General features: G+C 56.5%; 92 protein-coding genes and 8 pseudogenes (1 of these 100 running past the window's edge). 64 read left to right on the top strand and 36 right to left on the bottom strand.

Annotated elements, in window-relative coordinates:
- Positions 1–573: 573 nt before the first annotated feature.
- Positions 574–1,785 carry a NupC/NupG family nucleoside CNT transporter gene (locus PG888_RS01100; RefSeq protein WP_213393588.1) on the top strand — a complete coding sequence of 404 codons (1,212 nt, stop codon included), beginning with the start codon at positions 574–576 and terminating at the stop codon, positions 1,783–1,785.
- A gap of 90 nt (positions 1,786–1,875) precedes the next feature.
- Here the strand turns inward: PG888_RS01100 and PG888_RS01105 are convergent, their stop codons facing one another.
- From PG888_RS01105 to PG888_RS01150, 10 genes are all read right to left on the bottom strand, one after another.
- Complete coding sequence (locus PG888_RS01105; RefSeq protein ID WP_213393589.1) at positions 1,876–3,192, bottom strand: HipA domain-containing protein; 1,317 nt, start codon at positions 3,190–3,192, stop codon at positions 1,876–1,878.
- Positions 3,176–3,472: a helix-turn-helix domain-containing protein gene (locus tag PG888_RS01110; RefSeq protein ID WP_244842218.1), complete on the bottom strand. Its 297-nt coding sequence runs from the start codon at positions 3,470–3,472 to the stop codon at positions 3,176–3,178. The genes PG888_RS01105 and PG888_RS01110 overlap by 17 nt, the downstream gene beginning before the upstream one ends.
- Positions 3,473–3,827: 355 nt before the next feature.
- The gene (locus PG888_RS01115) at positions 3,828–4,658 is read right to left on the bottom strand and encodes a hypothetical protein (RefSeq protein ID WP_213393590.1); all 831 of its coding nucleotides are present in this window, start codon (positions 4,656–4,658) and stop codon (positions 3,828–3,830) included.
- Between the two features lie 139 nt (positions 4,659–4,797).
- The gene (locus PG888_RS01120; RefSeq protein ID WP_213393591.1) at positions 4,798–5,574 is read right to left on the bottom strand and encodes a toll/interleukin-1 receptor domain-containing protein; all 777 of its coding nucleotides are present in this window, start codon (positions 5,572–5,574) and stop codon (positions 4,798–4,800) included.
- Positions 5,575–6,198: 624 nt separating this feature from the next.
- On the bottom strand, positions 6,199–7,005 hold the full coding sequence (gene trpA, locus PG888_RS01125; RefSeq protein WP_213393592.1) for a tryptophan synthase subunit alpha: 807 nt from the start codon (positions 7,003–7,005) through the stop codon (positions 6,199–6,201).
- The gene (gene trpB / locus PG888_RS01130) at positions 7,002–8,195 is read right to left on the bottom strand and encodes a tryptophan synthase subunit beta (protein WP_213393593.1); all 1,194 of its coding nucleotides are present in this window, start codon (positions 8,193–8,195) and stop codon (positions 7,002–7,004) included. The genes trpA and trpB overlap by 4 nt, the downstream gene beginning before the upstream one ends.
- Before the next feature lie 47 nt (positions 8,196–8,242).
- A complete protein-coding gene (gene trpCF, locus PG888_RS01135) occupies positions 8,243–9,676 on the bottom strand; it encodes a bifunctional indole-3-glycerol-phosphate synthase TrpC/phosphoribosylanthranilate isomerase TrpF (RefSeq protein ID WP_244842222.1) in 1,434 nt (477 codons plus the stop codon).
- An 86-nt stretch (positions 9,677–9,762) separates the two neighbouring features.
- Entirely contained in the window at positions 9,763–10,776 is a 1,014-nt protein-coding gene (gene trpD, locus PG888_RS01140; protein WP_213393595.1) for an anthranilate phosphoribosyltransferase, read from the bottom strand.
- Positions 10,777–10,786: 10 nt separating this feature from the next.
- Positions 10,787–11,386 (bottom strand): aminodeoxychorismate/anthranilate synthase component II, encoded by a 600-nt coding sequence (locus PG888_RS01145; RefSeq protein WP_005359135.1) that lies wholly within the window; start codon positions 11,384–11,386, stop codon positions 10,787–10,789.
- Positions 11,387–11,466: 80 nt separating this feature from the next.
- On the bottom strand, positions 11,467–13,101 hold the full coding sequence (locus tag PG888_RS01150) for an anthranilate synthase component 1 (protein WP_213393596.1): 1,635 nt from the start codon (positions 13,099–13,101) through the stop codon (positions 11,467–11,469).
- Between the two features lie 434 nt (positions 13,102–13,535).
- Here PG888_RS01150 and rnm point away from each other — a divergent pair, with 434 nt between their 5' ends.
- The 6 genes from rnm to tesB all read left to right on the top strand — a co-directional run bounded on the left by rnm (position 13,536) and on the right by tesB (position 18,866).
- The gene (rnm, locus tag PG888_RS01155) at positions 13,536–14,417 is read left to right on the top strand and encodes an RNase RNM (RefSeq protein WP_213393597.1); all 882 of its coding nucleotides are present in this window, start codon (positions 13,536–13,538) and stop codon (positions 14,415–14,417) included.
- Positions 14,418–14,523: 106 nt separating this feature from the next.
- Positions 14,524–15,144 carry an L-threonylcarbamoyladenylate synthase gene (locus PG888_RS01160; RefSeq protein ID WP_058053104.1) on the top strand — a complete coding sequence of 207 codons (621 nt, stop codon included), beginning with the start codon at positions 14,524–14,526 and terminating at the stop codon, positions 15,142–15,144.
- Positions 15,137–16,045, top strand: a complete 909-nt coding sequence (locus PG888_RS01165) for a segregation and condensation protein A (protein ID WP_244842220.1) — start codon at positions 15,137–15,139, stop codon at positions 16,043–16,045. The genes PG888_RS01160 and PG888_RS01165 overlap by 8 nt, the downstream gene beginning before the upstream one ends.
- An 86-nt stretch (positions 16,046–16,131) precedes the next feature.
- Positions 16,132–16,704 carry an SMC-Scp complex subunit ScpB gene (gene scpB / locus PG888_RS01170; RefSeq protein ID WP_042060246.1) on the top strand — a complete coding sequence of 191 codons (573 nt, stop codon included), beginning with the start codon at positions 16,132–16,134 and terminating at the stop codon, positions 16,702–16,704.
- Positions 16,705–16,838: 134 nt separating this feature from the next.
- Entirely contained in the window at positions 16,839–17,762 is a 924-nt protein-coding gene (gene rluB / locus PG888_RS01175; RefSeq protein WP_201982615.1) for a 23S rRNA pseudouridine(2605) synthase RluB, read from the top strand.
- Between the two features lie 237 nt (positions 17,763–17,999).
- Entirely contained in the window at positions 18,000–18,866 is an 867-nt protein-coding gene (tesB, locus tag PG888_RS01180) for an acyl-CoA thioesterase II (RefSeq protein WP_201982613.1), read from the top strand.
- A 77-nt stretch (positions 18,867–18,943) separates the two neighbouring features.
- On the opposite strand, the gene aceK is transcribed toward tesB, so the two are convergent.
- Positions 18,944–20,671 carry a bifunctional isocitrate dehydrogenase kinase/phosphatase gene (gene aceK / locus PG888_RS01185; protein ID WP_058053100.1) on the bottom strand — a complete coding sequence of 576 codons (1,728 nt, stop codon included), beginning with the start codon at positions 20,669–20,671 and terminating at the stop codon, positions 18,944–18,946.
- A 206-nt stretch (positions 20,672–20,877) separates the two neighbouring features.
- On the opposite strand from aceK, the gene PG888_RS01190 reads away from it, so the two are divergent.
- The 5 genes from PG888_RS01190 (at position 20,878) to PG888_RS01210 (ending at position 27,595) form a co-directional block, all read left to right on the top strand.
- Positions 20,878–21,582 (top strand): tRNA/rRNA methyltransferase, encoded by a 705-nt coding sequence (locus tag PG888_RS01190; protein WP_127008400.1) that lies wholly within the window; start codon positions 20,878–20,880, stop codon positions 21,580–21,582.
- 263 nt (positions 21,583–21,845) lie between these two features.
- Entirely contained in the window at positions 21,846–24,305 is a 2,460-nt protein-coding gene (thrA, locus tag PG888_RS01195; RefSeq protein ID WP_127008402.1) for a bifunctional aspartate kinase/homoserine dehydrogenase I, read from the top strand.
- A gap of 2 nt (positions 24,306–24,307) precedes the next feature.
- On the top strand, positions 24,308–25,303 hold the full coding sequence (gene thrB, locus PG888_RS01200; protein WP_064338410.1) for a homoserine kinase: 996 nt from the start codon (positions 24,308–24,310) through the stop codon (positions 25,301–25,303).
- The gene (gene thrC, locus PG888_RS01205; protein WP_064338409.1) at positions 25,300–26,574 is read left to right on the top strand and encodes a threonine synthase; all 1,275 of its coding nucleotides are present in this window, start codon (positions 25,300–25,302) and stop codon (positions 26,572–26,574) included. Before thrB ends, thrC begins: the two co-directional genes overlap by 4 nt.
- A 643-nt stretch (positions 26,575–27,217) precedes the next feature.
- Positions 27,218–27,595, top strand: a complete 378-nt coding sequence (locus PG888_RS01210) for a hypothetical protein (RefSeq protein WP_213393598.1) — start codon at positions 27,218–27,220, stop codon at positions 27,593–27,595.
- Positions 27,596–27,988: 393 nt separating this feature from the next.
- Here PG888_RS01210 and PG888_RS01215 read toward each other — a convergent pair whose 3' ends face one another.
- The gene (locus PG888_RS01215; RefSeq protein WP_064341426.1) at positions 27,989–29,215 is read right to left on the bottom strand and encodes an RNA-guided endonuclease InsQ/TnpB family protein; all 1,227 of its coding nucleotides are present in this window, start codon (positions 29,213–29,215) and stop codon (positions 27,989–27,991) included.
- A 58-nt stretch (positions 29,216–29,273) separates the two neighbouring features.
- Between PG888_RS01215 and tnpA the strand changes: the two genes are divergently transcribed.
- Together tnpA and PG888_RS23140 are read left to right on the top strand one after the other, a co-directional pair.
- Complete coding sequence (gene tnpA / locus PG888_RS01220) at positions 29,274–29,678, top strand: IS200/IS605 family transposase (protein WP_064341427.1); 405 nt, start codon at positions 29,274–29,276, stop codon at positions 29,676–29,678.
- Between the two features lie 53 nt (positions 29,679–29,731).
- Positions 29,732–29,899, top strand: a pseudogene (locus PG888_RS23140) (DUF1349 domain-containing protein); the annotation flags it as partial.
- A gap of 107 nt (positions 29,900–30,006) precedes the next feature.
- Here PG888_RS23140 and rimO read toward each other — a convergent pair.
- On the bottom strand, positions 30,007–31,335 hold the full coding sequence (gene rimO / locus PG888_RS01225) for a 30S ribosomal protein S12 methylthiotransferase RimO (protein ID WP_041208316.1): 1,329 nt from the start codon (positions 31,333–31,335) through the stop codon (positions 30,007–30,009).
- Between the two features lie 292 nt (positions 31,336–31,627).
- Between rimO and PG888_RS01230 the strand changes: the two genes are divergently transcribed.
- A complete protein-coding gene (locus PG888_RS01230) occupies positions 31,628–32,752 on the top strand; it encodes an HD-GYP domain-containing protein (protein ID WP_270693385.1) in 1,125 nt (374 codons plus the stop codon).
- A gap of 163 nt (positions 32,753–32,915) precedes the next feature.
- On the opposite strand, the gene PG888_RS01235 is transcribed toward PG888_RS01230, so the two are convergent.
- From PG888_RS01235 to PG888_RS01260, 6 genes are all read right to left on the bottom strand, one after another.
- Positions 32,916–33,101 carry a hypothetical protein gene (locus tag PG888_RS01235; RefSeq protein ID WP_005350263.1) on the bottom strand — a complete coding sequence of 62 codons (186 nt, stop codon included), beginning with the start codon at positions 33,099–33,101 and terminating at the stop codon, positions 32,916–32,918.
- A gap of 42 nt (positions 33,102–33,143) precedes the next feature.
- Positions 33,144–33,725 carry a NifB/NifX family molybdenum-iron cluster-binding protein gene (locus PG888_RS01240; RefSeq protein ID WP_270693386.1) on the bottom strand — a complete coding sequence of 194 codons (582 nt, stop codon included), beginning with the start codon at positions 33,723–33,725 and terminating at the stop codon, positions 33,144–33,146.
- Positions 33,722–34,036: a DUF134 domain-containing protein gene (locus PG888_RS01245; RefSeq protein WP_005338107.1), complete on the bottom strand. Its 315-nt coding sequence runs from the start codon at positions 34,034–34,036 to the stop codon at positions 33,722–33,724. Before PG888_RS01245 ends, PG888_RS01240 begins: the two co-directional genes overlap by 4 nt.
- 222 nt (positions 34,037–34,258) lie before the next feature.
- Positions 34,259–35,440 (bottom strand): dicarboxylate/amino acid:cation symporter, encoded by a 1,182-nt coding sequence (locus PG888_RS01250; RefSeq protein ID WP_270693387.1) that lies wholly within the window; start codon positions 35,438–35,440, stop codon positions 34,259–34,261.
- A 192-nt stretch (positions 35,441–35,632) separates the two neighbouring features.
- A complete protein-coding gene (locus PG888_RS01255) occupies positions 35,633–36,184 on the bottom strand; it encodes a hypothetical protein (protein ID WP_270693388.1) in 552 nt (183 codons plus the stop codon).
- A gap of 105 nt (positions 36,185–36,289) precedes the next feature.
- Positions 36,290–36,928, bottom strand: coding sequence for a TetR family transcriptional regulator (locus PG888_RS01260; RefSeq protein WP_263718743.1), 639 nt, complete (start codon positions 36,926–36,928; stop codon positions 36,290–36,292).
- Positions 36,929–37,068: 140 nt separating this feature from the next.
- On the opposite strand from PG888_RS01260, the gene PG888_RS01265 reads away from it, so the two are divergent.
- The 29 genes and pseudogenes from PG888_RS01265 (at position 37,069) to PG888_RS01405 (ending at position 70,229) form a co-directional block, all read left to right on the top strand.
- Complete coding sequence (locus PG888_RS01265) at positions 37,069–38,262, top strand: efflux RND transporter periplasmic adaptor subunit (RefSeq protein WP_270693389.1); 1,194 nt, start codon at positions 37,069–37,071, stop codon at positions 38,260–38,262.
- A gap of 17 nt (positions 38,263–38,279) precedes the next feature.
- The gene (locus PG888_RS01270; protein ID WP_103252179.1) at positions 38,280–41,429 is read left to right on the top strand and encodes an efflux RND transporter permease subunit; all 3,150 of its coding nucleotides are present in this window, start codon (positions 38,280–38,282) and stop codon (positions 41,427–41,429) included.
- 746 nt (positions 41,430–42,175) lie between these two features.
- Positions 42,176–43,243, top strand: coding sequence for a UDP-N-acetylglucosamine--undecaprenyl-phosphate N-acetylglucosaminephosphotransferase (gene wecA, locus PG888_RS01275; RefSeq protein ID WP_270693390.1), 1,068 nt, complete (start codon positions 42,176–42,178; stop codon positions 43,241–43,243).
- Between the two features lie 105 nt (positions 43,244–43,348).
- On the top strand, positions 43,349–44,434 hold the full coding sequence (gene rfbB / locus PG888_RS01280; protein ID WP_270693391.1) for a dTDP-glucose 4,6-dehydratase: 1,086 nt from the start codon (positions 43,349–43,351) through the stop codon (positions 44,432–44,434).
- Positions 44,434–45,321 (top strand): dTDP-4-dehydrorhamnose reductase, encoded by an 888-nt coding sequence (gene rfbD, locus PG888_RS01285; protein WP_005352822.1) that lies wholly within the window; start codon positions 44,434–44,436, stop codon positions 45,319–45,321. Before rfbB ends, rfbD begins: the two co-directional genes overlap by 1 nt.
- Positions 45,322–45,433: 112 nt before the next feature.
- The gene (rfbA, locus tag PG888_RS01290; RefSeq protein WP_270693392.1) at positions 45,434–46,312 is read left to right on the top strand and encodes a glucose-1-phosphate thymidylyltransferase RfbA; all 879 of its coding nucleotides are present in this window, start codon (positions 45,434–45,436) and stop codon (positions 46,310–46,312) included.
- 62 nt (positions 46,313–46,374) lie between these two features.
- A complete protein-coding gene (rfbC, locus tag PG888_RS01295) occupies positions 46,375–46,917 on the top strand; it encodes a dTDP-4-dehydrorhamnose 3,5-epimerase (protein ID WP_270693393.1) in 543 nt (180 codons plus the stop codon).
- Positions 46,918–46,925: 8 nt separating this feature from the next.
- The gene (locus PG888_RS01300) at positions 46,926–47,324 is read left to right on the top strand and encodes a sugar 3,4-ketoisomerase (RefSeq protein ID WP_270693394.1); all 399 of its coding nucleotides are present in this window, start codon (positions 46,926–46,928) and stop codon (positions 47,322–47,324) included.
- Positions 47,306–47,782, top strand: coding sequence for a GNAT family N-acetyltransferase (locus PG888_RS01305; protein ID WP_270693395.1), 477 nt, complete (start codon positions 47,306–47,308; stop codon positions 47,780–47,782). Before PG888_RS01300 ends, PG888_RS01305 begins: the two co-directional genes overlap by 19 nt.
- On the top strand, positions 47,772–48,713 hold the full coding sequence (locus PG888_RS01310; protein ID WP_270693396.1) for a GNAT family N-acetyltransferase: 942 nt from the start codon (positions 47,772–47,774) through the stop codon (positions 48,711–48,713). Before PG888_RS01305 ends, PG888_RS01310 begins: the two co-directional genes overlap by 11 nt.
- Complete coding sequence (locus tag PG888_RS01315; protein WP_270693397.1) at positions 48,706–49,827, top strand: DegT/DnrJ/EryC1/StrS family aminotransferase; 1,122 nt, start codon at positions 48,706–48,708, stop codon at positions 49,825–49,827. The genes PG888_RS01310 and PG888_RS01315 overlap by 8 nt, the downstream gene beginning before the upstream one ends.
- Positions 49,824–51,074 carry an O-antigen translocase gene (locus PG888_RS01320; protein ID WP_143237780.1) on the top strand — a complete coding sequence of 417 codons (1,251 nt, stop codon included), beginning with the start codon at positions 49,824–49,826 and terminating at the stop codon, positions 51,072–51,074. The genes PG888_RS01315 and PG888_RS01320 overlap by 4 nt, the downstream gene beginning before the upstream one ends.
- Positions 51,075–51,085: 11 nt before the next feature.
- Positions 51,086–52,123 carry a hypothetical protein gene (locus PG888_RS01325; RefSeq protein ID WP_270693398.1) on the top strand — a complete coding sequence of 346 codons (1,038 nt, stop codon included), beginning with the start codon at positions 51,086–51,088 and terminating at the stop codon, positions 52,121–52,123.
- 3 nt (positions 52,124–52,126) lie between these two features.
- Positions 52,127–53,125 carry an EpsG family protein gene (locus PG888_RS01330; RefSeq protein WP_270693399.1) on the top strand — a complete coding sequence of 333 codons (999 nt, stop codon included), beginning with the start codon at positions 52,127–52,129 and terminating at the stop codon, positions 53,123–53,125.
- Between the two features lie 209 nt (positions 53,126–53,334).
- A complete protein-coding gene (locus tag PG888_RS01335) occupies positions 53,335–54,192 on the top strand; it encodes a glycosyltransferase (RefSeq protein ID WP_270693400.1) in 858 nt (285 codons plus the stop codon).
- Between the two features lie 256 nt (positions 54,193–54,448).
- Positions 54,449–54,807 (top strand): annotated as a pseudogene (locus PG888_RS01340) (IS1634 family transposase); the annotation flags it as partial.
- Between the two features lie 140 nt (positions 54,808–54,947).
- A pseudogene (locus PG888_RS01345) lies at positions 54,948–55,814 on the top strand (IS5 family transposase).
- Positions 55,815–55,869: 55 nt separating this feature from the next.
- Positions 55,870–56,106 (top strand): annotated as a pseudogene (locus tag PG888_RS01350) (IS1634 family transposase); the annotation flags it as partial.
- Between the two features lie 119 nt (positions 56,107–56,225).
- Positions 56,226–57,344: a glycosyltransferase family 4 protein gene (locus tag PG888_RS01355; RefSeq protein ID WP_270693401.1), complete on the top strand. Its 1,119-nt coding sequence runs from the start codon at positions 56,226–56,228 to the stop codon at positions 57,342–57,344.
- Positions 57,345–57,396: 52 nt separating this feature from the next.
- The gene (locus PG888_RS01360) at positions 57,397–58,410 is read left to right on the top strand and encodes an NAD-dependent epimerase (protein WP_270693402.1); all 1,014 of its coding nucleotides are present in this window, start codon (positions 57,397–57,399) and stop codon (positions 58,408–58,410) included.
- Between the two features lie 12 nt (positions 58,411–58,422).
- On the top strand, positions 58,423–59,589 hold the full coding sequence (locus PG888_RS01365; protein ID WP_270693403.1) for a nucleotide sugar dehydrogenase: 1,167 nt from the start codon (positions 58,423–58,425) through the stop codon (positions 59,587–59,589).
- Between the two features lie 126 nt (positions 59,590–59,715).
- Positions 59,716–62,397 carry an SLBB domain-containing protein gene (locus tag PG888_RS01370; protein ID WP_270693404.1) on the top strand — a complete coding sequence of 894 codons (2,682 nt, stop codon included), beginning with the start codon at positions 59,716–59,718 and terminating at the stop codon, positions 62,395–62,397.
- A gap of 73 nt (positions 62,398–62,470) precedes the next feature.
- Positions 62,471–63,427: a Wzz/FepE/Etk N-terminal domain-containing protein gene (locus tag PG888_RS01375; protein WP_270815571.1), complete on the top strand. Its 957-nt coding sequence runs from the start codon at positions 62,471–62,473 to the stop codon at positions 63,425–63,427.
- 100 nt (positions 63,428–63,527) lie between these two features.
- Complete coding sequence (gene yjbE / locus PG888_RS01380) at positions 63,528–63,755, top strand: exopolysaccharide production protein YjbE (RefSeq protein WP_270693406.1); 228 nt, start codon at positions 63,528–63,530, stop codon at positions 63,753–63,755.
- Positions 63,756–63,845: 90 nt separating this feature from the next.
- A complete protein-coding gene (locus tag PG888_RS01385) occupies positions 63,846–64,517 on the top strand; it encodes a YjbF family lipoprotein (protein WP_270693407.1) in 672 nt (223 codons plus the stop codon).
- Positions 64,514–65,260 carry a capsule biosynthesis GfcC family protein gene (locus PG888_RS01390; protein ID WP_270693408.1) on the top strand — a complete coding sequence of 249 codons (747 nt, stop codon included), beginning with the start codon at positions 64,514–64,516 and terminating at the stop codon, positions 65,258–65,260. The genes PG888_RS01385 and PG888_RS01390 overlap by 4 nt, the downstream gene beginning before the upstream one ends.
- Positions 65,257–67,335 (top strand): YjbH domain-containing protein, encoded by a 2,079-nt coding sequence (locus PG888_RS01395; RefSeq protein WP_270693409.1) that lies wholly within the window; start codon positions 65,257–65,259, stop codon positions 67,333–67,335. Before PG888_RS01390 ends, PG888_RS01395 begins: the two co-directional genes overlap by 4 nt.
- A gap of 122 nt (positions 67,336–67,457) precedes the next feature.
- Positions 67,458–69,197, top strand: coding sequence for a PglL family O-oligosaccharyltransferase (locus tag PG888_RS01400; RefSeq protein WP_270693410.1), 1,740 nt, complete (start codon positions 67,458–67,460; stop codon positions 69,195–69,197).
- Positions 69,198–69,818: 621 nt separating this feature from the next.
- Positions 69,819–70,229 (top strand): H-NS family histone-like protein, encoded by a 411-nt coding sequence (locus PG888_RS01405; protein ID WP_005344269.1) that lies wholly within the window; start codon positions 69,819–69,821, stop codon positions 70,227–70,229.
- Positions 70,230–70,762: 533 nt separating this feature from the next.
- On the opposite strand, the pseudogene PG888_RS01410 reads toward PG888_RS01405, so the two are convergent.
- The 8 genes and pseudogenes from PG888_RS01410 to PG888_RS01445 all read right to left on the bottom strand — a co-directional run.
- Positions 70,763–71,356 (bottom strand): annotated as a pseudogene (locus PG888_RS01410) (TolC family protein); the annotation flags it as partial.
- Between the two features lie 69 nt (positions 71,357–71,425).
- Positions 71,426–72,513, bottom strand: a protein-coding gene (locus PG888_RS01415; protein WP_099368947.1) for an IS3-like element ISKpn10 family transposase whose coding sequence is annotated in 2 segments (ribosomal slippage) — positions 71,426–72,261 and positions 72,261–72,513 — 1,089 coding nt in all. Because the reading frame shifts where the segments join, the coding sequence is not laid out codon by codon here.
- Positions 72,514–72,585: 72 nt separating this feature from the next.
- Positions 72,586–73,329: pseudogene (locus tag PG888_RS01420) on the bottom strand (TolC family protein); the annotation flags it as partial.
- A gap of 2 nt (positions 73,330–73,331) precedes the next feature.
- On the bottom strand, positions 73,332–75,290 hold the full coding sequence (locus tag PG888_RS01425) for a MacB family efflux pump subunit (RefSeq protein ID WP_270692788.1): 1,959 nt from the start codon (positions 75,288–75,290) through the stop codon (positions 73,332–73,334).
- Positions 75,287–76,450, bottom strand: coding sequence for a macrolide transporter subunit MacA (macA, locus tag PG888_RS01430; protein WP_042657025.1), 1,164 nt, complete (start codon positions 76,448–76,450; stop codon positions 75,287–75,289). The genes PG888_RS01425 and macA overlap by 4 nt, the downstream gene beginning before the upstream one ends.
- Positions 76,451–76,700: 250 nt before the next feature.
- The gene (locus PG888_RS01435; protein WP_042657026.1) at positions 76,701–77,591 is read right to left on the bottom strand and encodes a manganese-dependent inorganic pyrophosphatase; all 891 of its coding nucleotides are present in this window, start codon (positions 77,589–77,591) and stop codon (positions 76,701–76,703) included.
- A 340-nt stretch (positions 77,592–77,931) separates the two neighbouring features.
- A complete protein-coding gene (recN, locus tag PG888_RS01440) occupies positions 77,932–79,596 on the bottom strand; it encodes a DNA repair protein RecN (protein WP_270692789.1) in 1,665 nt (554 codons plus the stop codon).
- 161 nt (positions 79,597–79,757) lie between these two features.
- Complete coding sequence (locus tag PG888_RS01445) at positions 79,758–81,071, bottom strand: 6-phospho-beta-glucosidase (RefSeq protein WP_042657028.1); 1,314 nt, start codon at positions 81,069–81,071, stop codon at positions 79,758–79,760.
- Positions 81,072–81,233: 162 nt separating this feature from the next.
- On the opposite strand from PG888_RS01445, the gene PG888_RS01450 reads away from it, so the two are divergent.
- Positions 81,234–82,166: a LysR substrate-binding domain-containing protein gene (locus tag PG888_RS01450; protein WP_270692791.1), complete on the top strand. Its 933-nt coding sequence runs from the start codon at positions 81,234–81,236 to the stop codon at positions 82,164–82,166.
- On the opposite strand, the gene nadK is transcribed toward PG888_RS01450, so the two are convergent.
- On the bottom strand, positions 82,163–83,047 hold the full coding sequence (nadK, locus tag PG888_RS01455; RefSeq protein WP_005338038.1) for an NAD(+) kinase: 885 nt from the start codon (positions 83,045–83,047) through the stop codon (positions 82,163–82,165). The two genes, PG888_RS01450 and nadK, sit on opposite strands and share 4 nt — an antisense overlap.
- 291 nt (positions 83,048–83,338) lie before the next feature.
- Between nadK and grpE the strand changes: the two genes are divergently transcribed.
- The 3 genes from grpE (at position 83,339) to dnaJ (ending at position 87,384) form a co-directional block, all read left to right on the top strand.
- Positions 83,339–83,914 carry a nucleotide exchange factor GrpE gene (gene grpE, locus PG888_RS01460; RefSeq protein WP_005338036.1) on the top strand — a complete coding sequence of 192 codons (576 nt, stop codon included), beginning with the start codon at positions 83,339–83,341 and terminating at the stop codon, positions 83,912–83,914.
- Between the two features lie 297 nt (positions 83,915–84,211).
- Complete coding sequence (gene dnaK / locus PG888_RS01465) at positions 84,212–86,140, top strand: molecular chaperone DnaK (protein ID WP_042058174.1); 1,929 nt, start codon at positions 84,212–84,214, stop codon at positions 86,138–86,140.
- Between the two features lie 101 nt (positions 86,141–86,241).
- Positions 86,242–87,384: a molecular chaperone DnaJ gene (gene dnaJ, locus PG888_RS01470; RefSeq protein WP_182939241.1), complete on the top strand. Its 1,143-nt coding sequence runs from the start codon at positions 86,242–86,244 to the stop codon at positions 87,382–87,384.
- A gap of 50 nt (positions 87,385–87,434) precedes the next feature.
- Here the strand turns inward: dnaJ and PG888_RS01475 are convergent.
- Positions 87,435–88,763, bottom strand: a pseudogene (locus PG888_RS01475) (IS4 family transposase).
- A gap of 322 nt (positions 88,764–89,085) precedes the next feature.
- On the opposite strand from PG888_RS01475, the gene PG888_RS01480 reads away from it, so the two are divergent.
- The 5 genes from PG888_RS01480 to PG888_RS01500 all read left to right on the top strand — a co-directional run bounded on the left by PG888_RS01480 (position 89,086) and on the right by PG888_RS01500 (position 95,564).
- Positions 89,086–90,591, top strand: coding sequence for a carbohydrate porin (locus PG888_RS01480; RefSeq protein ID WP_182939242.1), 1,506 nt, complete (start codon positions 89,086–89,088; stop codon positions 90,589–90,591).
- Between the two features lie 115 nt (positions 90,592–90,706).
- On the top strand, positions 90,707–91,663 hold the full coding sequence (locus PG888_RS01485) for an aminoimidazole riboside kinase (RefSeq protein WP_182939243.1): 957 nt from the start codon (positions 90,707–90,709) through the stop codon (positions 91,661–91,663).
- An 83-nt stretch (positions 91,664–91,746) separates the two neighbouring features.
- The gene (locus PG888_RS01490; protein WP_058053628.1) at positions 91,747–93,111 is read left to right on the top strand and encodes a sucrose-specific PTS transporter subunit IIBC; all 1,365 of its coding nucleotides are present in this window, start codon (positions 91,747–91,749) and stop codon (positions 93,109–93,111) included.
- A complete protein-coding gene (locus PG888_RS01495; protein WP_182939244.1) occupies positions 93,111–94,526 on the top strand; it encodes a glycoside hydrolase family 32 protein in 1,416 nt (471 codons plus the stop codon). Before PG888_RS01490 ends, PG888_RS01495 begins: the two co-directional genes overlap by 1 nt.
- A gap of 27 nt (positions 94,527–94,553) precedes the next feature.
- Entirely contained in the window at positions 94,554–95,564 is a 1,011-nt protein-coding gene (locus PG888_RS01500) for a substrate-binding domain-containing protein (RefSeq protein ID WP_182939245.1), read from the top strand.
- Positions 95,565–95,659: 95 nt separating this feature from the next.
- Here the strand turns inward: PG888_RS01500 and PG888_RS01505 are convergent, their stop codons facing one another.
- The 3 genes from PG888_RS01505 to PG888_RS01515 form a co-directional block, all read right to left on the bottom strand.
- Positions 95,660–96,388, bottom strand: coding sequence for an MgtC/SapB family protein (locus PG888_RS01505; RefSeq protein WP_182939246.1), 729 nt, complete (start codon positions 96,386–96,388; stop codon positions 95,660–95,662).
- A gap of 287 nt (positions 96,389–96,675) precedes the next feature.
- Positions 96,676–97,080, bottom strand: a complete 405-nt coding sequence (locus PG888_RS01510; RefSeq protein WP_042657035.1) for a hypothetical protein — start codon at positions 97,078–97,080, stop codon at positions 96,676–96,678.
- A gap of 421 nt (positions 97,081–97,501) precedes the next feature.
- Positions 97,502–97,687 (bottom strand): YgaP family membrane protein, encoded by a 186-nt coding sequence (locus PG888_RS01515; RefSeq protein ID WP_111807469.1) that lies wholly within the window; start codon positions 97,685–97,687, stop codon positions 97,502–97,504.
- Positions 97,688–97,775: 88 nt separating this feature from the next.
- Between PG888_RS01515 and PG888_RS01520 the strand changes: the two genes are divergently transcribed.
- The 9 genes from PG888_RS01520 to PG888_RS01560 are packed head-to-tail and all read left to right on the top strand — an operon-like array spanning position 97,776 to position 107,531.
- A complete protein-coding gene (locus tag PG888_RS01520; RefSeq protein ID WP_005338008.1) occupies positions 97,776–98,090 on the top strand; it encodes an ArsR/SmtB family transcription factor in 315 nt (104 codons plus the stop codon).
- Positions 98,090–98,503 carry a YeeE/YedE family protein gene (locus tag PG888_RS01525; RefSeq protein WP_270692793.1) on the top strand — a complete coding sequence of 138 codons (414 nt, stop codon included), beginning with the start codon at positions 98,090–98,092 and terminating at the stop codon, positions 98,501–98,503. The genes PG888_RS01520 and PG888_RS01525 overlap by 1 nt, the downstream gene beginning before the upstream one ends.
- Positions 98,504–98,516: 13 nt before the next feature.
- A complete protein-coding gene (locus tag PG888_RS01530) occupies positions 98,517–98,987 on the top strand; it encodes a YeeE/YedE family protein (RefSeq protein WP_182939249.1) in 471 nt (156 codons plus the stop codon).
- Between the two features lie 41 nt (positions 98,988–99,028).
- On the top strand, positions 99,029–100,099 hold the full coding sequence (locus tag PG888_RS01535) for an efflux RND transporter periplasmic adaptor subunit (protein WP_270692832.1): 1,071 nt from the start codon (positions 99,029–99,031) through the stop codon (positions 100,097–100,099).
- Positions 100,092–103,268, top strand: a complete 3,177-nt coding sequence (locus PG888_RS01540; RefSeq protein WP_270692794.1) for an efflux RND transporter permease subunit — start codon at positions 100,092–100,094, stop codon at positions 103,266–103,268. Before PG888_RS01535 ends, PG888_RS01540 begins: the two co-directional genes overlap by 8 nt.
- A gap of 27 nt (positions 103,269–103,295) precedes the next feature.
- Positions 103,296–104,435 (top strand): efflux RND transporter periplasmic adaptor subunit, encoded by a 1,140-nt coding sequence (locus PG888_RS01545; protein ID WP_106842557.1) that lies wholly within the window; start codon positions 103,296–103,298, stop codon positions 104,433–104,435.
- On the top strand, positions 104,428–105,117 hold the full coding sequence (locus tag PG888_RS01550) for an ABC transporter ATP-binding protein (protein WP_040066014.1): 690 nt from the start codon (positions 104,428–104,430) through the stop codon (positions 105,115–105,117). Before PG888_RS01545 ends, PG888_RS01550 begins: the two co-directional genes overlap by 8 nt.
- On the top strand, positions 105,118–106,332 hold the full coding sequence (locus PG888_RS01555) for an ABC transporter permease (protein WP_106842558.1): 1,215 nt from the start codon (positions 105,118–105,120) through the stop codon (positions 106,330–106,332).
- Positions 106,332–107,531 carry an ABC transporter permease gene (locus PG888_RS01560; RefSeq protein ID WP_270692802.1) on the top strand — a complete coding sequence of 400 codons (1,200 nt, stop codon included), beginning with the start codon at positions 106,332–106,334 and terminating at the stop codon, positions 107,529–107,531. The genes PG888_RS01555 and PG888_RS01560 overlap by 1 nt, the downstream gene beginning before the upstream one ends.
- A gap of 50 nt (positions 107,532–107,581) precedes the next feature.
- Here PG888_RS01560 and PG888_RS01565 read toward each other — a convergent pair.
- Positions 107,582–110,044, bottom strand: a pseudogene (locus tag PG888_RS01565) (diguanylate cyclase domain-containing protein).
- Between the two features lie 695 nt (positions 110,045–110,739).
- On the opposite strand from PG888_RS01565, the gene PG888_RS01570 reads away from it, so the two are divergent.
- Both PG888_RS01570 and PG888_RS01575 read left to right on the top strand, forming a co-directional pair.
- Complete coding sequence (locus PG888_RS01570; RefSeq protein ID WP_270692803.1) at positions 110,740–111,756, top strand: lipoate--protein ligase A; 1,017 nt, start codon at positions 110,740–110,742, stop codon at positions 111,754–111,756.
- 223 nt (positions 111,757–111,979) lie between these two features.
- Positions 111,980–113,674 (top strand): pyridoxal phosphate-dependent decarboxylase family protein, encoded by a 1,695-nt coding sequence (locus PG888_RS01575; protein WP_270692805.1) that lies wholly within the window; start codon positions 111,980–111,982, stop codon positions 113,672–113,674.
- 140 nt (positions 113,675–113,814) lie between these two features.
- On the opposite strand, the gene PG888_RS01580 is transcribed toward PG888_RS01575, so the two are convergent.
- From PG888_RS01580 to yiaY, 3 genes are all read right to left on the bottom strand, one after another.
- A complete protein-coding gene (locus PG888_RS01580; protein WP_270692808.1) occupies positions 113,815–114,444 on the bottom strand; it encodes an NAD(P)H-binding protein in 630 nt (209 codons plus the stop codon).
- 184 nt (positions 114,445–114,628) lie between these two features.
- Positions 114,629–114,967 (bottom strand): outer membrane protein assembly factor BamE, encoded by a 339-nt coding sequence (gene bamE, locus PG888_RS01585; RefSeq protein ID WP_005337980.1) that lies wholly within the window; start codon positions 114,965–114,967, stop codon positions 114,629–114,631.
- A gap of 137 nt (positions 114,968–115,104) precedes the next feature.
- A protein-coding gene (gene yiaY / locus PG888_RS01590) for an L-threonine dehydrogenase (RefSeq protein ID WP_270692812.1) crosses the window boundary here: on the bottom strand, positions 115,105–115,343 show its 3' end. Its footprint extends 913 nt past the window's final position; only the last 239 of its 1,152 coding nucleotides appear in the window; the start codon falls outside the window, past its right edge — the gene reads right to left on this strand; the stop codon is at positions 115,105–115,107.

Consider the following 115,343-nt stretch of genomic DNA (forward strand, 5'->3'; position numbering starts at 1 on the left):
GAGGTACTGGGTTGCATTGATAATAGTCATGGCTTCGGGCGTGTCGGTTTTTTTTTGCGATTAAATCAGATCACAAACGAAGCCTTTTTTCTATCTATTTCAATTGGTTGTAGCTAAAGATCCTGTACATGATGCTGGTAACACTGTGATCTGTATCCTTAAACCGGTTTTTCTGTCGCTCGCTGTTGCATATTTAACCTGCGGGTCAAATGGGCTGCAAACGACAATCATCTTCTGCCTGAGCAAACCCGGCCGCTCGCTGCTTGTTTGACCATTTCGGTCAATGACATGAAAAGTTGCTCCGGCCAATCGTTTTACCGCTTTTTCTGTGACGGGGATCACTGTACCATCGCCGCCCGACCTGCCACACGGCCGCATCTCCCCCTGCGACGGCGCTGGCGTCACCCGATACATGCTGTCACCCGGAACGTGAATGACCCCAGGATGGGACCCGCCACTAACCTGTAGGTTTGTGGTCTGCGTGTCGCGTGGGTCGGCACCTCTCCCGCCAGATCACCCGCGACGCCTGTCTGCAGACTTGCCATATGAAACTCCTCTCTTCATAGGTGCAAGATGACACTGTTATTGAGTCTGGTCGGTATGCTGGCCCTGATGTTTATCGCCTGGCTGGCCAGTGAAAACCGCCGAGCCATCCGCTGGCGAACCGTGCTGGGTGCGCTCGCCCTGCAAACCGGTTTTGCTGCGTTGGTGCTCTATTTCCCCCCCGGACAAATCATGCTCGGTGCCATGAGCAATGGCGTCTCAGCCCTGCTCGGCTTTGCCGACAGCGGCATCCGTTTCGTGTTTGGCGATCTGGCCAGCAACGGCTTTATCTTCGCCGTGCGGGTGCTGCCGCTGGTGATCTTTATCAGCGCGCTGATCGCCGTGCTCTACCACTTCGGCATCATGCAGTGGGTGATCCGGGTATTGGGCGGCGCAGTGCATCGCCTGCTCGGCACCAGCCGCGCCGAATCCCTGGTGGCTACCGGCAATATCTTCCTGTCGCAAGGGGAGTCGCCGCTGCTTATTCGTCCCTTCCTCGCCGGAATGACTCGCTCCGAGCTCTTTGCGGTGATGACCTGCGGCATGGCCTCGGTGGCGGGCTCTGTGCTGGGCGGTTACGCCGGTCTGGGTGTGGATCTTAAATACCTGATTGCCGCCTCCTTTATGGCGGCGCCGGGTGGTCTCTTGATGGCGAAACTCTTGGTGCCAGAGCAGCAACAGGTGAGCGTTCAGGCCGAGATCACCCTCGACAAGAGCGACTACAGCAACGCCATCGACGCGTTGGCGGGCGGCGCTATGAGCGGCATGAAGATCGCCGTGGCCATCGGCACTATCCTGCTGGCCTTTGTCAGCGTCATCACCATGATCAACGCCGGTCTCACCACGGTGGGCGAGTGGTTCGGCTGGGCCGATCTCTCCTTGCAGCAGGTGCTGGGTTATCTGTTTGCCCCGGTGGCCTGGCTGATTGGTGTGCCCGCCAGCGAGATGATGGCGGCAGGATCGCTGATTGGTCAGAAGGTGATCATGAACGAGTTCGTCGCCTATCTGGACTTTGCCAATATCAAGGCCGATCTGAGCGCCCACACCCAGATCATCATTACCTTCGCCCTCTGTGGTTTCGCCAATCTGGGCTCCATTGCGGTGCAGCTCGGCTCCATCGGCACCATGGCACCGGAGCGCCGCCACGATGTGGCCAATATGGGCTTCAAGGCGGTGTTGGCGGCGACCCTGGCCAACCTGATGAGCGCCACCCTGGCCGGGATCTTTGTCTCGCTGGCTTGATAGCGTGACGCAATCGCTGGTTAGCTAGCGGCAAAAACAAAAGACCCCCTCTTGCCGCTTGGCAAGAGGGGGTCTTTTTCGTTGGATTGATTACAGATGCAGGTCGGGTAACAGCGCAGCCTGTTCCTGAAAATGGCGGCAGCGACGCTCAACGTCGTCCCGGTAGCGTGCCAGATAAGCCAGCTCGGCGGGATTGTTTGTCTCAACCAGGGCGATGGCGGTATCCAGATGAAGGAGGCTGTCGTTGGTCATTTTGTGCAAGGTCTGTTGCAACAGGCGTTTGGGCAGATCACACGCCTCGGCCATCTCCAGCAACTGCCATGCGTTGATCGCCTCGGGGGCAAACTCGTCGCCAATGGCCATGGCCAGATGCTGGTTGAACTCGGGGTAAAGTCCCACATTGACCAGATCGTACCAGGGGGTGGGCGTCAGCCCTGCTTTTGATACGAAGAAGCTGTAGTTCTTGCCGTGGGCATCATGGTTGTTGACGCAGAGGTTGAAGAGCAGCCATTGCAGCATGTTCAATCTGGCTTGCGCCGGATTGACACAGAGGGCGCTGAGGCTGAACAGTCGTGGCAGGCTCACCCCTTCCCGAATATGGGCCACATCCCGCCCGTCACCGAAGTTGCGTTCATATTTTCGGACGACGGGAAACCCCAGCCCCTGACAGGCATCGATCATATGACGACGGCGAACCCTCAAGCCATCCTCATCGAGGCGCCGATCGAACCGTTCCACCAGCAAACTTCGGTGGGACTTATCGCCTTGGCCGACCCTGTGCAGCTCGACCTGTGCCACCGGCATGCCCAGCAACGCGGCCAGCCGCATGGTCACGAACTCATTGATCACCAGATGAGGGTGATGCTCGAACTTGAGGAGGTGGGTGGAACAGAGCTCGCCCTCGCCAAACCCCAGCGCCCCCTCGAGTCGCAGCAGGTTGAGCTTGGCCTGCACACCCGCAACCGAGAGGCGGGGGCGACCATCCCAGACTTCCAGCGGCCAGAGCTCGGGCTGATCGAGGCGCAGCAACAGTTCCTCTGGGGTGATGGGGCGAAAGTGGGTGGGAATGTCGGGCTCTGCGGGCAGGGTAAAGGTGACCGCCCCGGAGACATCGCGGCCGATGCCGTGGATCAGGGCAAAGAGATTGCTGCGCGAAACGGAGAGCGCCTCAATCAGGTGCTCCAGCCCGCGATTTTCTGGCAGCAAGTTGCCGAGATATGCCCGGATCTGGGCGCTGCTGGCCGAACCGTCCAGCGCCAGCGGCGGTGAGAGCGGGAATCCGCGTGCTTGCCATGCAGGTGTATAGCCGAGCTGAAAAGTATCCCGTTGGGAGTCATATTCAAGATGACCGATCAGCTGGTTACCCAGCCGAAGTTCAAGCTGATGGTGCTCAGAACCACTCATCATCACCGACCTCTGATTGGCTGCTGTCGCTCGTTACCTGTGATCCCGCTTCCTGTACCAGTTGCAAGCGCAGTCCCAGTGCGTTCATCACCTGCAGCAGGGTCGAGAGGTAGACATCTCCCCCCTTCTCGATCTTGATCAGGGTCTTCTTGGAGATGCCGCACAGTGAGGCCGTCACCTCCTGCGTCATCTTGGCGGCCTTGCGTCTCTCGCGGATCGCCAGCCCCAGCGAGGCGGGATCCAGTGCTTTCGGGGCGGTTTGTAACGATGCATCTGTCATCATGATCACGGAAAAAGTGTAGGTTGTTACACCTTAACTCATGGTAAGAGCAAGCAGCAATAAAAAGTGTACGATGGTGCACTTTTGATGATCTCGGTGCTGGTTACGAGATAAAAGTGTAGAGAGGTTCACTTTTTAGAGAAAAAAGGTGGTGAGGGATGATCTGGAGGATGGCCGAGGGGCAGGGATGGACTTGCTTGCAGAGCCGCAATGCACTTCATGTTCGGGGTGGCAAGACGGTGCCCTAATAATTTCATCCTGTCATGGCAAGATGCTGGTTAAGAAAGGGACATCCATCTTTTGCCATGGTCGCGTGGGGTGGCTTGAGGCGGTTGATGGATGTCTTGTGTTTTCACTCTTATAGATGCTCTATTTTCTTGGCTTTTTCTGGGGCATAGCCAAGATAAAGGTGTTGGATGTACTCTGGTTCAGCCTCAGTGAACTCATCAAATACTTCTTGCAGATGGATCATTCGGCCGGAGCCTGCATAGGCGAGTCTGTTACCGGCGAAGAAGAAGGAGTTTTTACCGGCTAATGGTTCAGCTTGTTTAAAGAAGTGATCCACCTCGGCGTCGGTTGCCCTGTACTTGACTTGAGCGATGACGTACTCCCCGTCGGTATTAACACCGACGATATCGAAGTCTTTCATATATTTTCCGGTTTGGAAGATCTTGTGGCGTAGTAGCTTCTGTTTTCGCAGCCACTCTTCAGAAAGGATTTCGAGGTGCCAAGGAAGTAACATGTTCAGCTTGGGCTCCTGTGCTTGCTCGAAGTAGAAGCTATTCACCGCAGCTTCGCCCATCCTCCACCTGACGAAGGCGGAGAAAGGTGGGGGAATTACGAAGGGGAGTGGAAATTCATGGCGTCGCACCACTTTAGCATCACGCAGTTGAATCACTTTGAGCTGACTGTTTTCAACGGTTTCTATGTATTTGCTACCTAGCACCGAAATTCCAATCAACATCTCTTCTTGGCCGGCATAAGAAGCCACGATGAGAGTTTCATGATCCGAGACGCGATTGATGTAATCGATGGCTGTTTTGGCTGTGCTGCCTCTATATTGCTTTCTGTCGAAGGGATTTACTACATCTTCATAATGAATACAAATCTTCTTTGAATCAAAGAGCCTCTGGTTAAGGCCACTGAATTCACCTAGGCCCCAGTTGTGCCTGATATAGAAAACGAGCATAGAATGGCCTTCCTTTATAAGGTTGAAAGAGTTTTTTATGTGTGTAGTTGGAAATGCAAAATAAATATCCGGCTGGGACACCCACCTTTTTGTAGGCCTGCTATGCGGCATCTTGCTCAGAAATTTGGGTGTCTTAATTTCATCGATGAGTGAGAGGTAACATACGGTATTCCCCTTGTCTTTTCTCATGCATGACGCCAGCAAGCTTAACCTGAGATCCATTTTGAGGTTTGAGTTCCATAACAAAAGGAAAGCCAGGTGCAGTGCTCCGCTCTATTCGAATTGATTGCGCATTATATTTACGGCCATCATTAAGAGTTATGTCTGGATTGAATCCACCATATGTCATCGAGCTACTTAGACAATTAAATTGAAGCTCGTGTTGAGCGTTATGAACAAGAATTAAAAAGCTGGAAATTGGTTCCAGGTAAAATTCAGCATGGCACTCTACATAGGTATAACCATCTTTTTGATAGGTATAAGCCCTCATGTTAGAAAACTCTTGCGGTCCTCTTTGAAATGTATTTCTACCAGAAGTTACATCTACGATTTGACGCAACGCTACTTCCAAACCTTGTCCAAACAGGTCAATATAAAGTGACTGCATTAAAATTGGAGGCATCATGCAGTCATCTAATTTAACAGGAATGATTTTGGTCTTTCCCTGAGATGATTTCATTACTGCATTTTGCCATTCAAGTTCGACCATTTTACTTTGCAAGCTATTTTTAGAAACAAAAAACAGAAATAACTCGCAATCTCCTAGCCCTTTATTCATTTTGTCGATGATTCCATCGCCGGGCTGTATAGACCAAGAGTCATAAAAAACTTTATCTTGGCCAAATAGTTGCATTAGCCTGATTGCTATCTGTTCTACTACGGGCTTGTCATTGTAGTTGTGTGATAGAAAAATCATGATATTACCTTGGTTACTAAAAATAGTTTGTCGCGTATGTTGGCTAAAGGTTGGTACTGAACAAAGTGAAGCCCGACGTTTACCGCGAATATATCTGAAAATCTGTTTTACGGATCTGCCTCATTCATATTTATCACGCTCTGGTTGGTGTAATAATACTTGCCAGTTGAGCTTCGTTGCGCTCTGCGCCAACCTACAAAAAACCACGCTACCGCCCCTGAGTGACAGCCCCCAGTTCGCTGCTGTTAACCTGCGAGATAGCAACAATCGCAGCCATGGTGCGCTCCCGAGAGAGGGATTGTCGTTTGGCTATCTTAAGGGCGAGGGTGGAGTGTTGAGAAGCGTGTTTTGGCGGGAATCTATGTTGGATCAATAAATTAGTCATTAAGGAGTGGGCTGAGTGAACATCTTGTTTGGCAGGGAATGCACAATCCCCTTCACCCCAGCCCTCTCCCGGAGGGAGAGGGGGCGACACGCCCAGAGCTGCAAGCGGGGGAGATGCGATAAAAAGAAAGGGAGCCGGTCAGGCTCCCTTTGATGTGGTGATGCAGCGATACACCTATGGGTGAGGCGGATACGCAACCGGATCACTCACGGCCAATGGCATGTGACCAATGCCGCCCCTTATCGATTGGTCGCGGCCTTCATCCCTTCCACAAACTCCTTCAGACGAGTGAGCATATGCGCCGGGTTCTGGTGGTGGGTCTCGATGATTTTCACCACGGCGGAGCCGGAGATGGCACCGGCGGCGCCAGCTGCGATCGCTTCACGCACCTGAGCCGGTTCGCTGATGCCAAAGCCGAGCAGGGCGGGGGGGGCGTTGAACTCGCGCAGGGTATTGATGAGACCTTCCACCGGCATGCCGGCCTTGGTCTCGGCACCGGTTACACCGGCACGGCTCACCAGATAGGTGTAACCATTACCCAGCTCCGCCACCTGTTTCAGGGTCTCGGCGTCGCCATTGGGCGGGGCGATAAAGATGCTGTCGATGCCGAATTTGTCGGCGGCCGCCTTGTAGGGGGCGCACATCTGCACCGGCACGTCGGCGACCAGCACCGAATCGACGCCAGCCTGCTGGCACTTCTCGTAGAAGCCGTCAATTTTGCGCACATAGACCAGATTGGCGTAGACCAAAAGGCCAATGGGCAGCTGCGGGTACTTGGCGCGGATGCGGCCAAGCAGCTCGAAGCAGTCGTCCGGGGTGGTGTGGCTGGCAAACGCACGCAGGGCGGCGCCCTGAATGGTGGGGCCATCCGCCACCGGATCGGAGAAGGGGATGCCGAGTTCGAGGGCATCGGCGCCCCCTGCGACCAGCGCATCGACGATGGCCAGTGACAATTCGGGGGTGGGGTCACCCAGCATCACGAACGGCACAAAGGCGCCCTGATTGGCTTCATCCAGACGGGAGAAGAGTTGTGCGTAACGGTTCATGACAAGGTTCCTTCTTTATCAAAAATGTCAGCGACGGTGAAGATATCTTTGTCGCCACGGCCGGAGAGGTTGACGATCAGCACCTGCTCTTTTTCCGGTTCACTGCGGGCCATCTTGAGGGCGTGGGCCAGCGCGTGGGAGGACTCCAGCGCGGGTATGATGCCTTCGGATTTAGCCAGCTCCTGGAAGGCGTCCAGCGCCTCCTTGTCGGTTACCGAGGGGTACTCGGCGCGGCCGATGGCGGCCAGATGGGCGTGCTGCGGGCCGACGGAGGGGAAGTCCAGCCCCGCCGAGACGGAGTAGGACTCCTGAATTTGCCCCTGATTGTCCTGCATCAGGTAGGAGTGCATGCCAAAGAAGACCCCCTTGCTGCCGTGACCCAGCGGCGCGCCGTGCTCGCCACTCTCGATGCCGTGACCACCCGGCTCGACGCCGATAAGGCGCACTGATGGCTCATCGATAAAGTCGGCAAACATGCCGATGGCGTTCGACCCGCCGCCGACGCAGGCGATCACCGCATCGGGCAGCCGCTCTTCTTTCTCGAAGCACTGAGCCTTGGCCTCTTCGCCGATCATCTTCTGGAACTCCCGCACGATAGTGGGGAAGGGGTGCGGGCCGGCGGCGGTGCCGAGCAGGTAGTGGGCCGACTCGTAGTTGGCAGCCCAGTCCCGTAGTGCCTCGTTGCAGGCATCTTTCAGGGTGCTGGAGCCGGAGTGCACCGGAATAACGGTGGCGCCCATCAGCTTCATGCGAAATACGTTGGGCTTCTGGCGCTCGCAATCCTTGGCACCCATATAGACCCGGCACTTGAGGCCGAGCAGGGCGCAGGCCAGTGCGGTCGCAACGCCGTGCTGACCGGCGCCGGTCTCGGCGATGATCTCGCTCTTGCCCATCCGCTTGGCCAGCAGCGCCTGACCCAGTACCTGGTTGGTCTTGTGGGCGCCGCCGTGCAGCAGGTCTTCACGCTTCAGGTAGAGGCGGGTCTTGGTGCCCTTGGTCAGATTACGAGTCAGGGTGAGCGGGGTCGGGCGACCGGCATACTCGGTCAGCAGTTCCTGAAATTCGGCGATAAAGGCCGGATCATCCTTGGCATCGACAAAGGCTTTCTCCAGCTGGAGCAGGGCGGGGATAAGGATTTGGGGTACGTACATACCGCCAAATTCACCAAAAAACGGGTTGAGCAGGGTCATGGCTTCTTCCTTGTATTAGCTAAATCGAAACATCAAAAAGGGTTGCGTTACAGAGTGCGCAGGGCGGCAAACGCGGCCGCAATCTTGTGTGTATCCTTCTGGCCCGGGGCACTCTCTACCCCGGAGTTGAAATCAAGGCCGAGGCAGCCCACTTGCGCCGCCTGCAGGGCGTTGTCGGGATTGAGCCCCCCCGCCAGCATCAGTTTGTTCTTGTCGAGCGTGGCCAGCATGGCCCAGTCGAACGCCTGACCGGTGCCGCCGCTCTGGCTGCCCACTTTCGTATCCAGCAGCAGCCGATCGGCCGGATAGTCGAGGGCGGGCAGCGGCTCGCCGCTTTCCTTGCCAAGAGAGATGCCAATTGCCTTCCAGATCTGGCAGCCAGCTGGCAGCAGCGCGCGCAATCCCTCGATATAGGCGGCATCTTCATCGCCATGCAGTTGCACCGCGGCGAGCCCGAGCGCTTCCACCGTCTTGGCGATGGTGGCGGGCTGGGCGTTGCGAAATACCCCGACGTAAGAGAGCGGCGCACCCGCCATCACGGCGCGGGCGGCGGGGATGTCCACATAGCGCGGACTCTTTGCCACAAAGATAAGGCCGCCAAACACCGCGCCCGCCTGATGGGCGGCGGCGGCATCCTCGGCGCGGGTCAGGCCGCACACCTTGTTCTGGCCCAGAGTGAGCTTGCGCACAGCAGCCTCCAGATCCGGCTCGGCCATCAGGGATGAGCCCACCAGAAAGCCCTTGGCGTGGTGGCGCAGATCCGCCACCTGGGCGCGGTGGTTGATGCCGGATTCGCTGATCACCACCCGATCGCTCGGGATATCTTTAGCCAGCTGTTTGGTGCGGTTGAGATCGACGCTCAAGTCGCGTAGATCCCGGTTATTGATGCCGATGACCGGCGCCCCCAGCGCGATGGCACGGGTCAGCTCCTCTTCATTGCTCACTTCGGTCAGCACGCCAAGGCCCAGCTCCTTGGCCACCGCGAACAGGGCGCGATACCCCTCGTCGGTGAGCACCGAGAGCATCAGCAGGATAGCGTCCGCCTGATAGTGGCGGGCCAGATAGACCTGATAGGGGTCAATCATAAAATCCTTGCAGAGCACCGGCTGCTGAACACGGCTGCGAACCCGCGGCAGGAAGGCGAAATCCCCCTGAAAGAACTTCTCGTCGGTCAGCACCGAGATGGCGGTGGCGTATTTGCCATAGATGTCGGCGATGGCCTCCGGGCTGAAGTCGTCGCGGATCAAGCCCTTGGAGGGGGAGGCCTTCTTGCACTCCAGAATAAAGCGGGTGGAGCCCGCCTTGAGCGCCCCGACGAAATCCCGATCACTTGGGGTCAGCGCGCTCTGGAAGCTATCCAGCGGCTGGGCCAGCTTGCGGGCGGCAACCCACTCCTGCTTGGCCGCCACGATCTTGCCGAGAATGGTCTGGCTGATGGAGGCCATGTTCAGAAAAGCATGGGGGGCAATAAGGTCTGACATCTCGTTATCCTTGCGAAACTGGGTACTGCCCTGCGGGCGATCTGAGCTAGTGCCTGAGTGAGTGCCGTGCTGGTTCTTGGCTGACATCATGCCTCCTGATGGCTCAGGGTGGCCAACTTGGCAGCGAGCTCTGCCGTCTTGCCGCTTGCCAGCACCGCCAGCACTTCGGCCGCCGCGCTCTTGAGATCTTTCGCCTTGCCCGCCATCAGCAGCAGTGGCGCCACGTTGGCGGCGATGGCGGCGTTGTGGGCCGGGGTGCCACGCCCTTCCAGAATGGCGGCGGTGATGGCGCGGTTCTCTTCAGGCTCCCCACCCTGAATGGCGCTGACCGGATAGGTCTCAAGGCCAAAGTCAGCCGGGGTGATCATAAATTCGCGGATCTCGCCGTCACGGATCTGGGCCACCTGGGTCGGGCCGTGGATGGCAATCTCATCCAGCCCTGCGCCGTGAACCACCATACCGGTTTTCAGCCCCAGTGCCAGCAGGGTTTCTGCGATGGGACGCACCAGCTCGGGGGCATAGACCCCCATCAGCTGATAGGTGGGGCGAGCGGGGTTGATAAGCGGCCCCAGCACATTGAACAGGGTGCGGGTCTTGAGGGCCTGACGTACCGGCATGGCGTGGCGCACGCCAGCGTGGTACTGGGGGGCAAACAGGAAGCAGATGCCGAGTTCATCCAGACAGCGACGCGCCTGCGCCGGGCTCATGTCGAGCTTGATGCCCATCTTGTCCAGCAGATCGCTGGAGCCTGACTTGCTCGAGACCGAGCGGTTGCCGTGCTTGGCCACTTTCAGGCCGCAGGCGGCGGCGACCAGCGCCGAGGTGGTGGAGACGTTGATGGTGTTGAGGCCATCGCCACCGGTGCCGACGATGTCGCAGAACGCATAGTCCGGACGCGGGAAGTCGCGCGCTTCCGCCAAGAGGGCCTCGGCGGCGCCGGCGATCTCCTCCGGCGTCTCCCCCTTGATCTTGAGGGCAGTCAGCAGGCTTGCGAGCACGATGGGATCCACTTCGCCACGTACCACCTGGCCGAAGGCGTCGCGGGTACTTTCACGGCTCAGAGACTGACCCTGATAGAGGGTGTTGAGATGATGATGCATGTTGGTCTCCTTACCGCACACTGCTTTCTGGACGGGTGATATGGGCGAGCGCCTGGGTCAGCAGACGGGCCCCTTCCGAGGTCATGATGGATTCGGGATGGAACTGGAAGCCCAGCACCCGCTCATCCTGCTGCTCAATGGCCATGGGCATGCCCTGATAGTGGGCAATCACCGTCAGCTCTTCCGGTACATAGGTGGCAACCAGCGAGTGGTAGCGGGCCACCGGCAGCGGGCTCGGTAGACCGGCGAAGGCGCCGTGGCCGTTGTGCTCAATCAGGGAGCGCTTGCCGTGGACGATTTCGCCCGCCGCACCGACGGTGCCGCCGTAGGCTTCGCACAGGGCCTGATGGCCGAGGCAGATACCGAGGATGGGCACCTGACCGCGGGCCAGCTTGATGAGATCAATCAGGCAACCTGCCTCGTGGGGGGCGCCCGGCCCCGGCGAGAGCACCAGCACGGCATCTCCTTCGCAGGCGGCAATTTCGCTCATGATGCGGCTCGCCGGCAGGCTGTTGCGGTAGATCCGCACCGGATAACCGAGGGAGCGGAACTGGTCGACGAGGTTGTACGTGAAAGAGTCGAAGTTATCGAGCAGAAAGATGTTAGTCATGATGCTGCTCCTTCGAAGTGCGGAACTGGTCGGCTTGGGTGCTGTAGGTAAACGAATCGAAGTTATCGAGCAGGAAGATGTCAGTCATGGCTCACGTCCTTATGTTGCTCCTGCTGGGCGCTCAGGGCTTGCAGAGAGGTGCCATGGCTGGCTGCGATGGCGGCAAGTACAGCCGCCGCCTTGGCGCGGGTCTCGTCCGCTTCGGCCTGCGGTTTGGAGTCATAGACCACCCCGGCACCGGCCTGCACATGGGCCACGCCATCTTTGACAAACGCCGAGCGAATGACGATGCAGGTATCCATCTCGCCGGCGCCGTTGATGTAGCCGACGGCGCCACCGTAGCTGCCGCGGCGCTTGCCTTCCACCATGCGAATAAGCTCGCTGGCGCGGATCTTCGGCGCGCCGGTGAGGGTGCCCATGTTCATGCAGGCCTGATAGGCGTGCAGGGCGTCAAGGTCGGAGCGCAAGGTGCCCACCACCTTGGAGACCAGATGCATCACGTGGCTGTAGCGATCCACCTTGAGCAGCTCCTTGACGTAGCGGGTGCCGGGCTCGGAGATGCGGGCGATGTCGTTGCGGCCCAGATCTACCAGCATCAGGTGCTCGGCCACTTCTTTTTCGTCTTGACGCAATTCCAGTTCGATGCGGCCATCGAGATCCCGGTTGATGCTGCCATCGGGGTTAAAGCCACGGCGGCGGGTACCGGCGATGGGGTACATCTCCACGTCGCGGCTGGCGGCGCAGAATTTCACCGCACTCTCCGGCGAGGCGCCAAACAGGGTGAAGCCCTCATCCTGCACGTAGAACATGTAGGGGCTGGGGTTGGTCTGCTTGAGGCGGCGATAGGCGGCCAAGGGACTCGGGCAGGGCAAGGAGAAGCAGCGGGATGGCACCACCTGGAAGATGTCGCCACGGCGGATAAAGCCCTTGAGTTTCTCCACCTCGGCGCAAAATTGCTTGTCGCTCTTGTCCACGCTCATGCCACCGCTCAGGGGCTGGGTGGTCAGCTCGGCGCTAAGGGGTTGCTGGCAAATCTGTTTGAAGTCGGTGAGCCGCTCGGTCAGACGGGTGTATCTGTCTTCCACGTGACTCTCGTCGCTGTCGCCGCCGAAGATGCAGGCCAGCAGTTGAGTGGTGCGTTCGATGTGGTCGATGGTGATCAGGGTTTCGGCCACATAGAAGCAGTAGTCGGGGCAATCGTTGCTCCCCTGTGGCACTTCAGGCAGATCTTCAAAAGAGGCGATGAGGTCGTAGGCGAAGCTGCCGGCCATAAACAGTGCCTCTTTACCCAACTGGCAATCGAGTTCCCGCTGCAGGGTGCGCAGCACGTCCAGCACACTGCTCCCCTTGAGGCGGGAATCTTCGTCCAGCTCCCGATCGGAGGCCGGGAAGTCGAGCTGCAGCTCGTCATCTACCAGCGAACGAGCCACCACCGCAGGCAGGCGCTCGGCCAGCAGGCTCTGCAACTGGGCGCCGTTGTCGTTGAGGGGGCGCACCCGCACGGTGCGACCACGGCACTCGATGCGCAGGCAGGCATCCACCAGCAGCAGGCTCTGCTTGCCCGCCTTGGAGTCGATCTCCACCGATTCCAGCAGCAGGTTATTGGGGCGACCCTGACAGAGGCGGGTATAGAGCGCCAGCGGATCAGCCACATAAGGGGCGTTGAGTTTGAGGGTATCGAATTCACCCAGAGGAAGGCGATGTGTGGCTGTCATAGTGCGTTCCCTTGCGTGTGATGCTGTTTACCGATGTTCATGCGTCTAATCCCGTAAAAATGCCTTGGAAATTGGGTCGGTTCGGGCGGTTTCAGTAGGGTCGCCATCGCCAGGTCATTGCGCTTGTCTGAATTCTCGGTTTCATCACAGGTCCATTTGCCGGATAATAAAAAAGCCCGCTGGGGTCAGCGGGCTTTTTCTTTGGGTTCTTAATTTGCTGTCAGATTACAGGTACAGCAACGACCACACGCCCGCATGTCAGGGAGTGTGCCACCACCAGATGGTCAGGATGGAAGTCGTTTGCATGATAAAGTCCTGTAAAAAGATGTTTGCAATGAAGTGCCTACAGAAAACGATAAAGCCGCGGCCAAGTCAAGTCGCTTTTTAGCCTTCTTTTTTTCAAGCGGGTCCCAAGACAAGAGCGAAACAAGCCGATGAGATTCGATCTTCACTGCCATACCACTGCCTCCGACGGGGTGCTGAGCCCGGCCGAACTGGTGCGCCGCGCCGCCGAAAAACAGGTTGAGGTGTTAGCGGTTACTGACCACGACACCCTTGACGGGCTTGATGAGGTGCGCCGCACCATCGCCACCGAGCAGTTGCCGCTGCGACTGGTGAGCGGGGTCGAGATCTCCACCGGCTGGGAGCATCACGAAATTCATATCGTGGCGCTGGGGGTGGATGAAAAAAATCCGCAGCTGGTGGCGTTTTTGGCGGGGCAACGGGCTCGCCGCGAGGCTCGCGCACTGGAAATCGGGCGCCGTCTGGAGAAGTGTCTGATCCCCGGCACCTATGAAGAGGCCAAGGCGCTTGCCGGTGATGCCGCCGTGACCCGAGCCCATTTTGCCCGGGTGCTGGTGGCGCGCGGGGTAGCCGACAACATGCAAAAGGTATTCAAAAAATACCTGAGTCGTGGCAATAAAGGGTATGCCCCGGCCGAGTGGCCCGAGATGAGCGAAGCAATTATTGCCATTCATGCCGCGGGTGGGCTGGCGGTGCTGGCTCACCCCAGCCGTTACGATCTCACCGCCAAGTGGATCAAGCGGCTGCTGGTGGCCTTCAAGGCGGCCGGTGGCGATGCCATGGAGGTGTCGCTGCCCCAACAGAGCCCGCAGGAGCGGGCCAATCTGGGTCAGTGGGCCAAGGATCACGACCTCTATATCTCGGTGGGATCGGATTTTCACTTTCCGTCCAACTGGACCGAGTTGGGCCGCCACCTCTGGTTGCCAAAGGAAGGCATGCCGGTCTGGCTGGCCTATCCCGGCCACTTTGGGCTCACCACCGAGCAACACGCCGAGCTGCTGGCGAGCCGCTAACGGCACCAGCGAAGTGGTCACAAACAGGTTAAGGTAGTGTCATGGGTCTTTGACCCGTGACCATACGAGCGGGCAGGTATTGCTGCCCCTATTGCGAGAACAAGCTATGAGTCAGCATTTTTACGTACACCCGGAAAACCCCCAGGCCCGCCTGATTGGTCAGGCGGTACAGATCATCCAGAACGGCGGCGTCATCGTCTATCCGACCGACTCCGGCTATGCGCTGGGTTGCCAGATGGGTGATAAGGGGGCGCTGGAGCGCATCTGCCGCATCCGTCGCCTCGATGCGACCCACGACTTCACCCTGGTCTGCCGCGATCTCTCCGAGATCGCGACCTACGCCAAGGTCGACAACGGTGCGTTTCGCCTGATCAAGCACAACACCCCGGGTGCCTACACCTTCATCTTCAAGGCGACCAAGGAAGTGCCGCGCCGCCTGATGAACGAAAAGAAGAAGACCATCGGCATCCGTATCCCGGACAACAAGATTGCTCAGGCGCTGCTGGAGGCCCTCGGTGAGCCGCTGCTCTCTACCACATTGATCCTGCCGGACTCCGAGATGGCCGAGTTTGACCCGGAAGAGATCTTCGACAAGCTGGGCAAGCAGATCGATCTGGTGGTCAACGGCGGTTATCTGGGCGAGCAGCCCACCACGGTAGTCGATTTCTCTGACGACGAGCCGGTGCTGCGTCGTCGCGGCGCCGGGGATCCGACCCCGTTTGAGTGAGTCTGCCGACCCTGTTTCTGTGACGGCCCCGCCCCAGGCGGGCGCACCGGTCGCGGAGTCAGCGGGGGAGTCCGTTCTCCTCCACGCCATCCCGTCCCCCATCGCGCGGGTACTGGGGCAGCCCTACCACGAGCTGCCCCAGGACTTGTTCATCCCGCCCGATGCGCTGGAGGTGTTCCTCGATACCTTCGAGGGGCCGCTCGATCTGCTGCTCTACCTGATCCGGCGCCAGCAGCTTGATATCCTCAACCTGCCGATCCTGCAGATCACCGCCCAGTACATGGAGTACGTGGAGCTGATGCAGGGGCTCAACCTTGAGCTGGCGGCGGAGTATCTGTTGATGGCGGCCTGGCTCGCGGAGATCAAATCACGCCTGCTGCTGCCCAAGGCTCCGGAGCTGGAGGATGAAGAGGAGGGGGAAGACCCGCGGGTGACCCTGATCCGCCGCCTGCAGGAGTATGAGCGCTACAAGGTCGGAGGCGAGCGTCTCAACGAGCTGCCACGGGTGGAGCGGGAGATCTTTATCGCCACCGCCCTGCCCCCCGATTTTGGTGCCCTCAAGCCACTGGCGCCCGATGTTTCGCTGGTTGAGCTCGCCCTTTACATGCAAAGTGTGGTAAAACGCGCGACTCATTTCGAACATCACCAGATCCGCCGCGAACAGATCCCGACCCGGGTACGCATGGCGGAGATCCTCGCCATGCTCACGCTGGGGCAGACCCTGCGCCTTGAACAGGTGCTGCGTGCCGAAGAGGGGCGCATGGGGGTACTGGTGACGTTTCTGGCCCTGCTGGAGCTGTGCAAGGAGCAACTGATCTGGATCCTGCAGGCAGAACCCCTTGGCCCAATCCATTTCGCATTGGCTGCAGAAGAGAATGAGAAACGTGAACAGACCCATTGAGCGTGCATCCTGTCTGTTGCGTTGCAGCCAGAACCCCTGGGTCACAGTGCATTTCGCATTGGCCGAGCAGAGCGAGGAGGGCAACCGTGGCGCTGCCCACTGAACGACTCAAGACCCTGATCGAAGCTGCGCTGTTTGTGGCCGGTCGTCCGCTCAATGTCAGCGAGCTGAAAAGCAGTGTGCTGGCCGATTATCCGGTGACCAGTCGCTATGTTCAGCTGTTGTTGGCCGAGATCAGGCAAGATTACAGCGAACGGGGCGTCGAGCTCAAAGAGGTCGCCTCCGGCTGGCGCTTTCAGGCGCGTCAGGAGTATGCCGAGGAGCTCTCACGGCTCTGGAGCGAGCGGGCGCCGCGCTATTCGCGCGCCGTGATGGAAACGCTGACCCTGATTGCCTATCGCCAACCCATCACCCGGGCCGAGATCGAAGCGATCCGCGGGGTGGCGGTGTCGAGCCAGATAGTGAATACCCTGAAAGAGCGTGGCTGGGTGCGCAGCATTGGCCACAAAGAGGTGGCCGGTCGCCCTGAACTGCTCGCCACCACCAGAGAGTTTCTGGATTACTTTAATCTGCAGAGTCTGGAGCAGCTCCCCGAGCTGGATCCGGAGCTGCAACCCCTGTTGCCCTCGGCGGTGGACGGGGAGAGCGATGCCCGGTGAATGGTGCTCAAGCGTGCCGATTTCATCGAGATATACATTTTTCAACTGTGGCGAGCGCTTCAACCGGCGTTTGTTACAGTTAACCCCGTTGCCCCTCTGACGAGTGGGCAGCGATCAACAATCAGGTAACCCCGATGAGTGAAAAACTGCAAAAAGTGTTGGCCCGCGCGGGTCATGGCTCCCGTCGTGAGATGGAGGCCCTGATCACCGCAGGTCGGGTCAGTGTGGATGGCAAGGTCGCCACACTGGGGGATCGCGTCGAAGTGAACGCCGTGATCCGGGTGGATGGTCACCAGGTCAAGACCCGCGGGGCAGAGGAAGTGATCTGCCGCGTACTGGCTTACCACAAGCCGGAAGGGGAGATGTGTACCCGTCACGATCCGGAAGGTCGTCCCACCGTGTTTGATCGTCTGCCCAAGATGGAAGGTGCCCGCTGGATCGCGGTCGGCCGCCTCGACGTCAACACCTCCGGTCTGTTGCTGTTCACCACCGACGGTGAGCTGGCCAACCGTCTGATGCACCCGAGCCATGAAGTGGAGCGGGAATACGCGGTACGCGTGTTTGGCGAAATCACCGAAGCCATGCTGCAGCGTCTGCGCAAGGGCGTGCAGCTGGAAGATGGCACCGCCAAGTTCAACAAGATCAAACCGGCTGGCGGTGAGGGTCTGAACCAGTGGTTCAACGTCACCCTGACCGAAGGTCGCAACCGTGAAGTGCGCCGCCTGTGGGAATCCCAGGAAGTGCAGGTGAGCCGCCTGATGCGTATCCGCTACGGCGACGTCAAGCTGGACCGCGGCATCCCGCGCGGCGGCTGGCAAGAGCTGAAACTGCCGGAAGTGAACTACCTGCGCGGTCTGGTCAACCTGCCGCCGGAGACCGAATCCAAGGTCGATCTGCAGCAAGATGGCAAAACCAGCCGTCACAAGCAGGCCGCCCAGATCCGTCGCGCCGTACAGCGTCACAAAGAGATGCAGGGCAAAGAGCCGCGCGCTCGCGCCACCACCGCCCGTCGCAAGCCGCAAGCCTCTAGCCGCAACTCCGGTACCGGCAGCAAGTAAGCCGACAACCCGTTGCGTACTGCGCGCCGTCAAAAAGCGCGCAGTCGGCCAAGCAAAAGGCCCGCACCAGATGGTGCGGGCTTTTTTGTATCAAATGACCCCCATCGCTTGCAAAAGGGGAGGCGGGCAAGACGTTGAGTGGCGTTTCTGTCGTCTGATCGCCCGCAGACTCGTCGCCATGGTTGCTCTGCTCCGGTGAGCTTGTTAGCCTGTGCGGCTCTGATAGAGGAGTGAACGATGAGCAAGGTACTTGATGAGTTGCTGGCGTTGCTGGCGCTGGAAAAAATCGAGGAGGGCCTGTTTCGGGGCCAGAGCCAGGATCTCGGTCTGCGGGCCGTGTTTGGCGGACAGGTAATGGGGCAGGCCTTGTCAGCCGCCAAGCAGACGGTCGAGACCGGTCGTCAGGTTCACAGTTTTCACTCCTACTTTCTGCGTCCGGGGGATGTGACCCGTCCCATCGTCTATGACGTGGAGAATATCCGCGACGGCCAGACCGTCTCCACTCGCCGGGTCAAGGCTATTCAGGGCGGCAAGCCCATCTTCTATCTCAACGCCTCGTTTCAGGTGCCGGCCGATGGCTTCGAGCATCAGGCGCAGATGCCCACCGGCATCACCCCACCGGAAGCGCTCAAGAGCGAGCTGGAGCTGGTGCGTCCCTACGAGAACCTGATCCCGGCCTCGCTGCGCGACAAGATCCTCTGCGAGCAGCCCATCGAGATGCACCCGGTCACGTTGGTCGATCCGATCCGCCCGACGGTGCAGGATCCGGTGCGTCACGTCTGGTTCAAGGCCAATGGTCAGATGCCGGATGATCTGCGGATCCACAAATACCTGCTGGCCTACGCCTCCGACTTCAACTTCCTGCTCACTTCCCTGCAGCCCCACGGGGTGTCGTACTGGGAACCGGATATGCAGGTGGCCACCATCGATCACTCCATGTGGTTCCACCGGGATTTTCGCTTCGACGACTGGCTGCTCTACGTGGTAGACAGCCCGAGCGCCAGCGGTGGTCGCGGTCTGGTGCGCGGCCAATTCTTTACCCGTGATGGCATGCTGGTGGCGAGCACCATGCAAGAAGGGGTGATCCGCCGTCGCGGCAGTTAAGTCGCGCAGCGGTCAGCAAAACGGGGTGGCTTTGGCCACCCCGTTGTTGTTTCTGCCATGCAGAGCAGCCTGCGGACTCAGCCGCCGCGCTGGTACTTGAAGCGCTTCTTGCGCCGATAGGGATAGACATCCTCGAACACCCCCACCTTGATGTTGCTCTGCAGCATCTTCCAGTAGTTGGCGTCGAACATCTCCTTGTGCAGCTGCAACATGATCTCCCGCACCTGCGGCTTTTGCAGCAGGAAGGTGGCGAACTCCTCGGGGAAGATGTCGTTGGGGGCCACCGAGTACCAGGGCTCGGCGCTCCACTCATCCTCGGGGTAGCGGGGCGGCGGGATCTGGCGGAAGTTGCACTCCGTCATGTAGCAGATCTCGTCGTAGTCGTAGAACACCACCCGGCCGTGGCGGGTGACGCCAAAGTTCTTGAACAGCATGTCCCCCGGGAAGATGTTGGCCGCCGCCAGCTGTTTGATGGCGTTGCCGTACTCCTCCAGCGCGAGCCGGGTCTGCTGCTCGTCCGCCTTGTCCAGATAGAGGTTGAGCGGGATCATCTTGCGCTCGGTATAGAGGTGCTTGATCACCAGCTTGTCGTCGCTGATGGTGAGCGCCGACGGTGCCACCGTCTTGAGTTCGGCAAGGAGCTCGGGTGAGATGCGATCGAGGGGAAACTCGAAGTTGGTGAACTCCTGGGTATCGGCCATGCGGCCCACCCGATCGTGCTGTTTAACCAGCCGGTACTTTGCTTTCACCTGCTCGTGGCTCACATCCTTGGGGGGAGTGAACTCGTCTTTTATCACCTTGAACACCACATCGTAGGAGGGGAGGGTAAACACGCTCATCACCATCCCCTTGATGCCGGGGGCGATGATGAACTGATCCCGGCTCTGGGCCAGATGGTGGCGGTAGTGGCGATAGAGCTCGGTTTTGCCGTGCTTCTGGCAACCGATGGCGTTGTAGATCTCGTAATCGGGCTTGTGGGGCATGATTTGGCGCAGGAAGGCGACAAACAGCGCCGGTTCGCGGGCATAGACCATAAAGTAGGCGCGGGCGAAACCAAACACGATAGAGGCGAGATCCGGCTCGAAGATCACCGTGTCCACATAGATGCTGTGACCCGTGCTGAGCAGGGGCAGAATAAAGGGGAACACCTGATCCCGGGCCCGGATCAGCCCCACCAGATAGGCCCCCTTGTTGCGGTAGAACACCTCTTTGAGCAGCTCGATGGCAAACGGCTCGTCATGGAGGATTTGCGGGCCGTTCTCCGCAAGATGGCGGTGGATGTCGACAATATCCCGCTGCTTGTCCTCGTAGGGAAGGGTGAAGCTGTAATCCCCCAAGAGTTGGCTCAACGTCTGCGGCAGGTGGGCCAGATCGGTGCGATAGACCCGCAGCAGGGCGCTCAGGTCCGGTTTTTCGCCACGGCTGACGAAGGGATGAATATAGAGGTTCTCGTCACGGATATTGCGATGGCGAAAGATCCGGCGATAAACGGAGTTGAAGAAAGACTCCGCCACCTCGAAGTTCTCGCATTTTGGCAGCAGATCGCTAAAGGCACTTTTGACCTGTTTGAGCAGCGCCTGGGTGGCGTGGTGCTCCCCCATCATCTGGCGGATGGAGCTGGCGGTGGCCCCCACATGGTGGTCATAGAGGCGAATACGCTCGCGCCCCGCGAGCTGCACCCCCAGCCAGTCACTGTTCTCGAAGCGGCTCTTGCTGCCCTGGGTGATTTCGAGAAACCGGCTGTAAAACGACTCGAAGCGTTGCAGAATCGTCTCGGCGACGGCCTGTTCCAATGGCTGCTGCATCTCTCTCTTCCTTGTGATCTGTCGGGCCGATAGCGCGAAGGATTGGGTGTAATTTGTTCACACGTCTGGCCACTATCGCAACATTGAAACGTCTGTTCAAGTGGCAATTTTCGGGGATAAACGGTAGATTGCGCCCCTGTTTTGCTGATGGTTTAGCGACTGTTTGCAGTCTGTTTGAGAGGCCGTCCGGCCAGTGAGGAAACCCGATGAAGCTCTATTTTGTCCTGGTGGCACCTGCCCGTCCTGCGAATGTGGGGGCGGCGGCCCGCGCCATGAAAACCATGGGATTCGATGCCATGCGACTGGTGGCGAGCCGGGTACACGAAGAGGAGGAGGCGAGCTGGGTGGCCCACGGCGCCCAGGAGATCCTGACCCAGGCCGAGGCGTTCGATACCCTGCCCGAGGCGCTGGCTGACATGGATCTGGTGATCGCCACCACCGCCCGTGAGCGCGGTCGCTACCAGTACTACCTCACGCCGGGGGAGATCCGCGAGCAGATCCGCATCAAGCCATCGCTCGGCAAGGTCGCCATCGTCTTTGGCTGCGAGGAGTCGGGACTCTCCAACGAGCAGCTGGCCGAGGTCGATCTCATCAGCTATCTGCCGCTCAAGGTGAGCTACCCCTCCCTCAATCTGGGGCAGGCGATCATGCTCTACGCCTACGAGATGAGTCAGCTGATGGATGAGCTGAACGCCGACGGCGCCGCTGCGGTAGCAGAAAATTTTGATAACGCCGGGCAGGTTCGGGTGCTGAAAAGCAAAACAGCAGAATTGCTGGGTGAGCTCGGAGTTTCGCAGGATGAAAAACTGCATCAATGGGTGATGGACCGGGTGCCCATGCTGCCGCAGCGGGATTTGAACATGCTCCATCTGCTCTGCAAAGACCTTGCGCGCCGATTTGGGCGTGAGTAGCAAAGAGGTTTAAGTTGACAGCCCATCGCCCGCCGCGGTATTGCTAAAAGCCAGCTTCGTCAACGAGTGTTCGTCATGCAGTTATTCACCAACGTCATCACCACCACCATTATTACCGGTACCACCACAGGTGGCACTGGGGCCGGTTGATGCGCTGACGAACAAGCACAGAAATCAGAAAAGGCCCGTACCCACCCAGTACGGGCCTTTTTGTTGGATTGGTTTTTAGATTGAATTTCATAGATTTACAGGGAGAGAAAGCGATGAGAGTGTTGAAATTTGGCGGGTCTTCACTGGCCGATGCAGAGCGTTTTTTACGGGTGGCCGATATCGCGGTCAATACCCACGGCCAATCTCAGGTAGCCCTGGTGCTGTCTGCGCCTGCCAAGGTGACCAATCATCTGGTGGCGCTGGTGGAACAGACCAGTCGCGGCATGGATGCCAGTTCCACCCTGTTTGAAGTCAACGGCATCTTCTCCCGCCTGCTGGCCGGGTTGAAGGCGGCTTATCCGGCGCTCGATGACAAGGCGCTGTTGGCCCGTCTCACCGCCGAGCTGGATCAGGTTGAGCGGCTGATGCAGGGCATCCGTCTTCTGGGCCTCTGCCCGGACAACGTGCAGGCGCGCATTCTGAGCCGTGGCGAGAACCTCTCCATCGCTTTTATGCACGAACTGCTGCGGGTGCGCGGTCTGGATCTGGAGCTGATCGTACCGGAAGAGCTGCTGGTCACCGACGGCGGCTATCTGGAAGCCCACGTCGATATCGAAGCCTCCCGTCTGCGCTTTGCCGCCAAGGGTCTGCGTAGCGATTGCCTCTACCTGATGCCGGGCTTTACCGGCGGCAGCGACAAGGGCGAAACCGTGCTGCTGGGCCGTAACGGCTCCGACTACTCCGCCGCCGTGCTGGCCGCCTGTGTCGATGCAGAGTGCTGCGAGATCTGGACTGACGTCGAGGGCTGCTACAGCTGCGACCCCCGTCTGGTACCGGATGCCTACTTGCTGAAAACCCTCTCTTACAAGGAGGCGATGGAACTCTCCTACTTCGGCGCCAAGGTGCTGCACCCGAAAACCATCGCGCCGGTGGCCCAGTTCCATATTCCCTGCCTCATCAAGAACAGCTTCAACCCACAAGGTCCGGGCACCCTGATCGGCCCCGAGAGCGGCGACGATGACCTGAAAGTGAAGGCCATCTCCGACTTGTCCGGCATGTGCATGTTCAACGTCTCCGGCCCCGGTATGAAGGGGATGGTCGGCATGGCCGGTCGCATCTTCTCCGCCGTCTCCCGCGCCGGGGTCAGTATCGTGCTGATCACCCAGTCATCTTCCGAGTACAGCGTCAGCTTCTGTATCCACAGCTACGACAGTGAGAAGACCCGCAAGGTGCTGGAGCGCGAGTTCGAGCTGGAGTTCAAAAACCAGCTGCTGGAGCCGCTGGATATCATCAGCGATCTGGCGATCATCTCCCTCATCGGTGACGGCATGCGCACCAGCAAAGGGATGGCAGCCCGTTTCTTCACCTCGCTGGCGCAAGCCTCCATCAATATCGTCGCCATTGCGCAGGGCTCCAGCGAGCGCTCCATCTCGGCGGTGGTGCGGGATCGCAAGGTGGCGGAAGCCATCAAGGCGTGTCACCAGAACTTCTTTGGTAGCCAGCACTTTATCGACCTCTTTGTGGTCGGGGTCGGCGGCGTCGGTGCCGCGCTGGTGGATCAGATTGCCCGCCAGCAACCGGTACTGGCCGAGCAGGGCACTGGCCTGCGGGTGGTGGGCATCGCTAACAGCCGCCAGATGGCGGTCAACAAGGATGGCCTCAACCTCGCCAACTGGCGCGAACAGCTGGTCGAGGCCCGCGACAGCTTCTCGCTGGAATGGGTGAAAAAGCTGGTGGAAGATAGCCATATCATCAACCCGGTGATCGTCGATTGCACCTCCTCCGAGGCGGTGGCCGTGCAGTATGCCGACTTCCTGGCCGCCGGTTTCCATGTGGTCACCCCGAACAAGAAGGCCAACACCGGTTCGCTCGATTACTACAAGGCGCTGCGCCGCACTGCTCGTCAGACTCGCCGCAAGTTCCTGTACGAGACCAACGTGGGTGCGGGCCTGCCGGTTATCGAGAACCTGCAGAACCTCATCAAGGCCGGTGACAAGCTGCGCGCCTTCGATGGCATCCTGTCCGGTTCGCTCTCCTTTATCTTCGGCAAGCTGGATGAGGGGATGGCATTTTCCGAGGCGACCCAAATCGCCCGCAGCAACGGCTTTACCGAGCCGGATCCCCGCGACGATCTCAACGGCATGGATGTGGCGCGCAAGCTGCTCATTCTGGCTCGCGAGGCGGGCATGGCGCTGGAGCTCTCCGATGTCGAAGTCGAGCAGGCGCTGCCGCCCGGATTTGACGTCAGTGGCGACGTGGAAGCCTTTATGGCCCGCCTGCCCGAAGCCGATGGCTGGTTCCGCGACCAGTTCGCCGCGGCCCAGCGTGAAGGCAAGGTGCTGCGCTATGTGGGCTCCATCGAAGGTGGCAAGTGCAAGGTCGCCATCAAGGCGGTCGGTGGCGACGAGCCGCTGTTCAAGGTCAAAGATGGGGAGAACGCGCTCGCCTTCTTCTCTACCTACTACCAGCCAATCCCGCTGGTGCTGCGTGGCTATGGCGCCGGTACCGAAGTGACTGCGGCGGGCGTCTTTGCCGACGTGCTGCGCACCCAGAACTGGAAGCAGGAGTTGTAAGCATGAGTTCAGACATGTACCCCTCTTATATGACTGAAGGCGGCAGCGTCGTCGCCTACGCACCCGCCTCCAGCGCCAACCTGAGCGTGGGATTCGATGTACTGGGGGCGGCGCTCGCCCCCGTGGATGGCTCTCTGCTCGGCGATCGGGTGCAGGTAAAAGCCTCTGACATGTCGTTCGCCCTCTCATCCGTGGGCCGCTACGCCCACAAGCTGCCGGACGATCCGAAAAAGAATATCCTCCATGACTGCTGGGTCGCCTATGGCGAGGCGCTGGAGAAGCGGGGCCTGAAACTCAAGCCGCTCGAAATGGTGCTGGAAAAGAACTTGCCGGTGGGTTCTGGTCTGGGGTCGAGCGCCTGCAGCGTGGTGGCGGCGCTGGAGGGGCTCAACGCCTTCCACGGCGAGCCGCTTGATGAGCACGACATGCTGCTGCTGATGGGGGAGATGGAGGGCAAGATCTCCGGCTCCGTTCACTACGACAACGTGGCCCCCTGCTATCTCGGCGGCATGCAGCTGGTGCTGGAAGAGCACGGCGTTATCAGTCAGGGCATTCCGGTGTTCGATCAGTGGTACTGGGTGGTCTGTTACCCGGGCACTGTGGTCTCCACCGCAGCCGCCCGCGCCATCCTGCCGGCCCAATATCGCCGTCAGGATTGCCTCACCTACGGTCGTCGGCTGGCTGCCTTTGTCCACGCCAGCTACACCGGGCAGGAGGGGCTGGCGGCGAGCGTACTGAAAGACGTGATTGCCGAACCCTACCGCGCGGCGCTGATCGAAGGCTTTAACGAGGTGCGGGCGCAGGCGGCCCAGAACGGGGCGCTGGCTACCGGCATCTCCGGCTCCGGTCCCACCGTATTTGTGGTGATGAAGGATCTGGCGCAGGCCGAGCGGATGAAAGATTGGATGGAAGCACATTTCGTGCAGAACGAAGATGGATTTGCCCGGGTCTGCAAACTGGACATGGCCGGGGCACGGGTAACAGGAAGCGAGCTATGAATCTCTACAACATCAAGGACAACAGCGAACAGGTGAGCTTCGCGCAGGCGGTGCGTCAGGGCTTGGGTCGCGAACAGGGGCTCTTCTTCCCCGAACAACTCGAACCGCTTGCCGATGTGGATGCCCTGCTCGATCTGCCGCTGGCCGAACGCTCTGCTCGCATCCTGAGCCACCTGCTGGGGGACGAAGTGCCCGCAGCGAAAGTGAGCGAGCTGATCAATGCCGCCTTCACCTTCCCGGCGCCGCTGGTGAAACTCAAGGATGGCACCTATGCCCTTGAGCTGTTCCATGGCCCGACCCTGGCGTTCAAGGATTTCGGCGGCCGCTTTATGGCCCAGTGCCTCGCGGCGTTCAGAACAAATGACAAGATCACCATCCTCACCGCCACCTCCGGCGACACCGGCGCCGCCGTGGCCCATGCCTTCTACGGGCTGGAGGGGATCGAGGTGGTGATCCTCTATCCCAAGGGCAAGATCAGCCCCCTGCAGGAGAAGCTCTTCTGCACCCTCGGCGGCAATATCCGCACCATCGCCATTGACGGCGACTTCGACGCCTGTCAGGCGCTGGTGAAACAGGCTTTTGACGACGAGGCACTGAAAAAGGCTATTGGCCTCAACTCCGCCAACTCCATCAATATCAGCCGTCTGCTGGCGCAGGTTTGCTACTACTTCGAGGCGGTGGCCCAGTTGCCGAAAGCCGATCGCGCCAAGGCGGTGATCAGCGTGCCGTCCGGCAACTTTGGCAACCTCACCGCAGGCTTGATTGCCAAGGCGCTAGGGCTGCCGGTGAAGCGCTTTATCGCCGCCACCAATGCCAACGACACCGTGCCGCGCTACCTGAAAACCGGTCAGTGGGAGCCGCACCAGACAGTGGCAACCCTGTCGAACGCCATGGATGTCAGTCGCCCCAACAACTGGCCGCGAGTGGAAGAGCTTTGCCGTCGCAAGGGTTGGGCGCTGGAGACCCTGGGGTCAGGCATGCGTGACGATGCCCAGACCCGCGATGCACTCAAGCGCCTGCACCAGCAGGATTACCTGTGCGAACCTCATGGCGCCATTGCCTGGGATCTGCTGGGGGAACAGCTGGCCGAGGACGAAGTGGGGGTGTTCCTCTGCACCGCCCATCCCGCCAAGTTCAAGGAGTCGGTGGACGAGATCCTGAGTCTGGATGTACCGCTGCCCGGCCCGCTGGCCAAGCATGCCGAGCTGCCGCTGCTCTCCGTTAATTTGCCTGCGGAGTTTGCCCGGTTAAGGGCGTTTTTGGTGGGTTAAGGAGGGTGCGAATAAGCACCCTCCACAACGAAACTGAAAAATTTAGTTTATTAAATTCAAATGCTTACAAGGGCGCATTTTTATGTTTGGTGACTTATTCGCACCTTCCCTAGCGGCCAAGTGGGAAATTATGGGGTTTGTACCTTTTTAAACAAAATACAGTCTCATCGAAACCGACGCTACCGCCCGTGGATTACAGCTTCCAAAATGCTCCATTAACCAGCGAGGGCAGCAGCCCATCACGGATGAATAGGCACCGGATGGCTATGTTAAGCCAATCGAATCTGGCCGTACCAGTCAAAAAGTGACGTAAGTGTCAGTAATGACTGATTTTTTGCGCTGGCTCAATAAAAGACAGTGACCGGAGGCAGGATTCCCATGGCCCTTGATGCTATTGGGGTTGGCGGGCGTGGCAGGAAGGAATAGGGCTGGCTTGCCGCTGAGGAAGGGTTGGTCGGGGACAATCCCGCTCTGCCAATCGGCGCTATAGTGCGGGCGATAGTTGTCCTGTGCTCCGCGTCCCAAGCTGGCGAGGCGGGGGATCTGCGGCAACAATCAGCTGTTGCAATCACAGCCATTTGCAACACATCGTCATGCAAATATGACCATGCAAACACATCACCAGATAGAGAGGAGATCACCCATGAAGCGTACCATCCTGTTCGGCCTGCTCTGCGGCAGCGTGCTGCTGGCCAATCCGGTCTTTGCCAACGACACAGCCCAGTTGCAGTGCGAGGCGCAGGCTGCGGCCAAAAAGCTTAACGGCGCCGCCAAGACCAGCTTTGTCGGCAAGTGTGTGAAAGATGCCGCTGGAGCCGCGACCGGCGAGTGCGAGAAGGCGGCCGCCGACAAGAAGCTGGCCGGTGCGGCCAAGAACAGCTTTATCCAGAAGTGCGTGAAGACGAGCGCGGCGATGGATCCGGCGGCCAAGTGCGAGAAGGCGGCTGCCGACAAGAAGCTGGCGGGCGCGGCCAAGAACAGCTTTGTCCAGAAGTGCGTGAAGGATAGCGCTGCCAAGTAAGGCATTTTCTCATCCGGTGTGTTTGCGGGGGGCCATCAGGCCCCCCGCGCTTTTTGGGGCGCACTGATGGCGCAACGCACAAGCCTTGTATCGGGGCAGCAATAGCGACACTATTGACTCCTTTTATGGGTTCCGCAGAGGCGCAGCCATGACCTGTCGTGACCGGACGAGGCGTTGGCTAGCCCCATTTGTGCGGGATTACGCGGGATAAAAGGGAGCAAAGCAGGATGATGGAAGGGATGGAATGGCGCTGGCTCAATGAGCCCGCCGAATGGCACCAGACAGATGACGGTTTGCTGGTGGTAACGGACTAGCAGACCGATTTTTGGCGCAGCACCTGGTTTGACATCCTCCCCCACCTTCGCGCTTCGCGTCTCAGGAGGGGGATTCCCATTACTGGGTGATAGCTGCTCTCGCAGTACCGGGTTCCTGCTTCATCGGGCGGCCTGTTTGCACCGCTCCTCCACAGGCTAAAACGGCGTGTCCCGCCGCTAAAATATTGCGAGCGCCGTTCACATCGGCGTTCGCCTCATAACCACACGCAACGCATTTAAACTGGCTTTGCGTCAGGCGGTTATCCTTCGCAGCGTGCCCACAACAGGCGCATTGCTGGCTGGTGTAGGCCGGATTAATCACCAGCACCTGACCGCCTCGCCATGCCTGCTTGTATTCGAGCTGGCGGCGTAGCTCAAACCAGCCCTGATCCAATATCGAACGATTCAGCCCTGATTTTGCCCGGACGTTGCGCCCCGGCTGGCTTGTCGTGCCCGCTGCTGATTTTGACATGTTGGAAACCTTCAAATCCTCAATAACAATCATCGCGTGGTTTTTGCTGATTGTCGTGGTGACCTTGTGAAGGTAATCGCGGCGGGTATTGGAGATATGTGAGTGCAGCCGCTGGATCTTGGCTTTTTGCTTCTTCCAGTTACTGCTGAACTTTACTTTTTTGCTCAACTGGCGTTGGAGCCTTGCCAGCTTGGCCTGATTGGTTTTGAAGCTGTTGACGGGCTCAAACACCGTACCATCTGACAGGGTTGCGAGCTTGGCGATACCCGCATCCAGCCCGACCATTGAGCCGGACGGGTGAACTGGCTCGGGGTGCTCCTGCTCGACCTGAAAGGAGATATACCAGTGCCCGGCGGCTTGGCTGACAGTGGCGTTTTTAATCTTCCCTTCAACTAGCTGGGACTGGCGGAACTTGACCCAAGCCAGCCCGGCTGGCAGCTTCACTCGCCCTTTTTCAAGGCGGCAATACTTGTCGAAGTTGACAAATCTGATTGAGTCTCTGTTGTCGCTTTTCTTCTTGAAAACAGGAGCCTTGGCGGCGAGTTTCTTATCAAAACAGCGCATCCACGCGCCGTGCAAATCCTTGAGTTTCTGCTGGAGGTTGTCGGTGTATGCCTCAACCAGAAAGGCCATTTCCGGGTCTTTCTTCCAACTGGTGAGCATCCGGTTCAGCTCAAAAGCAGAAGGCAGTTTTTCGCCAGCATCAAGAAGGCGTTTGGTTTCTGCCAGCCCGTGATTCCAGACATAACGAGCACATCCGCCCAACTGGCGCAGGCGTTGTGCTTGTTGTTCAGTCGGATCAAGTCGGAATTTGTAGGCTTTAAGAATTTGCATTCAATACTCAGTATGTAGCAATATTTCTTCGCATCATTACACCGAACAGAGTCATTGAATGCAAGTCATAAACATCAATAAGTCACGCTATGCCGCTTATCTCCTCCATGTTCACTTGGTGTTTGTGACCAAGTATCGAAAAAAGATATTGGGCGATTTACACCTTGCCGCATTCAATCAGTATGCCACTGTGGTTTGTAACGACTTTGGCGCGGAACTGAAAGAGTGTGACGGAGAGGCTGATCATGTTCACATGCTGATAGAGTACGGCCCAACAGTACAGCTATCGGTACTGGTGAACTCGTTGAAGGCAGTCACATCAAGGCGACTGCGCAATGAATTCCTGGACTTAAGAGGTGCTTACAGTAAGCCCGAGCTCTGGTCACGCTCCTACTTTGCTGGCTCTTGCGGCGGTGCGCCGTTGGAGGTGATCAAGCAATACATTCAAAACCAGCGGGGCTGACGCCCCGGCGAAATTCCCCTCCCACCTACGTCGGAGGGAGTCCCCTTTCGCATTCAGATGGCAAGGTGTGGCCGCTGCTGCGCCTCGCCCCGTTTCCGCCAGGCTAAAGTTGCTTTATCGGGGTGATGTGCTGCACGCCGGAGCGGCAGGGGCTGGCGGTGCGTTTCTCTGACTTGCGCCTCACTGCGCCCCTTGGCAAGGCGCTGCACGACCTCGGCTAGCAGTTTATCGCCGGTAGTTGTTAAACAAAAAGCGCCATCAGGCGCTTTTTGTTTAGTTGCGTTGAACGCTATCGGCTCAACGCGCGGCGTGTGTACCCATGGCAGGGTTAGCCAATCAGGCTGGCCCACAGGTCATATTCGTCGGATTCGTCGATCCGCACCTTGACCATGTCGCCCGGCTTGAGGCTGGTTTCGCCGTTGAGGTAGACCAGACCATCGATCTCCGGTGCATCGGCAAAAGAGCGGCCAGTGGCACCCTCTTCGTCCACTTCGTCGATGATAACGGTCATCTCCTGACCCACTTTACGAGCCAGCTTGCGGATGGAGACCTGCTGTTGCAGCTCCATAAAGCGCTGGAAGCGCTCTTCCTGAACTTCTTCCGGCACCGGATCCGGCAGCTCGTTGGCCAGCGCCCCTTCGACCGGGCTGTATTTGAAGCAGCCGACCCGATCCAGCTCAGCCTTGTCGATAAAGTCCAGCAGCATCTGGAAATCTTCCTCGGTCTCGCCCGGGAAGCCGACGATAAAGGTGGAGCGCAGGGTGATCTGCGGGCAGATCTCCCGCCACTTCTGGATCCGCTCCAGGGTACGCTCGACCGAACCCGGGCGCTTCATCAGTTTGAGGATGCGCGGGCTGGCGTGCTGCAGCGGGATGTCGAGGTAGGGCAGGATCTTGCCATCACGCATCAGCGGGATGACGTCATCCACATGCGGGTAGGGGTAGACGTAGTGCAGACGTACCCAGATATCGAGCTTGGCCAGCTCTTCGCACAGGGCGACCATGCTGGTCTTGACCGGCATGCCGTCGTAGAAACCGGTGCGGTGCTTCACATCGACGCCGTAGGCGGAGGTGTCCTGGGAGATCACCAGCAGCTCCTTCACACCGGCCTCTTTCAGGCGCTTGGCTTCGGCCAGCACGTCGCCGATGGGGCGGCTCACTAGGTCCCCGCGCATGGAGGGGATGATGCAGAAGGTGCAGCGGTGGTTGCACCCTTCGGAAATCTTCAGATAGGCGTAGTGGCGCGGAGTCAGCTTGACGCCGTGGGCCGGTACCAGACTGGTGAAGGGGTTGTGCTGCGGCTTCTCCACATATTTGTGGACGTGACCCAGTACCTCTTCATAGGCGTGGGGGCCGGTGATCTCGAGCACCTTGGGGTGGATCTCGCGGATCTGATTCTCTTTGGCGCCAAGGCAGCCGGTGACGATCACCTTGCCGTTCTCGGCCAGCGCTTCGCCGATCGCTTCGAGCGACTCCTGCACTGCGCTGTCGATAAAGCCACAGGTGTTGACGACAACCAGCTCGGCATCGTCATAGCTGGGCACCACGTCGTACCCTTCGGTACGCAGCTGGGTCAGGATGCGTTCTGAATCGACCAGGTTTTTGGGGCAACCCAAGGAGACGAATCCTACTTTGGGGGCCTGTTTTGTGTTGGACATCGCTCAATCACTCTTAGGTGGCTCTTCTTTAAGGGCGCGGATTTTACCGGAATGGTTAACCAAAAACTATACAGCCAGCATGGCAGAACCGAACAATATCTCCGACCAGGCAAGATTGGGCTGCACCAACAGTCGCTGATAGCACGCCCTTTGTAGGGCTATTGCCTCTGCCATGCGGGTTGGTTGTGGGGATGCTGCTTTGTTGATTTTTCTGTCAATTTTGACGCCGTGACGGGGAGAGCGTCAAAGGGAGTCACTATACTTCCATTACGGGGTCCCGTTGGAGAAGGCGATGGAAAGTTCATTTGGCGAAAAAATGCAGAGCGTACACGCCACGCTCAGGCAGCGCTTTGACAAGCTGAGTAGGGTAGCCATCGCGATTTACGATCCCCATACCGATCAGCTCAAAACCTTTGCTCACAGCACCGAGGGGCCCTCGCCGCTGGTGCAGTATGAGGTGAAGCTGAGCGATGTCCCCTCCCTGAGTTATCTGGCGGAGCACAAGCAGCCCCGGGTGCTCAGCAATCTGGATGCCCTGCGTGGCTCGGCATCGGAGCACAGCCGCAAGGTGCTGGAGGCAGGTTATGCCTCCAGCTATACCGAGCCGCTGCTGTTCAACAGCAAGCTATTTGGTTTTCTGTTTTGCGATGCCATGGAGCCGGGATACTTCGAGGAGCCGATCCGCAGCGAGCTGTCGGCCTATGCCCAGGCGCTCTCGGCCATCATTGCGGTGGAGTTTTTCTCCATCCAGACCCTTGGCGGCGCGCTGACCACGGCGCGGGAGTTCAGTCGCTATCGGGATGAGGAGACCGCCAACCATCTGCACCGGATGTCGGCCTACTCCCGGCTGATTGCCAAGACGCTGGCCCCGACTTGCGGGCTGAGCGATGAGGAGGTGGAGTTTATCTATCTCTTCTCCGAGCTGCACGACATCGGCAAGATCGCGGTGCCGGATGCCATTTTGCTCAAGCCGGGCAAGCTGACGCCGGAAGAGTTCGAGATCATGAAGATCCACCCCGGCAAGGGGCGGGAGATGATCAGCCTGATGATCAACGAGTTTGGTCTCGATGGCATTCACCACACCGACATGCTGACCAACATCATCGCCAGCCATCACGAGCGTTTCGACGGCACAGGTTATCCGCTGGGGCTGGCGGGGGAGGCGATCCCGCTGGCGGCGCGCATCGTGACGGTGGCGGATGTGTTTGATGCCCTGACCAGCGAGCGCCCCTACAAGAAGGCATGGCCGTTCGAGACGGCGTTTGCCTATCTGGAGGAGCATGCCGGCAGCCAGTTTGATCCCGCCTGCGTCGCCGCAGCCTTGCACAACAAGGCCGAGTTTTATGCCATCTATCAGCAGTATCAGGATCCGGCCTGCTCTGCGAGCGTGGCGCCCAGCGGCGCCGAGCCGGGTTGAGCGCGTGTGATGAGCATAAGGGGGAAAGAGGCGGTTCAAGCATGACGAGGAATAAATAGAGAGGGGGCACCAGCAGGTGCCCCCTCTCTCTTATGCGTCTTTCTATTAAATGCGCCTTTAGTTTGCCGACCTTATCTCTGCGGCTATGGCGTTTGCGCTCAGGTTACTTTTTGGGCGCCGGCTCGCTGATCTGATAGAGGTGATCCGCGCAGGCGCTGGAGCAGCCACAGGGGCGTACCTCTTTATCTTCCCGTTTCTGGGCAAGCTGGTATTGGCGCCACCAGATGATGGTGCCCATGGCCAGGATCAGCACGAACGAGGCGAGCAGGCTCAACAACCAGATGGACATGATCTCTTCTCCTTGATGGTGATGACATGCACGGCGATGGCATCAGTGATGATGGCAGCAACCGCCCTGCTGGCCTGCGCCCTCACTGCCTTGACAACAAGTATGGCCTTGTCGTGAGCTCTCTGCCTGATTGCCACTACTGGCGCAACAGTGATCGGAACCACTGTTGCAACCACCGTGACAATTCGCATGGCTGTGGCCTGCGCCGACGGGCTGGATGGCACGGATAGTCGCCTTGCTCTGATGACGACGAGACGGACGGCCCTGACTGGCCTCGGTAAGAGGTTGCAAATTGGCGGGGGCCAGCAGCGCGGGCAGCGGCAGGCGGGCCGTGCGGCACTGCAGCACCCGGATATTGGCCGCCAGCAGGCGACTTAGCATCCGCTCGCCGATATTGCGCACCACCACCTGACCCACCTGATGATGGGCGAGGGCGTCGAGCAGCGCTTGCTTGCCGTGGCAGCCTTCGGCGGCGGCCGGGTTGGCCAGGGTGGCGATGACGTTCCCTTCTGGGTTAAGAATTTGCAGCTGCTCGGCACGGGTAAAGTGGCCAGCCAGCAGCCCCTGACTCAGCATCAGGGCGCTGTTGCTGGGGTTGGTGGTCATGGTTGTGACAGCATTCATGTCGGCTCTTCTCCACTGGTTGGGTGGTCGGGCTCGGCGGGTTGCATCATCAATGCCTTGCCCAGACTCAGACACTCCACCACTTTATAGCGCCCTTTTTTCAGGATATTGGCCAGGGTCTGGCGGGAGACCCCCATCACCAGGGCGGCCTCCTGCTGCTGCATTCCTTGAAGGTCGACGAGGCGCAGTGCCTCGAACTCGTCAGGGGCCAGCGTGACCTGTTCCAGCTGATGCATGGGGCGGCCGTTGGGTTTGAAGCAGCTGTTGGCGGGGCGGCCACAGATCTGGCGGGCAATCTTGGGTCTTGGCATGGTGGCTCCTAATTGGCATAAGCCATTTATACGCTCATATGTAGCATATGCCAATAATTTTGTCGGGTGTAGAGAGCTGCGCCAGTGCTGTTTACGGCAGAGAGGGGTAAAGAGGGGGAGCGGAATACGTACAAAAGCAGGGAAGCTGGCAGAAACAACGCAGGCCCGAACATGGTTCGGGCCTGCGGTTTTGCAGAGGATGGTCGAGCTATCCCGGCGAGCTTACGCCTGTTCGGCCTCGGCCACTGGAGCTGCGCTCTCGCTGCCATTGGCGAAGCGATCCGCCCACAGGGCGATCACGCCGTCACCGGTGACGTTGCAGGCGGTGCCGAAGCTGTCCTGCGCCAGATAGAGGGCGATCATCAGGGCGATGGAGGCTTCACCAAAGCCGAGCATGGAGGTGAGCAGACCCAGCGCCGACATCACGCCACCACCCGGGGCGCCCGGGGCGGCGATCATGATCACCCCGAGCATCATGATGAAGGGGAGCATGGTCTCGATGCCCGGAATGGCCAGATGCTCGGAGAGGAACATCACCGCGGTGGCACAGGTGACCAGGGTAATGGTGGAGCCACAGAGGTGAATGGTGGCGCACAGCGGCACGGTAAAGTTGGCGATACCGTCGCTCACGCCGTTGTTCTTGCTCGATTGCAGGGCGACCGGAATGGTGGCGGCGCTCGACATGGTCCCCAGCGCGGTGAAGTAGGCGGGCAGCATGTTCTTGATGAGCTGGGCCGGTGAGCGGCCAAGGGCCAGACCGGTACCCACGAACAGCACGGAGAGCCAGATCCAGTGCATCAGGATCGCCATCACCAGCACCACGCCGAAGGTTTTCAGGGTAGCGAATACGGTGCCTTCTACCGTCATTTCGACAAAGACCCCGGCGATATAGAACGGCAGCAGCGGGATGATCACCTTGGCCAGCAGGCAGTCGATGATGTCACGACCCTGATCGGCGACCAGGCGCAGATCGGTGGCCTGGGTGGCGCTGATGCCGATGCCGAACACGAAGGCGGCGGCCAGTGCCGACATCACGCCAAACAGCGGCGGGATCTCCAGATTGACGTAGGAGGCAAGCTTGATAGCCGTGGCCGTGGTGGGCTCGGCGGCGGTGGTGAACTGCGGGATCAGGTGGCTCGCCACGGTAAAGGCGAACAGCCCCGCCAGAATGGTAGAGCAATAGGAGAGGGCCACGGTTTTGCCCAGCAGCTTGCCGGAGTTTTTCGGCAGGCTGGCGATGCCGCTCATGATAAAGAACAGAATGATGAGCGGAATGGTGAAGGTGATCAGCTGACCTATCACTGTCTTGGCCGTAAACAGCACGCGCGCCACCCACTCAGGGGCGTAGAGACCGAGCAAGAGACCGGCAAGGATGCCAGCAATGAGTTTCAGGACAAGTTTCATAAGGAAATCCGGATTTGGTTGTATTGTCTGTTTTGTTATTAAATTTTGATATTAATCACACTTTTTAACACGTAAGCCGTGTTATGTCTGCCTTTTCTGCGTTAACGCCGAGTTAAATATTGTCGAAGGTCAAGATCGCCGACTAGCTGTCGGCTTGGCGTTGAACTGGAAAATCCGTGATGAATTAGATCGTTAGGTCGCCTGATGATCGCCATGCAGCAACATGACGTACTGGCTGGCGTGTTGACCTGTCCATGATGGCGTGTTGGTCGAGGCGGTTTCCATCGGCGCCAGTTGCAGCGCTATCCCGGATGTGGTGACCAGTTGCTGTAGCTGAGCGTCAGTTATCTTGCCGCTTGGCGGCAGGGGGAAGCAGAGCGGAGCGCCCGCTTTGAGCAGGGTCGCCAGCTGTTGCAACAGTGGGACAAGGGTGGCCGCGTCGCTATCAAGCGGGCGGCTCAGCCAGATGCCATCGTAAGGGAGCACCGAGTGCATCTTCGCCAGTGGGCAGACCCGCACCGCTTGCCCGGATTGCTGTGAGGCAACTCTGGCGTCGGCCAGCACAGCTTCACAGGCAGTGACTATATACCCTTCTGCACGCAGCCAGCACAGATCCTCCCCCGTACCGCACTGACCATTGAGCAGGTGAGCACCGGGTTTGAGGCGCGCCACAAAGGCAGCTCGAACGTGGGCGTGCTGGTCGTTAAATGGCCGGGAAGCGGGGATGGCGTCAGAGTGTGGCACAGGGGTTACCTCAAGCAGGGGGCGCACAGGGTAACAAATCGGGGCCTGACTGCCAAAACGCGCGGTCAGTCCCCGATTTGGATGTGAGGACGTTGCCGGAGCCGGTTAGCGGCCGCAGGCAGGCCCGTGGGGCTGGGCCAGCATGGTGAACATGCTCTCTATCAGGAAGGCGGATTCGCCCTGCAGGTCTATCCGCCCCGGAAAGTGGAGCCAGTTGATGATGTAGCCATCCAGAGTGCAGTGGAGCAGGGTGGCGGCGCGCTGCAGGTTGAGGTTGGCGGGCAGTTGGCCCCGCCGTACCGCGTTGGCCAGGGTGGTCTCCAGGTCTCGAAAGAAGTTGGCGGACTGGCTGCGGATATGCTCGCGCAGTGAGATGGCTTCCCCCTCCAGCGATTCGAGATTGAACAGTATGGTAAACATCTGCCGCTGGGCCGGATTGTGAATGAAGCTGTGGAGCACCCCTTCGAAGAAGAGGCGCAGTTGCCCCAGCGGATCCGGCTCATCTGGGTTGAGGCAGGCATCGAGCTGGTGGGCGAGGGGGCTGCAGAGTTCCTGCCAGAGCGAAATGAAGAGTTCATCCTTGTTCTTGAAGTGCCAATAGATGGCCCCGCGGGTCAGGTCTGCCGCTTTGGCGATGTCGGTCAGGCTGGTCTTGGCCAGGCCCTGAGAGCAGAACAGATCCAGCGCCGTGCTCATGATGTGGCAGCGGGTTTGCTGCGCCTCTTCTTTGGTTCGTCTGGCCATCGAAATTTGTGCCTCATGCAAGCAAAAAGTCACTTACATACATTTATGAATGTATGTATATTGCCTCATCTTTCGACTATTTACCAACAGGGCCCATGTGGCCCTGATTGTTCATTGACTGGCAAAGGCTCAGGTGTTTCATGCATAAACATATTCTTGCTCGTTCAGTTGGTCTTGCCTTGCTGGCTACAGGCTTGCTGGCAGGTTGTGGTGACAAGGGGGGCGCACCCCAGGGACAGGGCGGCATGCCCCCCGCGGCGGTCAACGTGGTGACCCTGCAGAGCGGTCCGCTGATGTTGACTACCGAGTTGACCGGCCGCAGTGCCCCGCTGCGGGTGGCCGAAGTGCGTCCGCAGGTGAGCGGCATCATCCTCAAGCGCCTCTTTACCGAGGGAAGCGATGTGAAGGCGGGCGATCTGCTCTATCAGATCGACCCGGCTGTCTATCAGGCGGCGGTTGCCAGCGCCAAGGCCAATCTGGCCAAGGCCGAGGCCAACGAGCAGAGTGCCCGCCTCAAGGCGCAGCGCTATCAGGAGCTGCTCAAGGTCAAATCCATCAGCCGTCAGGACTATGACGACGCCGACGCCAGCTGGAAGCAGGCCAAGGCGGAGATCATGGCGAGTAAGGCGGCTTTGCGTACTGCCGAGATCAATCTCGGTTACACCCGCATCACAGCCCCCATCAGTGGCCGCATCGGTAAATCCGCGGTGACCGAGGGGGCGCTGGTGACTGCCCAGCAGGCTGACAGCCTGACCGCCATTCAGCAGCTCGATCCCATGTATGTGGATGTGCGTCAGTCCACCGCCGATCTGCTGCGCCTCAAGCGACTGGTCGCCGAGGGCAAGCTGACCCAGGACGAGCAGAAAGGGGCCAAGGTGACCTTCCAGCTGGAAGATGGCTCCACTTATGGCGAAGAGGGCTCGTTGCAGTTCTCCGATGTAACCGTGGATGAGACCTCCGGCATGGTGACCCTGCGGGTGATTGTGCCCAACCCTCACCAGCTGCTGCTGCCCGGCATGTTTATGCGCGCCACCCTGCAAGAGGGCGAGCGGGCGCAAGGGCTGCTGGTGCCGCAAACTGCCGTGACTCGCACCCCCAATGGCGGCGCCACCGTGATGGTGGTAACCGCTGACAACAAGGTGGAGCTGCGCAACGTGCAACTGAGCCGGGTCGTCGGCAGCAACTGGGTGGTGGAGTCAGGGCTCACCTCCGGCGAGCGGGTGATCGTGGCTGGCTTGCAGAAAGTACGACTGGGCGCCGTGGTCAATCCCGCCGAGCAGGGTGCTGATGCACCGTCTGCTCAAGCCGCGTCCAACACCCCGGCCAACAAGTAGGATGGAGTAGTCGCTTCATGGCTCGATTTTTTATAGACAGACCCATTTTTGCCTGGGTGATCGCGCTGGTGATCATGCTGGCGGGCAGCCTGGCCATCATCAAATTGCCGGTCGCCCAGTACCCGAGCATTGCGCCGCCTGCTGTCGGTATTTCCGCCAGCTATCCGGGCGCATCCGCCAAAACGGTGGAAGACTCGGTGACCCAGATCATCGAACAGAACATGACCGGGCTGGATCACCTGCTCTACATGTCCTCCCAGTCTGACTCCGCGGGGCGGGTGTCGGTGACCCTCACCTTCCAGCCGGGGACCGATCCCGATATTGCCCAGGTGCAGGTGCAGAACAAGCTGCAGCAAGCGATGTCGCTGCTGCCGCAAGAGGTTCAGCAGCAGGGGATCCGGGTGCAGAAGACCTCCAGCAGCTTCCTGATGGTCGCGGCCTTCATCTCCAGTGATGGCTCGATGAACAACGACGATCTGGCGGACTATGTGGTCTCCAACATCAAGGAGCCTCTGAGTCGTCTGGACGGGGTAGGGGATATCACCTTGTTCGGCAGCCAGTACTCCATGCGGGTGTGGCTCGATCCCAACAAGCTCAACCGGGTGCAGATGACACCGGGTGATGTGCAGGCGGCCATCAAGGCGCAGAACGCCCAGGTGGCGTTCGGCAAGCTGGGTGGCACACCATCGGTGGAAGATCAGCAGTTCACCGCCACCATCATGGGGCAAACCCGGCTCTCTACCGTGGAGCAGTTCAACGACATCCTGCTGCGGGTGAATCAGGATGGCTCCAAGGTACGGCTGAAAGATGTGGCTCGGGTCGAGCTGGCGGGCGAAAGCTATGACGCCGATGCGCTCTACAACGGCCAGTCTACCGCCGCGGTTGCCATCAAGCTGGCGACCGGCGCCAATGCGCTGGATACCGCCGAGAAGGTGCGTGCCAAGCTCAATGAGCTGTCGGATTACTTCCCGGCCAACATGGAGATCGTCTACCCCTACGACACCACGCCGTTTGTGAAGATCTCCATCGAGGAGGTGGTGCAGACCCTGATCGAGGCGATCTTCCTGGTGTTCTGCGTCATGTATCTGTTCTTGCAGAACTTCCGCGCCACCCTGATCCCGACCATCGCGGTGCCTGTGGTGCTGCTCGGTACCTTCGGGGTGATGGCGGCGTTCGGCTTCTCCATCAACACTCTCACCATGTTCGGTATGGTGCTGGCCATCGGCCTGCTGGTGGATGACGCCATCGTGGTGGTGGAGAACGTGGAGCGGCTGATGAGCGAGGAGGATCTCTCCCCGCTGGAAGCGACCCGCAAGTCGATGACCCAGATCACCGGCGCGCTGGTGGGGATTGCCCTGGTGCTCTCCGCCGTGTTCGTGCCGATGGCCTTCTTCGGCGGCTCGACCGGCGCCATCTATCGCCAGTTCTCATTGACCATCGTCTCGGCCATGGTGCTGTCGGTGCTGGTGGCGTTGATCCTGACCCCGGCGCTCTGTGCCACCCTGCTCAAGCCGATGAAACATGGCGAGTTTGGGGCCAAGCGCGGCTTCTTTGGCTGGTTCAACCGCGCCTTTGATGCCGGTACCAACCGCTATCAGAGCGGTGTGCGCAAGGTGATCAAGCAGGGTGTGCGCTATAGCCTGATCTACGGCGCCATGCTGGCGGTACTGGCAGTGCTCTTTATGCGGATGCCCACCTCCTTCCTGCCGGAAGAGGATCAGGGGGTCATCATGTCCATGGTGCAACTGCCGGTGGGGGCCACCAAGCAGCGCACCGAGGTGGTGCTGGCGGACATGCGCGACTACTTCCTGAAAAACGAGAAGGATAATGTCGATTCTGTGCTGACCGTATCCGGCTTCAGCTTCGCCGGTAGTGGCCAGAACGCGGGGATGGCCTTTATCAAGCTCAAGGACTGGAGCGAGCGCAAGAGCCCGGATCGCAGCGCCAATGCCATCATCGGCCGCGCCATGGGCTATCTGTTCAGCATCAAGGAGGCGCAAGTGTTCGCCTTTAACCTGCCTCCGATCCCGGAGCTGGGTACGGCGACCGGTTTTGACTTCTTCCTGCAGGATCGCGGCGGTATCGGTCACGACAAGCTGATGGCGGCGCGTAACCAGCTGCTCGGCATGGCGGCGCAGGATCCCACTTTGGTGCGAGTGCGTCCGAACGGGATGGAAGATACGCCGCAGCTCGATATCAAGATCGATTACGAGAAGGCGCTGGCGCAGGGGCTATCCATCGCGGATATCAACAACACCCTGGCCACCGCCTGGGGCTCGTCCTACGTTAATGACTTCGTTGACCGTGGCCGGATCAAGAAGGTCTACATGCAGGCGGATGCCCCCTTCCGGATGAACCCGGAAGATCTGAAACTCTGGTATGTGCGCAACAGTGCCGGTCAGATGGTGCCCTTCTCCGCCTTTGCCAGCACCGAGTGGAGCTTCGGTTCGCCCCGTCTGGAACGCTACAACGGCGTGCCGGCGATGGAGATCGTCGGTGAAGCAGCGCCCGGCAAGAGTACCGGTGATGCGATGGCCGCCATCGAGCAGATGGTGAAACAGCTACCGGAAGGGGTGGGTATCGAGTGGACCGGGCTCTCCTTCCAGGAGCGTCAGGCCGGTTCACAGGCACCTGCGCTCTACGCGATCTCGCTGCTGGTGGTGTTCCTCTGCCTTGCGGCCCTCTACGAGAGCTGGAGCATCCCCTTCTCGGTGATGCTGGTGGTGCCGCTCGGGGTTCTGGGGGCCATTGTGGCTGCCACCCTGCGCGGGCTGGAGAACGACGTCTACTTCCAGGTCGGTCTGCTCACCACCATAGGCTTGTCGGCAAAAAACGCGATTTTGATCGTGGAATTTGCCAAAGAGCTCTACGACAAAGGGATGAGCTTGGGTGAGGCGGTGGTGGAGGCGGCGCGTCTGCGTCTGCGGCCGATCCTGATGACCTCGCTCGCCTTTATCCTCGGGGTGCTGCCGCTGGTAATCAGCTCTGGCGCAGGTGCCAGCAGCCGTAACGCCATCGGTACCGGCGTGATGGGGGGGATGATCAGTGCCACCGTGCTGGCCATCTTCTTCGTGCCGCTCTTCTTTGTGTTGGTGATGCGCTACTTCACTAGCCACAAGAGTAAAGAGGCGCGCATGGCTGCAGCAGTTGAGTCAAAAGGTGACTGATGGCATGCAGGTTTAGCTAATTTGAACAGAGTTCAATAAATCGCCAGCCAGCTTTGGTCTGGCTGACAATCAAACAGGGCTACCCCATGGGTTGCCCTGTTTTTCTTAGCTGGTTGATGTCGAGAGGTTCATTTTACCGGTTGCTTAAATAATTAACAGAGAGTTCAAGCTGCCTGTTACAAGCCTTGTGTTCAGCTTGAAATTGCTCCCAATGAGGTAATTTTTGCTGTTCATATGGGGGGGATACGAGCTAGAATCCTAGTTCAAGTCGGGTCTGTCCGGTGTGCAATGGCGCGATAGATTTGTGATAGCGCCTAGCGATGCATGCCCCCAAAGTACAATTAAATGCTGGAGGACATGATGGCCAACAGCTTGAGCAATGTGGTTAAAATCAGCGAACTGGGGGCTGCAACCCAGTGCGGTAGCCATGCTTATGCGTTTTTAACCATTTCTGTCACCACGTTTTTTAGTTTAAACTTAGCTTTAAATTCAATATTGTTTAAAAGTTTTTGTTGTTTGAATGTTTTTTTAATAATATCTACATCCTTTTTTTGTTTATTTAATTAGGGAAGTGTATCACTAGTTTAAATAGCCAGGAAAAATAATTTTTTGATGATGTTAGTAGCTTTATGGTGAAAAATATTCAACGAACGAAAAATTGAATTTTTTAATAATAGATAAGATGTGCTCAAGCTAGCTAGGATATGGCTTGTGTGCAAGTGAAGGGATAAAACAGGAATCAAATAATGGAGATGTCAGGTATTATTGCCTTTCTTGGCACTGCAATAGCGATCGTGTTTTTACGGCCAATCGCAGGTAAGTTGCAACTTGTTGACCTTCCTAATCAGCGAAAACAGCACGTGGGGGCTATCCCATTGATTGGGGGGCTTGCAGTGAGTATAGGTGTATATCTAAGTGTATTTATTACTATGCATCTTTCACTTACGCTGGTTATGTTATTATTTTGTGCAGGAGCTATGGTTGTGATTGGTGCGGTAGATGATGCACTTGATATTTCACCAAGGCTGCGTTTGGGTTTGCAGGCATTCCTTATAGTTCTTTTATGTTTATCTACCGGTGTGGGTCTACACCACTTTGGTGACTTAGTGGGGCTGGGTAATATTAGCCTCCCTTGGGGTGAGGTTTTTGTTACTGTACTTGCTGTTTGTGCAGCGGTTAACGCCTTTAACATGATGGATGGCATTGATGGCCTTGCTGGCTCAATGGCCGGGATAAGCTTGGTCGGCTTGGCTACTTTGTTCAGCAATACCATGCCCGATATGGCCAACTTCTGTTTAGTAATCGCGATTGCGTTGGTACCCTATCTGGCGATCAACCTCACCATCCCCCCCTTTAAACACAAAATTTTTATGGGTGACGCAGGCTCAATGTTTTTGGGCTTTATAATCGGATTTTTAGTGATTTATGGTTCACAAGTCACTGAACAACACCCAGCATTCAGACCTGTAATGGCCCTGTGGCTAATGGGATTGCCGCTGATCGACATGGTCGGAATTATGATCCGGCGTATTCGGAAAGGTCAATCCCCACTCAAGGCTGACCGTAATCACCTTCATCATATCTTGTTGCATGCCGGATTTACTCATCGTGAAGCATTGTTGCTAATGGTCGTTACCAACCTTGGCATAGTTTTCATGGGCATTTTGGCTGAAATGGCAAAATTACCTGAATGGTTAATGATGGTTATCTACTTGGGGTTGTTTGCAAGTTATACCATATCTCTTAATTATGCATGGCGAGTAGGACGTTGGATAAAGAACAGTAAAAATCAAGTAAGTAACAACAGTAATTGACCCTTACCTAGGTGTTGTCAAGCTGAGGCTAAGGTATATATTATTCATTGTTTATTTTATCTTTCATAAATTTGTATTTAACTTCAACATGGCCTAATAAAGAGAATGAAAATACTCGTTACTGGTGGCGCAGGCTTTATCGGCTCTGCTGTTGTGCGCCATATCATCCGTGATACTCAGGATGCCGTTATCAATCTCGATAAACTCACCTATGCCGGCAATCTGGAATCCCTGGCCGATGTATCGACAAGCGATCGTTATGCCTTCGAACAAGTAGATATCTGCAACCGTGCCGAGCTGGATCGGGTGTTTGCCCTGCACCAGCCGGATGCCGTGATGCATCTGGCCGCCGAGAGCCACGTTGACCGCTCCATTACCGGGCCGGCTGATTTTATCGAGACCAATATCGTTGGCACCTATATGTTGCTGGAAGCGGCTCGCGCTTACTGGAACGGTCTGGACGAGGTGCGCAAGGCGGCCTTCCGCTTCCACCATATCTCCACTGACGAGGTGTATGGTGACCTGCCCCATCCGGATGAAGTAGCCGTCGGTGAACCATTGCCGCTCTTTACCGAGACCACCCCCTACGCCCCCAGCAGCCCTTATTCTGCCTCCAAGGCTTCCAGCGACCATCTGGTGCGCGCCTGGCGCCGCACCTATGGTCTGCCCACCATAGTCACCAACTGCTCCAACAACTACGGCCCATACCACTTCCCTGAGAAGCTGATCCCGCTGGTCATTCTTAACGCGCTGGATGGCAAGCCGTTGCCTGTCTATGGCAAAGGCGACCAGATCCGTGACTGGCTCTATGTGGAAGACCACGCGCGCGCGCTCTACAAGGTGGTGACCACGGGCTTGGTCGGGGAGACCTACAATATCGGCGGCCATAACGAGAAGCAGAATCTGGAGGTGGTACACACCATCTGCGATCTGCTGGACGAGATGGTGCCGAAGGCGGGCTCTTATCGTGAGCAAATCACCTATGTGGCGGATCGCCCTGGCCACGATCGCCGCTATGCCATCGATGCGACAAAGATGAGTGCCGAACTGGATTGGCAACCGAAAGAGACCTTTGAATCCGGTATTCGCAAAACTGTGCAGTGGTATCTGGATAACCAGCAGTGGGTCAGCAACGTCAAGAGCGGTGCCTACCAGTCTTGGATTGAGCAGAATTACGGGGAACGTGCCTGATGCATATCCTGCTGTTTGGCAAGAACGGCCAGGTAGGCTGGGAGCTGCAGCGTGCACTGGCCCCGCTGGGCCGTATCACCGCCGTTGATTTTGATTCCAGCGACTATTGCGGTGATTTCAGCAACCCGGCAGGGGTGGCCGAAACGGTACGTCTGGTCAAGCCGGACGTGATTGTCAACGCCGCGGCCCATACCGCAGTCGACAAGGCGGAGAGCGAGCGTGAATTTGCCGAGCTGCTCAACGCGACCAGCGTGGCGGCGATAGCCAAAGAAGCGGAAGCATTGGGTGCCTGGTTGGTGCATTACTCCACCGACTATGTGTTCGATGGCCGCGGTGAGCGCCCCTGGGTGGAAACCGATGCGACTGCACCGCTTAACGTCTACGGCGAAACCAAGCTGGCGGGTGAGCAAGGTGCGTCCCTCTGCTCCCGTCATCTGATCTTCCGTACCAGCTGGGTCTATGCCGCCCGCGGCGCCAACTTTGCCAAGACTATGCTGCGCTTTGGCAAAGAGCGTAGCGAGATGTCAGTCATCAATGACCAGTTCGGCGCACCGACCGGCGCCGAGTTGCTGGCCGATTGCACCGCCCATGCGATCCGTGTTGCGCAGAGTAAACCCGAGGTCGCCGGGCTGTACCATCTGATTGCCTCTGGTACAACAACCTGGTTTGACTACGCCCAGCTGGTGTTTGCCAAAGCCAGAGAAGCCGGCGTTGAACTGGCTGTGACACAGCTCAATGCGGTGCCGACCAGTGCCTTCCCGACCCCGGCCAAACGCCCCCATAACTCCCGCCTTGATACTGGTAAATTCCAGCGCACCTTCGATCTGGTGCTGCCGGAGTGGACAGTCGGTGTGGAGCGGATGTTGACCGAGATCCTCGGTAAGTAAATTACTGGCCTGGGATGTAGTGACTGCCTCCCTGGCTGGCAGGGATAAAACAGGAAGGTGTGGGCGCAAGCCACCCTTTTCTTTTGCAATTTAAAAATAAGAAACAAGCATCATGACCAAACGTAAAGGCATTATTCTGGCCGGTGGCTCGGGCACCCGTCTCTATCCTGTGACCATGGCGGTGAGCAAGCAGCTGCTGCCCATCTATGACAAGCCGATGATCTACTACCCGCTCAGCACCCTGATGCTGGCGGGGATTCGCGATATTTTGATCATCAGTACGCCGCAAGATACTCCCCGCTTTGAGCAATTGCTGGGTGATGGCAGCCAGTGGGGTCTGAACTTGCAATACAAGGTACAGCCAAGTCCGGACGGGTTGGCCCAGGCCTTTATTCTGGGTGAAGGGTTTATCGGGTCAGACCCCTGTGCATTGGTGCTGGGGGACAACATCTTCTACGGCCACGACCTGCAGAAACAGTTGGAAGCCGCAGCGGCCAAAGAGAGCGGAGCAACCGTCTTTGCTTACCACGTGCATGACCCTGAGCGTTATGGGGTCGTGGAATTTGATAAAGAGGGTACCGCTATCTCTCTGGAGGAGAAGCCACTGGAGCCCAAGAGCAACTATGCGGTGACCGGCCTCTATTTCTACGACAACAGCGTGGTGGAGATCGCCAAGAGCCTGAAGCCGTCGCCCCGTGGTGAGCTGGAAATTACCGATGTGAACCGTATCTACCTGGAGCAAGGCAATCTGTCGGTGGCTATGATGGGCCGTGGTTATGCCTGGCTGGATACCGGTACCCATGAAAGCCTGATTGAAGCGAGCAACTTTATTCAGACCATCGAGACCCGTCAGGGGTTGAAAGTCGCTTGCCCGGAAGAGATCGCCTTCCGCCAGAAGTTTATTAGTGCCGACCAGATACATGAGCTTGCTGCGCCATTGGCGAAGAATGCCTATGGACAATATTTGTTAAGAATGGTTGCCAAAGCCTGATGTGATATAGGGGGAGAAAATAATCTCCCCCCATCAAAATTGAATGCAATGTGGATACACCGATGAATGTAATCAAGACAGCGATTCCTGACGTGCTTATTTTTGAGCCAAAGGTATTTGGAGATGAGCGTGGTTTTTTCTTTGAGAGTTTCAACCACAAGTCGTTTGAAGAGGCCGTAGGGTATCCGGTGACTTTTGTGCAGGATAATCACTCCAAATCGTCGAAAGGGGTATTGCGTGGCTTGCACTATCAATTACCTCCCCATGCCCAGGGCAAGCTGGTGCGCTGTGTAGCGGGTGAAGTATTTGATGTGGCAGTTGATATCAGAAAAAGTTCTCCGACATTTGGCCTGTGGATCGGCATGCATCTATCTGCTGAAAATAAGCGACAATTGTGGATTCCAGAAGGGTTTGCTCATGGATTTCTTACCTTGAGTGAAACGGCGGAGTTTCTCTATAAGACAACTGATTATTACAATCCACAATGTGAACGCGCGATTTTATGGAGCGATAGAGATCTGGGGATTGATTGGCTATCTGATAATGTGTTTATGTCGGATAAAGACAAGCTAGCGACAGAGTTTAAAAACGCAGATTTATTTTAAGGTATTTTATGCTCATAAAATTATTGGATTTTAATATTCTTGGCGACGAAAGAGGGCAGCTAGTTGCGATAGAAGGCAACCGTTACATACCGTTTGATATTAAGCGTGTTTATTATTTGTTCGGAACCAAGCCTGGTGTAGCTAGAGGCTTTCATGCCCATAAAAAACTAAAACAACTTGCTGTTTGTATTAAAGGGTCATGCCGTTTTGTTATGGATGATGGAAATAATAAGGAGGAGGTTATATTGTCAACCCCAGATAAAGGGTTGTTGATTGATGCAATGCAATGGCATGAAATGTACGATTTTTCTGATGATTGCGTGCTAATGGTGTTGGCTGATCAGATTTATGATGAGTCAGACTATATCCGTGATTATGGGGAGTTCAAATGTTTAGTGAACGGTTAGAACTAGTTACCTATTCTCGCGAATTTTTAGATTTATCTTGGCATTGGTTAAATGACCCTGAAATTAAAAAGCTTACCGGTACACCCACCTTTACAAGGCAGCAGCAAGAAGAATTTTTTGTAAGTCTGCCAAGGTCTAATTACCTTGTATGGGGCTTGATGTATCAAAAAAAGCCTATCGGTGTAATAGGCTTGAAAAATATTGATAATGTAAGCGCAGAATATTTTGGTTATATAGGTGAAAAAAATTTCTGGGGAAAGGGACTATTCTCAAAAATTTTAGCTCTGGTTATATGTGAGTGCAAAAAATTAAGTATTAATTATGTTTATTTGCGTGTGGCTGTAGATAACCATATGGCAAATAAATCTTACATTAAAAATGGTTTTATGATTGAGCCTGATAAATGCACAGATGAGCAAAATTACATGTCGATGAAAGTGAGCAGTTATGCTAGTTAAAAAATACAGCAGTGCTGACAAAAAAATATGGGATGAGTTTGTATTTCTTGCAAAAAACAAGCATTTTTTCTTTTTTAGAGATTTTATGGAGTATCATTCTGATAGATTCAATGATCACTCACTAATGTTCTTTGACGACAGTCAAAAGTTACTTGCTATTTTGCCAGCAAATCATGCTGATGATAAGTTATACTCTCATCAGGGGTTGACATTTGGCGGACTTATCATCAAGTCATCAGCAAAGCAAAAAGAAATCAATGGAATTTTTGAAGAGATCCCTGAATATCTTAAAAAGAATGGTTTTTCTAGTCTGATATATAAAAAGATCCCTTATATCTATCATTCATTCCCTTGTGATGAAGACTTGTACTCATTGTTCAGGATAAATTCGAATGTTGTTCGGCGAGATGTGTCATCAACAATAAAGATGAATAGTCAGATAAAATACTCAAAAGGGCGGAAGTGGATTGTAAAAAAATCAAACTCTTGCGGGGTTGTATACAAAGAATCTGATAATGTTTCGGCGTTTTGGTCTAACTTAACTGATGTATTGATGTCCGTTCATGGGGCCAAACCGGTTCACTCTTATGATGAGATATCTGCACTTAAAAAAGCATTCCCTGAAAATATAAAAGTATTTTCAGCATCACTCGATGGCGAGCAAGTTGCTGGGGCAGTAATATTTATCACTGACACCGTTGCTCACACACAGTATCTTTATAATACCGTTGCTGGGAGAGATATCGGGGCGTTAGACGGATTAGTTGATTATTTGGTTAAAACAGTGTTTGTTGATAAAGAATATTTTGACTTCGGTATTTCCAATGAACAGCAAGGTCGCTACCTTAATGAGGGTTTGATTTCCCAGAAGGAAGGTTTTGGTGCTAGAGCTGTAGTGCATGATTTTTACGAGATTAAAGCAAATGATTAACTTCCTCGATTTAAAGGCCATCAACAACCAATACCAGCAAGAGCTCAAAGATGCCTGCGCCCAAGTTATTGACTCAGGCTGGTATATTATGGGCAATGAACTGACCAAATTTGAAACGGAATTTTCTACTTATTGCGGCACCAAGCACGTGATTGGTGTCGCCAATGGGCTGGATGCGTTAATCCTCACCCTGCGCGCTTGGAAGGAATTAGGCAAACTGAAAGCCGGTGACGAGGTGATTGTCCAAGCTAATACCTATATTGCCTCTATCTTAGCCATTACAGAAAATGATTTGATACCGGTTTTAGTTGAGCCTAATCAATCAACTTATAATCTCGATGGCAAAAATATTGCTGCTGCAATCACTTCCAAGACAAAAGCTATCTTGCCCGTCCATTTATATGGCCAATTATCACCAATGCCAGAAATTATGGCTATAGCCAAACAGCATAACTTGTTGGTGCTGGAAGATTGTGCTCAGGCACACGGTGCCGAGATTAATGGCAAACGAGCTGGTAACTGGGGTGATGCTGCTGGCTTTAGCTTTTACCCGGGTAAAAATCTTGGTGCGTTGGGAGATGCTGGTGCCATTACAACTAATGATGATGAACTTGCACAGACTCTGAAAGCTTTACGTAATTATGGTTCTCATAAAAAGTATGAAAACCTCTATCAAGGGGTAAATAGCCGTCTTGATGAAATGCAAGCCGCCATGCTGCGCGTCAAGTTACGCCATTTAGAGGCCGAAACTGCCCGCCGCCAACAGATTGCCGCTATGTATTGTGAGGGGATCTGCAACCCGCGCATCATATTACCACTCGATGCAGCTGCATTTGCCATCCAACATTACAAGCAACATGTTTGGCACCTGTTTGTTGTGCGTTGTGAACAGCGCGAAGCCCTGCAACGGCACTTAGCTGAAAATGAAATTCAAACCTTAATTCATTATCCCATTCCGCCGCACAAACAGCAGGCGTATCAACAATATGCCGATATGCAGCTGCCGCTAACCGAACAAATTCACCAGCAAGTGCTCTCAATTCCGCTGGATCCAACTATGAGTGATGCCACGGTTAAGCAAGTGATAGCTGCTATCAATGAGTTTGCTGGATGAAGCGTTTACTCAAAGTCACCGCCATGACGGGGTTATTAACCTTGCTACGTATGGCGATGGGATTTGTGATTGCCAAGGTGGTGGCCATTTATACTGGCCCCACTGGCTTAGCAATGCTCGGACAAGTACAGAGCATGGTCGGCAGCTTTAATGGCATAATTAATGCCCCAGCCGGTAGCGGAGTAGTGCGTTTTACTGCTGAGTATAAAGAGCAAGGCTTTGATGCCTGTGCCCCTTGGTGGCGCTCTGCACTGCAATGGGTGCTGATTATCTCTGCTATTGCCATTCCTGGTGGCTTACTATTAGCTAAACAGATCGCGGCTTGGTTATTTCAAGATAAAGCTCTGGCCTGGGTTGTGATGACTACAGTAAGCGTGTTGCCATTCGCTGCTATCGGCACCTTGTGTAATTCGGTAATTAATGGCCAGCAGTTATATCGCCGTTATGTCGGTCTTGGTATGATCTCGGTGCTGATCTCGGGCGGCGTAATGCTGGGCCTGATTGCTTGGAAAAATATTGAGGGTGCACTATTAGCCGCCTCAGTGCAAGCCGCTTTGATTGGTGTGGTGATGTTAATTGCTAACCTGCGCCAGCCTTGGTTTAAGCTGCGTTACTGGTGGGGTGCGGTAGAGCCCAAAGCGCGCAAGCAAATCGGCGGTTATATGCTGATGGCAATCACTACTGCCTTGACCGCGCCGGTATCAATGATCTTGGTGCGTAATATTTTAATTGACCAAGTAGGTTGGGATGCTACAGGTCAATGGCAGGCGGTTTATAAAATCTCTGAAGTCTATTTAGGGGTGATCACTATGGCACTTGGCTCTTATTATTTGCCTCGTTTGGCATCTCTGACGGGTGTTGATGCCATCGTTGAGGAAATTCATAGAACGATACGCATAATTATACCAATTGTAGCTATTATGGCTCTGGCTGTATATTTTTTACGAGATGTTGCAATATCTTTGTTGTTTACAGAAGAGTTTCGCAGTGCTCGTGAACTTTTTGCAGTTCAACTTTTTGGGGATATTATAAAAATAACAGCTTTTTTGTTTGCATATCCTATGATTTCACGAGGAGCAACAAAATGGTTTTTAGTTTCAGAGGTTGTTTTTTCTACAAGCCTTGTATTGTTAACATATTTTATCGTCCTTAATTTAGGCCTGAGTGGTGTAACGTTAGCGTATTGTACAAATTATTTTTTATATCTTTTATTTTTGATTGTAAATGTGAAAAAATATTCAAAATAAATGGGTTGTTTATGGGTAAAATATTAGTTTTAATCCCTCTTGTTAATGGCTTTGGTCGTTCAGGTGGTTATAGAGTGATTTCAAAAATCACTGATGGGTTGCAGAAGTCTGGAAAATTTGATGTACATATAATAACACCATCAGAAAAAGCCAAGCCTTACTATCATACTTCAGCTAAAATTCATGCTATTAATAGTACTGGCGTTAGCAAGTTAAGTGTCATGTTTTCTATGATTATGACTGCTAGAAGATTTAAACCTGATGTATTAGTTTTAACTTCAAACATTACAGCTTATATTGGTTTGTTTGTGGCGGTTAAAAGGAAAAAAATATACTACATACAAGCAAATGAAGTGAATTTTTACAAGGGGTTTTTCAGAAAGCTTTTAGCTGGAGTAACTTACTTTTTTCCATTTGAAAAAGTAATTAATAATAAGAGCCTTCTGCTCGTTGGCGGTGGTCAATATGACGTAATTCCTCCTGGAATAGATACTGAGTTATTTTACAGCAAGAAATGTTCATCTAGAATATCAAATATTGGCTTAATCGGTCGAGAGGAGCCTCATAAAGGCACGATAGAAACAATAATAGCAATATCAGATTTTATATGTAGAAATAAATTGGAAGATGACGTTTGCGTCAATATAGGAATTTATTTGCCTGATGAAGCTAAAGATGTGCTGGTCAATAGTGGAGTTTCATTTAGACATGTAAAGATTGAAAGTGAGGATGAATTGTCCTCTTTTTATAGAATGAATGAGCTTTTCGTTGCTATAGGTAAAGTAGAGTATGGTGCTTTTCATTATCCATGCGCAGAAAGCATGGCATGCTGTGACTTGGTCATTTCTTGTTATTCACCATTGACTGAAAGAAATACAGTTTTTAAAATGCAAAGTTTTGACATTAAAGACTTAAAGAATAAATTGAATTTGGCATTTTCAATTAAATTACATGATATTGAAAAAGAGAAGCATGAAAACAATAGTGTATTAGATGAGTTTTCTTGGGTGAAAATAATAAAAATGTTTGAAGAGTTAATTATGAGATAAATAATGAAAAAAAGTGACGTATTCAATAGCATTATATTTGTTCCAATATTGGGGTGTTTTTTTGTTTTTACTGCTTTAAATTCACAAGGTCCAGACTATTATAATTATCTATTGATGATAGATAGAATATGTGCTGAAGATGGACTTCTATCCAAAGTGCTTTCTGCAAAGGACCCTTTTTTTGGCTTTGTTGTTTGGTTAATCAACCCGGAAACAAGAAGTTCATACTATCAAGTATTTTTATTTTTGTTTTTTATCGTTTTTGTTTCTAGGTTGATTTTAATTAAAAAGCTCAGATTTGGTTTTTATCCTTATATTTTTATCTATATAGTTTTTCTTTCGCCTGGTTTGGACTTCGCAGCAGTTAGAGCACTTACGGGACTTTCATTTCTGTTGATCTATCTATCTTTAGAGAAAAAATATAGTTTTCTGTTGTTGCTTTCTGTGCTTAGTCACTTATCTATGGCGCTGCCCGCATTTTATTTATTTAAGCCTGTTGATTTTCTCTTAAAAAGAGTTGGTTATTATAGGTTCTTGTTATGCATGTTTGTCTGTTTGTTTGTTTTTTCTGGATTAATAAGTTTTATTCCACAGACACAGCATTATATTAATGAAGAATCATCACTGTTTTCTATCGCCCGTGGATTGATTTTATTTGCAATGCTAAATTTTTTTTTATATAGATGCAAAAACAGTGCTAATCAATTCACTCTAAGCTGTGTAAAACTTTCCATATATCTAAGTGTTGTTTCATTAGGTTTTGTCAGTTTTGGTTTGGTAATGTATAGATTTTTTGAAATGTCTGTTTTTGTTTCTTTAATTGGTTTCTTCTCAGCTAATTATAATTTTTATTGCAATAAGTTAAATTTATTTACTTTGTTTTCATTTTTGATATTTATCATGATTTGCTTTACCTATCGAAATATTAAAAGTGATATATGGTATTTGATTTATGATTATGATATGACGGTTATTACTGACTACATATTGCTTTTTTTCTAGGTGGACAGAGTATGTTTGTTTTTACGAAATATGATGTTTCAGGTGCAAGTTCGAGAGTTAGGTTTTTCAATTATATCAAGTTTAAACTACTTTCATTTGATGCTAATATTAACTCGTTATTTAATGATGAGTATATATCTAATCTTTATAGTATGAGGGGTAACTCTTTTTTTTATGTTTTGAAGAGATATTGCATAAGAATTTTTTTTATGTTTGAAGCTATCTTTAAAAAAGATGATGGTTTAGTCTGGGTTGAAAAAGAACTATTCCCATATATACCTATCCCATTTGAATTATTATTTAAATTGTTTGGTAAGAAAGTTATTTACGATTTTGATGACGCAATATTCCATAATTACGATTCAAGGCTTTTTTCTTCTATTTTTAAATGGAAGTTCAAGGTCATGATGAAGAATTCCCATCTTGTTTTTGCAGGTAATGAATATCTATCTGATAAACTCAGTGGGATGGGAGCAAAAAATGTAGTTATATTACCTACTGTGATAGATGAAAATGTCACTAACATACCCAAACAAAAAACAAACAATCATAGATTAACAGTCGGTTGGATAGGGTCACCATCAACTCAGAAATACTTAGATATAGTTGATTCTGTTATAGTGAAACTCCAGAATGAATTTGAAGTTGACTTTTGTCTAATTGGCGCAAATGAAAATATAAAATTAAAGTCTAAGGTTAATATTCACAAGTGGTCAGAAGAAACAGAGTATCAACTGTTGAGCCAGTTTGATGTGGGTATTATGCCTTTATACGATTCTGATTTTGAAAGAGGGAAGTGTGGATTTAAGATATTGCAATATTTTGCTGTGTCTGTCCCTGTAGTTGCTTCTCCTGTTGGTGTTAACTCTAGTCTTATTGATAATGGCATTGATGGTTTTTTATGTTTTGATGAAAAAGATTGGTATGAAAAATTAAAACTTTTATTGGGAAGTGAAATTAAGAGAAGGGAGTTTGGTGGCGCTGGTAGGAGAAAAATTATAGACTATTATAACTATAGTGCTCAAGCTAAGAGAGTTAATGAATATATATCAAATAGCTGTTCCTGATTTCGGCACGTTACCCAGAGAGTTTCAGCTGTCATTTCGCACCTGATTTTTTCAGTACTTGACGGCAATAGGCCATTTTGATCTATTACTATCTTTTGCAGGTATATCATTATGGCTGCTCCCGCTATCTCTATTTGTAACCTCGATCAGCTTAGGTTTTGCTATACACCTTCTACTAAGGTAATCCCTCATTTTTTGGGCATTCAAAAGTAGAGGTGAAGTAGAGATGATGCAGCCTTTGCCAGCGCTATGCCCAGCTGAATTGGCCCGTTTTACCGCCAGCTTGATGCTGTTGCAACTGGATGCCGAGGTGGTGAGTGACCCCGTTTATGCCAATTGTGGCAGACCGAAAAAGGTGAAAGCTCCGATCAGCTATCAGTTCCGCATCAAGGGGGGCGGCAACCAGACCGGGGGGGCATTCTGGCGACCAATGACCACTACGAAACGCTGACCATGGCCAAGCTGTTGGCCACCTATAAGGCGCAGCATAATGTCGAGTGGGGCTTTCGCTTTCTCAAAAGCCTGGAATTTTTAACCTCCTCGCTGTACCTGAGAAAACCGGAGCGGATCGAAGCATTGCTGATGGTGATTACCTGTAGCTTGATGATTTACGCGGGGCGTTGTTTCCTAAATCGATGTAGCTTGAATGGAACTAATTGAAAACCCAGTGATCTGAACATCACTATCCCCCTCAAGTCTGCATCATGGGTAACGCGCTTCATCCCATCACCAACCGACCTTAATACAACAGCTCTCTGATTAACTGTGGCTCTCTCACTTTCTGGGTTGATATCGAGGCCATGGATAACTGGTTCCACCAAAACCATCACGGAAAACGGGGACGCAGCCAGCTCTATACCAACCAGAGCATCTGTACCTTCCTGATGCTCAAAGGGATTTTCAGCCTCACGCTGTGAGCTACTCAGGGGCTACTCGACTCCCTGTTCAAGCTGATGAATGTGCCGCTGTGTGCCCCGGATTACAGCCGTGTCAGCAAGCGTGCCCGCACGGTGAAGGTGGCCTATCGACAGCCCCCAAAGGGCAGTTCACTGACTTGGTTATCGACTCAACGGGTCTGAAAGTGTTTGGTGAAGGCGAGTGGAAAGTCAGAAAACACGGAGCTGAAAAACGCCGAGTCTGGCGTAAGTTGCATCTGGCAGTAGACCCAGCCACTCACGATATCGTAGCGGCGGATGCCTCGCTGGAGAATGTCCATGATGCCGAGGTGTTGCCCACCCTTGCTCAATCTCCTGCGTCGTGAGCTGGTGCGTGTTTATGCGGATGGGGCCTATGACAGCAAAGCCAGCCATCAGTTGATAGCGCGTAAAGGGGCGACGGCGTGTATTCCGCCTCGCAAGAACGCGGGACTATGGAAAAAGGGCTATCCGAGAAATAAGGCGGTGCTGGTGATGCCAAAGGAAGGATTGTCGCACTGGAAGAATATATCGGGGTATCACCGTCGTTCGCTAGCAGAGACAGCGAGATTGCGGTTAAAACAGTTAATTGCAGGCCAAATCACCCTGCGAAAATACAATGGTCAAGTGGGAGAAGTGATGGCGTATGTGAGCGCGATAAACAAACTGAACACCCTTGGTCTACCTGTAAGAAAGCCCCGAATGTAACACTCACTTGGGGCAGGAGGAGTAATGACTTACTGGCTGTTTTTGGCAACAATGCCTTTACGCGGCCCTGGAGAACCGGGTCCGGCAGGGATTAGTGGAGCAAAACCGCAGTATGGCGGATATGAAAAAGAAGCCGACCCAGCGGCCAACTGCCCGTTGGATCTTTTTGCGCTTTGGTGGCATCCATGAATATCTACTGGGAGACACGCCAGCACAGATAACGGAGCTGACAGGAGATCAGCAGATCATTTTGGAGGTATTGGGTGAGCGCTACCGGCAAATTTATTCATAAATCAGGTGCGGAGTGCCGGGTTATTCCTTTTTCGCGGATAAATTATTTACGTTTCTGACGGTAACTTAGACGCGGTTCTTGAAAGTTGATGTATTTATATAAAATAGTTGGATATCACATTGAATAAAGTCGCTATTTCATCGAATACCAGTTGGTATTTGTTTAACTTTCGTAAAAATACTATGTTGGCTCTAGTTAAGAGTGGGTATGAAGTTTTTGCGATTGCACCCAAGGATGAATATTCTAGTAAAATAGAGCAATTAGGCGTTAAATTCATTAATATTAATATAGAGCAAAGTGGAACAAATCCATTTAGTGATGTACAAACACTTTTGTCATTTGTAAACATCTTTAGGAAAAATAAAATTGATGTGGTTTTAAATTTTACGCCAAAGAACAACATTTACTCCACTCTTGCGGCCAAAATATGTGGTGTCAAAGTTATTAATAATATTGCTGGTCTTGGCATCTTGTTTATCAATGAAAGTCTGACATCTAAAATAGCTCATTTTTTATATAAAATAAGTCAACGATTTGCGGATAAGATTTTTTTCCAGAACGACGATGATCGAGAGTTGTTTTTACTAAATGGAATGGCCAAAAAAGAAGTGACTGACCGTTTACCCGGTTCTGGAGCCGATTTGGCAAGATTTACGGTGACGCCTTCTATTGACGATGGCGTCACTCGCTTCCTACTTATTGCTCGCATGTTATATGATAAAGGTATTGGGCATTACGTCGAGTCAGCAAGAATATTGAGGGGGAAGTACGGGAGCCGCGTTGAATTTAATCTGCTCGGTTTTCTTGATGTCAATAATCCATCTGCAGTAACAAAAGATCAAATGCAAGAATGGGTGAGTGAAGGTATTGTTAATTATCTAGGCACATCAGATAGTGTAGAAACAGAAATTGCAAAATCAGATTGTGTAGTCTTGCCATCATTTTATCGCGAAGGGGTGCCAAAATCTTTATTGGAAGCCGGAGCTATGGGCAAACCTATTGTAACTACCGATAATGTTGGGTGTAGAGAGACAGTTGACGATGGTGTTAACGGATTCCTGTGTGAGCCACGCAGTACAGCCAGCCTGGTTTCTCAGTTAGATCGTATTATTACTATGGGCCATCAAAGTAGAATCTCAATGGGACTGCTTAGTCGTCAAAAAATCGAGAATGAATTTGACGAGAAGATAATAATAGCCAAGTATCTTGAAGCAATACAAACTGTGCTTTTAAAATAATTCTTTCGCTGTGAAAGTGTCTTTTACATAAATGTAATAATTGGAAAGTAATATGAAATATTTAGTCACGGGTGCCGCAGGATTTATTGGTAGTGCTGTTAGTCAGCGTCTTTGTCAGCAAGGCCATACTGTTATCGGTATCGATAATCTGAATGATTATTACGATGTATCATTAAAAGAGAGCCGTCTGGCCCGACTGGCGGATGAAAGAAATTTTGTGTTTCGTAAAATTGATCTGGCCGATCGCGAGGCAATGGCGGAACTGTTTGCCAAAGAACATTTCGATCGGGTCATCCATCTGGCGGCGCAAGCCGGGGTGCGCTATTCCCTTGAGAATCCGTTTGCCTATGCAGACAGCAATCTGGTGGGTCACCTTGCCATTCTCGAAGGGTGTCGTCATAACGGTGTCAAACATCTGGTTTATGCCTCTTCCAGCTCTGTATATGGTATGAATGGCAAAATGCCATTTGCCACGACCGATGCGGTTGACCATCCGGTATCGCTTTATGCGGCGTCGAAAAAAGCCAATGAGTTGATGGCCCATACCTATTCACATCTGTATGGTATTCCGACCACTGGTCTGCGCTTTTTTACCGTCTATGGTCCTTGGGGTCGCCCGGATATGGCGCTGTTCAAGTTTACCAAGGCGATGCTGGCCGGCCAGCCCATCGATGTTTATAACAATGGCCAACTAAGCCGTGATTTTACCTATATCGACGATATCGTTGAGGGGATTTTGCGCATTGCAGATGTCGTTCCGGTGGCTAATCCTGACTGGCAGTCAGAGAAAGGCTCACCCGCTGACAGCAGTGCCCCTTATCGTATCTTCAATATCGGTAATGGCAGCCCGGTCAAATTGATGAGTTTTATTGATGCCCTTGAAAAGGCGCTGGGTATCGAGGCGATCAAAAATATGATGCCGATGCAAGCGGGTGATGTGTATGCAACTTGGGCGGATACTGAAGATATGTTCAAAACCACGGGTTATCGACCCGCCATGTCGGTTGAACAGGGGGTTCAGGCATTTGTCGATTGGTATAAAAATTATTATAAAGTTCAGCAGTAAGCGAGGTTAGCTGTGAAGATTGCTATTTGTGGTACAGGATATGTGGGCCTTTCCAACGCAGTATTACTGTCACAACACCATGAAGTGGTGGCCGTCGATGTGATTGCCAGCAAGGTTGAGATGATCAACCAGGGGCGCTCCCCTATTGTTGATAAAGAGATTGAGAGCTATCTAGCCAGCCGTGATCTGAATCTGCGATCCACCCTTAATAAAGAAGAGGCTTATCAAGGGGCTGACTTCGTTATCATCGCAACGCCAACTGATTATGATCCCGAAACCAATTACTTCAATACCAGTACGGTGGAGTCGGTAGTTAAGGATGTGATGGCGATTAATCCCGATGCGGTGATGGTGATCAAATCCACCATTCCGGTCGGCTTTACCGCTCGGCTGCGTGAAGAGTTGGGATGTGACAATCTTATTTTCTCGCCGGAGTTTTTGCGTGAAGGGCGCGCCCTTTACGACAACTTGCACCCGTCTCGCATTGTTGTGGGTGAACGGTCCGAGCGGGCTCACGTGTTTGCCAATTTGCTATTGGAAGGGGCGATCAAGAAAGATGTTCCCATGCTGTTTACCGACAGCACAGAGGCCGAGGCGATCAAGCTATTTGCCAATACCTATCTGGCGATGCGAGTTGCCTTTTTTAATGAGCTCGATACCTATGCCCAGCACCATGGCCTCGATAGTCGTCAGGTTATCGATGGTATTTGTCTGGACTCGCGTATTGGCAGCCATTATAACAATCCCTCATTTGGTTATGGCGGTTACTGCTTGCCGAAAGATACCAAGCAGTTGCTGGCCAACTACAGCCAGGTACCGAATAACCTGATCCGGGCTATTGTTGATTCCAATACCACGCGTAAGGATTTTGTCGCCGACTCGGTGATCCGCAAGAATCCAAAACGAGTGGGTGTCTATCGACTGGTGATGAAGGCGGGGTCCGATAATTTCCGAGCTTCTGCCATTCAAGGGGTGATGAAGCGGATCAAGGCGAAAGGGATTGAAGTGGTTATTTATGAGCCCACCTTGAACGAGCCCGAGTTTTTCCGCTCTAAAGTCATGACCGATCTGGCGCAATTCAAAGAGAGTTGTGATGTGATATTGGCCAACCGTATGGTTGAAGAGTTGAGCGATGTGACAGACAAGGTATATACCCGCGATCTGTTTGGTAGTGATTAAGATCAGCCACTGATATTTTTGCGTGTTGTTCTACGGGTGGTCTTAAAGCGTGTATTTTTTGTTATGATGCCGCCCGCTTATGTCGTAGGTGGCATCAACTTTTTGTGTGTGGTGGATTTTATCAAGATGAAACAAAAGAGATTACTTCTCTCTCTGGCTTTGATTGGCTTGCCGCTTATGGCTGCGCCGCAAGTGACGCCTGAGATGATGGCTAAATTTAAACAATTGTCCCCTGCTCAACAGCAGGCGTTGGCTGCACAATATGGTATTGACCCATCTCAGTTGGGGGGCTCATCGACGAAAAGCAGTGTGACCCCGGTCAACAATGCTCCTGTTGCTGCGCCACGTGAAGTCGATTATAGCCAGGCATCCCAGCGTCCTCTCTTGGCTGGTGTAGCACATGAGGGGGAGTTACAACCCTTTGGCTATAACGTGTTTGCCGGTGAACCTTTAACTGATGCACCAGTTGTTGATATGCCTGTTGCTGATGACTATGTGATGGGACCGGGTGACGAGATCCGAGTTCAGCTCTATGGCAAAGAGAATGCAAATTATACGCTGGCTATTGGACGTGAAGGTTTTATCGATTTTCCATCTCTCGGTCCCATTGCTGCAAGTGGTCAAACTTTTCAGCAACTGCGCAGTGAACTGGAAAATCGGATCAAAGAGCAAAAAATTGGTGTAGAGGCATTCATCAGTTTTGGTGCTCTGCGTACCATGCAGGTATTTGTGATGGGTGATGCATATCGTCCCGGCGCCTATAACGTCAATGGTATGGCTACTGTAACCCAGGCTTTGCAGGCCGCGGGTGGTATCGATACCGTTGGGTCACTGCGAAAGATCCAGGTCAAGCGTGCAGGTCAGAAAGTTATAGATGTTGATCTCTACAAGATGTTGGTATGGGGGGATACCAGCCAAGATATCCGTCTGCGCTCTGGTGATACGGTGTTTATCCCAGCCAAAGGGAGTGAGGTGAGTATCGATGGCCTGGTTAAACGCCCTGCTATTTACGAGCTGAGTGGTCCTGCGGCTTTGTCCAATGTTCTGGGACTTGCGGGGGGGATGAAAGCCGCTGCGCTGAAAGAGATTTCGGTGACTCGCTATGGTGAAACCGGGATGCGGGTCTTTAACCTAAACTTGTCAAATCATCATGACCGTCAGTTTATCGTGCGTGATGGCGACAAAATAACAGTCAAGCCCAGCACTACTGAGTACAGTCAGGCTGTAATGGTGAAAGGTGCTGTGGTTCGTGATGGTGCGTTTAGTTATCAGCCAGGTATGCGCATTAGCCGCATTTTGCAAAGTGCTTCACGAGATCTGACATCAGCTGCAGATCTGAATTATGCCCTCGTGGTTCGTGAAGTAGATGCATTACGCAATATCGAAGTATTACAATTCAATTTGGGTCGTGCACTCCAACTCCCAGGGAGTGAAGATGATCTGCGGTTACAGCCTCGTGATCAGGTTCTGATATTTAGTAATTCGGCGCTTGATGGTATAAATAACTCTACTTTTCATGGTGCTAATTCCGGGCGTGACAACCATCGTCAACTGGCATCTACATCTGATAACTCGGTCGTTACCCCTTCTGCCGATCAGCAACAATTGGCGATGCAATTGCAGCAAGAGCAGCGATCTGTCGTTGACTCCAGTACCGGTGCCATGGTTCGGCAAGGAGAATTGACATCAGAAAAAATGACCCTTGCAAAACTGGGGGCTGATACAAGCACCGTTGTGCAAGCAGCTGCCAGTCGCCAGGCGTTACTTGCTCCTGTGATTGAAAAACTGAAAGCTCAGGCTGCTCAAGGAAAACCGGTACAGATTGCTGAAGTGCGTGGTGAAGTGAAGTTTCCGGGAGTGTATCCAATCAGTCGGGTTACCACCACACGTGATCTATTGGTCGCTGCAGGCGGGTTGAATGAGCAGGCAAGTGTTATCGAGCTTTCACGTATTAACGAAGTGGGAGATAGTATATCAATTGAAAATTCGCGCTTGGATCTACCAACAGCCAATCGAGTTTTGGGAGCGCCTCAGGTACAGTCAAAAGACAGTCTGAATGTGTTACCTCATCCGCAATGGCGTGAAGAGGCAACAGTGCAAGTATTTGGTGAGGTGAAGTATCCGGGTACTTACACGGTCCGTCGGGGTGAGAGCCTGCAGGATTTGATCCAGAGAGTGGGCGGTATTACCGCTTATGCTAACCCTAATGGTGCAGTTTTTGCACGTGAAGCGCTGCGTAAACAGGAAGCAGAACGTATAGTGTTGCTGCGTGATGAACTCAAGCAAGAGATTGCGACCATGACACTGCGTCGTCAATCCAGTATTGCAAACTATACCAGCTCACCTGCCGAAGCGATGACGGTAGTTAATCAGCTGGAAAACAGCAAGGCTGTTGGTCGTATGACTATCGATATGCCAGCGATCTTGTCTGGCGACAAGCAGGCTGATGTGATGCTGCAAGATGGCGACAAACTCTATGTGCCTGCATTGCAAAATGTGGTATCCATTCAGGGTATGGTGCAGTTCCCCTCTTCCCATGTTTACGATGGTAACTTGAGTGTTAATGATTACTTGAGCCGTGCTGGAGGGACCAAGAAACAGGCTGATACCGACCGTATCTACGTTATCAAGGCCAATGGTAGTGTGATGCTGCCAGGTGATAGCTGGTTTGGTGGTCGCAAGAGCTTGGAGCCGGGTGATACGATCGTGGTGCCTGTTGATTCTGACTATCTGGATAACCTGAGCATCATGACTTCTGCAACACAGATCCTCTATCAACTGGGTGTCGCATGGAATGCAATCAAGTAATGGCAAAGTTTATTTGATAACCCATTCAGTCAGGTGGTGAAGGCCACCTGACTCTTCTGAGATCTGGTTTGTTATGACACAAGTAAAAGAACACCCTCCCTTGCCAGTAGCAATGAATGGGGGGGAAGATGAAATAGATTTGCGTGAACTGCTCGTGGCGCTTTGGCGTGGTAAGTGGTGGATAGTTGTCAGTACATTGATTGGTGCGGTAATAGCCGTCATTTTTGCAATATCACAGCCAAATATCTATCGCTCAGAGGCCTTGCTCGCACCATCAGCCGAGCAACAAGGAGGGGGACTTGCCGCCATGGCTGCCCAGTTTGGCGGTCTTGCTAGCTTGGCTGGTGTAAATCTCAGTGGTGGTGGTCGGGACAAGACGGCCATTGCGGTTGAAATTGGGAAATCCCGTCAATTCCTAACTCACTTTATCCGTCAACATCAGTTGGAAGTGCCTTTGATGGCTGTTGCCAAAGCAGACAAGGCGACCGGTGAATTGGTGATTGATGAAGCTGTTTACGATGTCACTAGCAATAAATGGATGCGTGAGGTTCCTCCAGGAAAGTCTATTGAACCAACGGATTGGGAGCTGGTTACGGTATTTCGTGAAATTGCCAGTATCAGTCAGGATGCAAAATCAGGATTGGTTACGGTGGCTGTGGAGTACTACTCCCCGGAGTATGCCAAGCAGTGGGTTGACTGGTTGGTAGCTGATCTCAATGAGGCTATGAAATCGCGGGATCAAGCTGATGCGACACGCAACATTAGCTATCTCAAGGCACAACTTGAAAAAACACCAGTCGCAGATATGCAAAAGGTGTTCTACCAGCTGATCGAGGATCAGACCAAAACCTTGATGTTGACGGAAGTGAATCAAGAGTATGTGTTTAAAACCCTTGATCCTGCTGTGGTAGCTGAGGAGAAAGCGAAACCTAAGCGAGCGTTGATAGCCGTATTGGGGACTTTGCTTGGTGGTATGTTAGGCGTTATGATCGTGCTGGTACGGCATGCAATGGGACGTACACGATCGTAATAGATAAAAGGGCTCATCTGAGCGACTTACTCTGGTTTATTGGTTTGTTTCACGATATCCTATTAGTACTTTAAGTCATGTTTAAACAAGGAAACTAGTAATGAAAAAATCAGCGTTGACTTTGGCTGCTTTGTTGGTTCTTTCTTCAAATGCTTTTGCTGCTGAAGAAGCAACAGGGACTGCAGCTGGTTCCACAGCGGGCACCGCGGCTGTTGGTACCACCTCTTTGGTCGCTGTCGGTGTTGGTGCTGCCGTACTGGCAGCGGTTGTTATTTCAGAGGCAAACGACGACTCTACCAGTACTAGCACAACTACTGCTACTAAGTAAGTTGTTTGGTATTTTAATAAGGCTGCCATATTGGCAGCCTTATTTTTGTCACTTTGCAATCATTTTCCAATTCCACTGAGTGACCCGTCTATGTTTCCTCTTCGTTTGTTTATACCTTTGGGAATGTTACTCTTGAGTGGTTGTTCCGCCACCAGTTCAGATACCTATGCAACGCTCCGCTATGCTATTTTGGGGGTAGATGATGTGGAGGTAACCGCTGAAAAGGTGCGAGAATTACCTTATGCCAGCGCCTATCTGCGAGTGGGTGATAATCCACAGGCATTGGTAGTGCTTGCATTTGCAGATCCTGATGGTTCATTGAGCTGGGTGAGCTCTGATAATAAGCTTTTTGTTACCAAGTCAGGTCGACTGCACAAGACGGTGGGTTTGGAAAATGATCTCTATTTAGTGGCATCATCTTGGCCTGATCCATTGCAAAAAATGGTAGATTTACCCGATATATGTTTGAACCTGGATGCTATGTCTTGGCAGTATACTGCCGAATGGGAAAAGGATTATGTGAGTGGATATAACATGCGGACTAAGTTTATATCTACAGTTCCAGAAAAATTGTTAATCCTTGATAAATCACATGATGTTATATTGATTGACGAGTTGGTCAGTGTCGGACAGGTCCAGAACTCTTGGCATAATTACTATTGGTTTGAACCTAGTACAGGCAGAGTATTAAAAAGCCAGCAGCAATTGGGACCGGGCTTGCCGGTGATTGAAATGACAATATTAAAGCCGTTCGCATTATGAAAAAATACCTGATTATCGGTCTCATGCCATTTTTTTCTTTGGCTCAAACTGATGTAAACGTGATTTTTGAGCGTCATGCTACAGCGAAGATTGAGTTGCATGATGGTGCCAGACTTGCAGACCTGTTATTTAATATTCAATTACCTAAGGATATCTATTGGCGTACTGCACAAGTAGCGAATGAAAATACCATAACAGCACTTCGGGCGACTAAAGAACAATTGCTCAAGGATCTTAAAGCACTTCAGATATTTTGGATGCGAGAGGGTGATAAAGGCGCATTGATACAGTCAACTCAGCAGTTACTACAAGAGCTGGATAAAATTCCTGTCAGCGGCCGTTTGTCAATCGCATTAGACCCTGCCAAGTCCAGAATTGACCCGCATGGTAATCCACTATTAAAAGGGCAGTACACCCTTTTCCTTGCTTCAAGGCCCGATTTTATCTACTTCGTGGGGCTGATTAACGGTCGCAGTAAACAACCGCTTCAGCATGGTGCTAGTTTGGCAAGTTATTGGCAAGATTACCGTTTGTTGGCTGGCGCAGCGCAACATGAAGCGTTCCTGATCCAGCCTGACGGTTCTATCAGCCGGGTTCCTGTCGCGAATTGGAACAAGCTGCATCGTGAACCTATGGCGGGAGCAACGCTCTTTGTCGGTTTTGATTCCAAAATTCTTCCAGAGCAATATAAAGATATCAATATTCGTATTGCCAATCTAATTGCTAACCGAGTGCCAGAATGATGCTGCCTAAATTGAAATATATTGCAATCTTTGTTTCAGGGGCTGTTTGTGCTGCGGAGTCTGTTCTTGATCCTTATGGTCCCTCACAAGGTGACTTCGGTGGTGCGGGTCTGCTTCAAATGCCTACCGCACGAATGGCCAAAACAGGTGAGTTCAGTGCTAACTACGTTGATAATGACCAATATCGTCGATGGTCTATCTCTGCGCAGCCATTTGATTGGTTTGAGGCAACGCTGAGATATACTGATGTAAGAACAAAAAAGTACAGTCCCTACGAAAATTTTAGTGGTGATCAAACCTATAAAGACAAAGGGATGGATTTCAAGTTTCGTCTTTGGCAAGAATCTAACTATCTGCCACAAGTGTCACTGGGCTTTAGAGATCTAATGGGTACGGGTCTCTTTGATAGTGAATTTGTGACGGCTAGCAAACGCTATGGCCCTTTTGATTTTACTATCGGTATCGGCTGGGGAAATATGGCCGAACGTGGTAATATTAAAAACCCGTTTTGTGAGTATAAAGATAGCTGGTGTCAAAGGAATAATAGTCACTCCGGTAATGGCGGTAAGTTTGAGTTTGATAGTCTGTTTCGTGGACCAGCAGCTCTCTTTGGTGGAATTGAATATCAAACGCCATGGCTGCCACTCAGGTTAAAGCTGGAATATGATGGCAATGATTATAGCAAGGAGTTCGCTGGCCATATTTATCAAGATTCACCTTGGAATGTCGGGGCTGTGTACCGAGTTTTCGAGAATCTGGATAGCCATCTAAGCTGGCAGAGAGGAAACACCTTGATGTGGGGGGTGACTTTTCGGACTAACTTTAATGATATGAAACCCGCTCATATTGATCAGCCGAGACCCATTTATCAGCCTGATCAAATCCCTGCAACCATGATGGACGTGAAGTGGCAAGCGCTGACTGCCAATTTGAAAGAAAATGCTGGGTGGCAGGATACAGAGTTTTACACAACCACCAATTCTGTGACTGTCATCGGTAAGCAGAGCAAGTATCGTAATAAGAGTGAGGCGATAAAGAGAACCTCTTTGTTAGCAGCAAATTATCTGCCTAGTACGGTTGATGCTCTGAATGTTGTTGAACGTAAGGCGAACTTCCAGTTGCAAGAGACTCGCATCGATCTCCCATCTGTTCGTCGTGCCAATGTGGTACAGGTGTTGGGAGAAGAACAGCATGAAAAATCGACGGTTCAGGCTGCAGGAAAAATTCAGGGAGAATCCATCTATGCATCTGAGCGCAAAGCTTTTTCATACTCTTTTGATCCAGATCTAACGCAATCATTTGGTGGCCCTGAGTCTTTCTATATGTATCAGTTAGGCATTAACGCAAATGCCGATTGGCGTATAAATGAAAACAACAGTTTGCAAGGAACGCTGTTTGTCAATCTGGTGAATAACTACGATGAGTTCAATTATAAAGCGCCTCCTCCAGATGGTGCCGCTTTACCACGAGTTCGTACGTGGATTCGTGAGTATGTAGATTCTTCAAATCTATTACTCAACAACTTGCAGTTAACCCATATGCAACCACTTGCTCAAGATTGGTACGGTCAAGCTTATGGGGGATATTTGGAGATGATGTATGCCGGCGTCGGGAGTGAGGTGCTCTATCGTCCATACGGTAAGACTTGGGCCATTGGCGTTGATGCGAACTGGGTGAAACAGCGAGACTGGAACAATACCCTGAAAATGGCTGATTATGATGTCATGACTGGACATGTGACTGCGTATTGGCAGTTACCATTCATGAGTAATGTCACCGCCAAAGTCTCCGTAGGTCAGTATTTGGCTGGTGACAAAGGAGCTACATTCGACTTATCCAAACGGTTTGATTCGGGCGTTGTCTTGGGGGGGTATGCAACATTTACCAATGTCTCTGCAGACGAGTATGGTGAAGGTAGCTTTACCAAAGGAATTTATGTCACGATACCGTTTGATTTGATGCTGCTCAAGCCAACAACCGCGAAAGGAAGCATTGGATGGGTTCCTTTGACACGGGATGGAGGTCAGATGTTGAGCCGCAAGAATGGTCTTTACGGTTTGACAGAGCTACAGTAATCAAAAGTTGCATAGAGCCGATCTTTTTTCATCAAACAGGGCGAGCAGTTGTAAACTGCTCGCCCTTTTATTACCTACCCAAGATATATGGCAATCTGCAGAAATTATGCTAGGAATGCATGATGATTAAAAACATAAATGGTGTGTTTGGCGTACTCTTTATCGCCTATTGGTTGTTGGGCATGCATTTTTTTATGCACAACCCAGGAGGCGCCGGGCTGTATCTTCCCTTTAACGCATGGGGATGGGTGTTTGCCTCGCTGGCTATTGGATTGGGATTGTGGCAAGTAACGTTACGCCAGCGTCTGCTCTTTTCTCCATTACAAGCGGGCTTATGGATAGGGGTACTCTTGCTACTGCTCCCGATGCTCTATCCAGGTTTTGCACTCAAGGATTATGCTATTCCCCGATTGCTGGGACTTTTTGCTGGCCTACTGTTTTTGTTTGGACTCTATCAATGGCGTTTTGATAAGGCGCAGCGTGATCGCTTGCTCTATCTCATCCTGATTGCGATCGCCATGGAGGCAGTGCTGGGGCTGGTGCAGTTCTACCTTTTAACGCCAGGTAACTGGATTGGCTATGACACCAAGGCCAATCGCCCTTACGGGATCTTTCAACAGCCAAACGTGATGGCGACGTTTATGGCAACTGGCCTTGCCCTTGCTATCTGGCTGGAATTACGCCGAGAGGGTGGTCGATTGCTGATGGCGTTGCGCTATGGCGTCATTCTATCTGCGGCACTTCTGCTCGTTGTTTTGCAATCCCGAGTGGGGCAGTTAGGCGGCCTGCTAGCCCTGTTCTTACTGATGCCTCAGCTTTATCGACAGCGGCTGCTATGGCGGATATTGGGTCTGGTTATTTTGGCTGTAGCGATTGGCCTGTTATCACAATATTGGCTGGCTGGAGCAAAACGAGGATTAGAGATCTATCAGTCCGGTGGTATGCGCTCTATTTACTGGCCTTATGCGGTAAAACTGATTGCACAGGCTCCTTGGAGTGGATGGGGATACGGCAGTTTTGAATCTGTTTTTCTCCATCACTACATGGCTGATAAAGCACGGAGTCCGTCCATGGTGCAGATTGAGTACAATCTTGACCACCCCCACAACGAGTTTCTCTATTGGGCTGTTGAGGGCGGTATTGCACCCATGGTCGGCATGGTGATCATGGGAGGTGCATTATTATGGCGTCTGGCGAGTGTGCGCTGGGTGCATGCCATGGGGCTGCTTGCCTTGGTTACCCCAATATTGCTTCATACCCAGACGGAATACCCTCTCTACCATGCGATCGTGTTATGGTGGCTGTTGCTGACGCTGATTTATATCATCGATACCGAAATTGAGGAGACCAACCTGGCGAGTCAGGGTTTCTCATCATGGTGGGATATGGAGTGCCGCCCATGGCTGTTACTGCGATTTATGGCGATCGCTATCCCGCTGCTGGTCGTTCCCTTTATGCTCACAGCAATTCACACCGCATGGGTAGTCACCAAATATGAACGGGGTGGGTATAAAGAGCCGACCTTGCTACTTGATATCGTCAATCCCATGGCTTGGTTGACCCGAGTCGAGTTTGATGTGAACTCAGTTCGTCTGATGGTGGGCTTGCAGACAAATAACAAGACCGAACTGGAAGCTTATCTGGAGTGGGGGCGGGCATTCGTACGCCATACACCCCGTGCCAACATATACGCCAATATGGTGATCGCGCTTAATGCATTGGGTCGTACAGAGGAAGCCAATGCGATGCGAGCTGAAGCACTTAAGCTCTATCCAACCGAGCCCCTTTTAACTGGGTCTGTTTCACAGGCAGTGATTACTGGTGTTGACCAATCAGGCAAGAATATAACCAAAAATAAATAGTGCTATTTGACTACGTAGAAAGCCAGCCCTTAACAAAGGCTGGCTTTTTTATTACTTGCCTTCTGGATTACCGGCATCTGAACAGCTTGTTTTCTGGTACATGCATCTACAAAACTGGTCACGAAATACATACATTGATAAGTCACAGTGCGATTGCAAGGTTATGATTTATATGTGGTTATCTGTTTTTTGATTGATGGTTTTGCATGCATTGATGGTCAATTGGGGGCATAATCTTCGTCATCGGGCGAACTGTGTGGGATCCTGGTTTGCTCATGGTTAAACGGATAGTCGCAGGCTTACCAAAGGATGTTGAACGTATGGTAGAAATGAGCGCTCAAGGCTTATATAACAGGTCACAGAGTCAGTTTGTTGGATACTGAACTGGAAATTAATGAGTCTTGAAATACCGACTTTTCTTGTGCACAACATGGTAATCAACCTACAACCTCAAAGATCTGCATTTCAGCTTGTTTGTTATTGATAGTGACGCGCACTCGATCTCAATGGTGAAAATTAAGAAAAAAAGAACGTTAATATAGAAAAACTGTATGTTGTCGAGAATTGTCCATGCTATTCTGAAACGGTTATCCCTGTAACCGACTTTTTTGTGAGGAAATAATGAACGAGTTTCTGAAAGTTCTGCTGAACATTCGCAGTCTGCGTGCCGCTATTCGTGAGCTGCCGTTTGAGCAACTGCTGGAAGCTAAAGAGAAGTTTGACCTGGTGTATCAAGAGCGCGCCGACTCTGTTGAACAGGAGCGTGCTGAACAGGAAGAGCGTCAGCGCAAGCTGAATGAATTCACCGAAATGCTGCAGCAGGCTGGTATTGATCCTCGCGAGCTGCTGGCTACTGCTGCTGCTCCGGCTGCTGCAACTGGCGCTGCCAAGAGCAAGCGTGCTCCGCGTCCAGCTAAATACAAATATGAAGAAGATGGCCAGGAAAAAACCTGGACCGGTCAAGGCCGTATGCCGAAAGCCATTGCTGCTCAAGTCGCTCTGGGTAAAGACCTGAACGATTTCCTGATCTAATTCGTCAGGTTCAGAGATTGAATAATGCCGCCCTTGGGCGGCATTATTTTTGCCGTTTTACTCGTGGTTATCCAATCCGACCCTTCGCCCCACTGTTATCAACATCCTCGCTTGTATCCTTTTTAGCATCTTTTCACCGCACTGTTACTTTGCTCAATATCACTCCTTGTTCGCGATTAATTTTGTCCTGCGGCTCACCAGCGCGATATCGCTATTTGTATAGGTCGTGCAGATACGTGTTTCGGAAATGCCTCTCACGATTCACGGGGCACCGCTCGGCAAGAGAAAGTCCTCTGCTGATGGAATATCCGGTAACCGTTATCTCCGAACAGGGAACGTGAGGTACAGAGATCGCCGCAAGGTATGGCCGGGATATTCAGGGTCGCCGATGCATGGAATTGGCTGCGTTGCCATAACTGCCCTTGATGATGAGCAATCGATATCGGCTGCACTGTGAGAGATGAGGCCTGTATGGTGGATGGCGATGATATTTCCCACGTTGCTGGCTGCGTGGGAAATATCCGGGGGAAGCGCTATCGGGGTATCACGCTATCGCTGCCACCCAGGGCTCGATAGATTTTGGCTGTGGTGGTGAGCTGCTCTTTTTGCTGTGCCAGCAGGCTCTGTTGGGCATCCCACAGCCGGTTCTGCTCATCAAGCCAGGCCTGCGCACCGGTAGCTCCCGCCTGGAAGCGAGCCTTGGCCAGCCGCTCGGCCTCCTGGGCATAACTCAGCTGCTCCTGTAGATAATCGAGTCGCTGCTGGCCATAGTGGCGGGCTGCCAGATTGTCTTCCACTTCCACCAGTGCGGTGTAGAGCTGTTTGCGAAACTCGGTTTCGGCAATCTGGTAATCCAGCTCTGAGCTTTCGATGGCGAGCTGGGTGCGGTTGTATTCGAGGAAGGGGAGGGCGAGGCTGGCTCCCAGCGTACCGACCGGATTTTGCAGCACCTGTGCCAGTCGATCGGATGCGGTGCTGGCACTGCCGGTCAGGGTCAGGCTGGGATAGAAGCTGGTACGGATCTCGTCTCCTTTTGCCAGCGTCTTGCGCAGCCGCAATTCGGCCGCTTTGACATCGGGGCGGCGAGCCAGCACATCGGCCGGGATACCCACCGCAAGTTCAGGAATGGTCTGCTTTGCAAGGGAAGCGGGTGCATAGGTAATCCCCCCATTTTTAGGGGCATTCAAAAGTAGAGGTCATGCGGCCTGTGCCAGACGCTGTTTCGGCGTGTAGCCACCCAGCGCCATATTGGGCCGCTCATGGTTATAAACCCACAGCCAGTTCGTGGCAAACTCCTGTAGTTCATTCAGTGACTCAAACAGGTAATGGCCCAGCCAGTCGTAGCGCACCGTGCGGTTAAACCGTTCGATGTAGGCATTCTGCTGCGGATTTCCTGGCTGGATATAGCCCAGGGTTATCCCCTCCTGTTTCGCCCATCGCTTGAGCTCTTCGCTGATGTATTCCGGGCCATTGTCACATCGGATAATGGCGGGCTTACCTCGCCACGTGATCACCTGCTCCAGCGCCCGTTTGACTCGTGAGGCGGGTAAGGAGAAATCCACCTCGATGCACAGCGCTTCACGATTGAAGTCATCGATCACATTAAACAGCCGCACCGAGCGGCCATCGCTGAGCTGGTCATGCATAAAGTCCATCGACCAGCACTGATTAGGCTGGTCGGGAACCGCCAACGGCTCTGGCTTAGCCCGAACCAACCGTTTCCTGGGTTTTATCCGCAGATTGAGCTCCAGCGCCCGATAGATCCGGTATACCCGTTTGTGATTCCAGCCAAAGCCTTGGACGTTGCGCAGGTACAAAAAGCATAACCCGAAGCCCCAGTTGCGCTGGCTGGCCGTGATACGTAGCAGCCAATCGGCAATTTCCTGGTTTTCATCGACCAGCACGGGCTGATAGCGATAGCAGCTTTCACTGACCTTGAAGATCCGGCAAGCCAGACGGATGGATATGGCGTAGTGAGTCACGGCTTTGGTCGCCATCTCCCGGCGGGCAGATGGCGTTACCACTTTTTTGCCATGGCCTCGGTGATGATCTCTGCCTTGAGGCGCTCCTCGGCGTACATCTTCTTGAGGCGGCGGTTTTCGTCCTCCAGCTCCTTGAGTCGAGCCATGAGGGAGGCATCCATCCCCCCGAATTTGGAACGCCACTTGTAGAAGGTGGTCGTGCTGATGCCATGCTCGCGGCAGAGCTCCGGGACGGGAGCTCCAGCCTCAGCTTGTTTGAGGATGGCGATGATCTGGGTATCGCTAAAGCGTGATGTTTTCATGTAGAACCTCCTGCGTTCAAGGTACGGGAAAATTCTACTTATGAGCACCCTGGTTTTTCGGGGGGATTACCCATACTCCAGTGGCCCGCTGCTGCGGCCCAGCAGCAGACGTAGGGCATTGCGAGCTTGCTCCTGCAGCGCCTTGAGGGAGGCCAGCTCAGCCTGTTTGCCTGCCAGTTGCTGGCGTGCCTGCGCCAGATCGAGTCGGGTGATGGCGCCTGCCTGGTATTTGGTTTGGGTCAGCTGCTCGGTTCGCGTCAGGTTGGCCAGCTGCTGTTCTCCGAGTGCGATGGCAGAGCCGAGATAGCCGAGCTGCCAATACTGCTCCAGAGTATTGCCGATCAGCAGGAGTCGGGTGCTGGCGAGATCCTGCTCGCTTGCTGCCGCTTCCCAGCTTGCCTGATCTCGTACCGAGGCAAGCTTGCCCCACAAATCCACTTCGTAACTGAGGCTCAGAGAGGGGCCCAGGCTGTTGGTGGCCTTGCCACTTTTCAGATCCTTGTTGCCAGTTGCGCCTATAGAGCCATTGACCGAGGGGGTGAGGTTGGTATCGGCCAGCTCGGTGCCCAGTCGGGCGCTTTTGAGCTTGAGGGCCGCCACACGCATGTCCGGGTTAGCGGCCAGAACCGCCTCGACCAATTTGTCGAGCTGGGGATCATGAAATGCCCGCCACCAGGGACCAGCCTGCGTAGCCAGTTGGGTGCCCTCTGCCTGTTGCCATGTGGGGGCGATCGCCAGCTCGGGTCTTTGATAGGTGCTGTGCTGACTGCAGCCGCTGAGGGCCATAGAGAGAGCCAGCCAGGAGAGTTTGTGCATCGTTATTCCCTCGCCAGTGCGACAACAGGGTCGAGCCGCGCCGCATTGCGTGCCGGCAGGTAACCAAACAGGATCCTGATGAGTGACGAGCAGCCAAAGGCCATCAGGATGGAGAAGAGCGAGAACTGCATCTTGATGGAGTCCACCAGCAGTGAAAAGAGCGCACCAATGCCTAGCGAGAGGCCGACGCCGAAGATCCCCCCCAGCAGGCTGACCATCACGGCTTCAATCAGGAATTGCTGCAGGATGTCCGACTGGCGGGCGCCCACGGCCATGCGAATGCCGATCTCGCGGGTGCGCTCCACTACCGACACCAGCATGATGTTCATCACGCCCACCCCGCCGACGATCAGCGAGATCACCGCGATGGCCGAGACCATCAGGGTCATGGTAGCGGTGGTTTTCTCCACCGATTTGATGATGCTGTCGCTGCTGAAGGTGAAGAAATCCTTTACCCCGTGGCGCTTGGTGATCAGCTCGATCACCGCCTGCTCGGCCAGTGCCGGTTGTACCCCATCCTTGACCCGAATGGTGATCTGGCTGAAGTGGTGCTGCGAGATGAGGCGACTCATCACCGCGCTGTAGGGCAGCCAGATATTGACCGACTGGCTGGTGGGACCGAAGCCGGTCTCCTGCGAAACCACCCCGACAATCCGTACCGGCAGGGTGCCGACCAGTACTACCTTGCCGACCGGATCATCCTTGCCAAGCAGGCTGGTGATGCTCTTCTTGTCCACCACGGCGACGGCGGCACGCTGCTGGATATCTTGCCACTCCAGTAAGCGACCACTGACCAGCGTCATCCCCTTCACTTTGAAATAGTCGTTACCGACCCCGGTCACGTTGCCGCTGTTGGTCTTGTTGCGATAGCGCAACTGGCCGGAGCTGCCAATCTCGGGGCTGGCGCCCGCAAGATAGGGTTGCCCCAGCAGGGCATCGAGATCCCCCTTGTTGAGGGTCTGGATGCTGGCCATCTTCTCATCGCCCCACCCCTTGCCCGGGAAGATTTCGATGGTGTTGGTGCCCATTGCATTGATCTGGTCGATCACCTTGGCGCGCGCCCCCTGACCAAGGGCAACCACGCTCACCACGGCGGCGATACCGATGATGATGCCGAGCATGGTGAGGAAGGTGCGCATCCGGTGGGCGAGCATGGCATGCATCGCCATGCGTCCCGCTTCCCGATAGCGATCCCAGTCGTGGCCCATGGCGCCTTTATTGGGCGTCACTGTTGTGGTTGGGGCCAACCCGGCCGTTTGGCGCGGGCCGCTATCTTGCTCTACCCGACCATCCTTGAGTGTAATGATCCGGTCGGCATGGCTGGCCACGTCCATATCGTGGGTGACCAGAATGATGGTGTGGCCCTGGGCGTGCAGCTCCTTGAGGATCGCCATCACCTCCTTGCCGCTCTGGCTATCCAGCGCGCCGGTCGGTTCATCGGCGAGGATCACCTCGCCGCCATTGGCCAGCGCCCGGGCGATACTGACCCGCTGCTGCTGACCGCCGGAGAGCTGACCCGGGGTATGGTGGCTGCGATCGCGCAGTCCCAGTCTGTCTAGCAACTGGCGCGCACGCGCCTGGCGATCCGGGCGGCTGGTGCCGGCATAGACGGCGGGGATCTCCACGTTGGCGGCGGCATCGAGATGGGGCAGCAGGTGGTAGCGCTGAAAGATAAAACCGAAGTGATGGCAGCGCAGCCTGGCCAGCGCCAATGCATCCATGGTGGCGGTGTCCTGACCGCGAAACAGATACTGGCCGCTGCTCGGGCTATCCAGACAACCCAGCAGGTTCATCAGGGTCGACTTGCCGGAGCCGGATGCGCCGACAATGGCGATCATCTCTCCTGCCGCGATAGTGAGGTCGAGAGGGTGGAGCACGGTGACTTCGCTGTCGCCGCTCTGGTAGCGTCGCTCGACCCCTTTCAGCTGGATCAACGGCAGCTGGCTCAGGGGCTCACTCATAGCATCACCGCCATCTCATCATTGGCGGCGGGGGCACCGTGATTGAGCTGCACCTCCTCCTTCTCGGTCAGACCGCTGACCACTTCAATGCGGATCTCGTCCTTCATACCGGTCTTGATATGACGGGTTTCGGTTGTCTCATCGTCCTTGATCACGGTGACTTCATACTCGTTGTCGGCCAGCTTTTTGCCAAGGGCAGTTTGCGGCACAGTGAGTACCTGCTTGCGCTCGCCGAGCACTATGGTCACCTGAGTGGTCATTGCCACCCGCAGGGTATGGTCGGGATTGGGCACATCGAACAGGGCGTAATAGTAGACGGCCGCATTATTGGTGGTGGTGCCTGTGGTGGCCTGATCGTTGATGTTGGTAGGCGCTAACTCCACGGCGCGCAGCGTGCCCTGATAGCGGGTATCCGGATCGCCGATCAGGGTGAAGTAGACCGGCATGCCGGTTTTGACCTTGGTGACATCGGCTTCGGAGATCTGCGCCTTGACCGTCATAGTCTCGAGGTTGGCCAGCTTGAGCACGGTCGGCACCGTCTGGCTGGCTGCCAGGGTCTGCCCCTGACGGGTCACAATGCTGATGACGGTGCCATCCATCGGCGCCAGGATCTTGGTGTAGCCCAGCTCGGTCTTGGCCCGATCAACCTTGATCAGGGCGCTGTCGATATTGGCCTGACTGTTTTGCAGTTCGGCGCGGGTGACAGCCAGCAGTGCCTCGGCACTCTCCAGATCGGCCCGGGAGCTCGCCTCCTGCCTGAACATCTGCTGCTGGCGTCGCCAGGCGAGCTCGTTCTGTTTGAGTTGCGCTTGCTTGATCTTGAGCTGGGCGCGGTTGCTGGCGAGCTCCGCCTCGGCTGTCTTGAGGTTGTTCTGGGCAATCAGGGGATCGATCTCGGCCAGCAGGTCTCCCTGTTTAACTTGATCACCGGCCTCAACCGCCAGCTTGGTGACCTGACCGGAGACCTGGGCCCCCACATCCACCTGCTCAACAGCCTGCAATACGCCACTGGCCAGTACGGTCTGGGCAATATCCTCGCGGGTCACCTGAGCGGTCAGCATCGCCTTGGGTGGCTGACTTGGCCAGAGCAGCCAGCCGAGGAGCACCACGGCGATCAGGATGGTGATGGCCAGGGTTCTCTGCTTGCGGGTTATGTTCATCGATCACCTGAATGGAAACGGAAAAGGGTTGTGCGCGGCGATTATCCTGCAGCAAAGCCCGGGTAAATAACAGCCGCAAATATGTAAGAAAAGTTATGGGGTTAACTGTCAATAAGCCGTGAAAGGAATACGCGAGAGAGAGGAGGGGGGCAAGTTGGTCCGTAAGAGGAGAGGGAGTGCGGCTGGTTGCTGTGATGAAAAAAGCCCTGCACAGAGGCTGGGCTTTGGAATAGGTTATGGCGAGTGAGGATCAGGCTTTGGCCAGCAGATCCATCACCCAGGGCAGACCCTGTTTCTTGCGGCTGACAAAGCCCGGGTGGTAGCTGGACTCTGCCGGTACTTTCGGGTGCGCAGTAAAGTAGATGCGGCTGGCGGCAGCCGTCAGGTCAGTCACCATCAGTACGAAGAAGTCGAGCCCTTCGCTCGCCACACGCTGGGTCATCTCCTGCTGCAGCGCCGGCAGTTGCTCGGCCAGTTGCTGTTCGCTGCCCACTTCGATCTGGCTCATGATGAAGTTGTAACCTTCCGCCTGGAACGCTTTCTCATCCTGCTGCAGCAGTTGAGCCGGAGTCAGGCCGCTCAGGTCGGTTTTTGCCATCAGCAGCTGTTGGCCGAACTCGGCCAGCGACACTTCGGCCAGCGGCGCCAGACGCTCACAAGCGATCTTGTCCTGCTCGGTGGTGGTCGGCGAGGTGAGACAGAGTGTGTCGCTCATGATGGCACCCAGCATCAGGCGAGCCTGGCTGCGGGTCACGGTACCTTGCTGACTCAGCAGATCGAAGGCGATGGTGCAGGTGCAGCCGACGGCACGGATCCAGGCATCCAGCGGAGACTGGGTGACCAGAGTGCCGAGACGGTGGTGGTCCACCAGACCCAGTACATTGGCTTGTGCCAGTGTGGCGGGGCCCTGTTCCAGATCACTGAAATCCACCAGCCAGACATCTTCACCGGTCAGATCTTTGGTCAGCAACTCGGGTTCGCTGACGCCAGCCTGCTCCAGAATAAAACGGGTTTCGGTGCGCAGGTCACCCAGACGCCATGGGGTGGCCTGACGGCCCTGGCCATTGAGCCAGTCGGTGATAACCAGCGCACTGCAGATACTGTCGCTATCAGGATTCTTGTGACCAAAAACGTGGATCATAGACAAAGCCTCACAATTGGATACCCATAAAGGGGGGCAACACTATGCGAAATCCGCTGCATGAAGGCAACCGGATCCACGCCCATGTTGCTGCCAGCTTCGCCTAACTCGCCATTTTATTGATCTGGGTCGGTAATCCTGACGCGAGTTCGGTTCTCACTATTGGCTATTGGCTATTGGCTATTGGCTATTGGCTATTGGCTATTGGCTATTGGCTATTGGCTATTGGCTATTTGACTGACTGCGAGGAAAGCGGTACTCGCAGTCAGCATGTTTGGTCACTCCTATTAGTCGCCATCGCTGCAAATCGGCTTTATGGCCTGATTCAGCATGGCCTGATTCAGCGGCGCAGCAGCTCGCGGGCATTGGCCAGGGTGTTGTCGGTGATCTGGTCGCCACCGAGCAGCCGTGCCAGCTCGTTGAGACGGGCATTCTGGTCGAGCGCATCCATCCGGGTTTCGGTGGTTTTGCCGTCGGTATGCTTGCTCACCACCATATGCTGGTGGCCGTTGCCTGCCACCTGCGGCAAGTGAGTGACCACCATCACCTGAGTGGACTCCCCGAGCTGGCGCAGCAGGCGACCTACCACGGCGGCAGTCGGGCCGCTGATCCCCACATCCACCTCATCGAAAATCAGGGTCGGGGTGGAGATCTTGCGGGCACTGATCACCACGATGGCAAGGCTGATACGCGACAGTTCCCCCCCTGACGCTACCTTGCCAAGTGGCTGAATGGGTTGGCCCGGGTTGGTGGTGACCATGAATTCCACCCGATCTATACCCAGTGGGGAGAGGCTGCTCTGGGCATCGGGGCGTACCTCGATGGCAAAACGGCCATCGGGCATTGCCAACTCGTGCATGCTGCTAGTTATCTTGGCGCCCAGCTCCTGGGCGTAACGCTGACGACTCTGGCTCAGGGCTTCGGCAGCCTGGACAAAAGCCTGACGGGCCTCGGCCAGCTCATCCTCCATCCCCTCTAACCGCTCCTCGTCGGAGTTGAGGCGGGCGAGATCGGAGGCCAGCTCCTGATGGTGCTGGGCCAGATCTGCTGGTTTGACGTGGTGCTTGCGGGCCAGATTGATCGCCTTGGAGAGGCGGGCCTCCAGCTCGTTGAAGCGTTCGGGATCCAGCTCCAGCTGATCGAGGTAGCTGCGAAGTTCGCTGTGGCTCTCCTGCACCCCGATCAGGGCTTCGTTCAGCATCTCCAGTACCGGGGTGAGGCGGCTGTCCATGGCGACCAGTCCTTCGGCTCTGTCTACTGCCACTTGCAGCAGACCGGCGATGGTGGTCTCTTCGTTGTCATAAAGCAGATCGAGACAACTGCCGCACTCTTGCATCAGATCAGTGCCGTTGGCGAGACGCTGGTGCTCCTCTTCTATCTGCTCGAACTCCCCCGGCTGCAGGGCAAATTCATCGAGCTCCTGCACCTGATATTCGATGAGCTGGCGGCGGGCTTCCCGCTGTTGCTGCTCGGCTTTGAGCCGGTTCAGCTCGTTTTGCAGCTGGCGCCACAGTTGATAATGCTGGCGCACTTCATTGAGCAGCAGATGGTGACCGGCATAACCGTCGAGCAGGGCGAGCTGGTAATCAGGCTTGAGTAACATCTGATGAGCATGCTGGCCATGGACGTTGACCAGCTGTTGGCCCAGATGCTTGAGCTGGGTAAGGGGGACGGGCACGCCGTTGATATAGCTGCGTGAGCGCCCCTCGGCGGAGATGACTCGCCGGACGATACACTCACCTTCGTTTTCCAGTTCGTTGGTGGCGAGCCAGGCGCGGGCGGCCGGGTTGTTGTCCAGCAAGAAGCGGGCGCTGACCTCGCTTTTGTCGCTATCGGGTCGCACCATGCCGGCTTCGGCCCGCTCTCCGAGGCAGAGACCGAGAGCGTCGATGGCGATGGATTTACCGGCGCCGGTCTCACCGGTGATGCAGGTCATGCCCGGTTGCAGATCGAGTTCGAGAAACTTGACGATGGCGAAGTTGTTGACGGTCAGCTGGGTCAGCATGGTCTCATCCTGTATAGGTCAACATTACTGTGTATGCATCCAGTATATACTGGTCTTATATACAGTAAAGAGGGCGCCGCCATTTTTAACGATAACGGGCCACCAGAGTGGTGACCCACACAGGATAGTGAGGAGAGAGATTGGATACGCTGGGAACGGGATCAGTGGAAGGCCGACATCAGATCCGGATGGGCGGCAATCACCTCATCCAGCGCCTGCTCCAGTCGACTACCGCTGGTGATGAGCGGGTTGAGCACCAGGGCGCGCCAGGCGGTATGGCGGTTGCCAGTGATCGCGGCCTCGATGGTGAGTTGCTCGAACTCCTTCATCAATTGCAGTAGGCGCAAGGTGTCTTGCGGGAAGGGAGCTACGTTGAGCGGGAGCGGACCCGACTTGGTGATGAGGGAGCTGACCTCCACGGCGCACTCGTCCGGCAGACCGTTGATAGCGCCGTTGTTGCGGGTGTTGACGTGCATGATGATGCGCTTGTCGTTGTGGATGGCGCTCATCAGCTTGCACGCCGCTTCCGAATAGTACTGGCCGCCGCGCCCTTCCAGCGCCTTGGGTTTCTCGGCAAGATCCGGGTTGCGATAGAGATCGAACAACTGCTGTTCAATGGCCTTGACCACTTCGCCCCGGGTCCCTTCGCCACTGGCCTCACCGAGTTCTTGCTTGAGGATATCGTCGCTCATGTAGTAGTAGCGCAGATAGGCACAGGGGATCATGCCCAGATTGGCCAGCAGATCCTTTGGCCAGGCAAAGGGGGGAATATTGCGCGGGACCAGCGGATCGGGCCCTTGCGCGAGCAGGGCGATCACCTCGCCGAGTTTATCCTTGCCCTGATGCTGGATCTGGCGCACGAAGATAAAGTGGTTGAGTCCCGCCACCTGCATGATGAACTCCTGCTCATCGCGGCTCTCCAGCAGGGTGGCGACCCCTTTTTGCATGATCACTGGCACGTTGCACAGCCCCACCGCCTTGATCTTGCTGTGGCGCAACACGGCTTCGGTCACCATGCCCGACGGATTGGTGAAGTTGAGCAGCCAGGCATCGGGGCAGAGACGCTCCATGTCGGCGGCGATCTGCAGGGCGATGGGTATGGTCCGGCAGGCGTTGGCAAAGCCGCCAAGTCCGTTGGTCTCTTGTCCAATGAGTCCATATTTCAACGAGATCCGCTCATCGCTGATGCGGGCTTCCAGACAACCGGCGCGAAACTGGGAGCAGACGTAGTCGGCGCCGCGCAGAGCCTCTTCCCGCTCCAGCCGGGTTTCAACCCTGACCGCCAGCCCGGCCTTGGCCAGCATGCGGCGGGTGAGGGCGGCGATGATCTCCATCTTTTCGCGGCCATCGTCGATGTCGACCAGCCACAGCTCGCGCAGCGGCAGCTCGTGCTGACGCTGGATCAGCCCTTCGATCAGCTCCGGGGTATAGCTGGAGCCTGCACCGATGACCACAATCTTGAGTCCGTTTTTCATTGTCCACCTCATGAACAGGGATAGGGTTTGATCCTATTAAAGAGGGGCTGTGGCGGGCAGACAAACGAAAAAAGGGGCGGTATGGATTAGCCTGTTTAATCCATGAGAGTGAATGGCATACTGATGGCCTGCACCGCAACGCGCGTCATCACGAGGTTATCCATGCTGGTACAACAGAATACCCTGGCCCTGCTGCACACCTTCGAGAGCACGGCCCGTCACCTCAGCTTTACTCGCGCTGCCGAGGAGATGAACCTCACTCAGGGGGCCATCAGCCACCGCATTCGCCATCTGGAAGGGCTGTTGGGTTTTCGCCTGTTTATTCGCCTGACTCGTAAGCTCGAATTGACGGAGGAGGGGATGCGACTGCTGGCAACCCTGAGTCACTCTCTGCGCCAGATCAACGAGGAGATCGAAGATATCCGGGCCCAAGATCTGCGAGGGACGCTTCATGTGGGGGTTGCGCCGACGCTTGGGCTTAACTGGCTGATGCCAAGGTTGCCCCGCTTCCAGCAGCGCTGGCCCGGGTTGAACGTGATGATGAGGGTTCGGGCGGGAGCGGTGGATTTCAACGAGGAGCGAGTGGATCTGGCGATCTATTACGGTGCGACTCGCTGCAGTGATCTGCACCGGGAGCTGCTGATGGAGGAGCGTTTGGTGCCGGTCTGCTCCCCCGCCTATGCTGAGCGGCTGGGGTTACTTGCGGATCCGTCCCGGCTGGCGGAGGCCTGTTTTATTCATGCCTCCGAATCGACCGATGTACAGCAGATCTTCTCTGAGTGGCGCCTTTGGTGCGATTGCGCAGACATGACATTGCCCTATGAACAGCGTCACTACGGCTTCAATCACTATCAGATGGCCCTACAAGCGGCGCAAGGGGGCATGGGCGTCGCTATGGGGCGAGAGGTGCTGGTTCGTAACTTGCTGGAGCAGGGCGCGCTGGTAGCGGTAGGTGGCCCGGCGGTGGCGGCCGGGCGCAATTACGAGCTGATCTCGCCGCGGGGAAATCGCGAGCGGCCGCGTTTCCGCGCCTTTAGCGACTGGCTGCGCAGTGAGGCAGCGCTCAGCCAGTCCGGCAGTGAGCTTGCCCTTTAAAACAGCTTGCTGCCCCAGCCGAGCTTGTTGCGCAGCACGTGGAAGTAGCTGTAGTCGAGGGGATGCACCAGATGAAGCTGGTGGTGGCTCTTCTTGATGAGGATCTCGTCCCCCGGGTGGACCGCCAGCGTCACCTGGCCGTCACAGCTGACCTGCATGGCATCGTCCTGATTATCCGGCGAGACCAGCAGCCGCACTTCGCTGTCGGCATCGAGCACGATGGGGCGACTGCTCAGGGTGTGCGGGAACATGGGCACCAGTGTGATGGCGTTGAGTTTGGGGGTGAGGATGGCGCCGCCCGCTGACAGGGAGTAGGCGGTGGAGCCGGTCGGAGTGGCGACAATGATGCCGTCCGAGCGCTGGCTATACATAAAGCTGCCATCGATATAGACCTCGAACTCGATCATGTGGGCGATCTTGCCTGGGTGCAGTACCGCCTCGTTGACCGCCAGATTGCTCGACTTGCGCTCGCCGTGGCGATAGACCGAGGCTTCCAGAAGGAAGCGGTGTTCGCTCTTGTAGTGGCCGGAGAGCACCTGCTCCAGCGGCAGCAGGTAATCTTGTGGCGAGAGATCGGTCAGAAAGCCGAGGTTACCCCGGTTGACCCCGATCACTGCCACATCGAAGCGAGACAGCACCCGCGCCGCCCCCAGCATGTTGCCGTCACCGCCGACCACGATGGCGAGATCGGCCTGCTGGCCCAGTTGCACCAGATCCATCACGTTTTCATCGAGGATGCTCAGGGTCTGGGCGACCCGGCTCTCCACCAGTACCCGAAAGCCGCGGGCGGTCAGGTATTGATGCAGGCCGGTCAGCGTCTGGTTGGCCCCCTCATGGTGGGGTTTGCCAATCAGGGCGATGGTTTTGAACGGAGAATCCATAGTCAGTCAGATCTGGGATGGGTATTGCGGGCCAGTATACAGTGCTTTGCTCCGCTTGTGACGCTCTCCCGTGTGACGGGGCTGGCTATCCCCTTGAGGCTACTGGTTAAACGGTGAGCGGTAACCCGGATAAACCGACGGTTGCGGCTATTCAGCAACCCTGATTGCCCTTTACCCCTTGAAAGCCGGGGATGCATCCCCATAATAGCGCCAACATAGTCGGTCTGTTGTCGTCCGGTCGCTCAACCAGACGTCAGGGCCCTCATAAGTAACCCCGGAATTGGAGATGTCATGAACCACGAAGAGCAAAAGGTTGAAGCGATGGAGCAAGTGGAAGCCCAGCCAGTCGAGCCGACCGATGTAGACAGTGAAGTGACAGCCGAGCAGGCCCGTATTGCCGAACTGGAAGCGCAGCTGGAAACCGCCATCCAAAAAGCGGCGGAAGAGCGTGAACGCGCCCTGCGTACCGCCGCCGAGATGGAGAACCTGCGCCGTCGTACCGAGCTGGATGTGGAGAAGGCGCACAAATTCGCTCTGGAGAAGTTCGCCAATGAACTGCTGCCGGTGCTGGACAACCTTGAGCGTGCCATCGAACTGGCCGACAAGGAGAACGAAGCCCTTAAGCCGATGATCGAAGGTGTCGAGCTGACCCTGAAATCCATGCAGAGCGGCGTGGCCAAGTTTGGTCTGGTGGCGCTCGACCCGATCAACCAGCCGTTTGACCCCAATGCCCATCAGGCGATGAGCATGGTGCCGAGTGCCGATGTGGCCCCGAACACCGTCATTGCAGTGATGCAGAAGGGCTATGACCTCAACGGTCGGGTGATCCGTCCTGCCATGGTGATGATCGCCAAAGCGGTCGACTGATTGGCTGTGGGGGCCCGAGCCCGCCCTGTGGCGGGCTTTTTGTTTCGCAGTGCAGCACCTGTTCATCTTGCCCGGTTTACGGCTCAACGTGACCGCGCAACCATGACAAAGGGTGTGGTTTTTTAGGGTTGGGGCTTGAAGCTGCGTCTGGCGACCCCATATAGGTAGCAAGGCCGCGGCGGCACAAAAAATTTGATGCCGGGAGCTTGAAAGCCAGATTGGCAGCCCCCACCTAGCCGTTAACGCATTAAGGCGAGTTCCTCGCCAGTTTATTCAAAGTATTTGGAGATTCGTCAAATGGGTAAAATCATCGGTATTGACCTGGGTACTACCAACTCCTGCGTCGCTATTCTGGATGGCGACACTGCTCGCGTGATCGAGAACGCAGAAGGCGATCGTACTACTCCGTCCATCATTGCCTATGCCGATGATGGCGAGATCCTGGTTGGTCAGCCGGCCAAGCGTCAGGCCATCACCAACCCGAAAAACACCCTGTTCGCCATCAAGCGTCTGATCGGTCGTCGTTTTGAAGATGAAGAAGTGCAGCGTGACCTGAAAATCATGCCGTACGCCATCGCCAAAGCTGACAACGGCGATGCCTGGGTTGAAGTGAAGGGCAAGAAAATGGCACCGCCGCAGATCTCTGCCGAAGTGCTGAAAAAGATGAAGAAGACCGCCGAAGACTACCTGGGCGAGCCGGTAACCGAAGCAGTTATCACTGTTCCGGCCTACTTCAACGACGCCCAGCGTCAGGCCACCAAGGATGCCGGTCGCATCGCCGGTCTGGATGTAAAACGCATCATCAACGAACCGACTGCAGCTGCTTTCGCTTACGGCGTGAACAAGGTCAAGGGCGAGCGCAAGGTTGCCGTCTATGACTTGGGTGGCGGTACTTTCGATATCTCCATCATCGAGATCGACGAAGTTGAAGGCGAAACCACCTTCGAAGTACTGGCGACCAACGGTAACACCCACCTGGGTGGTGAAGACTTCGACAACCGCGTCATCAACTATCTGGTAGACGAGTTCAAGCGTGAGCAGGGCATCGACCTGCGCAACGACCAGCTGGCTCTGCAGCGTCTGAAAGATGCCGCCGAGAAAGCCAAGATCGAGCTCTCTTCTGCCCAGCAGACCGACGTCAACCTGCCGTACATCACTGCAGATGCCACCGGTCCGAAGCACATGAACATCAAGGTGACCCGCGCCAAGCTGGAATCCCTGGTAGAAGACATGGTGAAGGACTCTCTGGAGCCGGTTCGTGTCGCCCTGAAAGACTCCGGTCTGGCAGTTGGCGAGATCGACGACGTGATCCTGGTTGGTGGTCAGACCCGTATGCCGCTGGTTCAGAAGACCGTTGCCGAGTTCTTTGGCAAAGAGCCGCGTAAAGACGTCAACCCGGACGAAGCCGTGGCCATGGGTGCTGCCATCCAGGGCGCCGTACTGTCCGGTGACAAGACCGACGTACTGCTGCTGGACGTCACCCCGCTCTCCTTAGGTATCGAAACCATGGGTAGCGTGATGACTGCGCTGATCGAGAAGAACACCACCATCCCGACCAAGAAGTCCCAGGTGTTCTCCACTGCCGAAGACAACCAGTCTGCCGTGACCATTCACGTGCTGCAGGGTGAGCGCAAGCGCGCCAGCGACAACAAGTCTCTGGGCCAGTTCAACCTGGAAGGCATCCGTCCGGCACCGCGCGGTCTGCCGCAGATCGAAGTGACCTTCGACATCGATGCCAACGGTATTCTGCACGTCTCTGCGAAAGACAAAGAGACCAACAAAGAGCAGAAGATCACCATCCAGGCCTCCTCTGGTCTGTCTGATGACGAGATCGAGCGCATGGTACGCGAAGCCGAAGCCAACGCGGCCGAGGACAAGAAGTTCGAAGAGCTGGTGCATGCCCGCAACCAGGCTGACGGTCTGGTCCACTCCGTACGCAAGCAGATCACCGAAGCCGGTGAAGCCCTGCCTGCCGACGAGAAGAGCAAGATCGAAGCCGCGGTGAGCGAGCTGGAAGCGGCCCTCAAGGGTGACGACAAGGCTGCCATCGAAGCCAAACAGCAGGCTCTGCTGGAAGCGTCCCAGAAGCTGATGGAAATTGCCCAGCAGCAGGCTCAGGCCCAGGGCGCAGCCGGTGCTGATGCCGGTCAGTCCTCCTCTTCTGCCAAGGCTGACGACGACGTAGTCGACGCCGAGTTCGAAGAAGTGAAAGACGACAAGAAGTAAGCCCTACCCAGATGGGCGAAGTCCGCTTCGCCCATCGGCTTGGTCAATGAATTCACGGGCGTTGGGTAACCAACGCCCGTCTGCGTAACCACAGGATGAGTATGTCGAAGCGCGATTTCTACGAAGTACTGGGTGTGGCGAAAGATGCCGACGATCGCGAGATCAAGAAGGCGTACAAGCGCCTGGCCATGAAGTATCACCCGGACCGTAACCAGGGTGATGCCGCATCCGAAGAGAAGTTCAAAGAGGTCAAGGAAGCCTACGAGGTCCTGACCGATGCCAACCTGCGAGCCCGATACGATCAGTACGGCCATGCCGGTGTTGACCCGAGCCAGGGTGGCGGTGGCCACGGTGGCTTTGGCGGCAATGCCGACTTCGCCGACATGTTTGGTGACGTATTCGGTGACATCTTCGGCGGTGGCCGTGGTGGTGCCCGTCGTGGCCCGGCCCGTGGCTCCGACCTGCGTTACACCATGGAGCTGACGCTGGAAGAGGCGGTACGCGGGGTCTCCAAGGAGATCAAGGTGCCGACCCTGGTTCACTGCGAAGTCTGTAACGGCTCCGGTGCCCACACCGGCAGCAGTGCCCAGACTTGCCCGACCTGCCACGGCTCCGGCCAGGTGCAGATGCGTCAGGGCTTCTTCGCAGTGCAGCAGGCGTGCCCGCACTGTCACGGCCGCGGCAAGATCATCAAGGATCCGTGCCGCAAGTGTCACGGTGAAGGTCGCTACCAGCGCACCAAGACCCTGTCGGTGAAAATTCCGGCGGGCGTCGATACCGGCGATCGCATCCGTCTCTCCGGCGAAGGGGAAGTGGGGGAAGCGGGGGCTCCGGCAGGGGATCTGTATGTACAGGTGCACGTCAAAGAGCACGAGATCTTCGTGCGTGACGGCAACAACCTCTACTGCGAAGTGCCCATCAGCTTCACCGCAGCCGCCCTGGGTGGCGAGATTGAAGTGCCGACCCTGGATGGCCGCGTCAAGCTCAAGGTCACTCCGGAGACCCAGACCGGCAAGATGTTCCGCATGCGCGGCAAGGGCGTGAAGTCCGTGCGCTCCGGTCAGGTAGGGGATCTGATGTGCAAGGTGGTGATCGAGACGCCGGTCAACCTCACCGAGCAGCAGAAAGAGCTGTTGCGCCAGCTGGACGAGTCGTTCAGTGGGGCCGCTGCCAAGACCCACAAGCCGAAATCAGAAGGCTTCTTCGAAGGGGTGAAACGCTTCTTCGACGATCTGACCAGCTGATTTCAGCCACCCGAATAAACAGAGCCGGCCTTGTGCCTAATGCCAGTCAGTTAAGCCTGACTGGCATTGTTTTTATTGGCTTTTTTCACACTATACCTCTGGGGCCTTGGCTTCACGCAGCGGGGGTAACTTCGCTCCCTTCGTTCCGGCAGCACAAACTGTCCCGCTTGTTTCTCCAGGTCAGCTACCCGCTTCGGGATAGTCCCCGGTGACAGGTACGGCATGCAGCTCAGTTCATGGATAAGATAGACCGACGCCATGTGAAAACTCAGCTGGCTGGCCGTGTATCCCTTCAGGCTCGCCGCCATCTTCACCATCTGGCTGCGCAGCAGGTTGTACGCCAACAGCACGCCCCATAGCTCTTGCCGTATTCCCGCCGCCTTTTTGCTGCGCAGGGTCAATCGGTGTTTTTGCAGGCTGTGCTTCATTTCCCGATAACCCAGTTCGATTTCCCAGCGATGGTTGTAGAGCTCGACGATGTCTGCTCCCGGGAAGCGCATCGGGTCGACCATCGAGGTCAGTACCTGCCGCTCTTTGCCGTTGATAGTGCGAGTCAGCAAACGGGCTTCCACCGTGTCCGGTAGTTGCGGCCACTTCTTCCTCGCCTGTGGACTGGTATTGAGATGCACCAGCACATCCTGGCGCCCCAGTTTGCGCACCACCTCGTATTGCGTGCCCTTTTTGAGTGGCAGCAACCAGTGCCGCTCGCTGCCAGTGGTCTGCCAGGCGTGGAGCAAGCCGAGGGAGTAAAACCCCTTGTCGAACAAGGTCAGTGAGTGGTCTGGGGTGCGTTCGATAAGCTGCTCGGCAAGCACCATATCGTTGACGGCGCAGCTTTCCATGGCAGCCTGAACAAGCAGGTGACTGGTGAGTTCCATCTGGCAGAGCATACGTACCTGCGGATAGGCAGTCTCCCCATGCTGGGTGCCGGGTTTGGCAAACGCAGCGGCATTGTCCGGGGTATCGGGGGTTCGCCACATCACGCCATCAACGGCGAGCAGTTGCAGCCCTGCCCAGCCGGGGTGATTGGCCTGCTGGTGCCAGAGCGAGGCGGTCTCGTGAAACAGCCGTTCGATACTCTTGTCCCCGAGCTTTTAGCGGGCTTGCAGGAAGGCGCTGGGGGCAACAAAGGGACGGTCACCGGGCAACAGGATATCGAGCTGATTGACCAGCTGGGTCATGGGGACATGGCGGAAGATGGCCATGCCGATGATGGCCCAGACCAGGCGCTCCATGGGCATGCGGCGACGGCGCAGGGTAGCGACGCCCTCTTCGCCGAGCAGCGTCATGATGAGCTCGGGGGGAATGAGGTCAGAGAGTGACTCAAACTGAGCGGCATTGCTGGCGTGGAGGAAGTCGAGAGCCTGTACGATACGCATAAAAAATCCGAAACCAATCAACAGGTTTCGGATTTTTACACATCAGCAGGATCGGTCAATGGATCCTTAACTGATCGGCATTACGGCCTTGTGCCGGCTCTTTTTTTGCCCGCCGTTTAGCCAGGATCCGCCCTATTGAGTGGATCCTGATGAGGGATCCTCCTCACAACTCCCGCCAATTCCTGCTGTACAAATGTTATCCCGCTCACACTGTTGCTGAAACGGTTTAGTTGTCGTATTGAGTTAGCTAAATTGGTTTAGCTATGCTCTGGCTGTCGATAACAACAGCGCCCGTCCGGGCCACAGATGACAGGTGAGGAAGATGATGATGTTCAAGAGCAAGTTGGCGCTGGCGGTAGCGCTGGGACTGGGAATGAGCAGCCCGCTGTGGGCGGCGCAGGCGAGTGTCGCAGGTGAGAGTGTCGAAGCCAGACTGGCGGCGCTGGAGGCGCGGGTACAGGCGGCTGAAGCGAGAGCCGAGGCGGCAGAGAGCCGTGCCAGTCAGGCGGAAGTGAAGGCGAGTGCGGCCAGCGAGCAGGCGCAGGTGGCCAACAACCGCAGCCAGAAGGTGGATGAGAAGACCGCTGGTGCCCAGGGCTTCGAGTTTCACGGTTACGCTCGCTCGGGCCTGCTGGTCAACGGCAATGGCAACGGGGGGCGCGGCGGCCCCTACATCACCCCGGCTGGTTCGGTAGGCGGGGCTGTCGGTCGCCTTGGCAACGAGGATGACACCTACATGGAGGCCAACCTGCTGAAAACCCAGACCTTCGAGGATGGCAGCTGGGCCCGTTACAAGCTGATGCTGGCGGACGGGGTGGAGACCAGCAACGACTGGACCGCCAGCGATTCGAGCCTCAATACCCGTCAGGTGTTTGCCGAGATCGGCAATCTGGCGAGCTTCGACGGCCCCTTCCAGAACGCAGTGCTGTGGGCGGGTAAGCGCTTTGATCGGGACAACTTTGACATCCACTGGCTCGATTCCGACGTGGTGTTCCTGGCGGGTACCGGCGGCGGCGTCTACGACGTGCAGCTGGCCGACAGCTGGAAGGCCAACTTCTCCCTCTATGGCCGCGATTACGGCGACATCAGCGCCAGCGGTCTTTCCGATATCGAGAGCTACATCCTCACCATGAACAACCGCGTCGGTAACTGGCAGTGGATGGTGAACGGCCTCTCGGCCAAGGACAATGACGCCCGCATCAATGACAAGGGGGCGGGCAGCGAGGCGGCGGACAAGGGGGCACACACCCTGCTGGCCTACCACGGCGAGAGCTTTTTTGGCCTCAACCCCGGTTTTGCCAAGGCAGCGGTGCTGTACGGTCATGGGTTGGGGGCCGAGGTTAAGGGGATGGGCTCTGACAGCGAACTGCTGCCGGACGCCGATGCAGTGCGGGTCGCCGTGTTTGGCGCTACCGATCTTAATCCGCGCTGGCGTTTTGCTCCGGCTCTGCTGGCCGAGCAGAGTCAGGATCGCTACGTGAAAGGGGACGAGTACCGCTGGCTCACCGTCAATACCCGGGTGGCGCAGGTGCTGAGCCAGAACGTCGAGCTGGTCTACGAGGCGGCCTGGCAGTACATGGACCTTGATCCCAAGGGCTACAAGGGACGCCAGGCGGTCAACGGCAACTTCACCAAACTCACCTTCGCCCCCACCTTCAAGGCGCAGACCGCCGGTTTCTTCGAGCGGCCCGAACTGCGGGTGTTCGCCAGCTGGATGGACTGGTCCTCCGAGCTCGACAACTACACCAGCGACGATGCCATGGGCCAGAGCAACTTCACCGCCGGTGGCGAGTGGAACTTTGGCGTACAGATGGAAACCTGGTTCTAGTTCGTTATCCCGATCACAAAAATGGCAGCCGGTGCCGAGATCTGTTGGTTGGCTAAAACGGTTTAGCTGATAATGCCAGCCAACAGAACAGAGTTCGGGTTTGACCGTGGATCCGATGCAGCAGTGGAGTAGCAAGGTGACGAATCGTGTGTGGGTAATGGGGGATGCGGTGGTGGATTTGATCCCGGAAGGGGCGTTGCACTACCTCAAGTGTCCGGGTGGCGCACCCGCCAATGTGGCGGTTGGCGTGGCACGGCTGGGCGGCGATGCGGCCTTTATCGGCCGGGCCGGTGCCGATCCGTTCGGCCGCTTTATGGCCGACACCCTGAGCGGGGAGGGGGTGGATATCGGTGCGCTGCGGCTCGATCCAGACCATCGCACCTCTACCGTGCTGGTAGAACTGGATGACGAGGGGGAGCGCAGCTTCACCTTTATGGTGCGCCCCAGTGCCGACCAGTTCCTCACCCCGGATGAGTTGCCCCGCTTCGATGCCGGTCAGTGGTTGCTCACCTGCTCCATTGCGCTCGCCAACGAACCGGTGCGTGGCAGCTGCCTGCAGGCCATGGCGGCCATCAAGGCGGCAGGCGGGCGGGTTTGCTTCGACCCCAACCTGCGTCCCGAGGTGTGGGGCAACCCCGCCGAGATGCTGCCGCTGGTGCGCGAAGTCATCGTGCTGGCGGACGTGGTCAAGCTCTCCATTGAAGAGCTGCAACTGCTGAGCGGCGAGGATGAACTGGCCGCCGGGCTCGCGACGCTCTCTGGTCCGGCGCTGGTGCTGGTGACCCGGGGAGCGGCCGGGGTGGTGGCTCGCCTTGATGGCGAGTTGCTGGAGTGGGTGGGGCAGAAGGTGACGCCCATCGACACCACGGGGGCGGGGGATGCCTTCGTCGCCGGTCTGCTGGCGGCGCTGGCCGGGCGTTCGTCGCTGCCGACGCTGGCCGAGTTGCCCGCCATTCTGGCTCAGGCTCACGGCTGCGGGGCGCTCGCCACCACCGCCAAGGGGGCGATGACGGCGCTGCCGACCCGCTCCGAACTGGATGCCTTTTTGCGATCAGGCACAAGCGGCTGTTGAGCTGAGGCTAGAAGCCCGGCTCGACAGCCCCTACTCTCATGTGACAAGGGCCCGCCAGCGTGGCGGGTCATAAGAGGAAGAATATGAATATCAGTGCGATAGCCAAGGATCTGGTGCCCCTGCTCGGGGGCAAGGAGAATATCGTCAGCGCTGCCCACTGCGCCACCCGGCTGCGGTTGGTGCTGGCCGATGACAGCAAGGTAAACAAGGCCGCCATCGACAAGCTGGAGGGGGTCAAGGGGTGCTTTAGCAACGCGGGCCAAATCCAGGTGATCTTCGGCACCGGTCTGGTCAACAAGGTCTATGCGGAGTTTGTGGCGTTGACCGGTACCGGCACCGCCAGCAAGGCGGAGCTGACCGACATGGCGGCGGCCAAGCTCAACGTGGCCCAGCGGCTGGCGCGAACCCTCTCCAACATCTTCGTGCCGATCATTCCGGCCATCGTCGCCTCAGGTCTGCTGATGGGGCTGCTCGGCATGGTGCGCACCTACGGTTGGGTCAATGCCGACAGCGCCCTGTTTGTGATGCTCGATATGTTCAGTTCGGCGGCCTTTATCATACTGCCGATCCTCATCGGCTTTACGGCGGCGCGGGAGTTTGGCGGCAATCCGTATCTCGGGGCGACCCTTGGCGGTATCCTCACCCACCCGGCGTTGACCAACGCCTGGGGCGTGGCCGGTGGTTTCAAGACCATGGACTTTTTCGGGCTTGATGTGGCGATGATCGGCTATCAGGGCACCGTCTTCCCGGTGCTGCTGGCAGTATGGTTCATGTCCCATCTGGAGAAACAGCTGCGCAAGCGCATTCCGGATGCGCTGGATCTGATCCTCACGCCGTTCCTGACCGTCATCATCACCGGTTTCGTGGCGCTGCTCTTTATCGGCCCGGCGGGTCGGGTGCTGGGGGATGGCATCTCGTTCGGTCTGAGCGCCCTCTATGAGCAGGCGGGCTGGTTGGCGGGGCTGGTATTTGGTGGCACCTATTCGCTGATCGTCATCACCGGCATTCATCACAGCTTCCATGCCATCGAGGCGGGGCTGTTGGCCAATCCGCAAATTGGCGTCAACTTCCTGCTGCCGATCTGGGCCATGGCCAACGTGGCACAGGGCGGGGCTTGCCTCGCGGTCTACTTCAAGACCCGTGATGTGAAGATCAAGGCGATTACCGTGCCGGCGGCCATGTCCTGTCTGCTGGGTATCACGGAAGCGGCGATCTTTGGCGTCAACCTGCGCTACATCAAACCCTTCCTGGCCGGTCTGTTTGGCGGAGCCTGCGGTGGCGCCTACGTGGTGGCAGCCAAGGTGGGGATGACGGCGGTGGGGCTGACCGGTATTCCCGGCATGGCCATCGTTCAGCCCATGAGCCTCATCCACTACATCATCGGGCTGGTGATCGCCTTTGGCACCGCCTTCGCCGCCTCCACCTTGCTCAAATACAAGGTGGAGTGATGAAGGAAAGCGATCTTCTCAACCAGATTGTCCGGTCGTTGCTGGCCGGACAGCTCAAGGCGGCGGCCGATCCCCATCGGCCCCGCTGGCATCTGGCAGCCCCGGTGGGGCTGCTCAACGATCCCAACGGTTTTATCGAGCACGACGGGCGCTACCACCTCTTCTACCAGTGGAATCCGCTGGGCTGCGAGCACCGCAACAAGGGCTGGGGCCATGTTACCTCCACCGATCTGCTGCACTGGCAGCACGAGCCGGTGGCACTGTTGCCCACCGAGGCCTATGAGAGCCACGGCTGCTATTCGGGTTCGGCGGTGAGCGACGAGCAGGGGCGTTTGACCCTCATCTACACCGGCAACGTCAAATACCCGGATGGCAGCCGCACCGCCTATCAGTGTCTGGCCCACGCCGATGGTGAGGGCGGTTTCGAGAAGCTGGGCCCTGTGCTGGATCTGCCGCAATGCTACAGCGGCCATGTGCGGGACCCCAAGGTGTGGCACGACGGCCAGCAGTGGCTGATGGTGTTGGGAGCGCGCACCCTGGATGACAAGGGCGAAGTGCTGCTCTATCGCGGCGACACACTGCAAAGTTGGCAGCTGGTGGGCCCCATTGCCGGTAGCGGGCGCGGCGGTCTGGGGGAGTTTGGCTATATGTGGGAGTGTCCGGATCTCTTCCCGCTGGGGGATCGCCATGTGCTGATCAGCTGCCCGCAGGGGATTGCCCCGGCGGGCGAGGATTATCGCAACCTCTATCAGTGCGGCTGGTTGGCGGGGGACTTCGATGGCGAGCGCTTCGATCACGGGGCTTTCCACGAGCTGGATCGGGGCTTCGAGTTCTATGCACCGCAAACCACCCGAGACAGTCAGGGGCGCCGCCTCCTGTTTGGCTGGCTGGGTCTGCCGGAAGAGAACGAGATGAGCCAGCCTACGGTCGCTTACGGCTGGATCCACCAGATGAGCTGCCCGCGGGAGCTGTTCTGGCAGGATGAGTGGCTCTGCCAGCGACCGGTGGTGGAGCTCGCGGCATTGAAGGGAGAGCAGACCCGCTTCGAAGGGACGCTCGACGAGTTTCCGGGGCTGGCCATCGACGCGGCCTGGCTCGATCTGGATCTGTGCGGCGAGGGGAGCCTCTGGTTCGGTGCCGTGGCCGAACTGGTATGGCAGCCGGGGCGCATCACCTTGCGGCGCCAGAACTGGCAGAGTGGAGCGTGGGAGACCCGCAGCAGCCCCTGGGCTGGCGGGCGGATCACCGTGCTGTGTGATCGCTCCAGTCTGGAGTGTTTCATCGATGAGGGGCGCCACAGCCTGTCGGCGCGCTACTTCCCCGGAGAAATGCCGCAACTTTCATCAGGTAACGGCGCTGATGGCTGCAAAATTTGCCTCAATCACTGGCCGCTGTCGGCGTGCCTAGTACAATAGCCCGGTTCTAGTCAGCCGGGAGGCCAGGTGGAGAAGAAGAAACGGATCACGATTGCCCAGATCGCCGAACTGGCGGGGGTGTCCAAGGCGACCGCCAGTCTGGTGCTCAACGGGAAGAGTGCGGAGTACCGGATCGCCGACGATACCCGCAAGCGCATTCAGGCGGTGGCGGATGAGTGTCACTACCTGCCGAGCTTTCATGCCCGCTCCCTGCGCGAGACCCGCAGCTACACCTGGGGGCTGGTGATCCCCGACCTCACCAACTTCGGTTTTGCCCGCATTGCCCGCGCCCTCGAGGCCCACTGCCGCGAGGCGGGCATCCAGCTGCTGATCGCCTGCTCCGAGGATGATCCCGCCCTCGAGCAGCGGGTGGTGGACAACCTCATCAGCCGTCAGGTGGATGGGCTGATTGTCGCCTCCAGCGGTCACAGCGATGACATCTATGCCCGCATTCACGATCGCCTGCCGGTGGTGCAGCTCGACCGCCACATCGGCGAGTCGCGCCTGCCCATGGTGATCTCCGATGCCTGCAAGGCCACCGCCGAGCTGGTGCGGGACATGACCAGCGAGTGCGGCGAGGAGATCTACTACTTCGGCGGTTTGCTGGATCTCTCCCCCAGCCGTCACCGGTTGGCGGGCTATGAGCTGGGGCTCCATCGCGCCGGTTTCGAAGCCGATGCAGCCCGGGTGCGCCATCGCGACTATCAGCCGAGCTCCGGTTATCAGCTGATGGCCGAGCTGGTGGCCGAGCTGGGGGCGCCCCCTAAGGGGCTCTTTACCGCCTCCTTTACTTTGCTGGAAGGGGTACTGCGCTACCTCAACGAGGCGGGGCTGATGGAGACGGGCATGCGCCTGTGCACCTTCGATGATCACGACCTGCTCGACTGCATTCCGATGCGCATCGACTCAGTGGCGCAGGATTGCCCGGCGCTGGCCCGCGCCGCCTTCGAGCTGATGCAGCAACTGATCGCGGGCAATCCCCCGGCGCAAACCGCCCAGGTGATCACCCCCAGGGTGCGCTGGCGCAGTCGCCGCTAGCCACGCCGCTTCGCCCATCCCATATGAAAAAGCCCCGCCATGGCTGGCGGGGCTTTTTGCTGTTGGTGGATGGCACCATTCCTCTGACCGAGAGCTCAATCCGTGGTGCTGGCGCGCCAGAACACTTGCTTGATATGGGGGTGGATGGCCAGCTTTTGCATCAGGGCATCCAGCTCGTCGCCATCGATGGAGGTGGCGAGCAGCACCGCCGAGATCTCCAGATCCCCCGCGCCAAACGGCTCGATGTCGAGCTCGCTCAGGGGGTAGTTGGCCTGTTCCAGCATCTCTTCCAGCCAGTGCAGCACCTCTTTTTGATGTTCACGCTGGGTCAGCGCCGTCACCTTGTAGGTCACTTCGGTGTCGGTATTGTCCACCGGGCGGCGGTTGATCTGATTGACCAATGGCCGCAGCAGGGTGTTGGCGGCCAGCACGAACAGGGCCCCCAGAATTGCCTCCATGGCGAGTCCAGCACCACAGGCGGCGCCTACCGCCGCCACGCCCCAGAGGGTGGCGGCGGTGTTGATGCCGCGGATATTGCCCGACTCGCGCATGATGACACCGGCGCCGAGAAAGCCGATGCCGGAGACGATATAGGCCACCACATGGACCACGTTGTAGTTGCCGCCGTGCAGGTCATAGATGCGCTGGGCCAGACTGACGAACAGGGCGGCCCCCACGGCGACCAGCACGTTGGTGCGAAGGCCCGCGGTACGTTGGCGGTATTGGCGCTCCAGCCCGACCAGACTGCCAAGCACAAAGGCGAGCAGCAGGCTGGCCAGAGTGTCGAGCAGGGAGATCATGTCAATTTGTTGCCACATCTTCATGGCGTACTCCTTCTGATAAGTGCTGGCTTGGCGCAATCCATGATGAAACGCCGGGAGGCGGATGGATCAGGGGATGATTGCGCGGATGGCCAGCAGAAACACAACACAGCGCACCGACTCTCGGGCACCTAGGGGCGAGCCGAGCATGGGCGCGAACATAGGTTCGAACATGGGTGCGAGCATGAACGGCGTATCGGCTATCCGATCAGCCGCAGAGCAAGCTGTTGCTCACGACAAGGGGGCCAGCGTGGCTGGCCCCTTGCACTGTGGTTAACGCAGGTGTGCGGTCAGTTGAGTTCGGGATCGCAGTCGATGCGTGGGCGCAGTTGCCAGCGCACCGGATGTGCTACTCCGACCTGATGAACAAACTGCACCAGATAGCGTCGCTGGGGCGGGGTGCACTGCAGGTTGAGCACCAGCTCACGCCCGCCGCCGCGACCCGGCTTCATCGATTGCATCGGTTGCAGCCCCGCCGGTTGCAGGGTGTGGTTCACCAGATCCAGCACCTGCTCCATATCGGCGCGATCCTCGCAGCGGATCTGCAGCCGGTAGTGGTGCTGACGCTGTTTGCCGCCCAGCCAGCGTGGCAACATGCCACGGCCGAGCTTGCTCAGCAGGGGGTGAGCCCGGGTTGCAACAGAACCTGTTGCGACCGCGCGATCCGCAGCCGGTTTGATTGAGATAAAACGCATAGCAGCCTCCTTGTGGGAAGCAGAAACTATGCAGGCATGGCGACCATGGCGGTTGGCCACTGGTTGCCAGACGTCAAGTGTAAAAAGGGAGAAGAGGGGAGTGGATTTCCGCTTCTCGCAGGGTTGCGAGTTGCGGCAGAGGAAATCTGCGGCTAGCTCGCGACCGGGGTGCCGACGATAAGGGTCGGCAGACATCTGTCACTTGATGAGTTGCCCACTGATGGTCTCCGCTGTGTTAAGAACGGCGAAATGGTACTCATCCAGAGCGGTGAGGTAAAGCCTCAACTCCCTTTCAGCAACATTTAGATACAAGTTTGTCAATAATCGGGGTCGGCTGGCTACTACAAGGACGATGAAAGAGCGGTGAGCATCATCACCGCCCTCGTTCCATCTTCTGCTCTCCCCACCGTCACCCGTGACCCTATTTCAACCCCAGCCGTTTGAGGATCATCGCGGCCGGGCAGAAACCGGTGAAGGCGCTCTGGATCAGGTTGACCCCGACAAAGGCGCTTAACCAGACAAAGCCCGGATGAACCCAGGTGGTAAGGATCAGCGAGAGCAGCAACATGCAACCCGCGACGATTCTGACGCCGTTATCTACTGTCATGGTCTTTCTCCCTATCTACTTTAGATATTGCTAATTTAGTGTTGTTTTATACAATAGAACAAATATCAGCAATTGCTAATTTACGCTTATGAGCCAATTCGACGAGATGAACAGACATGCGACAGCCGCCGCCTCCCTGCTCAAGGCGTTGGCTCATCCTGAACGCCTGATGGTGCTCTGCCAGCTGGTGGAGGGGGAGAAGGGGGTCGGGGAGCTGCTGGCCCACAGCCAACTCGGGCAGTCGGCCTTCTCCCAGCAACTTTCGGTATTGAAGCGCTACGGCCTGATCCGTTCGCGTAAGGTCTCCCAGCAGATCTACTACTCGCTAGTGAGCGAGGCGGCCGCCGATGTGTTGGGGGCGCTGCAAACCCATTTTTGTCACTCAGAAAATAAGGAATCTTGATGATGGAAAGCCAATGGCTGCTCTCTTTGGGCGGCGGCATGCTGGCAGGGCTGTCGGCTCTGATCCTGATGTTGTTCAACGGCCGGGTTGCCGGGATCAGCGGCATTCTGGCCGGTGCGCTGCAACACCGTGCGCCGTGGCGGGTGCTGTTTTTGCTGGGACTGGGGGCGGGTGCCTGGCTGGCGCTGACACTGGGTTGGGCCAGCATGCCTGCATTCACCAGTCTGCCCGGCTGGCCGCTGGTGTTGCTGGCCGGTCTGCTGGTCGGCATCGGTACCCGTCTTGGCAATGGCTGCACCAGCGGCCACGGCATCTGTGGCATGGGGCGGCTCTCCCTGCGCTCCATTGTCGCCACCCTGACCTTTATGGCGGTTGGCTTTATCACCGTCTTTGTCACTCATCATCTGCTGTAAGGGGCTGATCGCCATGAAGTTGCTGACAAGTTTGTTTGCGGGCCTGCTGTTCGGGCTGGGGATGGCCATCTCCGGCATGGTGGATCCCGCCCGGGTCACCGGTTTTCTCGATCTGGCCGGGGCTTGGGATCCCAGCCTCGCCTTCGTGATGGGGGGGGCTTTGCTGGTCTTTATGCCGGGTTATTTTCTGCTGGTGAAACCCCGCCGCCAGAGCTTGTTGGGTGAGCCCATCGTCGCCGTACCGGCCCCTCGGCTGGATCGCCGCCTGATCGGCGGGGCCGCGCTGTTTGGCATCGGCTGGGGGTTGGTGGGCATCTGTCCGGGGCCTGCTCTGAGTCTCATTTCCAGCGGACAGCCCATGATACTGTTGTTTATAGCGGCCATGGTGGCCGGGATCTTGCTGTTTGATAGAGGGCTGGCCAGGGTGCTGACCAAGGCGCCAGCTCGGGGAAAGGGTAAGGTGCGCCAGTCCAATACCGACTGATCCCGTGCAGTGACTGATGATGCCAGGGAAGGAGAGTAATGATGGAAAAGATCCGGTTGCTGGGGATCACTTTGCTGGTGATGACATCGCAGGCCATGACATCCAGCCGGGCCCTAGCAGCAGACGGGGAGCCTATTGCCCCACTGACAGAGCCCCCGCAGACAGAGTCCTTGCTGACAGTGGCGCCACAGCCGGTGACCGACTGGCTGACGCTGGATGGCACCGTCACTGCCATCAATCAGGGGACGGTGGCGGCCCAGACCAGCGGCCGGGTCTCCCGCATGCTGGTGGATGTGAACGATCAGGTGCAGGCGGGGCAGCCGCTGCTGGAGATCAGCGGCAAGGAGCAGTTTGCCGCCGTCACGGGTGCCGAGGCGCGGCTGGCGCGGGCGCAGGCTCAGCAAGTGGAAGCCGAGCGCCAGCTCGCCCGCTTTCAGGCGCTGATTGCCAAGGGGGTGATCACCCGCGCCCAGCTCGACAATGCCCAGGCGACGGATCGCGCCGCCCGCGCCGAGGTGAACGCTGCCGATGCGGCCCTCACTCAGGCCCGCGAGGCCTACGGTTATACCCGCATTCTGGCTCCCTACGCCGGAGTGGTGACCAAACGGCTGGTGGAGTTGGGGGAGACTGTCGCCCCCGGTACCCCGCTGCTCTCCGGCTTCTCTCTCGACACCTTGCGGGTGGAGGTGGAGTTGCCCCAATCCGCCCTGACGCTGGCTCGTGAGCCTGCGGATGTGCAGGTGCTGCTGCCCGATGGCAAGTCTGTTACCCCGGTCAAATTGACCCGCTTCAACTATGCCGACAGCCAGAGCCACGCCTTCAGGTTGCGCCTCGACTTGCCGCCGCAAACCGCCGGGGTATTGCCCGGCATGTGGCTCAAGGTGCAGCTCAAACTGGGTGAACGTCAGGTGTTGCAGGTGCCGGATCGCGCCCTGCTGCGGCAAGGGGAGTTCAACGGCGTCTATCTGCAGCAACCCGCTGGCTGGGCCCTGACGCCGGTGCGGGTCGGTCATTGCTTTGAAGGGCAGTGCGAGATCCTGGCCGGGCTGCAAGCCGGTGACAAGCTGGCTCCCGATGCCTGGGCGCAGCAGCAGGAGGTGGCCCATGAGTAGCGAGCTGAACGGCAACAAGGAGAGGCTGGGGCCTGCCGGTCGGCTGGCTGCGCTGTTTCAGGGCTCGGCCATCACCCCGCTGCTGGCGCTGGTGGGGCTGTTGCTCGGCCTGTTTGCGGTGCTGGTGACCCCCAAGGAGGAGGAGCCGCAGATCGATGTCACCTTCGCCGATGTCTACATTCCCTTCCCGGGAGCCACTCCGGCTGAAGTGGCCTCTCTCGTCACTACCCCTGCCGAGCAGGTGGTCTCCCAGATAAAGGGTATTGATACCCTCTACTCTTTTTCCCAACCCGATGGCGCCCTGCTGGTGGTGGTGTTCAAGGTGGGGGTGAGCCGCGAGCAGGCCATCGTCGATCTCAACAACCAGCTCGACTCCAACCGCGACTGGTTGCCACAGGGGATCGGGGTCGGTCAACCACTGGTAAAACCCCGGGGGATCGATGATGTCCCCATCGTCAGTCTCACCTTATGGAGCAAAGAGTGGAACAAAGAGGGGAGCAAGCAACTGGGGGCCCCCGAGCTGACCCGGGTCGCCCATGAGCTGGAGACCGAACTCAAGCGACTGCCCGGTACCCGCGATATTTACACGCTGGGCAGCCAGAGCGCCGTGTTGCGGGTGATGCCGGATCCGGCGGCCCTCAGCGCCCACGGCATCAGCTGGGGCGAGCTGAGCCAGCGACTGGCGGCCGCCAATCAGGTAGGCACCACACAGGCTATCGAGCAAGACAACAGTGAGATCAAGGTGCAGGTGGGGCAGTTCCTGCAAAGTGAGCAGGAGGCTAGAGAGCTGGTGGTGGGGCTGCACGACGGCAAGCCGGTCTATCTGGGGGAGGTGGCCAGGGTCTCTCTGGGTCAGGAGACTCCGACCAAACGCAGCTGGATGGGATTGGGACATGCCAGTTATCCGGCGGTGACCCTGGCCATCGGCAAGCAGCCGGGCCAGAACGCGGTCGATGTGGCCAAGCGGGTGGAGGCGCGGGTCGAGAGTCTCAAGAATCGGCTTATTCCTGCCGGGGTCGAGGTGACGGTGACCCGGGACTACGGCGTCACCGCCGAGACCAAATCCAACACCCTGATCGGCAAGCTGATTTTTGCCACCACGGCGGTGGTGCTGCTGGTACTGGTGAGCATGGGTTGGCGCGAGGCGCTGGTGGTGGGTGTGGCCATCGTCATCACCCTGGCACTGACCCTGTTTGCCAGCTGGGCCTGGGGCTTTACCCTCAACCGGGTGTCGCTGTTTGCGCTGATCTTCTCCATCGGTATTCTGGTGGATGACGCTATCGTGGTGGTGGAGAACATCCACCGCCATCGCGGTTTGGGCAAGGGGGCGCTCAAGGATCTGATTCCGGGGGCGGTGGACGAGGTAGGGGGGCCGACCATACTGGCGACCCTGACCGTCATTGCGGCCCTGCTGCCGATGGCCTTTGTCAGCGGTCTGATGGGCCCCTACATGAGCCCCATCCCCATCAATGCCAGTATGGGGATGCTCATCTCCCTGCTGGTAGCCTTTATCTTCTCACCCTGGCTGGCGAGCCATTTGCTCAAGGAGGAGGCGCACGGTGCCCACGGCGAGGCCAAGGCAGGTCTTTTTCACCGGCTGATGACCCCTTTCCTGATCGGTGATGGCGCCAAGCGCGCCAGACGCAAGCTCTGGCTGGCGGTGTTGCTGCTGGTCGGGGCCGCCACCGCCATGCCGGTGGTGCAGTGGGTGGTGCTCAAGATGCTCCCCTTTGACAACAAGTCGGAATTTCAGCTGGTGCTCGATATGCCGGAGGGGGCGACCCTGGAGCAGACCGAGCGCACCTTGCTGGCGGTCGGGCGGGAGCTTGCCAAGGTGGAGGAGGTGAAGGATTACCAGATCTACGCCGGCACAGCCGCCCCCATCAATTTCAACGGGCTGGTACGCCACTACTTTATCCGCAGCGGCGCCAACGTGGGGGATATTCAGGTCAATCTGGTGGACAAGCATGAACGGGATCGCAGCAGCCACCAGATTGCCCAGTCGGTTCGGGAGCCGCTGCAGGCCATCGCCAGTGCGGCAGGGGGCAACTTGAAAGTCGTTGAGGTGCCGCCCGGCCCGCCGGTCTGGTCCCCCATCGTTGCGGAAGTGTATGGCCCGACTCAGGCCGCCCGCGAAGCGGCCGCTCGCGCTGTACAGGCCCGTTTTGTGGCCACGGCGGATCTGGTGGATGTGGATATCTATCTGACCGACCCGCAGCCCAAGTGGCGGTTGGTGGTGGATCGCAGCAAGGCGGCCCTGCTCGGGGTCGATCTCGGGGATCTGGTGAACACCCTCAATGGCGGGGTGGGTTATCAGGATGCCAGCTGGTTGCAGGGGCACGGAGCCAAGTATCCGGTGCCGATCCGCATCGAACTGGCACCCGGTGACAAACGGGATCTGGCGGGCGTACTGGCCCTCAAGGTGCGCAGCCAGAGCGGCCAGTTGGTGCGGGTCTCCGAGCTGGTGAGTCGCCGTGATGAGGTAGCCCCCAGCTATATCATGCACAAGAACATGCAGCCCATGGTGATGGTGGTGGCCGACATGGGTGGCCATACCGACAGCCCGCTCTACGGCATGTTTGCCGCCGGTGCCGATATCGACCTGCCCCAATATTACGTGCAGCAGCCGGATAAACTGGGAGAGGTGGCGCTGTTGTGGGACGGGGAGTGGAAGATCACCTACGAGACCTTCCGCGATATGGGCATCGCCTACGGGGTGGGGATGATCCTCATCTATCTGCTGGTGGTGGCCCAGTTCCGCTCCTATCTGGTGCCACTCATCATCATGGCTCCCATTCCGCTCACCATCATAGGGGTGATGCCGGGCCACGCCCTGCTGGGAGCCCAGTTTACCGCTACCTCGATGATCGGGATGATCGCCCTGGCCGGGATCATCGTACGCAACAGCATCCTGCTGGTGGACTTTATCGAGCAGCAGCGCAGCGCCGGAGTGGCGTTCGAGCAGGCGGTGATCGAAGCGGCGCAGGTGCGGGCCAAACCCATCATGCTGACGGCGCTGGCGGCGATGATCGGGGCTCTGTTTATCCTTGATGATCCCATCTTCAACGGACTGGCCATCAGCCTGATTTTCGGGATCCTGGTCTCCACTTTGCTCACCCTGGTGGTGATACCCTTGCTCTATTATGCCCTGCTCTCCCGACGCTCATGACGGGAGTCACTAGCGAAAGGATGCGCGATGAAGAGAGGTTGGTTGTGGTGGGGAAGTGGCGCCGTGGTAGCGGTGGCTGCTGTGGCATGGTGGTGGCGACCGCAGCCGACGCCGATCAGGCTGGCAGAGGTCGGGCGGGGGGATGTGCTGGTCACTGTGGTCAACACCCGGGCTGGCACCATCAAGTCGTGTCAGCGGGCCGGGCTCAGTCTGCCCGGTGGCGGCGTGGTGGAGCAGATCGCAGTCAAGGCTGGGGAGCGGGTGGCGCAGGGAGATCTGCTGCTGACCCTCTGGAGTGACGACATTCACGCCGATCTTGCCCGTGCCCGTGCCCAGCAGGCCCTTGGCAAGACCCAGCGCGAGGAGCGTTGCAGCGAGGCGGCCTACTACGAGCGGGAGGCCAACCGGCTGGCCACCTTGCTGGCCAAAAATCTCACCTCCCGCACCCTCGCTGAGCAGGCCCAGAATCTGGCCGATACCCGCCGCTATGTCTGTCAGGCATCCCGTCAGCAGGAGCGGGTCGACGAGGCGCAGGTCGCCCAGGTGGAGGCTCGCTTGAGCGAGCGTCGCCTGCTGGCGCCGTTTGCCGGCGTGGTGGCGGAGGTCAACAGCAAGCTGGGCGAATACATGACCCCCTCACCGCCCGGAGTGGCCATGCCTCCGGTTATCGATCTTATCGATGATAAGTGTCTGTATGTCTCAGCCCCCATCGATGAGGTGGATGCCGCCCGCCTCAAGGTGGGCCAGTCTGCCCGGGTACTGCTCGATGCCATGCCCGGGCGCGATTTTGCCGCTACCGTCACCCGTATCGCCCCCTATGTGAAGGAGCTGGAGAAGCAGGCCCGCACCGTCGAGGTGGAGGCATCGCTCACTGCCCTGCCCACCGATGTGCCCCTGCTTATCGGCTACAGCGCCGATCTTGAGGTCGAGGTGACCCGCGCCACCGATGTGCTGCGGGTTGCGGCCAGCAGCCGGGCCGACGATGGCAGCGTGCTGCGGCTGGAAGGGGATACGCTGGTGCGGGTGGTGCCCCGCTGGGGCGTGGAGAACTGGAACTGGATTGAGGTGGCCGAGGGGCTCGCTGCCGGTGATCGGCTGGCAGCCCAGCCCGGACAGATTGTCGGGGAGGGCCCTTTCAGCGCCGCCACGGAGCAGACGGATGAGTGATCTCATTCGCCTTGATGCCGTCAGCCGTCGTTTCACTCTGGGGGGGAGCGAGGTGGCTGCCCTCGACCGCGTTTCCCTGCGGGTTGCCGAGGGGGAGTATCTGGCGGTGATGGGCCCCTCGGGATCCGGCAAATCGACCCTGCTCAATGTGCTGGGGCTGCTGGATCGGCCCGATGAGGGGCGTTACTGGCTGGGAGGGGAGGATACCGCCACCCTGTCAGAACCCGCATTGGCCCAGCTGCGCGGCCATCGCATCGGTTTCGTGTTCCAGTCGTTTCACCTCATCTCCCGCCTCACCGCCCGTGAAAACGTCGAGCTGCCGCTGATGCTGTGCGGGATCGCCCCCGCCGAGCGCCATCGCCGAAGCCAGCAGTTGCTGGGAGAGCTGGGGCTGGAGAACCGGGCCGGACACCGCCCTGCCGAGCTTTCCGGCGGTCAGCGTCAGCGGGTAGCCATCGCCCGGGCCATGGCAATGGCGCCGCGGCTGATCCTGGCCGACGAGCCCACCGGCAATCTCGACTCCCGCTCCGGGGAGGAGGTGATTACCCTGCTGGAGGGGCTCAACCGGGAGCAGGGGATCACGCTGGTGGTAGTGACCCACGATCCGCGCCTTGGTGAGCGGGCGGGCAGGCGGATCCTGATGAACGATGGCCGCATCAACATTGATAGCGGCGGTGGCTGAATGCGGCGGCCCGATGTGATCCGCTTTGCCGCCGTGGCGTTATTGCGTCAGCGTTCACGGGCGCTGGTCTTGATCCTGGCGGTGAGTCTGAGCGTCACCTCGGTGCTGCTGCTCACCGCGCTGGGGGAGGGGGCGAGGCGCTATGTGGCCGACCAGTTCAGCTCCCTTGGCAAGGATCTGCTGGTGATGTTCCCCGGCCGCAAGGAGACCACCGGCGGGCTGCCGCCGGTCACCGGCAACAGTCTGCGGCAGATCACTCTCGATGATATGCACTACCTTGGCCAGCACCAGCCAAACGTGCGGCTGGTGCCGCTGGTGATGGGCTTTGCCGAGGCCAAACAGGGGGCACGGCTGCGCCAGACCATGCTGCTTGGCAGCAGCAACGGGCTGCGCGATACCCACGGGCTGGAGCTGCTCTCCGGCCGCTGGTTGCCGGGGGATGCCGCAGAGGATCGACCGGCCGTCCTGCTCGGGGCCAAGGTGGCCCGTGAGCTGTTCGGTCAGGTCGATCCGGTCGGTCAGTGGCTGCGTTTTGACAATCGCCGCTTTCGGGTGGTGGGGGTATTCACCAGCCAGAGCAGCAATCTGGGGATGGACATGGCCGAGGCCGCGCTGATCCCGGTCGGTAGCGCCATGCGGCTGTTCAACACCGAGGGGCTGTTTCGGCTGCTGATCCAGCCGCTGGCGGGGCAAGCGGTGCCGCCGCTGGTCAAGCGACTGGAGCAGCTGATGCAATCGCGCCACGGGGTGCTCGATGTGACCGTGGTGCGCCGCGACGCCATGCTGGCTACCTTCTCCACCATTCTCTCGACCCTCACCCTGGCAGTTGCCGGCATCGGCGCCATCAGCCTGCTGGTCTCCGGCATCATGATGATGAATCTTGCGCTGATCAGCACTCGCCAGCGCACCGGCGAGATCGGCCTGCTCAAGGCGCTGGGGGCTGACAGTCGCCAGATCCGCCAGCTGTTTTTGTGGGAGGCGCTGCTGCTGAGCGGCAGTGGCGCCCTGTTTGGCACTGTGTTGGGCTATGCCCTGGTTGCCCTCGCCGGAGTGATTTGGCCCGGATTTCCGGCGGCTGTCCCTCTGCTCGCGACCCTCTGCACCATACCGGCGGCCCTGCTGACCGGGCTGTTTTTTAGCTGGCTGCCCGCCTCCCGTGCAGCACGGCAAGATCCGGTCAGCAGCCTGCGCAGCGGGCAGTGGAGCGGTGGCTGATGCGCGCCGCCGATCTGTTGTTCTGGCTCTGGCGCGCCTTGCTGGCGGGGCGCAGCCGCAGCCTGCTGTCGGCACTGGGTATTGCCATCGGGATCGCCTCGGTGACCCTGCTCACCGGCATCGGCGAGGGGCTCAGGCTCTATCTGCTCGACAGCTTCTCCCAATTTGGCACCCGGCTGATCGCCGTGACCCCGGGCAAGACCGAAACCGCCGGCGGCCCGCCCGGCATCCTCTCCAGCAGTCGTCCCCTGCTGCTGGAGGACGCCGATGCCCTCGCTAGATTGGCAGGGGTAGAGGCAGCGCTCCCTGTGGTGCAGGGGCAGGGGGAGGTGCGCAGCCGCGGATTGACACGCAGCACCGCCATTCTGGGCACAGGTCCGGCGGCGCTCTCAGGCTGGCGACTCACCCTGGTGCAGGGACGTTTTCTGCCCGCGGATGACAGTGCCATGCCCCGCGCCTATGCGGTGCTGGGTGCCAAGGTGGCGGCGGAGCTGTTTCCCGGCGGCGATGCGCCGGGCAGTCTGCTACGCGCCGGTGATCGCCGTTTTCGGGTGGCCGGGGTGCTGGCCCCCAAAGGGCAATTTCTCGGCTTTGATCTGGACGACATGATCTATCTGCCCGCCGCTCACGCCCAGGCGCTGTTCAACAAGGAGGGGCTGCAGGAGATCGACGTCATCTATCGCGCCGGGCAGAAGGAGGCCGACATCACAGCCCAGATCCGGCGAGTGCTGATCGCCCGCCACGGCGCCGAGGATTTCACCCTCACCTCCCAGCAGGACATGCTGACCAGCCTCGACAAGATACTCTCCATCATCAAGCTGGCGGTTGGCGGGCTCGGCATTATCTCGCTGCTGATCGGGGCGGTCGGCATCTTCAGCATCATGAGCATCGCCCAGCAGGAGCGGATCCCCGAAGTGGGCTTGCTGATGGCGCTGGGCTGTCCACGGCGGCGCATTCTATTGCTGTTCCTGCTCGAAGCCGTGGTGCTGGCGCTGCTGGGCGGAGCCATGGGACTGGCCCTGCTCGGCGGGCTCAAGCTGCTGCTCACCCTGCTGGCGGCCGGGTTGCCGCTCACCCTCCATCCTCTCTATCTGCTGCTGGCGCTCGGTTGCAGCGCCCTGGTTGGCCTATTGGCCGGGGTCGCTCCTGCGCTGCGGGCAGTGCGTCTCGACCCCGTGGTTGCCCTGCGCGGTGACTAGGTCGCCCCTTTCGCAAGAGGTGCGTTACGCTCGGGTCTGAACAGGGGGGACTAGGCGACCACCTCCGCAACCGACAGGCTGCGCTCAGATCTGAACAGAGGGAAGTAGCGGCGATCCGCCTGACTCATGTGGCCGACTACCAGCTCCTGAATGATGAAGTTGAGCAGCTCGTCGTTGCCCAGCGTTCCCGCTTTGGCGGCGTGCAACAGCTGGCCTGCCTTGTTGAGCAGGCGCTGGTGATCCTGACGGTGGCTGACGAGCTCCTGATAATCGATCTCCGCCAGCATCTGCTCTTCAAAGGCGAAGTGATGGCGGGCCATGTCGAACAGGCTCTCCAGACTCTCCAGAAACGGGGCCGGGTTCTCGTGCTGATCTTTCATCCGCTCCAGCAGCCGGTTGGTCAGCACGAACAGCTGGCGATGCTCGGCATCGATGCGCGGGTGACCGCACTCGTGGCCGGGTTGCCACAGCAGGGCACCCTGCTCGGGATCAAGGCCCGAGGTAAAGAGGCAGACCCGGCCGCGGCCGCGATTCTTCGCCTGATACATGGCCTGATCGGCGTGGTGCATCAGGGTCTTGGCATCCTCCCCATGCTCGGGATAGAGCGCCAGCCCGATACTGCTGGAGATGAGCAGCTCCTGCCCCTCCAGCTGGAACGGATGGCGCAGCTGCTGGTGCAGTTTGTCGGCCACTGCCAGCACTTCGTCGCCGGTCTCCGGCAGCAAGATGACGAACTCGTCCCCCCCCAGCCGCGCCACCAGATCCTGTTTACGCACGCAGTGGCTCATCCGCTCGGCCACCAGATTGAGCAGGATATCTCCGGTCTCATGGCCGAAGGTGTCGTTGATCGGCTTGAAGTGATCGAGATCGATAAACATCAATGCCAGCGGACGGGGCGCCTCCTGCTCCAGCAGCTCCTTGAGCCGTTGCTGCAGCAAGCGGCGATTGGGCAGCCCGGTGAGGGGGTCGTAGAAGGCGAGACGGCGCATCATCTCCTCCCGCGCAGCCCGCTCGGTGATATCCCGGGTGACCCCGAGGATCGACTCCGGCTGGGCCTGGTGGTTGCCATGGAGGGTGGTGATGGTTTCGGTCGCCACCAGATGGCCATCCTTGTGGCGCAGCTGGGTGCGAATGACCCGGCGGGTCTGATCGTGCTCCCCCCGCTGCCAGGCCTCCAGGGTGGCGGAGATCTCCTCGCGCAGCAGTTGCCTTGAGGCCTCCGGCAACAGCTGTTTGAGGGGCAGGGCAAACAGCTCGGGGGCCTCGTAGCCGCTCAGGGGGGCGATGGCCGGACTGACATAGCGAAAGCGCAAGCTGGCGGCATCCATGGTTCAGATCACATCGGCGCTGTTCTCCGCCACGAAGCGGTAGTGCTGCTCGCTCTGGGCCAGTTCACGGGTTAGCCGCTGGCGATCCCGCGCCTCCTGACGCAGCCGCAGATAGAGGTGCAAGAAGATGCCGAGCAGGGTCATCAGGGTAAAGGTGACGAGCATGGCCACCGCCACGCTCTTGTCGAGCAACTTGCGCTGCTGGCGCAGCCGCTCTTGCGCCGGGTCGTAGATGAAGTGGTCGAGGTTGGGCAGCACCTGGAGCAGGCCCGCCTCCAGATAGGTTTTGGCGATCTGTAGCCAGCGCTCCTGCTGCATGTAGCCCGGTTCGATAAGATCCGGCTGCATCAGCTCTCTGGTCTCGCGGGCCTCGAACTCCAGCTGTTCACGGCCTGCACCGCTCGGGTACTGCTCCATGATCAGGTTGATCATCTCTTCGGGGTTGTCCATCGCATAGCGCCACCCCTTGAGGCTGGCCTGCTGGAAGGCGTAGACCCGATCCTGTCGGGTGATCAGCTCCCGCTCCGAGGTAAACAGGTTGTCACCGTAGAAGTCGAAGTCGATGGTGCGCGGGCTGAAGACCCGATAGGGGATCCCTTTTTGCTGCAGATAGAAGGGTTCGGTGGAGCTGTAGGCGCTGATGGCATCCACTTCGCCAGTCAGCAGTGCCTGAATTCCCTGCTTGTAGGGGAGGGTGACCCAGTCGCGGCTGCGGGTCTGGTGGGCGAGGTAGGTCAGCAGCTCGTTGGAGCCCGGCTCCAGCATCAGTCGCTTGTTGGCCAGATCGGTCGGACTGCGAATATCTGGCCGCTCCAGCGTGAGCAGGACCAGCGGCGAGTGCTGCAGCAGGGCGGCGAGCACCACCACCGGGCGACCGGCGGCCCGATCCAGCAGCAGATCACTGCCGCTGATGCCAAAATGGGCCTTTCCCGAGATCACCTCACTGACCACATCGGTCCGTGAGTCCGCTTCGCGCAGGGTGACCTGCAGACCGGCCTCCCGATAGAATCCCTTGGCGATGGCCGCGTAGTAACCGGCAAACTGGAACTGGTGCTGCCACGGCAACTGGACGATGACCTGCTCCTCTGCTCGCACGGGGGGAGAGGTCAGGGTGGCGATGACCATACCGACCAGCATTGGCAGAAACCAGCTGAGGCGCTGGCGGGGGGCTGCGTTCTCCGTCATACAACGTTTCTCTCGGGAGCGGTGTCCAGGGTCTGTTGATGTCTCTGCATAAGCCGCGTTGCTGCGTCAAATGATGCCAGGCTAGGCGCGGGGCGCAGACAATGGTTATTCCCTTGGCAAGTCCCGCAACAACGCATGGCGTTATTTGCCGCGCAACCCGCAGGGACGGGGCTGTTTTGTCGCGCAGTGCCGTCACTCGCGGGCTTGTTGGGGGCACTCAATCTTGCCTCTCGAGCCTCGCTGCGCGTCAAAACGGGCCATAGTCGCGGTCGTGATGAAACATCAACAGACCCTAAGCTAGATTCAAGCAATTCGTTGTAACCTGCAAGGGGGGTGAAGGCGTTTGCAATGGGGTGTCCGGGACATTAAAAGTCATTTTTGTGTCATTCATCACACTCGATATGCGCATACAGTTTTTTGGCGAGTTATGTGACGAAGAAGAGAGCCATATGGCCAATTAAAGTGGTCGCATTCTAGCCATTTTTTCCCGTTTTTATCGTTGTCATTGTGGCTTGACTGCATTTTTTTCGCGGTTTCACGTCAAGTTGTGTCGTTATATCAAAAGATAGTTTTATGAGGCGGTCAGGTGTGAAGCCAATGTATCCATGCTGCTGCGTGCCGGTTAAGGTGAAACGGGTCAGTGATAGCCCCGTCAGTGTTATCATGTCGTCCCCTGTTCCGGATAAGGTCCTGTTATGTCCCGCTTGCGTCTGCTTCTCTCCGACTCTCACGATCCCCTGTTCAATCTGGCCGTCGAGGAGTGCATCTTCCGCCAGATGGACCCCGGCCAGCGGGTGCTGTTCCTCTGGCGCAACGCCAATACCGTGGTGATCGGCCGGGCCCAGAACCCGTGGAAGGAGTGCAATACCCGCCGGATGGAGGAGGATGGTGTGACCCTGGCGCGCCGCAGCAGTGGCGGCGGCGCCGTGTTCCACGACCTTGGCAACAGCTGCTTCACCTTCATGGCGGGCAAGCCGGAGTATGACAAGAGCATCTCCACCGCCATCGTGCTGGACGGGCTCAAGCGGTTGGGGATCGAGGCCTTTGCCTCCGGTCGCAACGATCTGCTGGTGGCCACCCCGGACGGGGAGCGCAAGGTATCGGGCTCCGCCTATCGGGAGACCCTGGATCGCGGTTTCCACCACGGCACCCTGTTGCTGGATGCCGATCTTGGCCGCCTCGCCAACTACCTCAATCCCGACCCCAAGAAGCTGGCCGCCAAGGGGATCGCCTCGGTGCGCAGCCGGGTGGCCAACCTGTGCGAACTGCTGCCGGGGATAGACCATCAGCAGGTGAGCGAGGCGCTTACCGAGGCGTTTTTCCACCACTACGGTGCGCGGGTCGAACCCGAGCATATCTCCCCGGCGCAGATGCCGGATCTGCCGGGCTTTGCCGAGATCTTCGCCCGCCAGCGCAGCTGGGAGTGGAACTATGGCCATGCCCCGGCGTTCAGCCATCTGCTGGAGGAGCGCTTTGGTTGGGGCGGGGTGGAGCTGCACTTTGATGTGGAGAAGGGGATTATCACCCGGGCGCAGCTGTTCAGCGATACCCTGGAACCCGCCCCGTTCGATCTGCTGGCAGCCGAGCTGGCGGGTTGCGACTATCGGTCGGAGGCGGTTGCCGCGCGCCTGCAGCCCTGGCTGGCGGCCTTCCCGCAGCAACAGGTCGAGCTGGCGGAGTTTGCCCAGTGGCTGTTGACCTCCCTGCGTTGAGGGTGGCGCTGCGCTGATGGTTGTCTGGTAGTAAGGACTATGTCAGCCAACATGTGAACGAGATCACGAAATGCAAAGAGGCGCCCCAAAGGCGCCTTTTTGCCAGCCCTTGTCATGGCTGATACATGACAAAAAGTAGGGTAGGCCATTAGATATTGTCGCTGTCGGCCCCGCAGGCACAGGGGTATAACGGCCGCACATTTGCTGTACTAATGGTATAAAAATGAGTGACTTAGTTTATCTGAAAGACGAAAGCGTCAACGCCGTCCACCCCGAGTTCTCAAGCCGGTTTGCAGCCGTAAAAGCCAACTTTTTCTCGCGCAATCCCGATCTCTGGCCGGTTTTTCGTGAACCCGGCTTTGCCACCCTCAATGAATTTCGGGCCCGTGGCCTGGCCCCGGATGCCCGTCTGAACGCCTGGCCAGATGGCCGCGCCCGCCTTGCCGATCTCTGCGAGACCGTGCCGGTGCCCGCCACCATGCGCACCCCGGGCGAGCCGATGGCCGAGCTGCTGTTCGCCGCCGCCCTGTCGAAGGATTGGGAGAACCCCTCCAGCGTCGAGAACGTCATCACCATGTCGGCGGATCCCGCTATCTACGGCGCCCAGCTGGGCATTCTGGCCAACCCCAATCTGGTCTACTCCGAATATGCCGGGGTGGCCGAGGAGCTGGAGAAGAAGGTGGTGCGCCAGATTGCGCTGCTGGCGGGTTATGACCCCGAGCGTGCCACCGGCATCTTCACCCAGGGGGGGACCTTCTGTAACCTCTATGGCTACCTGCTCGGCATTCGCAAAAGCCTGCCGGAGGCCAAGCACAAGGGGCTCGGCCACTATCAGGATTACCGCATTATCAACTCCCAGGGCGGCCACTACTCCAACATCACCAACCTCTCCCTGCTCGGGGTCGATATCGAGAACAAGACCATCCGCATTCAGGTCGGCGAGAACAATGACATCGATCTTGACCACCTCGAGCGCACCCTGACCGCCTGTTTTGCCCTGAAACACGTGGTGCCCACCATCATGCTCACCATGGGCACCACCGACACCTTCGGGGTCGATCAGGTGAAACCCGTATTCGAGCTGCGCAATCGCCTCTGCGAGCAGTTCGAGGTGGCGGTCAAGCCGCACATCCACGTCGACGCCGCCATCGGCTGGTCGATGATCTTCTTCCTCGATTACGACTTCGCCGCCAACCCACTCGCCATCAACAGCGCGACTCTGGCGGGGATCGAGCGCAACGTGGCGCGCTTTGCCGAGCTCAAATATGCCGACTCCTTCACCGTCGACTTCCAGAAGTGGGGCTATGTGCCCTACACCTCCAGTCTGGTGATGATCAAGGAGCAGGATGATCTCAAGGCGATGGAGAATGACCCGGAGAACTTCTCCTACTTCGAGCGGGACATTCAGGGCCAGACCCACCTGCAATCCACCATCGAGTGCTCCCGCGGCGCGAGCGGCCTGTTCGGTGCCTATGCGGCGCTCAACTACATGGGGGTCGAGGGGTATCGCACCGTGCTGGCCCACTGCCTGCAAAATGCCAACTACTTCCGCTTCCGGCTAAGCCAGCTCGGCAATGTCAAGCTGGTGGCGCAGGAGAATCAGGGGCCGAGCGTCGGCTTCAAGATCTACAACCCCGAGTGGGTGAGCGATCCGGAGGCCGAGTTCGCCTTCGAGCTGGCCCGCTCCAGCGATCCCGCCTACAAGGCCCGTTTGCAGCGCAACACCGACTACCACCGCAGCCTGTTCAAGGGGCGCGGCAAGGTGGGGCTCTACACCAACTGGGTGGAGGCAGTGGCCCACTCCGACTACGACGCACGGGGCAAATACTCCTACATCGCCGGGGAGAAGGCGGTATTTATGAACCCTGCCTGCACCCGCGAGCAGATCGACGCCTTTATCGACCATATTCGCGGTTGATGGATGTTGCCCTGACAGCCGAGCGCAGCCTGTGATGGCAAGAGGCGGTCAGGGTACCTCGCCAACAGATAAACAAAGGGCAAGCTGGCTTGCCCTTCTGTTTTTGCAGCACTGTGCGTAAGTAGTAGGGAAGGCTGGGTTCAGAGGGTCAGCAACTGCTCGTTCTCGACAATCTCGCACCCGGCGGGCAGTTTCGAGAGGGCGATCATGGCGCGGGCCACCTGACTGGCCTCGATGGCACGCCAGCGGGCGAGCTTGCCCACCAGCAGCGGCCGAAACAGCGGGTAGATAGTCTGAAAGATCTGCTCGGAGAGGCGCGGTGGCTGGCGATCCCCGAGCAGCATGGCGGGCCGCACGATGGCGAGCCGTGGCCAGGATTGGGCCAGCAGGGCCTGCTCCATCTCCCCCTTGGTACGCGGATAGAGAGCCGGGGACGATGCACTGGCCCCCATGCTCGAGACCACGATAAGGTGCTGACAGCCGTGACGGCGGGCCAGCTCTGCAAAGGCGACCACATAGTCGAGATCGACCCGGCGAAACGCCTCGGCAGAGCCCGCCTCCTTGCGGGTGGTGCCGAGGGCACAGAAGGCGATATCCACCGGGCGGGAGAGGGTAACGCTGGCCAGATCATCAAAATTGACCGGTAGCCAGTGGTGCGCCTCCTTGCCCGGCTTGCGACAGAGCAGGGTCAGTTCATGTTCGGCAGGCAGTTGCTGCACCAGTTCGCGACCGATCAGGCCGCTGGCTCCGGCAATCAGGATCCGGCTCATGGGGATTCTCCCTGTGTCATTCGATGGTGTTGATGCCATGGTGGCTGCTCATCAGCATCAGGCAATTTGCGAGCAGCTGCAATGGGGGGAGATGACACAGTATCCCCTGACAGGATAACGGGCAGGATACATAGCGTGGAGGCTGGATAAAACAAAACCGGCGCGAGGCCGGTTTTGCGAGATATCAGAGCGGGGTATTGAAGGCTGCTGGCAGCGGGAAGTCACCCGTCACTGTGGTCAGCCTGTCATTGGCGAAGGTGACGGTGAGCTCTTTGCGCTCCTTGTCGCCGTGGCCCGGCTGGAATTCATAGAGGTAGTACCAGGTGTTGGGGTCAAAGCCGTCGCGCAGCATGGGGGTCCCCAGCACATAGCTGACCTGCTCGCGGGTCATCCCCTGGCGCAGTTTGTCGACCTGTTTTTGTTCCACATAGTTGCCCTGGGGAATATCAATGCGATAGACCAGGCTGCAACCGGAGAGGGTGAGGGCGGTCAAAGCCGCGGCAATCAGGTGTTTCATCCGCATATCGAGTTCAGATCATCCATACAGTCTTTTTGGCTCGGCAAATCATACCGACTCCCTCCACGGAAGTAAAAAGCCATTGATCCATCAGCCAATAAAAAGGGCCGCACTGCGACCCTTTCTGGCAATCAGGCAACCATTTACATCGCCGAGCGGAAGATGGCGACGATCTCTTCGTGGCTCGCCTGTTTCGGGTTGGTGAAGCCGCAGGCATCTTTCAGGGCGTTGCTGGCCAGGGTATCGAAGTCATCAGCCTTGACGCCGAGCTGCTCCAGACCGGCCGGGATCTTCACATCCAGCGCCAGCTGCTTGATGGCGGCAATGGCAGCGGCGGCGCCCTGCTCGTCGTTCATGGCGCTCACGTCCACCCCCATGTAGC

The organism is Aeromonas sp. QDB23 (genome assembly GCF_027707745.1).
GTDB classification, from domain to species: domain Bacteria; phylum Pseudomonadota; class Gammaproteobacteria; order Enterobacterales; family Aeromonadaceae; genus Aeromonas; species Aeromonas allosaccharophila.

Coding starts and splice junctions, on each gene's coding strand:
- PG888_RS01100 (WP_213393588.1), top strand. CDS start 574: ATGACACTGTTATTGAGTCTGGTCGGTATGCTGGCCCTGATGTTTATC.
- PG888_RS01105 (WP_213393589.1), bottom strand. CDS start 3,192: ATGATGAGTGGTTCTGAGCACCATCAGCTTGAACTTCGGCTGGGTAAC.
- PG888_RS01110 (WP_244842218.1), bottom strand. CDS start 3,472: ATGATGACAGATGCATCGTTACAAACCGCCCCGAAAGCACTGGATCCC.
- PG888_RS01115 (WP_213393590.1), bottom strand. CDS start 4,658: ATGCTCGTTTTCTATATCAGGCACAACTGGGGCCTAGGTGAATTCAGT.
- PG888_RS01120 (WP_213393591.1), bottom strand. CDS start 5,574: ATGATTTTTCTATCACACAACTACAATGACAAGCCCGTAGTAGAACAG.
- trpA (WP_213393592.1), bottom strand. CDS start 7,005: ATGAACCGTTACGCACAACTCTTCTCCCGTCTGGATGAAGCCAATCAG.
- trpB (WP_213393593.1), bottom strand. CDS start 8,195: ATGACCCTGCTCAACCCGTTTTTTGGTGAATTTGGCGGTATGTACGTA.
- trpCF (WP_244842222.1), bottom strand. CDS start 9,676: ATGTCAGACCTTATTGCCCCCCATGCTTTTCTGAACATGGCCTCCATC.
- trpD (WP_213393595.1), bottom strand. CDS start 10,776: ATGCATCATCATCTCAACACCCTCTATCAGGGTCAGTCTCTGAGCCGT.
- PG888_RS01145 (WP_005359135.1), bottom strand. CDS start 11,386: ATGACTAACATCTTTCTGCTCGATAACTTCGACTCTTTCACGTACAAC.
- PG888_RS01150 (WP_213393596.1), bottom strand. CDS start 13,101: ATGACAGCCACACATCGCCTTCCTCTGGGTGAATTCGATACCCTCAAA.
- rnm (WP_213393597.1), top strand. CDS start 13,536: ATGAGATTCGATCTTCACTGCCATACCACTGCCTCCGACGGGGTGCTG.
- PG888_RS01160 (WP_058053104.1), top strand. CDS start 14,524: ATGAGTCAGCATTTTTACGTACACCCGGAAAACCCCCAGGCCCGCCTG.
- rluB (WP_201982615.1), top strand. CDS start 16,839: ATGAGTGAAAAACTGCAAAAAGTGTTGGCCCGCGCGGGTCATGGCTCC.
- tesB (WP_201982613.1), top strand. CDS start 18,000: ATGAGCAAGGTACTTGATGAGTTGCTGGCGTTGCTGGCGCTGGAAAAA.
- aceK (WP_058053100.1), bottom strand. CDS start 20,671: ATGCAGCAGCCATTGGAACAGGCCGTCGCCGAGACGATTCTGCAACGC.
- PG888_RS01190 (WP_127008400.1), top strand. CDS start 20,878: ATGAAGCTCTATTTTGTCCTGGTGGCACCTGCCCGTCCTGCGAATGTG.
- thrA (WP_127008402.1), top strand. CDS start 21,846: ATGAGAGTGTTGAAATTTGGCGGGTCTTCACTGGCCGATGCAGAGCGT.
- thrB (WP_064338410.1), top strand. CDS start 24,308: ATGAGTTCAGACATGTACCCCTCTTATATGACTGAAGGCGGCAGCGTC.
- thrC (WP_064338409.1), top strand. CDS start 25,300: ATGAATCTCTACAACATCAAGGACAACAGCGAACAGGTGAGCTTCGCG.
- PG888_RS01210 (WP_213393598.1), top strand. CDS start 27,218: ATGAAGCGTACCATCCTGTTCGGCCTGCTCTGCGGCAGCGTGCTGCTG.
- PG888_RS01215 (WP_064341426.1), bottom strand. CDS start 29,215: ATGCAAATTCTTAAAGCCTACAAATTCCGACTTGATCCGACTGAACAA.
- tnpA (WP_064341427.1), top strand. CDS start 29,274: ATGCAAGTCATAAACATCAATAAGTCACGCTATGCCGCTTATCTCCTC.
- rimO (WP_041208316.1), bottom strand. CDS start 31,335: ATGTCCAACACAAAACAGGCCCCCAAAGTAGGATTCGTCTCCTTGGGT.
- PG888_RS01230 (WP_270693385.1), top strand. CDS start 31,628: ATGGAAAGTTCATTTGGCGAAAAAATGCAGAGCGTACACGCCACGCTC.
- PG888_RS01235 (WP_005350263.1), bottom strand. CDS start 33,101: ATGTCCATCTGGTTGTTGAGCCTGCTCGCCTCGTTCGTGCTGATCCTG.
- PG888_RS01240 (WP_270693386.1), bottom strand. CDS start 33,725: ATGAATGCTGTCACAACCATGACCACCAACCCCAGCAACAGCGCCCTG.
- PG888_RS01245 (WP_005338107.1), bottom strand. CDS start 34,036: ATGCCAAGACCCAAGATTGCCCGCCAGATCTGTGGCCGCCCCGCCAAC.
- PG888_RS01250 (WP_270693387.1), bottom strand. CDS start 35,440: ATGAAACTTGTCCTGAAACTCATTGCTGGCATCCTTGCCGGTCTCTTG.
- PG888_RS01260 (WP_263718743.1), bottom strand. CDS start 36,928: ATGGCCAGACGAACCAAAGAAGAGGCGCAGCAAACCCGCTGCCACATC.
- PG888_RS01265 (WP_270693389.1), top strand. CDS start 37,069: ATGCATAAACATATTCTTGCTCGTTCAGTTGGTCTTGCCTTGCTGGCT.
- PG888_RS01270 (WP_103252179.1), top strand. CDS start 38,280: ATGGCTCGATTTTTTATAGACAGACCCATTTTTGCCTGGGTGATCGCG.
- wecA (WP_270693390.1), top strand. CDS start 42,176: ATGGAGATGTCAGGTATTATTGCCTTTCTTGGCACTGCAATAGCGATC.
- rfbB (WP_270693391.1), top strand. CDS start 43,349: ATGAAAATACTCGTTACTGGTGGCGCAGGCTTTATCGGCTCTGCTGTT.
- rfbD (WP_005352822.1), top strand. CDS start 44,434: ATGCATATCCTGCTGTTTGGCAAGAACGGCCAGGTAGGCTGGGAGCTG.
- rfbA (WP_270693392.1), top strand. CDS start 45,434: ATGACCAAACGTAAAGGCATTATTCTGGCCGGTGGCTCGGGCACCCGT.
- rfbC (WP_270693393.1), top strand. CDS start 46,375: ATGAATGTAATCAAGACAGCGATTCCTGACGTGCTTATTTTTGAGCCA.
- PG888_RS01300 (WP_270693394.1), top strand. CDS start 46,926: ATGCTCATAAAATTATTGGATTTTAATATTCTTGGCGACGAAAGAGGG.
- PG888_RS01305 (WP_270693395.1), top strand. CDS start 47,306: ATGTTTAGTGAACGGTTAGAACTAGTTACCTATTCTCGCGAATTTTTA.
- PG888_RS01310 (WP_270693396.1), top strand. CDS start 47,772: ATGCTAGTTAAAAAATACAGCAGTGCTGACAAAAAAATATGGGATGAG.
- PG888_RS01315 (WP_270693397.1), top strand. CDS start 48,706: ATGATTAACTTCCTCGATTTAAAGGCCATCAACAACCAATACCAGCAA.
- PG888_RS01320 (WP_143237780.1), top strand. CDS start 49,824: ATGAAGCGTTTACTCAAAGTCACCGCCATGACGGGGTTATTAACCTTG.
- PG888_RS01325 (WP_270693398.1), top strand. CDS start 51,086: ATGGGTAAAATATTAGTTTTAATCCCTCTTGTTAATGGCTTTGGTCGT.
- PG888_RS01330 (WP_270693399.1), top strand. CDS start 52,127: ATGAAAAAAAGTGACGTATTCAATAGCATTATATTTGTTCCAATATTG.
- PG888_RS01335 (WP_270693400.1), top strand. CDS start 53,335: ATGTTTGAAGCTATCTTTAAAAAAGATGATGGTTTAGTCTGGGTTGAA.
- PG888_RS01360 (WP_270693402.1), top strand. CDS start 57,397: ATGAAATATTTAGTCACGGGTGCCGCAGGATTTATTGGTAGTGCTGTT.
- PG888_RS01370 (WP_270693404.1), top strand. CDS start 59,716: ATGAAACAAAAGAGATTACTTCTCTCTCTGGCTTTGATTGGCTTGCCG.
- PG888_RS01375 (WP_270815571.1), top strand. CDS start 62,471: ATGACACAAGTAAAAGAACACCCTCCCTTGCCAGTAGCAATGAATGGG.
- yjbE (WP_270693406.1), top strand. CDS start 63,528: ATGAAAAAATCAGCGTTGACTTTGGCTGCTTTGTTGGTTCTTTCTTCA.
- PG888_RS01385 (WP_270693407.1), top strand. CDS start 63,846: ATGTTTCCTCTTCGTTTGTTTATACCTTTGGGAATGTTACTCTTGAGT.
- PG888_RS01390 (WP_270693408.1), top strand. CDS start 64,514: ATGAAAAAATACCTGATTATCGGTCTCATGCCATTTTTTTCTTTGGCT.
- PG888_RS01395 (WP_270693409.1), top strand. CDS start 65,257: ATGATGCTGCCTAAATTGAAATATATTGCAATCTTTGTTTCAGGGGCT.
- PG888_RS01400 (WP_270693410.1), top strand. CDS start 67,458: ATGATTAAAAACATAAATGGTGTGTTTGGCGTACTCTTTATCGCCTAT.
- PG888_RS01405 (WP_005344269.1), top strand. CDS start 69,819: ATGAACGAGTTTCTGAAAGTTCTGCTGAACATTCGCAGTCTGCGTGCC.
- PG888_RS01425 (WP_270692788.1), bottom strand. CDS start 75,290: ATGAGTGAGCCCCTGAGCCAGCTGCCGTTGATCCAGCTGAAAGGGGTC.
- macA (WP_042657025.1), bottom strand. CDS start 76,450: ATGAACATAACCCGCAAGCAGAGAACCCTGGCCATCACCATCCTGATC.
- PG888_RS01435 (WP_042657026.1), bottom strand. CDS start 77,591: ATGATCCACGTTTTTGGTCACAAGAATCCTGATAGCGACAGTATCTGC.
- recN (WP_270692789.1), bottom strand. CDS start 79,596: ATGCTGACCCAGCTGACCGTCAACAACTTCGCCATCGTCAAGTTTCTC.
- PG888_RS01445 (WP_042657028.1), bottom strand. CDS start 81,071: ATGAAAAACGGACTCAAGATTGTGGTCATCGGTGCAGGCTCCAGCTAT.
- PG888_RS01450 (WP_270692791.1), top strand. CDS start 81,234: ATGCTGGTACAACAGAATACCCTGGCCCTGCTGCACACCTTCGAGAGC.
- nadK (WP_005338038.1), bottom strand. CDS start 83,047: ATGGATTCTCCGTTCAAAACCATCGCCCTGATTGGCAAACCCCACCAT.
- grpE (WP_005338036.1), top strand. CDS start 83,339: ATGAACCACGAAGAGCAAAAGGTTGAAGCGATGGAGCAAGTGGAAGCC.
- dnaK (WP_042058174.1), top strand. CDS start 84,212: ATGGGTAAAATCATCGGTATTGACCTGGGTACTACCAACTCCTGCGTC.
- dnaJ (WP_182939241.1), top strand. CDS start 86,242: ATGTCGAAGCGCGATTTCTACGAAGTACTGGGTGTGGCGAAAGATGCC.
- PG888_RS01480 (WP_182939242.1), top strand. CDS start 89,086: ATGATGATGTTCAAGAGCAAGTTGGCGCTGGCGGTAGCGCTGGGACTG.
- PG888_RS01485 (WP_182939243.1), top strand. CDS start 90,707: ATGCAGCAGTGGAGTAGCAAGGTGACGAATCGTGTGTGGGTAATGGGG.
- PG888_RS01490 (WP_058053628.1), top strand. CDS start 91,747: ATGAATATCAGTGCGATAGCCAAGGATCTGGTGCCCCTGCTCGGGGGC.
- PG888_RS01495 (WP_182939244.1), top strand. CDS start 93,111: ATGAAGGAAAGCGATCTTCTCAACCAGATTGTCCGGTCGTTGCTGGCC.
- PG888_RS01505 (WP_182939246.1), bottom strand. CDS start 96,388: ATGAAGATGTGGCAACAAATTGACATGATCTCCCTGCTCGACACTCTG.
- PG888_RS01510 (WP_042657035.1), bottom strand. CDS start 97,080: ATGCGTTTTATCTCAATCAAACCGGCTGCGGATCGCGCGGTCGCAACA.
- PG888_RS01515 (WP_111807469.1), bottom strand. CDS start 97,687: ATGACAGTAGATAACGGCGTCAGAATCGTCGCGGGTTGCATGTTGCTG.
- PG888_RS01520 (WP_005338008.1), top strand. CDS start 97,776: ATGAGCCAATTCGACGAGATGAACAGACATGCGACAGCCGCCGCCTCC.
- PG888_RS01525 (WP_270692793.1), top strand. CDS start 98,090: ATGATGGAAAGCCAATGGCTGCTCTCTTTGGGCGGCGGCATGCTGGCA.
- PG888_RS01530 (WP_182939249.1), top strand. CDS start 98,517: ATGAAGTTGCTGACAAGTTTGTTTGCGGGCCTGCTGTTCGGGCTGGGG.
- PG888_RS01535 (WP_270692832.1), top strand. CDS start 99,029: ATGGAAAAGATCCGGTTGCTGGGGATCACTTTGCTGGTGATGACATCG.
- PG888_RS01540 (WP_270692794.1), top strand. CDS start 100,092: ATGAGTAGCGAGCTGAACGGCAACAAGGAGAGGCTGGGGCCTGCCGGT.
- PG888_RS01545 (WP_106842557.1), top strand. CDS start 103,296: ATGAAGAGAGGTTGGTTGTGGTGGGGAAGTGGCGCCGTGGTAGCGGTG.
- PG888_RS01550 (WP_040066014.1), top strand. CDS start 104,428: ATGAGTGATCTCATTCGCCTTGATGCCGTCAGCCGTCGTTTCACTCTG.
- PG888_RS01555 (WP_106842558.1), top strand. CDS start 105,118: ATGCGGCGGCCCGATGTGATCCGCTTTGCCGCCGTGGCGTTATTGCGT.
- PG888_RS01560 (WP_270692802.1), top strand. CDS start 106,332: ATGCGCGCCGCCGATCTGTTGTTCTGGCTCTGGCGCGCCTTGCTGGCG.
- PG888_RS01570 (WP_270692803.1), top strand. CDS start 110,740: ATGTCCCGCTTGCGTCTGCTTCTCTCCGACTCTCACGATCCCCTGTTC.
- PG888_RS01575 (WP_270692805.1), top strand. CDS start 111,980: ATGAGTGACTTAGTTTATCTGAAAGACGAAAGCGTCAACGCCGTCCAC.
- PG888_RS01580 (WP_270692808.1), bottom strand. CDS start 114,444: ATGAGCCGGATCCTGATTGCCGGAGCCAGCGGCCTGATCGGTCGCGAA.
- bamE (WP_005337980.1), bottom strand. CDS start 114,967: ATGCGGATGAAACACCTGATTGCCGCGGCTTTGACCGCCCTCACCCTC.